The following is a 115,343-nucleotide window of genomic DNA, read 5'->3' as shown; positions in this document are numbered from 1 at the left end:
TGCCGGCCCGGCTGGAGCGGGCCAGGTCGTCCGGGGTGCACGCGCTGGACCTCAAGGAACACGGCAAGCAGCTGGTGGGGGCCGTCCGCGACCTCACCGACGGCAGGGGCCCGGACTCCGTGATCGACGCGGTGGGCATGGAGGCCCACGGCGCTCCGCTGGCGTCCGCCGCGCAGCGCTTCACGGGGCTGCTGCCGGACGCCGTGGCGCGGCCGCTGATGGAGCGGGCCGGGGTGGACCGGCTGACGGCCCTGCACACCGCGATCGACCTGGTGCGCCGGGGCGGCACCGTCTCCGTGTCGGGCGTCTACGGCGGCGCGGCCGACCCGATGCCGCTGCTGACCATGTTCGACAAGCAGATCCAGCTGAGGATGGGGCAGGCCAACGTGAGGGCCTGGGTGGACGACATCCTGCCGCTGCTGGAGGACTCCGACCCGCTGGGCGTCGAGGGCTTCGCCACGCACACCATGCCGCTCGACGAGGCGCCCCGGGCGTACGCCATGTTCCAGGCCAAGGAAGACGGCATGATCAAGACCCTGCTGCAGCCCTGAACGGGCCCGGAGGGTCTCCGGGGGTCTCCGGGGGTCTCAGGGGGTCTCCGGGGCGCCCCGGACGGGCCTACGAGGCGAGGGGCGCGGTGGCCATCCCCGCGCCGTCCCGCAGGCCCGCGAGGAACTCCTGCACCGCCTCCAGCGCGGTGTACCGGGGCTCCCAGCCCAGTTCCGCGCGGGCCCGGGAGCTGTCCAGCAGCGGAAGCCGCAGCACCGCGTCGAACAGGTCGGGGGACGCCGGTACGGCGCGCAGCCGCCAGGCGGCGGAGAGCGCGGCCCTGACCGGGGCGGCGGGCATCCGTACGACCCGCGCCTTGAAGAGCGCCGCCAGCCGCTCCGCGTCCAGCGGGGGTTCGGCGGCGAGGTTGAACGCCCCTCGGACGGGCCGGGTGACCGCGGCGGCATAGGCGGCCGCGGCGTCGTCGGTGTGCAGCGCCTGGAGACGCAGGCCGGGGAGGTCGGGGACGACCGGGATCAGGCCCGGCCGGACCAGCCGGCCGGGCAGCAGCCGGCCCGCGAAGATCCTGCGCTGTTCGGAGGCGGCTTCCCGCTTGAACAGGAACGCGGGGCGCATCCGGACGACGCGGATGCCGGGGTGGGCGCCCTCGTAGGCGTCCAGGACCCGCTCCAGGTACGACTTCTCCCGGGTGTACGCGGCCTGCGGCCAGCCGTGGGTGGGCCAGGTCTCGTCCACGGCGCGGTCCTTGGGGCCGGGCGAGTACGCGCCGACCGACGAGGCGTGGACCAGTGCGGGCACACCCGCGGCGGCGACGGCCTCGAACACGCGGATGCTGCCGAGGACGTTGGTGCGCCAGGTCTCGGCGGGGTCGTGCGTGGGCTGGAACTTCCAGGCCAGGTGGACCACGGCGGCCGCGCCCTCGAAGAGCGGGACGAGGTCGGCGCCGCCGGGTTCGACGTTCACGGCACGCCACTCGGTGGCCTCCGGCCGCCAGGCGGGGAGCCTGCGTGCCAGTCCGAGGACGGAGCCCACCGCGGGGTCGTCCACGAGGGCCCGCACCACGCTCGTGCCGACGTTGCCGGTGGCGCCGACCACGACGACGCGCAGGCCGGCCGCAGGTCCGGATCCGGCTGGGGGTGTCGAGGTCATGCCCGTCCCCTTCCCGCGCTGGGCTGCGCTTGCGGTACCCCGGCGAACGGACTGTCGTCCAGCCGGGCGAGCAGCTCGGCCGGGTCCGCGTACACCGCGCGGGCCCCGGCCTCCTCCAGGTCGCGGCGGGCGATGCCGCCGCACAGCAGGCCCACGCAGGCCACCTCGGCCCGTGTTGCCGCCTTCATGTCCCACACGCTGTCGCCGACGAACACGGAGGCGTGGGCGGGCGCGTCGGCGAGGTCGAGTGCGTGGTGCACCGGGTCGGGCGCCGGTTTGCCCTCGCTGACGTCGTCGGCGCTCGCGGTGGCGGTGATGGCGTCGTCCGCTCCGATCGCCCGCCGCAGCGCCTCCAGTTCGGTGCTTCCGGCCGAGGTGACCAGCACCACCCGCCACCCGCGCCCGTCGAGGGTGCGCAGCAGTTCGGCGGCGGAGGCGAAACCGGGAAGCCGGTCGAAGTAGGTCCCGTAGAGGGTGTCGTGGGCGGCCTTCAGCGCGTCGTCCTGGCCGGTGTCCCGGTCGTCGCCGAGCAGGTGGGCGATCAGGTCCTCACCGGGGAGGCCGATCGCACGGTGCACGGCGTGCATCGGCACGTCGTGACCGGCCTGCCGCAGCGCTTCCCACCACGAGGTCACATGAAGGTGATTGGTGTCGACCAGCGTGCCGTCGACATCGAACAGGGCGGCGCGGTTCATAGGTTTCCTCCCGTACGGCCGGTGTCCCGGGCGCGGTGTGGGCGGTCGGCGACCGGGACCCGGCCGGGGTTCACTTGCCCAGCTTCTCCTTGAGTTCGGCCTTGTTCATGGACGAGCGTCCGTGCAGGTTCTTGCGCTTGGCCTCCGCGTAGAGCTGGTCGTACGTGGGCCCCTGCGCGCCGGTGTGGGAGTGCCGGCCGCCGCGCTCTGAGGAGGACATGTCCTCCAGGGAGGTCTTGCTCGCCGTCTTCGACTCCCCCGCCCGTGCCCGTTCCTTGTTGACGGTGCGGGCGGCGATCTCCTTGGCGCGCTCGGCGCTCTCGCCGCGCTCCTGCGCGCTCTCCTTGATGTGCTCGTACTGCCGCTCGCGCTTGGGACTGGATCCGCGGGGCATGGTCACTCCTTCGTTGGCATCCGTTTTCCGTGTGCGTTCTCGTGGTTTCCGGCTTCACCGGTGCGGGGCCCGCGGGCCCCGGGACGGCACTCCGTCGGCGCGGACCGCCGTACGCGCGCGTGCGACGACGAAACCGCTGCGCGGCCGGGTCGGTATGCGGTGGAGCGGGATCGTCAGGTCCTGTTCCGGGACCTCGCATTCCAGCGCGACGAGTGCGCCCACGATGGCCGTCAGCAGCTCGACGGCGATGTCCTCGCCCGGGCAGCGGTGCCCGGTACGGGCGTCGCCGCCGCCCTGCGGTACGAGGTCGTTCGGCGGCGGTTCGCGGCCGACGAAACGGCAGGGGTCGAAGTCGCAGGGGCCGGGCCACACGTCCGGATCGTGGTTGCGCCCGTACAGGTCCAGCAGGAGGAGACTGCCCTGGGGGACCTCCGTGTCCCGCCATCGCAGGTCGCGGGCGGCGAGGCCGCCGACGAAGGGTGCGAACGGGTAGAAGCGGCGCACTTCGTGGGCGAAGGCCCGGGCGTACGTCCCGTCGTCCCCGCGCAGCCGCTCCCTGTGGACGGGGGCGCTGTGCAGGGCGTGCGCGGCGAAGACCGCGAACCAGGACAGGGCCACCGTGGGGCGGATGATGTTGAGCAGTTCCACCGCTGCGGTGTGCGCGTCCAGCAGGTGGCCGTCGGCGTCGCGGTGCCAGGCGACCACGGTCAGGGGAGAACGGGGCCGGCCGTCGGACGCGACCGGGGCTGCGGCCCCGCGCAGCTCCGTCACCGCGCGGCCCAGGGCCCGCTCCTGCCGCGCCCGGGCGCGGCGCGCCTTCCAGTGGCGGGGGCCGGCCGTGGCGAAGCCGTCGACCGTGGCCACGCAGTCCTCGGACAGGGAGCGCGAGGCTCCCTCGGAGAGGGGCAGGCCCACCCAGTCGCACACGGCTCCGGCGAGGACGGCGGCCACTTCGTCGAACAGGACCACCTCGCGCCCCTGCCAGCCCGCCACCGCGCGCGGCCAGCGCGCGGTGAAGCGTTCGGTGAGCGCGGCGATGCCGCCCTCGGTCATGAGGAGCGAGACGAACATGTCCTTGCGGACGCGGTGGCGGTCTCCGTCGAGGGTGTGCACCGCGCCCCGGCCGAACAGCGTGTCGAGGACGGGCCCGGGGAGGGCGCCCTCCCGCAGGACGCGCTCGTCGTCGTAGAAGAACTCCACCGATCCGGGCCCGTCGAGGACGACCGTGCGCCGGCCCATGAGCCGGGTGACGACCGGTCCCTCGCCGGCGCGCTCCTGCAGACCGGGCAGCCAGGCGTAGCCGCGGGCCAGCAGTGAGGCGGTGCTGTCGATCACGGAAGTGAACATACGCGGCGCCTACCCGCTGCGCCGCCCGGCACTCTCTCTGTTCGGGTGGGGCGCGGCGTGCGGAGGCGGCCGCCCGGGGTAGGTGGAGGGGGACGGTCCGCGAGGACCCTGCGCCGGCGACGAGGAGGCAGACGATGAGCGGTACGGAACGCACGGGCACTAGCGGTACGGAACGCACGGGCCCTACGGGAGCGGGCGGCGGCATGGAGGACAAGGCCCAGCGGCCCGGGATCGGCCGCGAAGAGCAGGTGGCCGAGGCCCCGGAGCAGGACGGGCGCACGCGCGGGCGGAGCAAGGAGGAGTCCACGCGCCGACGCCCCGGAGAGGAACGCGTCCGGGAGGAGGACGCCGCGCAGGACGGGGCGAAAAGCGGCTCGGACGAAACTTCCGGCGCACGCGGCCGAACGGGTTTCGGCGGCGGGTGACCGGCAAGGCGGACCGTATGAACCCCAAGCGATCCCAGGCACGCCCGGCACCCGGGGAGCCGACGCCCGCCCCGGCCGGTACGCCGGTGCGCCACATCATCGAGCCGGACGGCCCCGAGCTGCTGGAAGGGCCCGTGGAACGGCCCCGCAGGGACGGCTCCACGGCGCGCTCCGAGCGCCCGGTGGTGGCCGTGTGCACCTGCCGGCGGAGCCGGATCTACCCCTGGTGCGACACCAGCCACCGTGCCCGGACCAGCGGGGACGACGCCGCGGCCGGGTCCGAGCGGGAAGGGGAGCGGTCGTGAGCGCCTCCCCCGGGCCGGGCCGGGTCGTGGTCGTCACCGGGGCCAGCGGCGGCGTAGGGCGTGCGGTCGCCCGGGCCTTCGCCGCCCGCGGCGACCGGCTGGCGCTGGTCGCCCGCGGCGCGGCGGGTCTGGAAGGGGCCGTCCGGGACGTGGAGGCGTTGGGCGCGAAAGCCCTCGCGATCGAAGCGGACGTCGCCGACCCGGAGGCGGCCGAGGCCGCCGCCCAGCGCGCGGAGGACGAGTTCGGGCCCCTCGACATCTGGGTCAACGTCGCTTTCACCTCGGTGTTCGCGCCGTTCACGGAGATCAGCCCGGAGGAGTTCCGCCGGGTCACCGAGGTCTCCTACCTGGGGTACGTGTACGGCACCCACGCGGCCCTGCGCCGCATGCTCCCCCGCGACCGCGGCACCCTCGTCCACGCCGGATCCGCGCTCGCCTACCGGGGCATCCCGTTGCAGAGCGCGTACTGCGGCGCCAAGCACGCCCTCCAGGGCTGGCACGAGGCGCTGCGCTGCGAACTGCTCGCCTCGGGCACCGGGGTCCGCACGACGATGGTGCAGCTGCCCGCGCTGAACACCCCGCAGTTCGACTGGGTGCTGTCGCGGCTGCCGAGGCGCGCGCGGCCGGTGCCGCCGATCTACCAGCCGGAGGTCGCCGCCCGGGCCGTCGTGTACGCCGCGGACCACCCGCGGCGGCGGGAGTACTGGGTCGGGGGCAGTACCGCGATGACGCTGATGGCCAACGCCGTGGCACCGGGGCTCCTCGACCGGTACCTGGCGCGTACGGGCTTCGACTCCCAGCAGACCGACACCCCCGCGGGGGACGACGAGCCGGCCAACCTGTGGCAACCCGCGGACGAGCGGCGGGACTTCGGGGCGCACGGCCGCTTCGACGGGTCGGGGCGCACGCGGAGCTTCCAGTGGTGGGCCACGCGCCACAGGGGCGCCCTCGCCGCCGCGACGCTCGGCGGGGCCGGCGCAGCGGCCCTCGCCTGGAGCCGACGCGGGCGGGACTAGACGCGGGAGTGCCGGACGGGTGGCGGACGGGCAGCGCCGAGGGGCCGGGGCATTCGCCCCGGCCCCTCGGCGTATCTGCGGGTCAGGTGTGGAGCAGGCGGTTGAAGAAGGAGCGGTAGCGCTGGAGCGCGATCCGCAGGTCCTCCGTCACGGGTTCCTCACCCTTGCTCCACTGGCCCTCCAGCTCCTGCTTGTGGGAGGAGAAGGTACCGGCGAGCGTCTGCATCACCTCGGCGACGAGGGTGTCGGCGGACCTGACCGCGTCCTGCGGGTCGTCGACGAACCGGCCCTGTATCTCGCCCCAGCGCCTGCGGAACTCCTCCGCGTCGGGGCCCGCGAGCAACGGCTCGTCCGCCGTGTCACCCGCCGCGCCCGCGCCCTCCCGGGTGCCGGCGGCCGTCGTGTCCGCCTCGTCCGCCCGTGCGGGTTCGTCTTCCCTCAGGTCGTCCCCGGCCGTGCCCCGCACGCCGGTGTCCTCATCCGTGCGCCCGCCCGTGCCTGCGCCCAGGTCACGGTCGCCCGTCGCCTCACCGGGATAGACGGCGGTGCTCCGCTCGTCGGATCCCGGGTGGGCGAGGCTCTCCGTGGTCAGGCCGCCCTCGTCGTCGGGCCGGCCGAGCGTCTCGTCGCGGTCTTGCATGTCATCGGCCTCCTTGGTCACCGAGCAGCTCCTGGAACAGGGCGCGGTAGTGCACCATCGCCCCGCGGAGCTCCTCCGTCGTCGCCTGTCCTTCGCTGCTGCGCGCGTTGACCGCGTGCGCGGCGCGGTAGTGCTCCAGCGTGCTTCCGTGCTCGACCGAAAGGTCGCGCACCTGCTCTCCGAACCCGTCGGTCGGGTAGCCGCGCTCCCTCATGAGCCGCGTCACCAGTTCGTCCGCCTGGGCGACCGCCCCCTCCGGGCGGTCCACGAAGCGTTGCTGGACGCCCTGCCACTCCTCGGCGTACTGGCTCCGGCGCGCGGGGGGCAGTTCCTTGATGTCCAGCGCCTCGTGGCGCTGCTCGCGGGCGCGCAGTTCACGCTCGGCGGCCAGTCGGCCACCCTCGTCCTGGACGGTGCGGTCGTACTCGGGGCCGAACCGCTCCCGGAGGTGCCGTCGGCGCGAGACCAGCCAGAGCCCGGCCGCGATGGCGATCAGGACCACCACTACGGGAACGATGATCGCGATGAGCGTGCTTGTCGACATGGGGGCCTCCACTCGGGGCCGTGCTCTCATCGGTGTCGTCGTTGGCGCGTGCCCGCCCCCGGGTCCCGCAAACCCGGCCCGCTACCTCCCGTTACAGTCTGCGGCGTGACCGTAGCCCGCTCCATCGCCCTGTTCGTCGTGGCCGCCCTCCTTGAGATCGGCGGAGCCTGGCTGGTCTGGCAGGGCCTGCGGGAGCACCGGGGCCGACTCTGGGTCGGAGCCGGGTTCCTGGCCCTGGGTCTGTACGGAGTCGTCGCCACTTTCCAGAGCGACGCGAACTTCGGCCGGATCCTCGCCGCGTACGGGGGCGTCTTCGTGGCGGGGTCCCTCGCCTGGGGCATGGTCGCCGACTGCTACCGGCCCGACCGCTACGACATCACCGGCGCCCTGGTCTGCCTCGCCGGTATGGCTGTGATCATGTACGCGCCTCGCGGTCAATGAAGGGGTGCCGCGCCTCGCGGCCGATGAGGGGCACTGCCACCGCGACTTGGGCGGGACGCAGCAGGCGGGTGCCGACGCGGTAGCCGGGGCGCAGGATCCGGGCGCAGGTCGGGGTGGTGCGCAGCGGGTCGGGGGCCGAGGTGACCGCTTCGTGGACGAGGGGGTCGAAGGGGTCGCCGGGTTCGCCGACGGGCTCCAGCCCGAGGGCGGCCAGGCGGGATTCGAGCAGGCGCGCGACGGCCTCGAAGCCTTCGCCCGTCTCACCGAGTGCGCGGGCGGCGTCCACGGCGTCGAGGACCGGCAGCAGCCCGCTGAGCACGTTGGAGACGGCCGCCTCGCCGACGGCGAGACGGTCGCGCCGGACGCGTTTGCGGTAGTTGTCGTACTCGGCCTTCACGCGTTGCAGGTCGGCCGTGCGTTCGGCGAGCAGCGCCGCCCGTTCCGACGCGTCGGGGGGGTCGGCGCGGTCCGGGCGGCCGCCGGGGGCGCCGGGCGTCAGGGCGGGCGGGCCCGTCCGTCGCCGGTCGCCGAGGACGACGACCGCCGGTGCGTCGGGGCGTTCCCGGCGCGGGGGCTCGGCAGGACGGTTCATGCCGTGTCTCCCTTCGGCTTCTCGTCGTCCACGATCTCGGCGTCGACCACGTCGTCGTCGGCCGCGGCGGCATCGGGGCCGGCCTGGCCGGCGTCACCCGCGCCGCCCGCGGCCTGAGCCGCCTGGGCGTCGGCGTAGATCGCCTGGCCCAGCTTCTGGCTGACCGCGGCGACCTTCTCCGTGGCCGCACGGATCTCAGCGGTGTTGTCGCCCTCGGCGGAGTCGCCCTTGAGCTTCTCCTTGAGCTCCGCGACGGCCGCCTCGACCTCGGTCCTGACGTCGGCGGGGACCTTGTCCTCGTTGTCCTTGAGGAACTTCTCCGTCTGGTAGACGAGCTGCTCGGCCCGGTTGCGGGTCTCCGCGGCCTCCTTGCGGCGGCGGTCCTCCTCGGCGTGCTGTTCGGCCTCGTGCACCATGCGCTGGATGTCGTCCTTCGGCAGCGAGGAGCCGCCGGTGACGGTCATCTTCTGTTCCTTGCCCGTGCCGAGGTCCTTCGCGGTGACGTGCATGATGCCGTTGGCGTCGATGTCGAAGGTGACCTCGATCTGCGGGACGCCACGCGGGGCCGGCGGCAGACCGGTCAGCTCGAACATGCCGAGCTTCTTGTTGTACGCCGCGATCTCGCGCTCGCCCTGGTAGACCTGGATCTGCACGGACGGCTGGTTGTCCTCGGCCGTCGTGAACGTCTCGGAGCGCTTGGTCGGGATGGTCGTGTTGCGCTCGATGAGCTTGGTCATGATGCCGCCCTTGGTCTCGATGCCGAGGGACAGCGGGGTCACGTCGAGGAGCAGGACGTCCTTGACCTCGCCCTTGAGCACACCGGCCTGGAGGCTGGCGCCGATGGCGACGACCTCGTCCGGGTTGACGCCCTTGTGGGGGTCCTTGCCAGTGAGTTCCCTGACCAGGTCCGTGACCGCCGGCATCCGGGTGGAGCCGCCGACGAGGATGACCTCGTTGACGTCCCCGACCTGGATCTTCGCGTCTTTGACGGCCTGGTGGAAGGGGGTCTTGCAGCGCTCCAGCAGGTCGGCGGTCAGCTGCTGGAACCCGGTGCGGGTGAGCTTCTCCTCCAGGTGCAGCGGCCCGTCGGCGGAGGCAGTGATGTAGGGCAGGTTGATGTTCGTCTCGGTGGCGGACGACAGTTCGATCTTCGCCTTCTCGGCCGCCTCGCGCAGCCGCTGGAGCGCCATCTTGTCCTTGGTCAGGTCGATGCCGTAGCCGTTCTGGAACTGCTTGGCGAGGTGGTCGACGATCCTCTGGTCCCAGTCGTCACCGCCCAGGTGGGTGTCGCCGTTGGTGGCCTTCACCTCGACGATCCCTTCGCCGATCTCCAGGAGGGACACGTCGAAGGTGCCGCCGCCGAGGTCGAAGACGAGGATCGTCTGGTCGTTCGCCTTGTCCAGTCCGTAGGCGAGGGCGGCGGCGGTCGGCTCGTTGACGATGCGCAGGACCCGCAGGCCCGCGATCTCGCCGGCCTCCTTGGTGGCGGTGCGCTGGGAGTCGTTGAAGTAGGCGGGCACGGTGACCACGGCGTCGGTGACGTCCTCCCCGAGGTAGGCCTCGGCGTCCCGCTTGAGCTTCTGCAGGACCCGCGCGGAGATCTCCTGCGCCGTGTACCGCTTGCCGTCGATGTCCCCGTGTTCGGGGAAGTGCCAGCGGGGGTCGCCCATGTGCCGTTTGACCGAGCGCGCCGTGCGGTCGACGTTGGTGACCGCCTGGCGCTTGGCGACCTCGCCGACGAGGACCTCCCCGCCCTTGGCGAAGGCCACGACCGAGGGGGTGGTCCTGGCCCCTTCTGCGTTGGGGATGACGGTGGGTTCGCCGCCTTCGAGGACGCTGACGACGGAGTTCGTCGTTCCGAGGTCGATGCCGACCGACCGTGCCATGGTCCGCTCCCTTCGCGTCGGCGGGCGGCCCACGGATCGCGCCGGTGCGGGAACTCCCCCCCGTCCCGCCGGACGGTTGCGGACAGCCGCCCGTGCGTACGTGGCCGGCCCTCACTTCCTGGATACGTCGGCGCCGCGCGCCCTGTCAACGCGCCCGGGGGCCCTGCCGCCGGGCGGTTTCGCCGCGGTGGCGCCGGGCAGGCGCCGCGGGAGGGGGTCCGTCGTCAGCGGAGGTGGCCATGCCCGTGTTCGTCGGGACGTCCGGCTGGCAGTACCGGGACTGGGCGGGGACCTTCTATCCGCCGGAGGTGCCCCAGCGCCTGTGGCTGGAGGAGTACGGGCGGCATTTCGGCACGGTGGAGAACAACAACGCCTTCTACCGGCTGCCCGCCCCGGAGACCTTCGCGGCCTGGCGCGAGCGGACCGCGGACGGTTTCGTGATGGCCGTCAAGGCCAGCCGGTTCCTGACCCACATCAAACGCCTGCGCGACCCCGAGGAGCCGGTGCGCCGGCTGATGACGCACAGCGCCGGCCTCGGCCCCCGCCTGGGACCCGTGCTCCTCCAACTACCGCCGACGCTGCGCGCGGACGCCCGGACCCTGGACGCCTGCCTGGCCTGCTTCCCGGCCGGTGTGCGGGTGGCGGTGGAGCCCCGGCACGAGTCGTGGTGGACGCAGGAGATCCGGTCGGTCCTCGTCGAGCGGGGCGCCGCGCTGTGCTGGGCGGACCGGCATTCGCGGCCGGTGACCCCGCTGTGGCGGACCGCCGACTGGGGCTACGTACGGTTCCACGAGGGCCGTGCGCAGCCGTGGCCCCGGTACGGGCCCGGCGCGTTGCGGTCGTGGGCCGGGCGGATCGCGGACGCCTGGCCGGCGCGGGCCGACGTCTTCGCGTACTTCAACAACGACCCGGGCGGGGCGGCCGTCAGGGACGCCGAGGCGTTCCGGCGGATGGTGGACGCGGCGGCCGTCCCCGCCTGAGCCTGCGAGCCCGGCCGCGGGCACCGGTGGTGCTCCCGTCACCGGTTGTTCACCCGTCCGCTCCCGCCGGACGGGCGGACGCGCGGCCGCCACGGTGGTGTCGGACCGCGAGGCGTCCGCGGCCTGGGAGTCTGACGCCATGGTGCTGACGACGTCCTCTCCCACCGCCGGCCAGGAGCAGCGTCAGCGGTCGGGGCGCAGGTCCGGCCCCCGGGGCGGGGTGGTGGCACCGGCGGCTTCGGCGGCGGTCTCGATGGGGGCCTACTGCCTGGCGATGGCCGTGCACGGGACGTACCCCTTCGGGGCCCGCTCCCGGGCGGTCAACGACCTGGGCAACCAGTTCGTGCCGTTCCACGCCCACCTGTGGGACCTGATGCGCGGCCAGACCGAGGGGGACCTCTTCTTCAACTGGGGCAGCGGCTACGGCGTCCCGTTCCTCGCGGACTTCTTCACGTACCTGATGAACCCGTTCTCCTGGCTCGTCGCGCTGTTCCCCCGTGACCGGGTGGAGCTGCCGGTCTTCCTCGTCACCCTGCTGAGCATCGGGCTGGCGACCGCGCTGATGACCGTGTGGCTGGGCCGGCTGCGGCCGGGGCCACCGTGGCCCCGTGCGGCGCTGGCGGTGGGCTACGGCGTCAGTGCCTGGACGGTGTCGAACGGTTTCGCCGATCCCATGTGGATGTGGGGGCTGGTGGCCTTCCCGCTGACCGGCTTCGCGTACGACTGGTGCCTGGACGGGCGGCGCTGGGCGCTCGGCGCGCTGCTCGTCGCCGTGTCGTGGGCCGGCAACTTCTACACCGCCGCGATGGCCACCCTCGGGATGCTGCTGGTGCTCGTGGTCAGGCTGCTGCTCGACGGGCGGCCGTGGAGTGGCCGACGGCGCGTGCTGCTGCGGGCCGCGTCGATGACGGCGGTCGGCGTGGCGCTGGTCGCCCCGGTGCTGACGGTCACCTTCCCGGCGTCGCGGGCGTCGCAGCCGGGTCCCGTGGCCGGGTACCCGGGGCCGCCCCTGCTGCGCGACTACCTCGCGCACCTGCTGCCGGGCGGCTTCCATTCGAGCGGCCCGCAGGTGTCGGTGGGCGTGCTGCCGCTGCTGCTGGTCCTCGCGTACCCCTTCATGCGGAGGGTGCCGGGCAGGCAGCGTGCCGCCTGGTGCGTGCTGCTCGTGCTGGTGGCGCTGTCCTACGTGTGGACGCCGACGATCCTGCTGTGGCACGGCCTGGCCCTGCCGAACGGGGGACCGTACCGGGCCTCGTTCACCCTCGCCGGGATGCTGGTGGCCGTGGCCTGGCTGGCCCTGGCCGCGCGGCCGCGGCCCCGGGAGCTGCTGGCGGGGGCCGGGGCGCTGGGCGTGGTGCTGGTCGTCGCCGGCCCCAGCCCGTACTTCACCGCCGGCACCTGGGCGCTGACCCTGGCGGGGGCCGCGGTGTTCGTGGCCCTGCTGGCGCTGCCGCGGCGCCGTGGCCGGGTCGTGCACGTCGCCGTGACGGGGGCGCTGATCGGCACGGTGTTCCTCTCCACGGTGTTCACGGTGCTGTCGGTGACCGCGCAGCGGGACCGGGAGGAGTGGTGGCGGCCGAAGCGGACGCTGGACGCGCAATCCCTGGCGGCGCGGCGGGCGGTGCGGGCGCAGGACCGCTGGCCGGCCCTGCGCAGTGAGCCCGGTCCGCACGAGTTCGCCGACAACGACCCGCTCCTGCTGGGCGGTCAGGGCGGTTCGTACTACAGCAGCTACCTGCCCGCCCTGACCGCGCGGACGCTGCGCGGGCTGGGTGCGGGCTGGTACATGGGGGGCCGTCACACGGTCGGCTTCGAGGACCCGGTCGGCCGGGCGGTCATGGGCGTGGGCAGCTACCTCGACCACGGCGGCCCGGACGGGTTCGTGCGGCGGAGCGCGGACGCGGTCCCGCTCGTGAGCTTGCGGCAGGGCGCGCCGGCCCCCGCGTCGGACACGGTGTTCGCCCGTCAGGAACAGGTGCTGGGGGCGCGGGTGTACGCGGTACCCGCCGTCCGGCCGGTGGGCGGCGCGGCGCCCGGCGAGCGGCCCGACGAAGGCTGGCGGCTGCCGCGGGGCGCGCGCAGGGCGTTCGCCTTCACCTGCACCCCGGGGAGCTCGGCGTTCGCGTACGTGCCCTGGTTCTCCGGCACCCTGGACGCCCTCGGCTCGGTGCGGCGGCTTTCGGGCTGGTTCCCGATGACGAACAACGGGCTGGTGCCGCTGGGCAGGGTCCCGGCGGGCGGCGAGGCGGTGCTGACGCTGACCGGCGACCGCGCCCAGGACGTCCCGCGCTCGCCCGTGGGCTGCCTGGACCGGGGCGCACTCGGCGCGGCGGTGGCCCGCTCGAAGGCGTCGGGCCCGCGTCGCATCACCGCCGCGGGTCATTCCGTCGAAGCCGTTCTTCCGGCTCGCTCCACCGGTACCGCGCTGCTGGCGGTGCCCGCCGTGCGGGGCTGGCGGTGCTCCCTGGACGGGGCGACCGCGAAGGCTCCCGGCAGGCTCGCCGGGCTGATCGCCGTGCCCCTGGGGCCGGGGGCGTCCCGGGTGTCCTGCGCGTACCGCACTCCGGGCCTGAGGGCCGGTCTCCTGGTGAGCGGGGTGGCCGCTGCCGTCCTGCTCGCCGCGCTGGTGGTCTCCTGGTCGCCGCCGGGCGGCGGGCGCCGCGCACTGCGGGCGTGCGCGGCGCGGCGGCTCGGGCGGCTGCGCCGGCTCAGGACACGTTCACGGTGACGCTGGGCGAGGTCGCGCCGGCCACCATCACCCGCAGTTGCTCCGTGCCCTTGGTGCGGAACGTGGTGTCGAGCGAGTAGCTGGAGCCCTGCTTGACGGTCGTACTGGCGTGCAGGGTCGTCCACTTGGCGCCGTACTTGTGCTGGAGGACCACCTTGCTGCCGATCGGCACGCCCTTCGTGCGTCCGGTGAAGGTCACCTTGTCTCCGGTCTTCACATCGGTCGGGTTCGCCTTGACGCTCACTTCGCCCGCCGGTTGCGTCGCGGCCGGGTGGGGCGGGAACGCGGCGGCGGACGCGGTTCCCACGGCTCCCGCGGTCAGCAGGGCGAGGGACAGGGCTCCGGCTGCGAGCATCCGGGCGGGGCGGTTTCGCGTGGTGGCGCTCACGTTGGTCTCCCGTCTTCGCGGATCCCATGCGCCACGAACGGCATGCTTCCCCTCCGATTCGTGGCGATCCGATCGTAGGGCCGGTTGCCGCGGCGGGCGAGCCGAGGCTACGTAAGACCAGGTCAGGCGGGGTGCTTCACCGTTTCGGGGGTGCCCGCCTCCATCGCCCGCAGCCGCCGCAGACCCGAACGCCGCTGGACGACGGAGAGCGCCGTGACCGCAGCGCCGAGCGCGATCCAGCCCGCCGGTCCGGCCGGCATGACCGCGCCCGTCAGCAGGAGCGGCCCCGCCGACTTCTGCACGGACTGGGACATCCCCGCCACCCCCAGGTAGGACGCCCTCGCCCGCTCCGGGGCGAGGGAGACCGCCAGCTCCCAGGAGCTCACCGAACGCATCAGCTCCGCCGCGGTGGCGAGCACCGCCGCGAGGAGCAGGCCGGCCGAGGCGGCCCAGGCTCCGGCTCCGGTGGACAGGGCGAGGAGCACGGTGCAGGCGAGCAGTGTGAGCCCGTACACCGCCACCGCTTCCGCTGCCTGACGCGGCTGCCCGACCCTCGCCGACACGCGGAGCTGGAGCGCGACCACGAGCACGGTGTTGATCACGAGGAAGGCGGGGACGAGCGCGTGCGGCGCGTCGGTGCGGGTGACCAGCCACAGGGGCAGCCCGACGGACAGGATCGAGTCGTCCAGGTTCATCGGGATGTCGAGCAGGACGAACCGGAGGTAGCCGCGGTCGCGCCACGGGCTGGAGGGGGCCGGCGGCGGGTCCGCGGGGGCGCCGGCGCGGGCCGCGACGCGCCCGTGCTCGCGGGGCTCGCCGGTGCGCCGGACCAGGATCGCGGCCGCGAGGAAGGAGAGCGCGTTGGCCAGGATCAGGGCCTGGTAGGCCTGGCGGGTGCCGACGGCGAGCCCGATGGCGGCGACGCCGGCGCCGAGCGCGTAGCCCGCGTTGGCGGAGCTGCGGGCGAGGGCCTGGTAGGTGGCGCGGCGCTCGCCCGCCACGCGGGTCGCGAAGAGCATCTCCAGCGTTTTGGCGGCCCGGTCACCCAGGTGGGTGAGTGCCACGACGGCCAGCAGCACCTCGTAGCGCGTGACGACGAGCAGTGCGCAGAGCGTGCCCAGGCGCAGGAGGTGGGCGGCGATCAGCAGCCGGCGCACGGGGAAACGTCCCGCGAGGTGTCCGGCGAGGGGGGAGCCCGCGATGCCGGCGACTCCCGCGGCGCCCAGCAGGACTCCCAGCTGCCGGGCGTCCAGTCCGACCACGAAGGTGAAGTAGAGGACGCAGCCCGCGGCCCACACGCCCGTTCCGGACCGGTCCAGGAACTGCGCGAGGAGCATGATGCGCGCGTCCCGGCCGCCGGGAGGCCGGCGCAGCTGCCCCATCAGGCCCTGCGGCCGGTCCTTCCCCGTCTTCGTACCGCCCCGCATCCCCAGTCTCCGTCCCCCGGCCCATGTATCTCGATGTCGAGATACATGAGGGAGCCTGCCCCATAAGAATCTTGACGTCAAGATATTTCCGGGTGTGCGGGGACGCGCGCCGCCGCCACCGGCACGCCGAGGGCCGCCGACAGTGCTACAACTGGGTGCGTGACCGATCCTTGCCACCCGTGCCGGGGACGTCGGTGCGGTCACTGAGCAGAAATCGCCCGCGAAGCGTCGCCCGCCAGGTATTCGTCCTCCAGGTGGCGATCGTGGTGCTGCTCGCGGCCGGTGCGGTCCTGGCGCTGGTGCTCCAGTCGCGCCACGACATCGACCGTGAGGCCCGCAACCGCTCCGTCGCGGTCGCCGAGACCGTCGCGCACTCCCCCGGGCTGCAGGAGGCGTTGCGCTCCCCCAACCCCACCAAGATCCTCCAGCCCATCACCGAAGCCACCCGCGCGGTCGCCGGGGTGGACTTCATCGTGGTGATGGACACCCACGGGATCCGCTACACCCACCCGCTGCCCGACCGCATCGGCAAACGCTTCGTCGGCACCATCGACCCTTCGCTGGCCGGTCACGTCTACACCGAAAGCGTGAACGGTCCCCTGGGCAAGGAGATCCAGGCCGTGGTGCCGGTCTTCTCCCCGGACCACAAGGTGATCGCCCTCGTGTCGGCCGGCCTCACCGTCAAGAACGTCACCGGCGTAGTGGACCGGCAACTGCCCGTCATCCTCGGCGCCAGCGGAGTGGGCCTCGCCCTGGCCACCGTCGGCTCGGCACTGATCAGCCGGCGCCTGCGGCGCCAGACACACGGCCTCGGTCCGCTCGAAATGACCCGGATGTACGAACACCACGACGCGGTGCTGCACGCCGTGCGGGAGGGCGTGCTGATCACCGACGGCACGGGACGACTGCTGCTCGCCAACGACGAGGCCACTCGGCTGCTGCGGCTCCCGCCGGACGCCGAGGGCCGGCTCGTCAGCGAACTGCCCGGGCTCGACCGGCAGCTGGTCGAGCTCCTGCGGTCCGGCCGGGAGGCCACCGACGAGATGCACGAGGCCGGGGACCGCCTCCTGGTGATCAACCAGCGGCCCACCCGGCTGCGCGGCAGGTCCGAGGGCACCTCGGTGACGATCAGGGACTCCACCGAGATCCGCGTCCTCAGCACCCGGGCCGACGCGGCCCGCAGACGGCTCAAGCTGCTGTACGACGCCGGTGTCGGCGTCGGCACCACCCTCGACGTGGAGCGCACGGCCCAGGAACTGGCCGACGTCGCCGTACCGCGCTTCGCGGACTTCGTCACCATCGACCTGGCGGAGCCCGTTCTGCACGGCGACGAGCCCACCTCGGGGGCGGACCTGCGCCGCACCGCCGTCAGCGGCATCCGGGACGACTCGCCGCTCTACCCGCGCGGCATCCTGATCGACTTCCTGCCCTCCACCCCGCAGGCCCGCGGCCTCGACAGCGGCCGCGCCGAGGTGGTCACCGACCTCTCCGACGCGCCCGGCTGGTACGCCCAGGACCCGCCCCGGGCGCAGGCCATCATCGACTACGGCATCCACTCCCTGATCACCGCTCCCCTCAAGGCCAGGGGCGTGGTGCTCGGCGTGGTCAACTTCTGGCGTTCGAGCAAGCCCGAGCCCTTCGACGAGGAGGACCTGTCGCTGGCGGAGGAACTCGTCGCCCGGGCGGGGATCACCATCGACAACGCGCGCCGCTACACCCGCGAGCACGCCCTCGCCGTCACCCTCCAGCACAGCCTGCTCCCCCGCGACCTGCCGGAGCAGAGCGCGGTCGAGGTGGCGCACTACTACCTGCCCGCCCAGTCCGGGGTCGGCGGCGACTGGTTCGACGTGATCCCGCTCCCCGGCAGCCGCGTCGCGCTCGTCGTGGGCGACGTCGTCGGACACGGCCTGCACGCCGCTGCCACCATGGGCCGGCTGCGCACCGCCGTGCTCAACTTCTCCTCCCTCGACCTGCCGCCCGACGAGCTCCTCGCCCGGCTCGACGACCTGGTGCAGTACATCGACCAGAGCACGGACGGCGGGGGCCGCGGCCCCGACGGTGACGGCCTGCTCGGCGCCACCTGCTTGTACGCGGTGTACGACGCGGTCACCCAGCGCTGCACGATCGCCCGGGCGGGGCACGTGCCGCCGTTCGTCGTACGCCCCGACGGGCGGGTCGAGATGCCGGAGCTGCCGCCGGGCGCGCCACTGGGACTGGGCGGGTTCCCGTTCGAGTCGGCGGAGCTGGACCTCGGCGAAGGCACCCAGCTGGTGCTGTACACCGACGGGCTGATCGAGGACCGGGCCCGGGACATCGACGCCGGACTCGCCCTGGTGCGTGAGGCGCTCGGCCACGCCGACCGGGAACCGGAGGAGACCTGCCGCGCCCTGCTCAAGGCGATGCTGCCGGTGCGTCCCCGCGACGACGTGGCCCTGCTGGTGGCGCGGACGTCGGCGCTGGGCGCGGACCGCATCGCCGAGTGGGAGGTGCCGTTCGAGCCGAGCGCGGTCGGGGAGATGAGGGCGCTGGCCGCCGCGAAGCTGGAGGAATGGGGCCTGTCGGAACTCGCCTTCGGGACGGAACTGGTCCTGAGCGAGCTCGTCACGAACGCCATCCGGCACGGCGCCGCCCCCGTGCGGCTCCGGCTGCTGCACGACCGGGTGCTGACCTGCGAGGTCTTCGACAGCAGCAGTACCTCACCGCACCTGCGGTACGCCGCCACGACGGACGAGGGCGGCCGCGGGCTGTTCCTGGTCGCGCAGATCAGCCGGAGGTGGGGCGTGCGGTACACCCCCGAGGGCGGGAAGGTCATCTGGTCCGAGCAGCAGCTGCCGGACGGGGAGACCTGGTGAGCGTCACTTCGGGCGCGGGTACACGCGGGACTGCTTGACGCTGCCGTAGGCGAAGCTCGACTCGATGGAGGCGATGCCGGGGATGGCGTGGATCCTGTCGCGCACGAGGGCTTCGTAGGCCTGGAGGCTCTCGATGACCACCCGCAGCAGGTAGTCGCTGCTCCCCGCCATCAGGTAGCAGTCCTGGATGTGCTCGATGCCCGCGACGCGCTCCTCGAAAAGGCGCACCGCCTCCCCCGTGTGCCGCTCCAGCCTTATCCGGACGAAGACGGTGATCGGCAGTCCGAAGCCGACCTGGTCGACCATCGCGGTGTAACCGCGGATCAGACCGGCCTCTTCCAGCCGCCGCACCCGGCGCAGGCAGGGCGAAGGCGAGAGCCGTACGCGGTCGGCGAGGTCCTGGTTGGACAGCCGTCCGTCGGCCTGCAATTCGCGAACGATCTGGATATCGACCGCGTCCATCGTCACTCCTTGGCAGATTCTGCCCCCAAGGTAGGCGGAGAGGGCAGAACTGGCAATCGGCTGCCCCGGCGAAAGCCCTAGCGTTGCCTTGTGGCCGGATCCGGCCTTCTGAGGCTGGAGGAAGCTCCTTGGCAACGACGGAAAGCCGTCCCGCGGCGGCGCCGCCCACACCGGACGCGGGCGCGGTCCCCGCGCACGCGGACGCACCCGCCCGGCGGGTCCCGCCCCAGACGCGCGGCATGCTCGCGCTGGCGGCGACCGTGGCGATCTGGGCCGCCTTCGCGCTCAGCGCGCGGGCGCTGAGCGCCTCCTCACTGCTGCCGGCCGATGCGGCGCTGCTGCGCTTCGGCGTACCGGTCGTGGTCCTGGCGCCCGCGCTCTGGTGCCGCCGCCGGAGCATCGCCGCCGTACCGCCGGCCACCGCGGCGAAGATCATCTGTGGCGCCGGCGTGCCCTTCTTCCTCGCGGCGATGTACGGCGGCTCCCTGACGTCCGCGGCCTTCGTGGGCTCCCTGATACCCGGGATGGTCCCGCTGTTCGTCTCCGCGCTCATGGTGGCCGGCGGGCGCGGTGCGCCGCGCGGCACGCAGGCGGCGGGGCTCGCGCTGATCGCGGCGGGGGTCCTGGCCCTCGTGTGGCGCTACGTGGTTCCGGTGGACGCGGACGTGCTGGCGGGGGCCGGCGTACTACTGCTGGCGAGCGGGCTGTGGGCGCTGTACACGGTGGGGCTCAAGGAGGTCCGCCTCGATCCGGTCGGCTCGATCGGTCTGCTGTGCGTGCCGTCTTTCGCCGTGATGGCGCTGCTGGTGCTGACCGGGGTGCTGCCCAGCGGACTGGCGTCGGCGAAAGGCGCCGACATCGCCTTGTTCGCGGTGGTGCAGGGGCTCGGGGTCGGGCTGTGCGCGGGACTGCTGTACGCGTTCGCCATCCGCAGGCTGGGGGCCGAGCGCAGCTCCGTGCTCGGCAGCCTGAGCCCGGTCGCCGTCGTGCTGCTCGCCGTACCCCTGCTGCACGAGTCGCCGACGCCGAGCGTGCTCGTCGGCGTACCCGTGATCACCGCGGGCGTGGTCCTCGCCAACCGGCGCCGGGCGGCCGGTGCCGGGGCCCCCGCGGGCGCCGCGGCCACCGGCGCCCCCGCTGACGCCTCTGTCCCCGCCACGGCCGATACCGCCGCCCCCGCGGCCACCGCCGCCTCCGTTGACCGAAAGGTGCCGTAGATGCTCGAGCTGCTCCTCCCTCCGCCCGTCGATCCCCTGTGGGACCTGACCGAGGCGTACGGGGCCGACACGCGGCCCGAGCGGCTGAACCTCGTCCTCGGCGTGTACCGCGACGAGAGCGGCGGCACGCCGGTCATGGCGGCCGTCCGCGAGGCCGAGATACGCCTGGCGGAACGTTCCGCCTCGAAGGAGTACCGGGGGCTCTCCGGCAACCTCGCCTTCAACCGCGCGATGCTCTCGATGGTCCTCGGCCCGGACGGCCCGGTCGAGCGGGCCGTGGCGGTCCAGACGGTGGCCGGCAGCGGCGCCCTGCGCCTGCTGGCCGACCTGATCTGCCGGACCCGTCCCGGCACGACGGTGTGGATCAGCGACCCCGCCTACGTCAACCACCGGCCCATCCTGGAGGCGGCGGGCCTGACGGTGCGCACGTACCGCTGGCTGGACCAGGAGGGCATGCTGGCGGACCTGGCCGGGGCGCGCCGGGACGACGTGGTGCTGCTCCAGGGGTGCTGCCACAACCCGACGGGGGTCGACCCGACGCCCGACGCCTGGGAGGCGCTGGCCGCGCTGGCCGTGCGCGACGGCTGGGTGCCGTTCGTGGACCTGGCCTACCACGGGCTCGGCGACGGCCTCGACGCGGACCTGGCGGCGACGCGGATGCTGGCGGGGCGGGTGCCGGAGGTGCTCCTCGCCATCAGCTGCTCGAAGAACTTCGGCCTCTACAGCGACCGCACCGGCTGCGCCGTCGTCATCGGGGCGTCCCGGGCCTCGCTGCGGCATGCGGAGACGGCCCTGCAGAACGCCGCCCGCACCCAGTACTCGATGCCGCCGGAGCACGGCGCGGCGGTCGTGACGGCCATCTGGGAGGACGCCCGGCTCCAGGCTTCCTGGCGGTCCGAGCTGGACGCCATGCGCAGCCGGATCTCGGCCAACCGGACGGCCCTGGTGGAGCAGCTGGCCGCGCTCGGACGGGGCGCGGAGGCGGCGGCGCTGGCGCGGCAGAAGGGGATGTTCTCGATGCTGCCGCTGTCCCCCGAACAGATGCTCCGACTGCGCGGGCGGTTCGCCATCTACGGGACGACCGCGGGCCGGGTGAACATCGCGGGGATCGGGCTCGACCGGGTCCCCTGCCTCGCGCGGGGCATCGCGGGGGTCCTGGAGGAGCGGACCACGGCGCTGGTCGGCTAGGCCGGAGGCCGGTCGGGTAGCGCCGGTCCGGCAGGGCCGCGGGGCGGTCGGGGAGCGCCGGGGGCAGGGCCTCCCTCCTTCGGCCGTCATCCCACCGGGTGCGCAGCGGATGCCTCCGGGCACGCGGCGGGCCAGGCTGCGGTGACGGGCAAGCCATCACCGCACAGACGAGGACCGAGCCATGTTGCACCTCCGGCGCATCGGCGTCATCACCGGGGCGGCGCTGCTGCTCACGGCCACGGCCACTGCCTGCTCGACCGGCAAGACCACCGTGGGGAGCCTCAGCTTCCGTGCCCAGGACGGCCCGGTCGAGGTGACCTACCTGAACAGCTCCGTCCAGGGCTGCCACAGGATCGGCCTCCCGCGCGGCGCGGCGCACGTCGACAACAACACCCTGGTCGACGTCATCCTGTACCGGACACCGGGCTGCCAGAAGACCGATCAGGCGGACGGGGTCTACATCCCGACCTCCAGCTCGAACGTGACCGCCCCCGGCAGCCTGCCCTGGCGCAGCTTCTCCGTCGTCCACTGACGCGTTCCGGCGGCGGTACGCGGAAGGGCCCGCCCCGGCCGGGCGGGCCCTTCCTCGCGGCTGTCTACGGTCAGGCCGCGGGAGCCGGGTAGGTCGGGTACTCGACCCCGGAGACGTGCTGGACGACGCGGATGACCTGGCACGAGTAGCCGAACTCGTTGTCGTACCAGAGGTAGAGGATCGCGTTGTCGCCGTCGACCTTCGTCGCGCCCGCGTCGACGATCGAGGAGTGGCGCGAGCCGACGAAGTCCATGGAGACGGCGTCGGGCGCGGTGGTGAAGTCGATCTGGCGCTTCAGCGGCGAGTGCAGCGAGACGTCGCGGAGGTAGTCGAGGACCTCTTCGCGGGTCGTCTCACGGCCCAGGCGCAGGCTGAGGATGGCGATCGAGACGTCCGGGACGGGGACGCGGATCGAGCTGCCGGTGATCGGCGCCTTGAGGTCCGGCAGCGCCTTGGCGACGGCCGAGGCGGCACCGGTCTCGGTGATCACCATGTTCAGCGGCGCGGAACGGCCGCGGCGGTCGGCCTTGTGGTAGTTGTCCAGCAGGTTCTGGTCGTTCGTGAACGAGTGGACGGTCTCCACGTGGCCGCGCAGCACGCCGTACTCGTCGTCCATCGCCTTGAGCGGCGGGACGATCGCGTTGGTGGTGCAGGAGGCGCAGGACAGGATCTGCTCGTCCGGCTTGATCGTGTCGTGGTTGACGCCGTGCACGATGTTCGGGACGTCGCCCTTGCCCGGGGCGGTCAGGACGACCTTGTCGATACCGGGGCGCAGGTGCTTGGAGAGACCCTCGCGGTCGCGCCACTTGCCGGTGTTGTCGATGAGGATGGCGTCCTTGATGCCGTACGCCGTGTAGTCGACCTCGGACGGGTCGTTGGCGTAGATCACCTTGATGGTGTTGCCGTTGGCGACGATCGTGCTGCTCGCCTCGTCCACGGTGATGGTGCCCTGGAACTGGCCGTGGATGGAGTCGCGGCGCAGCAGCGAGGCGCGCTTGACGAGGTCCTGCTCACCGCCGCCGCGCACGACGATGGCGCGCAGCCGCAGGCCGTTGCCGGAGCCGGCCTTCTCGATGAGCAGGCGGGCGACGAGGCGGCCGATGCGGCCGAAGCCGTAGAGGACGACGTCGCGACCCGCGCCGCGCTCGATCTTGTTGGCGCCGGTGGCGCCGGCGACGGCTTCGGCGGTGAACGCGTCGACCGACAGGCCACGGTCATCGGCCTTGTACGTGGCGGCGAGCATGCCGATGTCGATCTGGGAAGGACCGAGATCCAGCGCGGAAAGGGCCTGGAGGAAGGGCAGGGTCTCGGTGACCGAGAGCTCCTCGCCGTCGATCTGCCGGGCGAAGCGGTGGGTCTTGAGGATGCTGACCACCGACTTGTTCACCAAGGAGCGGCTGTGCAGGAGGACGGTGACGTCCTGCTCGCGGTGCAGCTTCCCGATGATCGGGATCATCGACTCCGCGATTTCCTCGCGGTTCTTCCAGTGGGTGAACGAGTCGTCGTTGACAGTCACAGGTTTATCTTTCGAGCTAGGCGGCGCTCAGATGCTAACCCACCACCCGTTCGGACCTTCGAACGGGCCCCCCTCAACGAGCAGGGCCTGCGTAGTAGCGGCGGCAGGCCCGGAGCATGCCCTCGGCGGAGAGGGTGAAGACGTCCACGAATTCCCGCTGCTGGGGGGCGACGCGGCCCATCGCCACCACGCAGTCCCCGTCGGCGACGATCCGCGTGATGTGGTGGCGGGCGCCGAGCGCGGGGCGCTCCAGTTCGGCGACGCCGAGCAGGCCCGCGTGCAGGAGGGACCCGTAGCCGTCGAGGTCGCCCGAGTCGAGGTAGTGGTAGGCCAGGCGTACGTGGTCGACTCCGGAGTCGGTGACCACGGGGCTCGGAGGCACCCGCCCGGCGTGCCGACTGTTCATCTGGGAAGTCCTTTCGACCTGCCGCACCCCGTCCGGGTGGCGGCAGGTACACCGTGCGCCGGGTCCGCAACCCGGGGCTATCGCCGCCCTATCACCGCGGCCGCCGGCCCGGCCGCGCGCATCGCGGGCTGCGCGCGACGGGCGGCGGTGCGTGAGCGGTGCCTCACCCTCGGTTTACGATCACGCAATCTCCACACCATGGACAACCGTAGAGGTGTTCGGGGAGACTGACCCTCCCGCTCCACCGTTCCTCTGGCATTTCCCCAGCTGGGAGACTCATGTCCGTTTCGCCCGGCGGCGCTGCCGACACCCCGGATGCGGTGGTTTTCCGGATCCTCGGCCCTTTACAGGTGGCCGGTCGGCTCGGGCCGGTGCGGATACCGCCGGGGCGGCAGGAGGTCATCCTCGCGGCGCTGCTCCTGGAGACGAACCGGGTGGTCAGCACCGACTACCTGGTGGACCTGATCTGGGACGACGAGCCGCCGGACACGGCGCGCACCCAGGTGCAGATCTGCGTGTCCCGGCTTCGCAAACTCTTCTCCAAGGCCGCGATCGCCGCCGCCATCACCACCCGGCCACCCGGGTACGTCCTCAAGACGGAGGGCGACCTGGTGGACTCGGCGGTGTTCGCGCGCCGCGTCGCCGACGCCCGGACCCTCAGCCGCCAGGGGGCCACGGCCGAGGCCGCCGAACTCCTGCGTTCGGCGGGTGAGTTGTGGCAGGGCGACTGCCTGAGCGGGGTGTCGAGCGAGACGCTGCGCAGCAAGGCGCTGCAACTGGACGAGGAACGGCTGACGGCGGCCGAGACCCGGATCGACCTGGAGCTGGCGCTGGGCCGGCACCACCAGCTGGTCGGCGAGATCCAGCTGCTGGTACGGGTGCACCCGCTGCGGGAGCGCCTGCGCGGGCAGTTGATGCTGGCGCTGTTCCGCTCGGGACGCCAGGCTGAGGCCCTGGAGAGCTACCGGGTGGGGCGCGAGCTGCTGGTGGAGGAGCTCGGGCTGGAACCGGGGGCGGAGCTGCGCCGCCTGGAGTCCGCCATCCTGTCCGGGGAGGTCCCCCCGGTCCCGTCGGCGGGGACGGGCGGCGGGTACGGCTCCGCGTCCCCCGGCCGGGACGCGGCCGGCGCCGGTGAGGGCGCGGGCGGCGCCGCACCGGCGGCGGACCGCCCCGGGACGCAGGGCGGCGAGGTGACGCACGGCGGCTCCGGCCCGGCGGACGACCGCTCCGGGGCGTCGGGCGGCGGCTCCGGGGCGGCGGACGACCGCTCCGGGGCGGCGGGCGGCGGCTCCGGGGCGGCGGGCGGCGGCTCCGGGGCGGCGGCCGCCGACGGGGAGAGACCCGACGGCCGCGCTTCCGTCCCCGTCGGCAGTGCACCGGCCGCCGGGTCCCCGTACCGCGAGGAAGTCCCGCGCCAGCTCCCGGCCGACACCTCGGACTTCGTGGGCGACGAGGAACAGATCGTCCACATCGAGCAGACCCTGCTCGGCGGGGGCGGCCGCCGCGCGGTCGGCCTGGCCGTCATCGTCGGCAAGCCCGGCACCGGCAAGTCCACACTGGCCACCCACATCGCGCACCGCCTCAGCGACACCGGCTACCCCGACGGGCAGTTGTACTGCGACCTGCGCGGCACCGGCACCCCGGCCACCTCCACCGAGGTGCTCGGCCGGTTCCTGCGCGCACTCGGCATCCCCGGGCCGGTCATCCCCGATTCGCAGGACGAGCGGGCCGAGATGTACCGGACCCTGCTCGCCTCGCGCCGCGTCCTGGTCGTGCTGGACGACGCCGCGTCCGAGAGCCAGATCCGGCCCCTGCTGCCCGGAAGCAACCGCTGCGCCGTACTCGTCACCAGCCGGGTCCGGCTCACCGGCCTGCCCGGCGCCCACCGCGTCGAGCTCGACGTCATGAGCACCGGGCACGCCATGGAGCTGCTGGCCCGCGTCGTCGGCGCGGACCGCGTGCGGTGCGAAGAGGTGGCTGCCGAGGCACTGGTGCGGACCGTGGGCGGGCTGCCGCTCGCGCTGCGGATCGTGGCGGCGCGGCTGGCGGCGCGCCCGCACTGGACGCTGGCCTCGATGGTGCACCGCCTCGCCAACGAGCGGCACCGCCTGGACGAGCTCACCCACGGCGAGATGACGATGCGCGCCAGCCTCTGCCTGACCCATGACGGGCTGGCCCAGGAAGACCGCCGACTGCTGCGGCTGCTGAGCCTGGCGAAGGGGCCGACTCTGCCCGGCTGGCTGGCCGGGGCCCTGCTCGACGACCGCCGCCCCTTCCCTTCGGACCTGCTGGAACCACTGGTCGACGTACAGATGCTGGACGTCGTCGGCGTCGAGTCCACGGGCGGCTTCCGCTACCGGTTCCACGAGATCATCCGGGTGTTCGCGCGGGAGCAGCTCGCGGCGCACGACGAGCCGGCGACGCAGTCGCAGGCCCTCGCCAGGATGCTGGGCGGGTGGATGTCCTTGGCCGAGCAGGCCCACCGGCGCATCTACGGCGGGGATTTCACCGTCCTGCACGGCAGCGCGCCCCGGTGGGAGCCGCCGGCCGGCTGCGTGGACGAGCTGCTGGTGGATCCGCTGGAGTGGCTCGACAGCGAGCAGGCGAATCTGGTCCAGGCCGTCGAGCACGCCGCCGAACACGAGATGCACGAGCTGTGCTGGGACCTGGCGACGACCCTGACGACCCTGTTCGAGGGGCGCGGCTACTTCGACGAGTGGGAGCGTACGCACCAGCTCGCCCTGGCGGCGGTACGGTCGGCCGGCAACACGCGCGGCACGGCGGCCCTGCTCAGCTCGCTGGGCGTGCTCTACCTCGGCCGCAGTCAGCTGGCGGAGTCCCACACCTCGCTGACCACCGCACTCGAGCTGTTCCGGGAACTCGACGACCGCCAGGGCCTGGCCCTGTGCCACCGCGACCTCGCGCTGCTGGAGCGGATGCGGGGCGACGAGGATTCGGCGCTGACGTTGTACGACCGGGCGCTGCGGGATTTCGACCGAGTCGGCGACGTGGTGGGCCGGGCCATCGTGCTGACGCAGAGCGCGCACATCTGGATGCGGCGAGGACAGACGGCGACCGCCCAGAGCCGGCTGGACGAGGCGCTCGGGATCTACCGCTCGGTGGGCTACACGGGCGGTCAGGCCAGGACCCTGCGCCGGGCGGGGCAGTTGCAGCAGGCCCAGGGTGAACACGAGGGCGCGGTGCGGACCTTCACCGAAGTGCTGGAGCTGTGCCGGGACAGCGGGGACGTGATCGGCGAGGGACATCTGCTGCGTGATCTGGGTGCCGCACACGCCGAAATGGGCCGGGGCGAGGCGGCGCGGGGCTTCTACGCCCAGGCGCTGTCGGTGCGGGAGCAGATCATGGACCAGGGAGGGGCCGCGGTGATCCGGCTGGACCTGGCCCGGCTGCTGGCGGCGAGCGGCGGGGCCGGCGAGCGATCGCGCTCGCGGGAGCTGCTGGAGAGTGCGGTACGGGCCTTCCGCGAGCGGCGGATGCAGCCGGAACTCGCCGAGGCGGAACGGATGCTGGGCACCCGGGCGGTCGTGGTGCGCGCACCGGCGACGGAGACCGCCGCCGGGGTCTGACGACCGCTTCGGTACGGGGTCAGTCCCACGGGTTGGTCTTGCCGGTCGCGGTCGGCGACGGCGTGGCCTGGGGGGCGGTGACTCCGGTCGTGGCAGCGGGGGTGGTGGCGGCGTCGGCCTGGGCGACCTGGGTGCCGAGGGCGGCGGCTCCGGCGATGGCGGCGGTCACCAGGGCGGCGCGGAGGGCGTGGGTGAGGCTCATGTCGGGGTCCTTTCGTCGGTGCGCTCCGGCTGTCCGGGGCGCCTCGTTCTTTCTGGACACCAACGTAGGAACAGCGGGAATCCCCGGACCGGCCCCGCTCCTATCGTCGCGTTATCACGGCCCGCTCGTGCGCCGCTCGGATCGTGAGGGAGGGGTGACGGGGGCGATAGCCGAGGCCGCGTGATAGGCGGGGCCGTCAGCATCGGGATGCCTGGGTGATAGCGCGCTGCCGACGATGGGGAACAGGAACCGGGCCGCGTCCGCTCAGGCCCCGCCGTTCCCCCACCGTCTCGCCGGGAGCGCACATGACCACCGCGCAGTTGCACGCATTGCCCCTGACCAGAGCCACCGAGCCGGTGCCGGCGGCACCCGGGGCCATCCCGGTTTCGCCCGGAGCCACCCCGGTGCCGCCCGGAGCCGTCGTGGTGGCGCCCGAGTCCTCGCAGGTGGGCGCGCTGATACGAGCGCACCGGCTGAGGATCGGGCTCACCCAGCGGGAACTGGCCGACCTGTCCACGATCAGCGTGCGGGCCATCCGCGACCTGGAGCAGGGCAAGGCGCGACGCCCTCGGCCCGACACGGTGCGGCTGATGGCCGACGCCCTGCGGCTGGGCCCGCGGGCCCGTACGGCGCTGGAGGCCGCGGCCCAGCAGGGACGGGGCGGCGGGCACGGCCTGGCCGAACCGCCGGCCCCGCCGACCGCGCTGCACGCGGTGGTGGGCCGCGAGGCGGAAACGGGCGTACTGACGGATGAGCTGGGCTCCGGGTCGGAGCGGCTGGTGCACGTCGTCGGGCTGACCGGGATGGGCAAGACCCGGCTGGCGCTCGAAGTCGCCGACCGGCTCCACGCCACCGGGATGCCGGTGCTGTGGCACGCCTTCCGGGGCGCGAGCGCCGACCACCTCGGCCCGGACGAAGGCCCGTGGTCGGCGAGGGTGGCGGCGGCGGTCTCGGCACTGTGCTCGACAGCGCCCGACGGGATCGCCGGGATCGCCGGGATCGCCGGCGGCGGGGACGCGATGGCCGGACTTGCCGAACTGCTCGGCGAGCAGCCCGCCCTGCTGGTGCTGGACGGGGCACCGGCCGGGCCACCGCGGTTCGAGCGGCTCACCGGGCTGCTGCGCTCCTGCCCGGGGTTGCGCCTGCTCGTCACCTCCGACCAGCCGTGGCGGATACCGGGCGAGCGGATCTTCCTGCTGTCCCCGCTGGAGGTACCGGCCGAGGGGGCCGTCGACGACACCGCCGTACCGGCTTCCGTGCAGGTCTTCCTGGGGCACCTGCGCCGGGTGCGGCCGGAGTTCGTGCCCGGACCGGCCGACCTGCGGTCCGCGTCGAGGGTGTGCCTCGGCCTCGACGGGCATCCGGGAGCGCTGGCCGCAGCGGCGTCGTGGCTGGTGGTGTGCGACTTGGCCGCCCTGTGCGACAGCCTCGACGCGGACCCCACGGCGTTGCTCGACCACCTCGGCGGAGGCGACGGGGCGGAGGACTTCCGCCGGGCGCTGCGCCTTCGGCTCGACCGGCTGCCCGAGGACGCGTCCGCGCTGCTGGACGCCCTGTGCGGGCGCCCGGCTGTCGGGTTCGAACTCGGCGACATCACCGCGCTGACCGGGCGGAGCCTGCCGGAGTGCGGCCGGATGCTGCGCGAACTGCTGCTGGCCGGTGTGGTCCGGGCGACCCACGAGGGCGGCGGTTCCCGGTTCCGCGTCCTCGGGCTGGTGCGGGCCGTGCGCCGGGGGCGGGCCGTGACTGCCGCCCGGGCGTGAACTGCTTCCGGAGTGCCGGAGCAACTGCCGCCGGGGCCGGTGGGCCGCGGGTTGGATGACGTACAGCCGCAAGGACGGCCGGGGCCCGCGAAGGCAGCCGCCTGGCCCGCCCACCCCTCCCCTCACGCCGCAGAAACGAATCCGAGGAGCCCCCGCATGTCCCCCAACGCGTCCCCCCAGGGCACCGCGCACCGGCCGGCCGCTGTGCGGCTGCCCCTGTCGGCGGCGCAGCGCGACATCTGGATGGCCCACGGCCTCGACCCGTCGGGCTGCCGCTACAACATCGGGGAGTACCGGGAGATCCTGGGCGCCCTCGACCCGGGTCTCTTCGCCCGCTGCTGGTACCGACTGGCTCGTGAGGCCGACGTGTTGCGCATCCGGGGTACGGGGTCGGATGAGGACGGCGGCCTGTGGCAGGAGCTGTGGACGGAACCGGGTGAGCGGGAACTGCAGGTCCTCGACCTCAGCGGCGAGGACGACCCGGCCGCGGCGGCGCGTGCCTGGATGCGGACCGAACTGGCGCGGCCGTTCGACCTGGCGGCCGGCTGGCTGAGCCGGCACGTGCTGATCAGGGCGGGTACGAGCGTGGCGGGCGAGGAGCGGTGGTTCTACTTCCACGCCTTCCACCACCTGGCGATCGACGGCATGGGCGTGGCGCTGCTCGACCAGCGCCTGGTGGAGCTGTACGAGCAGGCGTCGGCGGGGGAACCCTGGGGGCCGGGCCCCTTCGGGACGCTGGCGGACGTACTGGCGGAGGACGAGGCCTACCGGGCCTCTCCCGAGGGAGCACAGGACCGCGCGCACTGGGCGGCCCACCTCGCCGACCTTCCGCCCACCCCCCGCCTCGCGGAGGGACGGACCGGCCGTCCGGCCCCGGGGGAACTGCCCTTCGTCCGGCGGACGGTGGTGCTGGACCCGACGCGGGCGGACCGGTTGAAGGAGGTCGCCCGCGCGCACCGGGCGCCGTGGACGATGCTGATGATCACCCTCGTGGCGGCCTACGTGCACCGGGTCGGCGCGAGCCCCGAGCTGGCACTCGGCCTTCCGGTGACCGGTCGGCGTACCGAACTCGCACGCCGTACCCCGGGCATGCTGTCGAACGTCGTACCGCTGCGGCTCCGGGTCGACGCGGACGCGACGCCGGCCGGGCTGTTGGCGTCGGTGGTCGCCGAGACGCGGCAGGGGCTTCGGCACCAGCGGACGCGGTACGAGGACGTCTGCCGCGACCTCGGTCTGGCGGAGACCGAGCGGCGGATCACGGCGCCGCTGGTCAACATCATGGCGTTCACGCCCGGGATGCGCTTTTGCGGTTTCCCGACCACGCAGCACAACTTGAGCAACGGGCCGGTGGAAGACCTGGCGGTCGGCGTCTACGACCTCGGGCCGGAGGGCGGACTGCGCGTCGACTTCGACGCGGCGCCGGAGGTGTGTGACATCGCGGCGGTGGCGAGCCACCAGGACCGGTTCGTCACGTTCGCGGAGCAGGTGCTCGATCACTTCGAACTCCCGCTGTCAGAGATCGAGTTGATGGGGGAGGGCGAGCGGCGGCAGGTGCTGGAGGAGTGGACGGGCATCCGCCGGGAGATCGGGGAGCGGACGCTGACGGACCGCTTCGAGGAGCAGGCCCGGCTCCGCCCCGGAGCACGGGCGGTGGTCTTCGAAGGGCGGGAACTGTCCTACGGGGAGCTGAACGAACACGCCAACCGGCTCGCCCGGCACCTCACCGAAGCAGGACTGGGCCGCGGTGACCTCGCCGGGATCCTGCTCGACCGCGGCATCGACTTCGCCATCGCCCTCCTCGCCGTCACGAAGACCGGCGCCGGCTACGCACTCCTTGACCCCGAGTTCCCCGACCGGCGCCTGACCGCCACGGCGGCCGATGCGGGACTGAGGCTGCTGGTGACCGGCGCAGATCACGAGGGCAGGCTGACGGGCCCCTGGCGGACGGTGGTGCTCGACGCGGAACGGGAACTGATCGCGGAGCGGGACGCAGGAGATGTCGGTATCGAAGTGTCCGCGGACGACGTGGCCTGCGTGATGTTCACCTCCGGATCCACCGGCAAACCCAAGGGCATCCTCTCCTCACACCGCAACCTGGTCTCCACCCTCACCGCCCAGACCTACGCCACCTTCGGCCCCGACGAAACCTTCCTCCAATGCTCACCCGTCTCCTGGGACGCCTTCAGCCTCGAATTCTGGGGAGCCCTCCTCCACGGCGGAACCACCGTCCTCCAACCAGGACAACGCCCCGAACCCGCCCTCATCGCAGCACTCACCCCCCAGCACGCCGTCACCATGCTCCAACTCTCCTCCAGCCTCTTCAACTACCTCACCGACGAACACCCCGACACCTTCACCACCACCCGCACCGTCTACACCGGAGGCGAACCCGCCTCCCCCACCCACATCCACCGCCTCCACCACACCCACCCCCACCTCACCATCACCAACGGCTACGGCCCCGCCGAATCCATGGGCTTCACCACCACCCACACCATCGAACCCTCCGACGAAGTACGCACCACCGTCTCCATCGGCCGCCCCCTCACCAACAAACACGCCTACGTCCTCGACACCCACCTCAAACCCACCCCACCCGGCACCACCGGCGAGCTCTACCTCACCGGCGACGGCCTCGCCCACGGCTACCTCGCCCAACCCACCACCACCGCACACCGCTTCATCCCCAACCCCTACGGACCCCCCGGCACCCGCCTCTACCGCACCGGCGACCAAGCCCACTGGGACACCCAAGGCAACCTCCACTACACCGGCCGCACCGACACCCAAATCAAAATCCGCGGCTTCCGCATCGAACCCACCGAAATCGAAACCGTCCTCACCACCCACCCCCACCTCACCCAAGCCACCCTGGTCCACGACGTCCACCTGACGGCGTACGTCGTCGCCACTCCCGGCTCCGCCCCGAGCCCGGCTGCTCTGCGCGGCTGGCTGCGCGAGCGGTTGCCCGAGCACATGGTGCCCGCGCAGTTCGCCGTCCTCGACAGGCTCCCGCTCACCCCGAACGGCAAGATCGACAAACGCGCCCTTCCTGCCGTCGACGCGCCGCTCAGCACCTCCGGGCGCCAGCCCCGCACGGAGCTGGAAGAGATCGTCCGCACCCTGATCGGCGAGGTGCTCGGCTCCCCCGCCCCGCTGTCCGTCGACGACGGCTTCTTCGAGCACGGCGGCCACTCGCTCCTCGCCGCCCGCCTCACCAACCGCATCTCCACCACCCTCGGCGTCACCCTCAGCCTCCGCGACGTCTTCCAGCACCCCACCGCCGCCACCCTCGCCCGCCGCATCGCGGACTGCTCCGGCCGGCCGGCGCTCACGCCCCTCACCCGGGCCGCGAGCCGCCCGGAGTTCCTGCCGCTGTCCTTCGCCCAGCAGCGCCTGTGGCTGGTCGCCGGGCTCTCCGGGGGCGGGAGCGCGTACAACGTCCCGATGGCCGTCCGGCTGGAAGGGGAGCTGGACGTCGCCGCACTGCGCGCCGCGTTCGGTGACGTCGTGGCCCGTCACGAGCCGCTGCGGACCCGGTTCGCCACCGTGGACGGCACCCCCTGCCAGCTCGTGGCGTCGGCGGCCGAAGCGCCGTGGTTCGAAGTCAGGAGCGTCACCGCCGAGGCCCTCGACGGCGAGCTGCTCTCGGCGGCCGGGCACTGCTTCGACCTGGCCACCGAACTGCAGCTGCGGATCACGCTGTTGCAGTCCGGTCCGTCCCGGTACACGCTGCTGGTCCTGCTCCACCACATCGCCACCGACGGGCAGTCGCTGCGCCCCCTGTTCGCCGATCTGTCGCTGGCCTACGCCGCCCGGCTCACCGGCGCCGCTCCCGACCTCGCCCCGCTGCCCGTCGACTACGCCGACTACGCCCTGTGGCAGCGTGCGGCGCTCGAAGGGCCACCGCTGGAGGAGCAGCTCGGCTACTGGAGGACGGCCCTGGAAGGTCTGCCCGAGGAGCTGGGGCTGATCCACGACCGGCCGCGTCCGCCCGTCGCCGGGCAGCGCGGCGGGGTGGTCCGGCTGGACTTCGGCGCCGAGTTGCACAAGCGGGTGCGGGAGCTGGCCCGGGCCGAGCGCTGCACCCCGTTCATGGTGCTCCAGGCCGCGCTGGCCGCGACGTTGACCCGGTTGGGGGCGGGAACCGACATTCCGCTCGGCACGCCCGTCGCCGGGCGGTCCGACGAGGCCCTGTCCGAGCTGGTCGGCTTCTTCGTCAACACGCTCGTCCTGCGCACCGACACCTCCGGGAACCCCGCTTTCCGGGATCTGCTGGGCCGGGTCCGTACCGCCGACCTGGACGCCTTCGCCCATCAGGACGCCCCGTTCGACCTGGTGCTGGAGGCGGTGAACCCGGCCCGCTCCCTGGCCCGGCATCCGCTGTTCCAGGTCTGTCTGGCCCTGGAGTCCGGCCCCGCGGCCGGACCGGAGCTGGAGGGCGTGCGGGCCGGCGCCGCGGAGCCGCTGGCGACGGGCGCGGTCAAGTTCGACCTGGAGTTCCTGCTGCAGGCGGACGAGGACGCGGGCCTGACCGGGGCGGTGCTGTACAGCTCGGACCTGTACGAGCACGGCACCGTGGAGCGGATCGTCGCGATGCTGCGGCGCACGCTGGAGCAGGTGCTGGCCGCGCCGGAAATGCCCCTCTCCGACATCGAGTTGATGGGGGAGGCCGAGCGGCGGCAGGTGCTGGAGGAGTGGACGGGCATCCGCCGGGAGATCGGGGAGCGGACGCTGACGGACCGCTTCGAGGAGCAGGCCCGGCTCCGCCCCGGAGCACGGGCGGTGGTCTTCGAAGGGCGGGAACTGTCCTACGGGGAGCTGAACGAACACGCCAACCGGCTCGCCCGGCACCTCACCGAAGCAGGACTGGGCCGCGGTGACCTCGCCGGGATCCTGCTCGACCGCGGCATCGACTTCGCCATCGCCCTCCTCGCCGTCACGAAGACCGGCGCCGGCTACGCACTCCTTGACCCCGAGTTCCCCGACCGGCGCCTGACCGCCACGGCCCGGGACGCCTCGCTCGCCCTCCTGGTCACCGACACCACCCACCAAGGCCGGATCGCCGGCGTCCGGCCGACCGTCCTGCTCGACGCGGAACACGAACTGATCGCGGGCCGCGACCCGGCCGACCTCGGCACCGAACTCTCCGCGGACGACGTGGCCTGCGTGATGTTCACCTCCGGATCCACCGGCAAACCCAAGGGCATCCTCTCCTCACACCGCAACCTGGTCTCCACCCTCACCGCCCAGACCTACGCCACCTTCGGCCCCGACGAAACCTTCCTCCAATGCTCACCCGTCTCCTGGGACGCCTTCAGCCTCGAATTCTGGGGAGCCCTCCTCCACGGCGGAACCACCGTCCTCCAACCAGGACAACGCCCCGAACCCGCCCTCATCGCAGCACTCACCCCCCAGCACGCCGTCACCATGCTCCAACTCTCCTCCAGCCTCTTCAACTACCTCACCGACGAACACCCCGACACCTTCACCACCACCCGCACCGTCTACACCGGAGGCGAACCCGCCTCCCCCACCCACATCCACCGCCTCCACCACACCCACCCCCACCTCACCATCACCAACGGCTACGGCCCCGCCGAATCCATGGGCTTCACCACCACCCACACCATCGAACCCTCCGACGAAGTACGCACCACCGTCTCCATCGGCCGCCCCCTCACCAACAAACACGCCTACGTCCTCGACACCCACCTCAAACCCACCCCACCCGGCACCACCGGCGAGCTCTACCTCACCGGCGACGGCCTCGCCCACGGCTACCTCGCCCAACCCACCACCACCGCACACCGCTTCATCCCCAACCCCTACGGACCCCCCGGCACCCGCCTCTACCGCACCGGCGACCAAGCCCACTGGGACACCCAAGGCAACCTCCACTACACCGGCCGCACCGACACCCAAATCAAAATCCGCGGCTTCCGCATCGAACCCACCGAAATCGAAACCGTCCTCACCACCCACCCCCACCTCACCCAAGCCACCCTGGTCCACGACGTCCACCTGACGGCGTACGTCGTCGCCACTCCCGGCTCCGCCCCGAGCCCGGCTGCTCTGCGCGGCTGGCTGCGCGAGCGGTTGCCCGAGCACATGGTGCCCGCGCAGTTCGCCGTCCTCGACAGGCTCCCGCTCACCCCGAACGGCAAGATCGACAAACGCGCCCTTCCTGCCGTCGACGCGCCGCTCAGCACCTCCGGGCGCCAGCCCCGCACGGAGCTGGAAGAGATCGTCCGCACCCTGATCGGCGAGGTGCTCGGCTCCCCCGCCCCGCTGTCCGTCGACGACGGCTTCTTCGAGCACGGCGGCCACTCGCTCCTCGCCGCCCGCCTCACCAACCGCATCTCCACCACCCTCGGCGTCACCCTCAGCCTCCGCGACGTCTTCCAGCACCCCACCGCCGCCACCCTCGCCCGCCGCATCGCGGACTGCTCCGGCCGGCCGGCGCTCACGCCCCTCACCCGGGCCGCGAGCCGCCCGGAGTTCCTGCCGCTGTCCTTCGCCCAGCAGCGCCTGTGGCTGGTCGCCGGGCTCTCCGGGGGCGGGAGCGCGTACAACGTCCCGATGGCCGTCCGGCTGGAAGGGGAGCTGGACGTCGCCGCACTGCGCGCCGCGTTCGGTGACGTCGTGGCCCGTCACGAGCCGCTGCGGACCCGGTTCGCCACCGTGGACGGCACCCCCTGCCAGCTCGTGGCGTCGGCGGCCGAAGCGCCGTGGTTCGAAGTCAGGAGCGTCACCGCCGAGGCCCTCGACGGCGAGCTGCTCTCGGCGGCCGGGCACTGCTTCGACCTGGCCACCGAACTGCAGCTGCGGATCACGCTGTTGCAGTCCGGTCCGTCCCGGTACACGCTGCTGGTCCTGCTCCACCACATCGCCACCGACGGGCAGTCGCTGCGCCCCCTGTTCGCCGATCTGTCGCTGGCCTACGCCGCCCGGCTCACCGGCGCCGCTCCCGACCTCGCCCCGCTGCCCGTCGACTACGCCGACTACGCCCTGTGGCAGCGTGCGGCGCTCGAAGGGCCACCGCTGGAGGAGCAGCTCGGCTACTGGAGGACGGCCCTGGAAGGTCTGCCCGAGGAGCTGGGGCTGATCCACGACCGGCCGCGTCCGCCCGTCGCCGGGCAGCGCGGCGGGGTGGTCCGGCTGGACTTCGGCGCCGAGTTGCACAAGCGGGTGCGGGAGCTGGCCCGGGCCGAGCGCTGCACCCCGTTCATGGTGCTCCAGGCCGCGCTGGCCGCGACGTTGACCCGGTTGGGGGCGGGAACCGACATTCCGCTCGGCACGCCCGTCGCCGGGCGGTCCGACGAGGCCCTGTCCGAGCTGGTCGGCTTCTTCGTCAACACGCTCGTCCTGCGCACCGACACCTCCGGGAACCCCGCTTTCCGGGATCTGCTGGGCCGGGTCCGTACCGCCGACCTGGACGCCTTCGCCCATCAGGACGCCCCGTTCGACCTGGTGCTGGAGGCGGTGAACCCGGCCCGCTCCCTGGCCCGGCATCCGCTGTTCCAGGTCTGTCTGGCCCTGGAGTCCGGCCCCGCGGCCGGACCGGAGCTGGAGGGCGTGCGGGCCGGCGCCGCGGAGCCGCTGGCGACGGGCGCGGTCAAGTTCGACCTGGAGTTCCTGCTGCAGGCGGACGAGGACGCGGGCCTGACCGGGGCGGTGCTGTACAGCTCGGACCTGTACGAGCACGGCACCGTGGAGCGGATCGTCGCGATGCTGCGGCGCACGCTGGAGCAGGTGCTGGCCGCGCCGGAAATGCCCCTCTCCGACATCGAGTTGATGGGGGAGGCCGAGCGGCGGCAGGTGCTGGAGGAGTGGACGGGCATCCGCCGGGAGATCGGGGAGCGGACGCTGACGGACCGCTTCGAGGAGCAGGCCCGGCTCCGCCCCGGAGCACGGGCGGTGGTCTTCGAAGGGCGGGAACTGTCCTACGGGGAGCTGAACGAACACGCCAACCGGCTCGCCCGGCACCTCACCGAAGCAGGACTGGGCCGCGGTGACCTCGCCGGGATCCTGCTCGACCGCGGCATCGACTTCGCCATCGCCCTCCTCGCCGTCACGAAGACCGGCGCCGGCTACGCACTCCTTGACCCCGAGTTCCCCGACCGGCGCCTGACCGCCACGGCCCGGGACGCCTCGCTCGCCCTCCTGGTCACCGACACCACCCACCAAGGCCGGATCGCCGGCGTCCGGCCGACCGTCCTGCTCGACGCGGAACACGAACTGATCGCGGGCCGCGACCCGGCCGACCTCGGCACCGAACTCTCCGCGGACGACGTGGCCTGCGTGATGTTCACCTCCGGATCCACCGGCAAACCCAAGGGCATCCTCTCCTCACACCGCAACCTGGTCTCCACCCTCACCGCCCAGACCTACGCCACCTTCGGCCCCGACGAAACCTTCCTCCAATGCTCACCCGTCTCCTGGGACGCCTTCAGCCTCGAATTCTGGGGAGCCCTCCTCCACGGCGGAACCACCGTCCTCCAACCAGGACAACGCCCCGAACCCGCCCTCATCGCAGCACTCACCCCCCAGCACGCCGTCACCATGCTCCAACTCTCCTCCAGCCTCTTCAACTACCTCACCGACGAACACCCCGACACCTTCACCACCACCCGCACCGTCTACACCGGAGGCGAACCCGCCTCCCCCACCCACATCCACCGCCTCCACCACACCCACCCCCACCTCACCATCACCAACGGCTACGGCCCCGCCGAATCCATGGGCTTCACCACCACCCACACCATCGAACCCTCCGACGAAGTACGCACCACCGTCTCCATCGGCCGCCCCCTCACCAACAAACACGCCTACGTCCTCGACACCCACCTCAAACCCACCCCACCCGGCACCACCGGCGAGCTCTACCTCACCGGCGACGGCCTCGCCCACGGCTACCTCGCCCAACCCACCACCACCGCACACCGCTTCATCCCCAACCCCTACGGACCCCCCGGCACCCGCCTCTACCGCACCGGCGACCAAGCCCACTGGGACACCCAAGGCAACCTCCACTACACCGGCCGCACCGACACCCAAATCAAAATCCGCGGCTTCCGCATCGAACCCACCGAAATCGAAACCGTCCTCACCACCCACCCCCACCTCACCCAAGCCACCCTGGTCCACGACGTCCACCTGACGGCGTACGTCGTCGCCACTCCCGGCTCCGCCCCGAGCCCGGCTGCTCTGCGCGGCTGGCTGCGCGAGCGGTTGCCCGAGCACATGGTGCCCGCGCAGTTCGCCGTCCTCGACAGGCTCCCGCTCACCCCGAACGGCAAGATCGACAAACGCGCCCTTCCTGCCGTCGACGCGCCGCTCAGCACCTCCGGGCGCCAGCCCCGCACGGAGCTGGAAGAGATCGTCCGCACCCTGATCGGCGAGGTGCTCGGCTCCCCCGCCCCGCTGTCCGTCGACGACGGCTTCTTCGAGCACGGCGGCCACTCGCTCCTCGCCGCCCGCCTCACCAACCGCATCTCCACCACCCTCGGCGTCACCCTCAGCCTCCGCGACGTCTTCCAGCACCCCACCGCCGCCACCCTCGCCCGCCGCATCGCGGACTGCTCCGGCCGGCCGGCGCTCACGCCCCTCACCCGGGCCGCGAGCCGCCCGGAGTTCCTGCCGCTGTCCTTCGCCCAGCAGCGCCTGTGGCTGGTCGCCGGGCTCTCCGGGGGCGGGAGCGCGTACAACGTCCCGATGGCCGTCCGGCTGGAAGGGGAGCTGGACGTCGCCGCACTGCGCGCCGCGTTCGGTGACGTCGTGGCCCGTCACGAGCCGCTGCGGACCCGGTTCGCCACCGTGGACGGCACCCCCTGCCAGCTCGTGGCGTCGGCGGCCGAAGCGCCGTGGTTCGAAGTCAGGAGCGTCACCGCCGAGGCCCTCGACGGCGAGCTGCTCTCGGCGGCCGGGCACTGCTTCGACCTGGCCACCGAACTGCAGCTGCGGATCACGCTGTTGCAGTCCGGTCCGTCCCGGTACACGCTGCTGGTCCTGCTCCACCACATCGCCACCGACGGGCAGTCGCTGCGCCCCCTGTTCGCCGATCTGTCGCTGGCCTACGCCGCCCGGCTCACCGGCGCCGCTCCCGACCTCGCCCCGCTGCCCGTCGACTACGCCGACTACGCCCTGTGGCAGCGTGCGGCGCTCGAAGGGCCACCGCTGGAGGAGCAGCTCGGCTACTGGAGGACGGCCCTGGAAGGTCTGCCCGAGGAGCTGGGGCTGATCCACGACCGGCCGCGTCCGCCCGTCGCCGGGCAGCGCGGCGGGGTGGTCCGGCTGGACTTCGGCGCCGAGTTGCACAAGCGGGTGCGGGAGCTGGCCCGGGCCGAGCGCTGCACCCCGTTCATGGTGCTCCAGGCCGCGCTGGCCGCGACGTTGACCCGGTTGGGGGCGGGAACCGACATTCCGCTCGGCACGCCCGTCGCCGGGCGGTCCGACGAGGCCCTGTCCGAGCTGGTCGGCTTCTTCGTCAACACGCTCGTCCTGCGCACCGACACCTCCGGGAACCCCGCTTTCCGGGATCTGCTGGGCCGGGTCCGTACCGCCGACCTGGACGCCTTCGCCCATCAGGACGCCCCGTTCGACCTGGTGCTGGAGGCGGTGAACCCGGCCCGCTCCCTGGCCCGGCATCCGCTGTTCCAGGTCTGTCTGGCCCTGGAGTCCGGCCCCGCGGCCGGACCGGAGCTGGAGGGCGTGCGGGCCGGCGCCGCGGAGCCGCTGGCGACGGGCGCGGTCAAGTTCGACCTGGAGTTCCTGCTGCAGGCGGACGAGGACGCGGGCCTGACCGGGGCGGTGCTGTACAGCTCGGACCTGTACGAGCACGGCACCGTGGAGCGGATCGTCGCGATGCTGCGGCGCACGCTGGAGCAGGTGCTGGCCGCGCCGGAAATGCCCCTCTCCGACATCGAGTTGATGGGGGAGGCCGAGCGGCGGCAGGTGCTGGAGGAGTGGACGGGCATCCGCCGGGAGATCGGGGAGCGGACGCTGACGGACCGCTTCGAGGAGCAGGCCCGGCTCCGCCCCGGAGCACGGGCGGTGGTCTTCGAAGGGCGGGAACTGTCCTACGGGGAGCTGAACGAACACGCCAACCGGCTCGCCCGGCACCTCACCGAAGCAGGACTGGGCCGCGGTGACCTCGCCGGGATCCTGCTCGACCGCGGCATCGACTTCGCCATCGCCCTCCTCGCCGTCACGAAGACCGGCGCCGGCTACGCACTCCTTGACCCCGAGTTCCCCGACCGGCGCCTGACCGCCACGGCCCGGGACGCCTCGCTCGCCCTCCTGGTCACCGACACCACCCACCAAGGCCGGATCGCCGGCGTCCGGCCGACCGTCCTGCTCGACGCGGAACACGAACTGATCGCGGGCCGCGACCCGGCCGACCTCGGCACCGAACTCTCCGCGGACGACGTGGCCTGCGTGATGTTCACCTCCGGATCCACCGGCAAACCCAAGGGCATCCTCTCCTCACACCGCAACCTGGTCTCCACCCTCACCGCCCAGACCTACGCCACCTTCGGCCCCGACGAAACCTTCCTCCAATGCTCACCCGTCTCCTGGGACGCCTTCAGCCTCGAATTCTGGGGAGCCCTCCTCCACGGCGGAACCACCGTCCTCCAACCAGGACAACGCCCCGAACCCGCCCTCATCGCAGCACTCACCCCCCAGCACGCCGTCACCATGCTCCAACTCTCCTCCAGCCTCTTCAACTACCTCACCGACGAACACCCCGACACCTTCACCACCACCCGCACCGTCTACACCGGAGGCGAACCCGCCTCCCCCACCCACATCCACCGCCTCCACCACACCCACCCCCACCTCACCATCACCAACGGCTACGGCCCCGCCGAATCCATGGGCTTCACCACCACCCACACCATCGAACCCTCCGACGAAGTACGCACCACCGTCTCCATCGGCCGCCCCCTCACCAACAAACACGCCTACGTCCTCGACACCCACCTCAAACCCACCCCACCCGGCACCACCGGCGAGCTCTACCTCACCGGCGACGGCCTCGCCCACGGCTACCTCGCCCAACCCACCACCACCGCACACCGCTTCATCCCCAACCCCTACGGACCCCCCGGCACCCGCCTCTACCGCACCGGCGACCAAGCCCACTGGGACACCCAAGGCAACCTCCACTACACCGGCCGCACCGACACCCAAATCAAAATCCGCGGCTTCCGCATCGAACCCACCGAAATCGAAACCGTCCTCACCACCCACCCCCACCTCACCCAAGCCACCCTGTCGACCCACCTCGACCACCACAACACCCCGCAGCTCAGCGCGTACGTGGTGGCCACGGACCCCGGGCTCGCCCCGCAGGACGTGCGCCTGTGGCTGCGCACCCTGCTGCCGGACCACATGGTCCCGGCGTTCGTCGTCCTGCTCGACCGGCTGCCGCTCACACCCAACGGGAAGATCGACAAGCGTGCCCTGCCCGCCCCGCAGGCGGTGTTGAAGGCCGGCGGCCGCACCCCGCGCACCCCGCTGGAACAGCAGGTGCACACGTACTTCACGGACGTGCTGAACACCTCGGCCCCGCTCTCGATCGACGACAGCTTCTTCGACCACGGCGGCCACTCGCTGCTCGCCGCCCGCCTCACCAACCGCATCTCCACCACCCTCGGCGTCACCCTCAGCCTCCGCGACGTCTTCCAGCACCCCACCCCCGCCACCCTCGCCCAGCGCATCGAGACCCTGCGGCAGTCGGCGCCCCGGGCACCCGGGCGGGCCAGGCCGGCGCTGCGCCGCCGCACCACCGACCAGGAACGGAGTTCCTCATGAGCCACGACCAGTACGACGCCACCCCCGCACCCGACGACGTGGTCTGGGACCTGCCGGGCGAGGGCCCCCAGCGCACCTCGCTGCTCGTCCTGCCCCACGCGGGCGGCAACGCCCACGCCTACGCCGAATGGCGCGCGCACCTCCCGGCGGACGTACGGCTGCTCATCGGCCAGTACCCGGGCCGCGGCGCCCGCTTCGCCGAGGACCTGCCCCGCGACATCAGCGACCTGGCCGGCCCCGTCGTCGCCGCCCTGCCCGCCGGGACCACCGACGACCTGGTGGTGCTCGGGCACAGCATGGGCTCGCTGGTGGCGTTCGAGGTCGTACGGGCCCTCCAGGCGTCCGGCCGTACCCCCCGGGCCCTCGTCGCCTCGGCCTGCCGGGCCCCCTACCTGGCCAACCCCTGCGCCGTGTACCCGGAGCGGCTCGACGACGACGAGCTGGTCGCCGCCATCAAGGAGCGCGGCGGCACCGACGACGGCATCCTCGACGAGCCGGAGCTGCGCGAGATCATCCTGCCGTCCATCCGCGCGGACTTCGCCATCGACGACGTCTACCGCTGCGCGGAGTCGGCCGCCCGGGTGGACTGCCCGGTGACGGTGATCGGCGGGGACGCCGACCCGGTCGCGCCGGCCGCCTCGCTCGGCCGCTGGGCGCAGATCACCGACCACGCGTTCGCCTCGTACGTCCTGCCCGGCGGGCACTTCTACTTCCAGCAGCAGCTGCCGGACTTCTTCGCCGTACTGGCCCAGGTGGTCGGCGCGCCCGCCACCGCCGCCGCCTGACACCCGCCCCGCACTTCCCGACTCCGCGCCGTTCTAAGGAACTTCCCATGACCACGTTCGCTGACGCACCCACCACGACCGGCATCGACCCGGTCCGCGAGCCCGGCAAGCCCGTCGTCGTCCACACCCCGGCCGGCGCCGACCTCGCGTCGGCCGTGGCCTGGCTCACCGCCCACCGCGCCGACATCCAGGCCGAGTTGCACCGCAGTGGCGCGGTACTCCTGCGGGGACTGCCGGTCGATGACGCGGCGTCCTTCGCCGCGGCCCGTGACGCGCTGATCGAGCGGCGCGCCGGCTACAAGGAGAAGGCCACCCCGCGCACCGACTTCGGCGAGGGCGTCTTCTCCTCCACCGACCTGCCGGCCGTGCAGCCGATCCGGCTGCACAACGAAAACAGCTACACCCTGGACTTCCCGGGCGTGCTCCTCTTCGGCTGCGTGACCGCCCCCGAGGAGGGCGGCGCGACCACCGTCGGCGACATGCGCGAGGCCCTGCGCCTGCTGCCGCCGGAGCTGGTGGAGCGCTTCGCGCGGGCCGGCTGGCTGCTCGTGCGCAACTACTCGGAACTGGCCGGCCTGCCCTGGTACAAGACCTTCGCGACGCAGGACAAGGCCGTCGCCGAGGCGTACTGCGAGGAGAACACGGTCGGCTACGAGTGGGTCGACGAGGACGACTCGATGATCACCCGCCAGCGTCGCTCCGCGATCGTCACGCACCCGGTGACGGGCGAGAAGACCTGGTTCAACCACTTCGCCTTCTGGAACAGCCGCACCCTGGACCCGGACATCCGCGAGGTGCTCGTGGAGACGTACGGGGAGGACGGCCTGCCGTTCAACACCTACCTGGGGGACGGCTCCCGGCTGACCGACGCCGAGGTCGACGCGATCAACGCCGTCTACGACCGGGTCACCGTACGGGAGACCTGGCAGCAGGGCGACCTGATGATCGTGGACAACATCCTGTGCGCGCACGGCCGTGAGGCGTACAAGGGCGACCGGAAGATCCTCGTCGCGATGGGCGAGCCGGTCGCGCTGGCCGAGTGCTCCCCCGAGACCCAGCCGTCCACCACCGTTTTCGCCGGGGAGTGACCACCATGACCGCCGTACTTCCCGAGCGTGCCCGTACCGACGAGGGCGCGGACGCCCCCACCGACCTGCTGGCCCGCCTCGCGCTGGCGCCCGCCGCACGCACCGCCGTCGTGGCCGGGGACCGTGAGCTGACCTTCGCCGCACTGCGCGCGGAGGCGATGCGCATCGCGGGGCGGCTCGCCGCCCGCGGCATCGGGCCGGAGAGCGTGGTCGCGCTGTGCCTGCCCCGCGGTGCCTCGCTGGTGGCCGCCCTGATCGGCACCCTGACCGCGGGGGCCGCCTACCTGCCCGTCGACCCGAAGCTGCCCGCCGAGCGGCGCCGCTACCTGGTGGAGGACTCGGGCGCCGACCTGGTGGTCATGGCCGGCGCCGGGGACGAACCGCCGGCACCCGGCGTGGCGGCCGTCGCGGTGGCCGAACTGACCGCGCCCGACGGGGTGGAGGCCGCCTACGCCCCCGTGCCGGTGAGCGGCGACACCCTGGCGTACGTCATCTACACCTCCGGCTCCACGGGCCGGCCCAAGGGCGTCGAGATCGGCCGGGCGGCCGCCTCCGCGCTGCTGGCCGAGCTGGAGGGTGCGGGCATCGCCGTCACCGAGGGCGGCCGGGTCGGCTGGAACGCCTCGCCGTCGTTCGACGCCTCCGTGCAGCAGTGGGTCCGGCTGTGCCGGGGTGACACCCTGGTGATGATCGACGACGAGACCCGCGCGGACCCGGCGCTGCTGGCCGCACTGGTCGACGAGCAGGCGCTGACCGATCTGGACATCACGCCCTCGCACGCCGACCCGCTGCTGGACCTGCTCACTGCCGACGGCGGTCCGCGCCCGCTGACGCTGCTGGTCGGCGGAGAGGCGATCGGCCCCGCACTGTGGCGGCGTCTGGGCGAGCGGTGCGCGCAGGGGGTGCTGCGTACCGTCAACCTGTACGGGCCCACCGAGTGCACCGTCGATTCCACGGCGGGCTGGGTGGACCCGGCCGACGCCCCGCACATCGGGAGCGGGCTGCCGGGCCTGCGGATGCGGGTGCTGGACGAGAAGCTGAACCCGGTGGCGGAGGGTGACAGCGGCGAGCTGTACCTGGCGGGCCCGCGCGTGGGCCGCGGCTACCGGCGCCGCCCGGGGCTCACGGCGGAGCGGTTCGTGGCGGACTCCGGGGAGGCGGCCGCGTACGGCGGCCGGATGTACCGCACAGGTGACCTCGTACGGCTCCTGCCGGGCGGCCGGCTGGCCTGTCTGGGCCGGGCCGACGGGCAGGTCAAGCTCCGCGGTCACCGGATCGAACTCCCGGAGATCGAAGCGGCGTTGACCGCGATGCCGGAGGTCGCCGAAGCGGCCGTGGTGCTGCGGGACGACGTCCACGGGGCGCCCGGTCTGGTCGCCTACCACCGCGGCTCCGTCAGCGGGTCCGCGCTGCGCGACCGGCTGTCCACCACGCTTCCGGCCTACATGGTCCCGGCGGCCTTCGTCGCCCTGGACCGCTTCCCCACCACCACCAACGGCAAGCTGGACCGGTCCGCGCTGCCCGCCCCCGGCCCGGCCCCGGTGGGAGGGCCCGCCGCGGCGGCCGACGGGATGACGCGCTCGCAGGAGCTGATCGCCGGAGTGTGGGCGAGCGTCCTGGGCGCCCCGCACATCGGACCGGACGACAACTTCTTCAAGCTGGGCGGCCATTCCCTGCTCGCGATCAAGCTGGTGTCGCGGGTCCGGGCCGAACTGCGGGTGGCGCTCCCGGTGAAGGCCGTGTACGCCAACCCGCGGCTGCGGGACCTTGCCGCACACATCGACACCCTCGTGGGGGCGACCGCCGCGGCGGCCGCCGAGCGCCAGGACGGATGAGGACATGACCGTGATCCCGTTGTCGTTCGCCCAGCGGCGGCTGTGGTTCCTGGGCCGGCTGCACGGCCCGTCCGCCGCCTACAACGCCCCCGTCGTCCTGCGCCTCGACGCGGAACCCGACGCCGTCGCCCTCGGGGCGGCCCTCGCCGACGTGGTGGAGCGTCACGAGGTGCTGCGCACCGTCCTGCCCGCGGGCGCGGACGCGGAGCCCTGCCAGCGGGTGCTGGACGCGGCCACCGTACCGGGGCTCGCGGCGGTACGGTGCGCGGCGGCCGAACGGGATACGGCCGTGGCCGCGTTCGTCCGCGAGACGATCGACATCACCGCCGAACCGCCGCTCCGGGCGCGGCTGTTCACCTCCGGTGACGGGAACCCGGTCCTGGCCCTGCTGATCCACCACGTGGCAACCGACGGGCTGTCCGTGCGTCCGCTGCTGCGCGACCTGGCCCGGGCGTACGAGGCCCGGCTCGCCGGGCGGGCACCGGGCTGGGAGCCGCTGCCCGTGCAGTACACGGACTACAGCCTCTGGCAGCACGAGCTGCTCGGGGACCCCGCCGACCCGGACAGCCTGGCCCGGGAGCAGCTGGACCACTGGCGGGCCGCCCTCGACGGCGCTCCGGCGGTGATCGACCTGCCCGCCGACCGGCCGCGGCCCGTCGAGCCGTCCGGCCGGGGCGCCCTGGTGCGCGGGCGGCTCGACGCGGCGGCGCACGGCGGGCTGCTCGCCCTGGCGCGCGGGCAGCGGGCGAGCCTGACCATGGTGGCCCGGGCGGCACTGGCGGCCGCGCTGTCCGCCTGCGGAGCGGGTGAGGACGTGGTGATCGGCGCGCCCGTGGCGGGGCGCCCGGACGAGGACCTGTACGACCTGGTCGGCTTCTTCGTCAACTCCCTCGCCCTGCGCACCGATCTGTCGGGGGATCCGAGCGTCGGGGAGCTGGTCGGGCGGGTCCGGGACGCGGACCTGGCGGCGTTCGAGCACCAGGAGCTGCCCTTCGACCTGCTGGTGGAGCACCTGGCCCCCGAACGGGCGCTGGGGCACCACCCGTTCTTCCAGGTGATGCTGACCGTGGAGGCGGGCGGCGAGGCGTCCGCGGAGGTGGCGCTGGGCGGCGGTGTCGGCGCCCGGCTCACGGACGTCGGCCTGGACTCCGCGAAGTTCGACCTCACCTGGTACTGCGCCGAGCGGCACACGGCGGACGGGCGGCCGGACGGTCTCGACGTCTCGCTGCAGTACGCCTGCGACCTCTTCGACGGGGCCACGGCCCGGCTGCTGCTGGAGGTCTACGTACGGACCCTGGAGGTCTTCGCCGCCGACCCGCTGCACCGTCCGGGCGGGGCGGCCCTGCTGGGGGCCGAGGAGTCCGCGGCCCTGGCCCGGCGGCCCGCGCGGACGGCCGTCGTGTCCCGCCCGCAGAGCGGCGCTCCCGGGCCGGCGCGGCGGGACGTCCTGTCCCCCCGCGAGGAGATCCTGTGCGGGCTGTTCGCGGAGGTACTGGGCCGGGAGGAGCTGGCCGCCGACGCCAACTTCTTCCGCAACGGCGGGCATTCGCTGCTCGCGGGCAAACTGGTCAACCGGATCCGGGGCGCGCTCGGCCTGGAACTCGGCATCCGCGACCTGTTCCTCGCCCCCACCCCGTCCGCCCTGCACGGGCGCCTGGCCGAGCGGGGTGCGGTGGCCGCGGCCCGGCCCGCACTGACCCCCGCCGCGCACCGGCCGGAGCGGATCCCGCTGTCCGCCGCGCAGCGCGCGCTGTGGCTGGTCGGCCGGATCGAGGGCCCCTCGGCCACGTACAACGCCCCGCTGGTGCTGCGCCTGGACGGCGTGCCCGGGCGGCAGGCACTCTCGGCCGCGCTGGCCGACGTCGTGGAGCGGCACGAGGTGCTGCGCACCGTCTACGGGGCCGAAGGCGGGGAACCGTACCAGCGGGTCCTGGACACCCCGGCGGAGCTGCTGGAGAGCGTGGGGTGCACCCCGGACGACCTGGAGGAGCGGGTGGCCCGGTTCGGCCGGGAAACCTTCGACCTGGCGGTCCGGCCACCGCTGCGCGTACGGCTCTTCCTGCCGGGCGACGGCACCAGCGTGCTGGTCCTGCTCGTCCACCACATCGCCACCGACGGCTGGTCCCTGGCCCCCCTGCTGCGGGATCTGGGCGAAGCCTACGGGGCCCGGTGCGCGGGCCGGTCACCCGGGTGGCGCCCGCTGCCGGTGCAGTACGCCGACTACGCGCTCTGGCAGGCGGAGCTGCTGGCCGACCCGGCCGCGCTGCTGGACCACTGGAAGACGGCCCTGGACGGGATGGCCGCCCGCACCCCGCTGCCGGCCGACCGGCCGCGCCCCGCCGAACCCTCGGGCCGTGGCGCCACCCTGACGGCCCGGCTCGACGCGCAGGCCCACCGCGGGCTGGCGGCGCTGGCCCGCACCCGGCGGGCCAGCCTGTTCATGGTGGCCCGCTCCGCCCTGGCGGCGGCCCTGTCCGCCACCGGCGCGGGCCCGGACGTGGCGATCGGCACACCCGTGGCCGGCCGCGCGGACCAGGACCTGCACGAGCTGGTCGGCTGCTTCGTCAACTCCCTGGTCCTGCGCGCCGATCTGTCGGGTAACCCGGCGGTCGGTGAACTGGTCGAGCGGGTCCGGGACGCGGACCTCGCGGCCTTCGACCACCAGGACCTGCCGTTCGGCCTGCTGGTGGAGCACCTGTCGGAGGAAGGCGGCCGCACCCTGGGCGAGCACCCCTTCTTCCAGGTGATGCTGACCGTGCAGGAGTCGGCGCAGGACGCGGTGCGGCTGGGCCCGCTCACCGGGCGCGCCACCAGCACCGACCTCGGCGCCGCGAAGTTCGACCTCTCCTTCCACTGCGCCGGACGCCGGTCGGCGGACGGCGGCCCGGACGGGCTCGACGTGTACGTCCAGTACGCGCAGGACCTGTTCGACGAGCCCACCGCGCGGTTGCTGCTGGAGGTGTTCGTGAGGGCGCTCGGCGCCTTCGCCGTCTCGGCTGACGCCCGGCTGGGCGAACTGGAGCTGCTCACGCAGGCGGAGCGGCAGTCGATCGCCGAGCGACGGGCCCGGCTCGCGGCCGCCCCGGCAGCCCCGGCCCCCGCGGCGGCGCACGGTACGGCGGCCCCCTCCCCGCGCGCGGAGATCTTGTGCGGCCTCTTCGCGGAGGTGCTCGGCCGGGACCGGGTCGGCCCGGAGGAGAACTTCTTCAAGGCCGGCGGGCACTCCCTGCTCGCCAGCAAGCTCGTGAACCGCATCCGGTCCGTACTGGGCGTCGAGGCGGGGATCAGGGACCTGTTCCTGGCCCCGACGCCGGCCGCCCTGCACCGCCGCCTGGGGTCCGCGTCGGGGACCTCGCGGCCCGCGCCCGCTCCCGTACCGCCGGAGCGGCGCCCCGAGCGGATCCCGCTGTCGTACGCGCAGCGCCGGCTGTGGTTCACCGACCAGCTGGAAGGGCCCTCGCCCACCTACAACATCGCGCTGGTCCGGCGGCTGGACCGGCCGCTCGACCCGGCGGCGCTGGCCGGGGCGCTGGCCGACGTGGCCGCCCGGCACGAGGTGCTGCGCACCGTGTACGGGACCGGGGGCGGGGAGCCGTACCAGAAGGTGCTGGTGGGCGCCCGCCCGCAGTTGGAGCTGGGCCGCCCCGCGGACGTGCCGGCAGCGGTGGACGAGGCGGCCGCGTACGTCTTCGACCTGACCCGCGAACTCCCCTTCCGGGCCTGGCTCTTCCTGCCCGAGGGGGACGGCCCGCAGACGCTGGTCCTGCTGCTGCACCACATCGCGGCGGACGGCTGGTCGACGGGGCCGTTGCTCGCGGACCTGGCCGCGGCCTACGAGGCGCGGCTGGCCGGGGGCGCGCCCCGCTGGGAACCGTTGCCGGTCCAGTACGCCGACTACGCGCTGTGGCAGCGCGAGCTGCCCACGGCGGGTGAGTTCGACTACTGGGAGCGGGCGCTGGCGGGGCTGGCGCCGCTGATCGACCTGCCCACGGAGCGGGAGCGGCCGGCCGAGCCTTCGGGCCGGGGTGCCGTCACCGGTTTCGCGGTGACCCCGGACACGCACCGGCGGCTGGTGCGGGTCGCGCACGCGCACGGCGCCACCCTGTTCATGGTGGTGCAGGCGGCGCTCGCCGCCGCGCTGACCCGGCTCGGCGCGGGGACCGACCTCGCGGTGGGCACGGCGGTCGCGGGGCGGTCCGACGAGGCGCTGTCGGGGCTGGTCGGCTTCTTCGTGAACACGCTGGTGCTGCGCACCGACACCTCCGGGGACCCGGCCTTCGGCGAGCTGCTGGGCCGGGTGCGGGACGCGGACCTGGCCGCCTACGAACACCAGGACCTGCCCTTCGACCGGCTGGTGGAGCACCTCAACCCGCACCGGTCGGCCGCCCACGAGGCGCTGGTGCAGGTCATGCTCCAGGTCGGCCCGGCGGGCGCGGTCCCGTCCTGTGCAGCCGGTCCGCTGGCGGGCGAGGAACTCGGCTACCGGGCCGGATCGGCCAAGTCGGACCTCACCTTCGCCCTGACGGAGAACGCGGACGGCGGGATGTCCGGGGTGCTGGAGTACGCGACCGACCTGTACGGACCCTCGGGCGCCCGGCGCCTGACCGACCTCTTGGTGGCGGCGCTGGACCTGTTCGCGGCGGACCCGTCGCTGCGCGTCGGGGACCTCCCCGCGCCTGCCGACAGGCGGCCGGCCGAGCGGCCCCTGATCGGCGGCTACCGCATCGACCTGGGGTACATCGCCTCGGTGCTCGCGGAGCACCCGGCCGTGTCCCGGGCGCGGGCCGAGGCGGTGGACGGCCGGCTGGTCGCACACGCCGAGGGGACGGTCACCGAGGCGGAACTCCAGGCCTGGGCGGCGGAGCGGCTGCCGGAGTACGCGGTGCCTTCGGCGGTCCACCTCCCCGCGGCCGCGCCGCAGCCGCAGACCCCGGCGGACGAGGGCCTCACGACCGCCCTGCTGAGGCTGTTCGCGGAGGTCCTGGAGAACGGCCGCGTCACCCCGGACGCCAACTTCTTCAAGTCGGGCGGGCATTCGCTGCTCGCGGTCCGGCTGGTCAACCGGGTACGGGCGGAGCTGGGCCGGGAGCTCACCATCCGGGAGGTCTTCCGCCACCCGACCCCGGCGAAACTGGCGGCCCTGCTGGCGGCAGCCGCCCCGGCCGCCGCCCCCGCCCCGGCCCTGCGCCGCCGCACCCAGTCGGGGGCACGCGTCCGCTGAGACGGTCCGCCGGGCCCGGCGCCCGTGGTGCCGGGCCCGGCGGCCGTCACGAACGTTCACACCGGCCGGAACACCCGCAAACAGTGCCGAATGTTCACGCGATGGAGGGAACCGGCACATCCAACACCTTCGCCGTACCCCGGGGCCCACTAGCGTGGCGCATGTACACACCACCGATGACCGGCCCCCGGCGCCCACTCGGGCGGGCATCGCGAGCTGCCCGAGGGACCCCGGTTGACGGATCGCAGGACGGCACGACAGCGCGGCGGCTCCAGGTGGCCCCGTACCCGGTACCGGTTCGACACCGTCATGGCCCGCGGGACGTCGGTCCTGATCGGCTGGCTCACGCTGGTCTGCCTGGCCATCGTCGTCCCCGCCAGTGCCGCTCTGGTCTGGGCCGACCCCGGGGCCCCCCGCAGCTGGCCCGGGCGGCTCGTCGCGGTCTGGGTCAGCGTCGGTCAGACCTTGAAGATCGGGGGCGCCGTCGGCAGCCCGCTGTACGTGGTGTTCTCGGTCGTACTGGCCCTCGTCGCCCTGCTGTTCGTCTCCACCCTGGTCAGCCTGATCACCACCGGCCTCAACGACAAGGTCCTGGCCCTGCGGCGCGGCCGTTCGACCGTGCTGGAACAGGGGCATTCGGTACTGCTCGGCTGGTCGGAGCAGGTCTTCCCCATCGTCTCCGAACTGGTGGCCGCCAACTCCAATCAGCGCCGGGCCGTCGTGGCCGTCCTCGGTCCGAAGGACAAGACGGAGATGGAAGACGAGATCGCCACCGCGACCGGCCGGCTCGGCCGCACCCGCCTGATCTGCCGGACCGGGGTGACCACCGACCCCGCGGTGATCGCCCTCGTCAGCCCGCACACCGCACGCTCCGTCCTGGTCCTCACCCACGACGGGCAGGACGGCGACGCGCACGTGGTCAAGACGCTGCTCTCCTTGGAGGCGGCCGTGCGCGGGCGGGGCCGCCCCACGGTCGTGGCCGCGGTCCGCGACGGCCGCCACCACCGCGCCGCGCAGCTGGCCGCCGGACGCCACGGGCGGGTGCTGAACATCGAGGAGGTCACCGCCCGCCTGATCGCGCAGACGTCCCGGCAGCCCGGGCTCTCCCTCGTCCACCAGGAACTGCTGGACTTCGCCGGGGACGAGTTCTACACGGTCGGCGAACCGGCCCTCGCCGGCCTCACCTTCGGCGAGCTGCTCCTCGCGTACGCCACGTCGAGCGTCGTCGGCATCCTGCGGGCCGGCGGCGACGTCGAACTCAATCCCGCCCCCGGCTCCGTACTGGCCCGCGAGGACCGCATCATCGTCATCACGAGGGACGACGACACCGCGGTACCGGTGGAGCGGCCGCTCGCCGTCGACGAGGACGCGATCGTGCTGCCCGCTGCGGTGACCACCCCACCCGAACGCATCCTGCTGCTGGGCTGGAACCGGCGGGCCCCGCTGATCCTGGACCAGCTGGACCTGGGCGTGCCGCCGGGCACGGCGCTGACGGTCGTCGCACAGGGCGGCGAAGCGCTGCGGGAGGCCGGCCGCAGGGGCCGTTCGGCGCGCCGGATGCGGGTCCGGGTGCACGACGGGGACACCACCGACCCGCGGGTGCTGGAGCACCTGGACGTCCTGTCGTTCGACCGGGTGATCGTCCTCGGGTACGACGCCACGGACCGGACGGGCGGTGCGCTCGCGGGGGACGACCGGACGCTGGTGACGCTGCTGCACCTGCGGGCTCTGGAGGAGGCCTCGGGCCGCGAGCTGGCCGTGGTCACGGAGATGACGGACGACCGCAACCGGCTGCTCGCCCCGGCCCGGGCGGGGGCCGACTTCATCGTCGGCGGCCGGCTCGTCAGTCTGCTGATGACGCAGATCGCCGAGAACCGCCACCTCGCCGAGGTCTTCGCGCTCCTGTTCGCGGCCGACGGCCCCGGCCTGCACCTGGCCCCCGCCGCGCACTTCGTGCGACTGGGGCGCCCCGTCCCCTTCGCCACGGTGGTGGAGTCCGGGCGGCGGCGGGGCCTTTGCGTCATCGGGTACCGGCTCCACGGGGACGGCGCGGTCGGCCCTTCCTACGGTGTACGGCTCAACCCCGACAAGCGGGACGCCGTGCGCTTCGGGGCCGAGGACTCGGTCATCGTGCTGGCACCTGAATCCGTACACCGCGCCGCCGTGCCGGGTCCGGCACGGCCCGGTGAGCGGTCCTCCGCCCCGGCCGGACCCGCGAACCCCTGACGGCCGGCGGGCGGGCGGGCGCCCGGGCGGCGGCAGTTGCGGGCGGCAGGAACGGGTGCGGGAGCTGCCGCGGGGACTGCCCGCCGGGGGCCCGCGAGGTACTTAGCGTGGAGGCCACGGAGTCCTCTCCGCACCCTTCCCCTCGCCTGGAGGCCCCGCGATGCCCTCGACCGCCCCCACCGCCTCCGCCGTCCTGGACGGCGGGCCGGCGATCACCCCCGCACCCGGTGTGCTCGACCGGATCGCCGCCCAGGACGCCGAGCGCGTCGCGCTGGTGGACGGCGAGCGCCGGCTGACCTACGGGCAGCTCGCCCTCGCGGTGGCCTTCCGCGCAGACGAACTGGCGGGGGCGGGCGCGGGCCCGGGGCGGCTGGTGGCCGTGCACCGGCCCCGGGGCGCCGACGCCGTGGTGGGGCTGCTGGCAGCCCTGCGGACCGGGGCCGCGTACCTGCCCCTGGACCCGGGAGCGCCGGCCGCGCGCAACGCCTCGATCCTCGCCGACTGCGCCGGAGCCGACGTACCGCTGACCGAGGGCGAGTCGGTGCTGCCCGGGCCGGGGGTCTGCCGGGACGCCGCCTACGTGATCTACACCTCGGGCTCCACGGGCACTCCCAACGGCGTCGTGGTCGGCCGGGAGGCGCTGGCCCACTTCGTCGCCGGGGCCACCGCCCGGTACGGCATCACCGCCGGGGACCGGGTCCTGCAGTTCGCGCCGCTGCACTTCGACGCGAGCGTCGAGGAGGTCTTCTTGACCCTCGGCGCCGGCGGCACGCTCGTCCTGCGCGACGAGGACATGCTCGACGTCCCCGGACTGCTGGCCGGCTGCGTGGCGCACGGCATCACCGTCCTCGACCTTCCCACCGCCTACTGGCACGAGCTGGCCCACGCCCTCGCCACGGGCGTCGCCGAACTCCCGCCGACGCTGCGGACGGTGGTCATCGGCGGGGAGGCCGCGCTGCCCGAGCGGGTCGCCCAGTGGTGCCGGGCGGTGGACCCGGACCGGGTGCGGCTGCTGAACACCTACGGCCCCACCGAGGCGACCGTGGTGGCCACCGTGGCCGACCTGTCCCGGCACCCGGGTGGACCGGTACCGATCGGCCTGCCCCTTCCCGGGGTCCGGACGGCGGTGGTCGACGGCGAACTGTGGCTGCTGGGCGGCGGGTTGGCGAGCGGCTACCTGGGCAGGCCCGAGTTGACCGCCACCCGCTTCGCCGCGCTGGAGGGGCAGCGGGCCTACCGGACCGGTGACCTGGTCCACGTGCGCGAGGAGGACGGGCAGCTCGGGTTCCAGGGCCGCGCCGACGACGAGGTGAAGATCAACGGGCACCGGGTGGACCCGGCGTCCGTGGAGTCGGTCCTCACCGGCCACCCCGGCGTGCGCGAGGCGGCCGTCGTCCCCCGGGAAACGCCCGACGGCGTGAAGCGGCTCGTGGCGTTCGTGGTCGCCGACGCCGGGGTGGGCGCCGCCGCGCTGCGCTCCCGCGTACGGGCCGCGCTCCCGGCGGCGGCCGTGCCGAGCGCCGTGCACCTGGTCGACGCGCTGCCCCGGACCTCCTCCGGGAAAATAGACCGCAAGCTGCTCAGGGCACCGGTGGACGACGGCGCCGCCGACCGCGTCTTCGACGGCGTGGTCCTGCCCGCCGAAGACCGGGTGCCGCTCTCCTTCGCCCAGCGCCGCCTGTGGTTCCTGGCCGGTCTGGAGGGGCCGTCGGCCACCTACAACCTGCCGCTCGTCCTGCGGCTGGACGCCGTCCCCGACCGACGGGCACTGGCCGCGGCCCTCGCCGATGTCGTGGAGCGGCACGAGGTGCTGCGCACCGTGTACCCGGCCGTGGACGGCGAGCCCTACCAGCACGTCCTGGCGGCGCCCGAGGTGCCGCTGACGGTTCGGGACTGCACGCCGGAGGAACTGGCCCCCCTGGTCGCCCGCTTCACCGCCGGCACCTTCGACCTCGGCGCCCACCTCCCGCTGCGGGCCCGGCTCTTCCTGCCCGGGGACGGCTCGGCGACCCTGGCACTGCTGACCCACCACATCGCCACCGACGGATGGTCGGTCCCGCCGCTGCTGCGCGACCTCGGGCAGGCCTACCAGGCCCGGCTGGGCGGCGGCACACCCCGGTGGGAGCCGCTGCCGGTGCAGTACGCCGACTACACCTTGTGGCAGCAGGAACTCCTGGCGGACCCGGCGCCGTTGCTGGCCCACTGGCGGGACGCCCTCGACGGGATGCCGGCCGTCCTGGACCTGCCCGCCGACCGGCCCCGGCCCGCCGAGCCGACCGGAGAGGGCGCCACCCTGACCGCCCGGCTGGACGCCGGCGCGCACCGGCGGCTGGCGGCGCTCGCCGAGGACCGCGGGGCCAGCATGCTGATGGCCCTCCAGCCGGCGCTCGCCCTGACCCTGGCCGCCGCAGGGGCCGGTACGGACATCGCCGTCGGCACCCCGGTGGCCGGCCGGGGCGACGAGGCCCTCTCCGATCTGGTCGGCTTCTTCGTCAACACCCTCGTCCTGCGCACCGACGTCGCCGGCGGCGCCTGCTACGCGGAGCTCGTGGACCGGGCGCGCGAGGCGGACCTCGCGGCCTACGCCCACCAGGAACTCCCCTTCGACCTGCTGGTGGAGCACCTCAACCCGGAGCGCGGCCTGGCCGTGAACCCGTTCTTCCAGGTGATGCTGACCGTACAGGAGGAGGGTGACACGGCCCTGGACCTCGGCGGGGGCCTGACCGGCCGCTTCGTCGAACCGGGTCTGGAGGCGGCCAAGTTCGACCTCAGCGCCTCGTGCGTGGAGCTCCCGGACGGCGGCCTGGAGGTGTGGTGGCAGTACGCCGCGGACCTCTTCGACGCCCCGACGGCGCAGCTGCTGCTGGACGTGTTCCTGCGGGCCCTGTCCCGGGCGGCGGACGACCCCCACGGCCCGACCGGTGACGCCGCGCCCCCGCTGCTCACCGAGGAGGAGGCCGCGGCCCTGGCGGAGCGCCGGGAGCGGCTCGCACGGGCCCGCGCCCTGGAGCCGGCGCCCGCGGCCACGGCCGGGGACCCCGCCGTGACGGAGGTGCTCTGCACGCTGTTCGCGGAGGTGATCGGCCTGGGCCGGGTCGCTCCCGACGAGAACTTCTTCTCCGTGGGCGGGCACTCCATGATGGGCGTGCGCCTGGTCAACCGGATCCGGGCCACGCTCGGCGTCGAGGCCCGCATCCGTGACCTCTTCCTCGCCCCGACCCCCGCCGAGCTGGCGGTGCGCCTGTTGCGGGAGGCCGCGCCCGCCGGGCGGCCCGCGCTGGTCCCCGTACCGCCGCAGGAACGGCCCGAGCTGCTCCCGCTGTCGTACGCGCAGCGCCGGCTGTGGTTCGTGGACCAGCTGGAGGGGCCGAGCCGCTCCTACACCATCCCGTTCGCGCTGCGGCTGGAGGGAGCGCCGGATCCGGCGGTGCTGGCCGAGGCCCTCGCCGATGTCGCCGGACGGCACGAGGTGCTGCGCACCGTCTATCCGGCCGTGGACGGTCAGCCGTACCAGCGGATCGTGGAACCGGGCCGGCCCGTACTGGACCTGGTCGCCACCGGGCCGGACGGGCTCGACGCCGCCGTGGACGCCGCCGCCGGCCACGTCTTCGACCTCGCCGCCGAACTCCCCCTCCGGGCCACGCTGATCAGCGCGGAGTCCACTCAGGTGCTGGTGCTGCTCGTCCACCACATCGCGGCCGACGGCTGGTCCACCGGTCCCCTGCTGGCCGACCTGGCGGCCGCCTACGAGGCCCGGCTGGCCGGGGCGGCCCCCGCCTGGCAGCCGCTGCCCGTGCAGTACGCCGACTACACCCTGTGGGAGCGGGCCGCGCTCGACGGGGAGGCCGCTGCCGGGCACCTGGCCTACTGGCAGCAGACCCTCGGCGACGCGCCGCCGGTACTGGAGCTGACCTCCTCCCGTACCCGGCCGGCCGACGCCTCGCACCGCGGCGCGGCGACCCCCCTCGATCTGGACGCCGCGACGCACGCACGGCTGGAGCAGCTCGCCCTGGAGCACGGCACGACGCTGTTCACGGTGGTCCAGGCGGCCTTCGCGGCCCTGCTGACCCGGCACGGGGCGGGCACCGACCTGCCGCTGGGCACGGTGACCGCCGGCCGGGACGACGAGGCGCTCAGCGATCTCGTCGGCTTCTTCGTCAACACCCTGGTCCTGCGCTGCGACACCTCCGGCGACCCGCGTTTCTCGGAGCTGCTGGGCCGGGTCAAGGACACCGACCTCGCGGCCTACGCCCACCAGGACGTGCCCTTCGACCTCGTGGTGGAGCGGCTGAACCCGGTGCGCTCCACCGCCCACCACCCGCTCGTGCAGGCGATCGTCCAGGTCCATCCGGCCGAGCCGCAGACCCCGCCCGGGGCCGCGCTGGCCGGGACCGCGCTGGGCACCGCCTCCGGGTTCACCAAGTTCGACCTGACGGTGTCCCTGTGGGAGGTCCGGGACGCCGGCGGGGCTCCGGGTGGTCTGGCCGGCGTACTGGAGTACGCGACGGACCTCTACGACGCGGACACCGCGGCGCTGCTGGCGACCCATCTGGCCCGCATCCTGCGGGCGGTGGCCGAGGAACCCGGGCAGCGGATCGGTGAGATACCGCTCATGAGCGCCGAGGAGGAGTTCCGGCTGGTCACCGAGTACAACGACACGGCGACCCCTCAGGCACCGTGCGGGCTGGTGCACGAGCGGTTCGCGGCGCAGGCCCGGCGGACCCCCGACCGGATCGCGCTCTCGTACGGGGAGGAGACCCTCACCTTCGCCGAGCTGGACTCCCGCGCCAACGCGCTGGCCCACCGGCTGATCGGGGAGGGCGTGGCGCGGGACGGGGCGGTCACCGTCCTGATGGACCGCACGCCGCACCTGCTGGTGGCGGCGCTGGCGGTGCTCAAGTGCGGAGCCGCTTACGTACCGCTGGACCCACGGCTGCCCGACGCGCGCGTCCGCATGATCAGCCAGGACGTGGCGGCGACGGTGCTGCTGACGCAGGAGGTGCACCTGGGCGGGTCGGCGGTGGAGCAGGAACGCGCCGCCGGCGTGCGGGCCCTGGCCGTCGACACCTTCGTCCCCGAGGGGGACACCACCGATCCGGGGATCGCGGTCGGTGAGGACGCCCTGATGTACGTGATGTTCACCTCCGGCTCCACCGGCCGGCCAAAGGGCGTCGGTGTCACCCACCGCAACGTGGTCGAGCTCGTCACCGACCGGTGCTGGAACCTCGCCAACCACCGGCGGATGCTGGTCCATTCGGCGATCGGGTTCGACGCCTCCACCTACGAGCTGTGGGTGCCGCTGCTGGGCGGCGGGCAGCTCGTCATCGCCCCCGGCGACGGTACCGACGTCGCCGAACTCGACCACGCCATCCGCACCCACGACGTCACGGCCGCCTACTTCACGATGGGCCTGTTCCACATCATGGCCGACGAGGGCCTGGACACCCTCAAGCTCCTGCGCGAGGTCTGGACGGGCGGTGACGTGGCCTCTCCCAGCGCCCTCCAGCGGGTGCTGACCCACTGCCCCGAGACCGTGCTCGTGCACTCCTACGGTCCGACGGAGACGACCTTCGCCTCCCACCAGCAGCGCTTCCCCCTCGCGCGGCGCACCCTGCACGGGGTGTACCTCGGGTCGGCGCTCGACAACACCCGCGTCCACGTCCTGGACGAGCGGCTGCGGCCCGTGCCGCCCGGGGTCGCCGGCGAGATGTACATCGCCGGGACCCAGGTGGCCCGCGGCTACATCGGCCGGCCGGGGCTGACGGCGGAACGGTTCGTCGCCGACCCCTTCGGCGCCGACGGCGGCCGGATGTACCGCACCGGAGACCTGGTGCACTGGACGGCGGACGGTGAACTGCGCTTCATCGGGCGGGCCGACGGCCAGATCAAGCTGCGCGGCTTCCGGATCGAACCCGGCGAGATCGAGGAGACCCTGGCCCGGCACCCGGGGATCGGGCAGGTCGCCGTGGTCGTCTTCGAGGAGGGGCCCGGCGGCAAACGGCTCGTGGCCTACGCGGTTCCGCGCGCCGGTCACACCCTCACCGAGGACGGGCTGCTGCGCTGGGCGGCGGAGGAACTCCCCGAGCACATGGTGCCGTCGGCGGCCGTCCTGCTCGACGCCATCCCGCTGACCGTCAACGGCAAACCCGACCGCAAGGCCCTGCCCGCGCCCGCCCCGGCCGCGCGGCCCGGCGGCCGGGCCCCGCGCACCCCGCGCGAGGAGGTCCTGTGCGGACTGTTCGCCGAGGTCCTGGGCGTCGAGGACGTCGGCATCGACGACAACTTCTTCGGCCTGGGCGGGCATTCGCTGCTCGGAGTGCGTCTGGTCAGCCGGATGCGGACCGTGCTGGGACTGGAGCGAGGGGTCCGCGACCTGTTCCGCACCCCGACCGTGGCCGGGCTGCTGGGCGACGAGCCCACCGGCTTCGACCCGATGGGGGTGCTGCTGCCCCTCACCACCCGTGGCTCGCGGGCCCCCCTGTTCTGCATCCACCCCGGTACCGGCGTCGGCTGGCCCTACGCCGGGCTCACCCAACACCTGGGCCCCGACCAGCCGCTGTACGCGATCCAGGCGCGGGCGCTGAGTGAGCTGGGCCACTCCCCCGAGTCGGTGGAGGAGATGGTCGAGGACTACCTGCCGCTGATCCGGGAGGTCCAGCCGCACGGCCCGTACCGCTTCCTCGGCTGGTCCTTCGGCGGAACCGTCGCGCACGCGCTCGCCGTCCGCCTCGCGGAGCTGGGCGAACGCACCGACCTGCTGGCCATGATGGACGTCCACCTGCTGCCCACCGAACCGGTGCGGCGCCGGATGACGCCCGCGCAGAAGCGGGACATGCTCGTCGGCGACGCCACGCACGAGCCGGCGGACGCACCGTTCGACGTCGACGCGCTGATCGGCCTGGTCCGGTTGAAGGACCCGGTGCTCGGCGCCTTCTCCGACGCGGAGATCCGCTCCGTGATCGGCGCCTCCATCAACCACGCCGAAATCATGAACCTGTACGCCCCGCGCCCGGCCGCCACGGACCTGCTCTTCCTGGCGGCCATCGAGGACGGGGAAACGGAAAACACCCTCGCGCAGCACTGGATTCCCTACATCGAGGGCTGCGTGGAGAATCACGTCATCGGGGTTCCGCACACCAGAATGGGTGAACCGGAACCGCTCGCTTTGATCGGCCGTATCCTTTCCGAGAAATTGAGGAGTCTGTCATGACCAACCCGTTCGACGACAACGAGGGCACCTTCAACGTCGTGGTCAACGCCGAGGGCCAGCACGCCCTGTGGCCGGTCTTCGCCGACGTTCCCGCAGGCTGGGACGTGGTGTGGGGCGAGGGGACGCGGGCGGACGCGCTCGCGTACGTGGAGGAGAACTGGCCGGACATCCGCCCGAAGAGCCTTCTCGCGCAGTACGCCTAGACAGCTTTGGGTAATCGAGGAGCCGTGTCCCGCACCGCGGGGCGCGGCTTCTCGCGTGCCCGCGTCCGGAATTCGCCCGGAATTCCTCCATACTGCCGCAGGAACTTCCCCTCCACCGGTCGGGCGCTTTCTATATTTCTCGGTATGCGACGACGGAATGTGAACATCCTGCTGACGGGTACGGCGTCCGATTCCCATACCTGGAATCTCGTCTACCTCCAGCTCTTCCTGGAGGAGCTCGGGCACCGGGTCCACAACCTGGGGCCCTGCGTACCGGACGACCTGCTGGCCGGCGTCTGCGCGGACCGTGACCCGGACCTCGTCGTGGTCAGCAGCGTCAACGGGCACGGCTACCGGGACGGGCTCGGCGCCGTCCGGGCCCTGCGGGCCCGCGGACTGACGGTGCCCGTCGTCATCGGCGGAAAGCTCGGCGTGGCCGGCGTGGCCGACCCTCGGCAGCGGGCCCGGCTCCTCGACGCGGGCTTCGACGCCGTCTTCGACGACGGCGACGTGGGGCGGCTGCGCGGCTATCTGGGCGCCGTACCGCAAGCGCACGTACGGGCCGTCGCATGACCGCCGCCACGCTCGCCGCACCGCACGTGGCCGCCCCCTCGCCCGCCGGCGCCGCGGGCTTCGGCGCCTTCGTCGGCGCCTGCGCCGCCGCCGGGCAGCTCGTCGTCCAGCCCCGGATGGGTTTCAGTGATCCGCGCCGGATGCGGGACGGGCTGGAGCGGACCAAGTCGGCCGTCGCCACCACCGTCGGCACCCTCACCATCGACAGCTACACCCGGGTCGGCGCACACGCCGCCGCCCGCGCCGCCCTGGCCGAGGGCACACCGCTCAACGGCTACCCGATCGCCACCCACCCCACCGCGCAGACCCGGTCCCTGCTCGACGGGGTCCTGGACGCCGCGTTCCCCGTCCAGGTCCGGCACGGCTCCTCACGCCCCGAGGCCATCGTCCGCGCGCTCGCCGCCGCCGGGCTGGACGCCACCGAGGGCGGCCCGGTCTCCTACTGCCTGCCCTACGGCCGGACCCCGCTCGCCGAGTCCGTGGACAACTGGGCCCGCTGCTGCGAACTGCTCGCCGCACTGGCCCCGGCCCCGCGGACGCCGCACCTGGAGAGTTTCGGCGGCTGCATGCTCGGGCAGCTCTGCCCGCCCGGGCTGCTGGTGGCGCTCAGCCTGCTGGAGGGGATGTTCTTCGCGCAGCACGGCATCCGGTCGGTCTCCCTCAGCTACGCGCAGCAGACCGACCCCGCCCAGGACACCGAGGCGGTGCGCGCCCTCGGCCGGCTGGCCGAGGAGTTCCTGCCGCCCGCGGTGGACCGGCACGTGGTCCTGTACTCGTACATGGGGGTGTTCCCGTACACCGCCCGCGGTGCCACCCGGCTGCTGGAGGCCTCCGCCCGGCTGGCCGTGCGCGCGGGGGCCCAGCGCCTGATCGTGAAGACCGCCGCGGAGGCGCACCGGATCCCGACCGTGCAGGAGAACGTACGGGCGCTGGAGACGGCGGCGGCGACCGCCGCGCTGACCGAGCGGCCGGCCCGGACCGGGGACCCGGCGGACAGCGAGGTCTACCGCGAGGCACGGGCCTTCGTGGAGGCCGTGCTGGAGTGCGGCGAGGACCTCGGGCGGTCGCTGCGGACCGCCTTCGCGCGCGGCGTGCTGGACGTCCCGTACTGCCTGCACCCGGACAACGCGGGCCGCTCGCGCAGCTTCGTCGGCCCCGACGGGCGGCTGCGGTGGTCGGAGGTCGGCGCGATGCCGGTCGCACCGTACCGCGGGACCGGCGGCCGCACACCGATGACCTCGGACGGGCTGCTCGCGGCCCTCCACGGCCTGGCCCGGCGCTACGACGAGGGCGGGGCAGCCGCGTGAACCGGCCCGCGCAAGGCCCCTTCCCGCCCCCCGACATCCCCACGCACCCGATTTCGACAGGAGTCGACATGGACATCCAGACCCCTCCCCCGCTCGGTGAGCACCTGCGCTCGCCACGGCTGCGCTCCGCGATGCTGGTGCAGCAGGAAGCGATGTACGCGGCGCGCGAGTTCCTGCGCGGCGCGGGCTTCGTGGAACTGCTGCCGCCGCTGGTCGGTCCGGTCACCGACCCCGGCGGCCGGGGCGCCAAGGCCCTGGACGTCGACTACTACGGCGAGCCGTACAAGCTGATGACCAGCGCGATCCTCTACAAGCAGGCTTCGCTGGGCGGGTTCCCGCGCCTGTTCTACATCGCACCGAACGTCCGCGTGGAGCCGCCGGAGACGGCCGCCACCGGCCGGCACCTGGTGGAGTTCCACCAGATCGACGTGGAGATGGCCGGCGCCACGCGCCACCAGGTCCAGGAGATCGCCGCCGGGCTGCTGACGCACGTGGTGGACCACGTGTGGACGGCGGTACCGGACGTGCTGCGCGCACTGGGCCGCGAGGAGCTGGACTTCGCCGAGCTCCGGCAGGGCAAGTTCGACTCCTGCACCCACGAGGAGGCGGTGACCCGCCTGCTCGGCCGCGGCCACCCGCAGAGTCCTGACGCGGAGATCGACTGGGCGGGCGAGAAGGTGCTCTCCCTGGAGGCCGACCGGCCGTTCTTCATCAACGACTACCCCAAGGGCTCACGCGGCTTCTACGACCGCGAGGACCCCGAACGTCCGGGCGTGCTGCGCAACTTCGACCTGATCGCGCACGGCGGATACGGCGAACTGGTCAGCGGCAGCGAGCGGGAGTCCGACTACGCGGCGATCGTCACGCGGATGCGGGAGAGCGGGGAGAACCCGGCGAAGTACGCCTGGTACCTGGAACTCGCCCGCGAGGGCATCGAGGCCAGCGCCGGCTTCGGCATGGGCCTGCAGCGCCTGGTCCGCTTCCTGACCGGGCTCGACGCCCTGTGGCAGGTCAGCGCCTACCCGAAGCTGCCGGGGGTGATCGCGCCGTGAGCGGGGCACTGGGCGCGGCGGGCTTCCCCGAGCAGGCGGTACGGGCCCGGGCCCGGGCGGGCACGGCCGAGGTGTTCCCGGCCGCGGACTCCTACGGCACGCAGCTGTACGGAGCCACCGCGCAGGGAGCACCGGACCCGCTGGACCCGCTCGACGAACTGCGTCTCGTACCGCCGGTGTTCATGCCGCGGCGGCTGGAGAAACTGATCGAACTGGGACGGGAGCCCTCGTACGAGGACGTGGACCTGCGCACGACCGTCGGTGGTTTCACCGCCGAACTGCCGCTCTACCTGTCGGCGTTCGGATCCACCCGGGCGGGCAGCGGAGACCTCGGGGTGGCGGCGGGCCGGCAGGCGGCGCAGCTCGGCATACCGATGGTGATCGGCGAGAACATGGTGCCGGTGCACGGGTACTCCCGCGGCGGCGACGGCATGCGCTCGGCGCTGCTGGAGCGGATCTCGGCCTACGCACAGAGCGTCGCGGACGGCGTCGGCGGCGTGGTGGTGCAGCAGTCCACCGAGGACGCCGACTCGGAGGTGTGGAACCTCCTCTACAGTGACCCCGGCACGCGGGCGCTGCGGGATTCCGGCCGCCTCGGCTTCGAACTGAAGGTGGGCCAGGGCGCGAAGCCGGGCCTCGGCGGGATGACGGTGGTCGGCGCCGGCGAAGGCGAGCGGCTGGCCGGGCAGTTCACGGTACGGGACCTGCTGGGCGAGCGCGGGCGGCTGCTGCGGTGCGCGACCCCGGGGACCTTCACCGAGGAGATCGTCCGCCAGCAGCTGCGGTTCATGCGGAACAACTTCCCGCTGGCCCGGACCTGGGTGAAGTTCCATCCCGGCCGGGACATCGGGCGGGCCGCGGCCACCGCCTGGGCGGCGGGCGCCGACGCGGTGACGGTGGACGGCGCCGAGGGCGGCACCGGCTGGGCCCCCAGGGTCTTCCTCGACCAGGTCGGCCTGCCGCTCGGGGAATGCCTGCGCCGGATCGGCCCCCCGGCCGGGGACCTGCTCGCCACGGGCCGGATCTGGGAAGGCGGCCGGGCGGTGCGGGCGCTCGCGCTCGGGGCGACGGCCGTGGGCCTGGGCCGGGCGGCGCTGCTCGCGGTGGACGAGGACCCGCGGGAAGGACTGGTGCGGCTGGCGCGGGCGCTGGCGCTGGAGACCCGGCTGCTGGTGAGCGCCGTCGGCAAGTACCGGGTCGCCGACCTGGGCCCGGAGGACCTGTGGTCACCGGGCACCGCGGGACCGGACGCCCCTGGACGGGAAACGCCGCGGTCCGTGCCGGCCGGGGAGCGGTCGTGACGGCCCGTCCCGTGTCCGCCCGTCGGCCCGGGCGGTTGCGGGCCTGCCGCCGGGGGGCGGGCGGGAGCCGGCCGTACGGGCGGCGGCCGCGCCCGGTGCGGGCGCGGTTCCGGCTCTCCGAATTCCCCGGGGTCACGGCCGCACCCGCCTGCGCCGCCGGCGCCGCCGCCGCTTCGCGGGCGCTGGCCCGGGCCGGGCTCGGCCACCTGGGCGGCCACCTCGCCCTGCGCGGCCCTGCCGGGGCCCGCGCGGCGGACCTGGCCAGGGCGGCGGAAGGCGCCGTGGCCGCCGCCCTGCGGCGCGCCCGCTGACCCGGGCCCCCGCCCCCCGCACGTCGTCCCGTACCGCAGTCCCCTACCGCTCACCCGCCCCTCACCCAGAACAGGTTCACCATGAAAACCCCCGTACAGACGCCCGCCGCGGCACCCACGGTCCAATGGGGCCGCGTGAGCTCCCTGGTCGGTGGCCAGGCCGCCGTCCAGCTCGGCAGCTTCGCCCTGCTCATCGCCATGAACTGGACCGCCGTCCAGCTCGGCGGCACCGGCGCGGTCACCTTGCTGACCCTGGCCGCCACCGTCCCCCGGGCCCTGATGCTGATCTTCGGCGGGGCGGTGGCCGACACCCTCGGCCCGCGCTTCGTCCTGCTGAGGACCACCTCCGCCCGCGTCGCGGTGCTCGGCGCCGGGGCGGTGGTCACCGCGACCACCCACCAGTTGTGGCCCCTGGTGGTGATCGCCCTCGTCGAGGGGATCCTGCTGGGCCTCGCCGGTCCGGCCTCCGGGGTGCTGCTGCCGATGTTCGCCCGCGGTGACCAGCTGGCGCGGGCCAACTCCCTCTACTCCATGGTGCTGCGGGTCGCGCCGATCCTGGGGGCCCCGGCCGGCGCGTTCCTGATCACCGTCGGGGAACTGTGGCTGGCGATGCTCGTCGGGGCGGTCACCGGTGCGATCTGGCTCGGCTGCCTGCTGCACGTCACGCACGGCTTCGTCCGGCCCGCGCCCGAGCCCGGCATCTCCCTGGTCAAGCGCTCCGGGGACGGTTTCCGGCTGCTGGCCCGCCACCCCCGGCTGCGCTGGATGTTCGTGGCCGCGCTGTGCCTGGACATGGCGTTCAGCTGGCCGGCCGAGGTCGCGCTGCCGCTGCTGGTCTCCGAACGCGGCTGGGGGGTCGGCGCGGTGGGCGTGGTCCTGGCGGCGTTCAGCGTGGGCGCCCTCGGCTCCAGCGCGGTCGGCGCGGCCATGGCACACCGGATCCCGATGTTCGTACGGCTCGTCGTCACCGGCGCGGGACTGGCCGCCGGGATCCTGGTGATGGCCCTGATGCCGTCCGTGGTCTCCCTCACCGCGGTCGCCGCCGGGGTCGGTCTGCTGTCCGGGCTGAACGGGCCGGCCATCGTCACGCTGTACCAGCAGTCGGCCCCCGAGGAGCGGATGGGCGCCGCGATGTCGACGCTCTCCCTCGCCGGGATCGGCACCGCCCCGATCTCCATCGCCGTGTTCAGCTCGCTGTCCCTGGCCCTCGGCGTGCAGACCACCTGGCTGCTGTGCGGAGCCATCGCTTTCGTCTCGCCGCTCGCGGCCGTCCTGGCGCTGCGGCACCCCGCGAAGGAAGAGGAGCCCGCCCTGGTGGAGCTCCCCGTCCCCGCGGCCGCATAGGGGAGGTGGCGGCGATGAGTGCGCTGGAACCGGGCACTGCCCGACTTCTCGTACCGACCCCGCTGTCGGGCCCCGGGCCGGGACCGGCCGAGGCCGTCCTGGTGGCGGCGAGTCCGCAGCTGTGGCTCGTGGACACCACCGCCTACCGTGTGCACGCGGCCCGGCACGCGCCCGGCACCCTGGACGCCCAGGAGCTGGCGCGCGCGGCCGAGTTCGTCCGGGCGGCGGACCGCGACAGCTACGTCTGCGCCCACGTGGCGCTGCGCCGGCTGCTCGGCGCCTACCTGGGCATGCCGGCGCGGGAGGTGATCGTGGAGCGGGCGCCCTGCACGCACTGCGACGAGCCGCACGGACGGCCGGTGCTGCCGGGCGGGGCCCTGCACTTCTCCCTCTCGCACTGCACGGGGATCAGCCTGCTGGCCTTCGCCACCGCACCGGTCGGGGTGGACGTGGAGGAGCTGGTGCTGCCGCAGTCGATCGCGGAGACGGCCGACGTCCTGCACCCCAGGGAGGCGGCCGAGCTGGCCGCCCTCCCGGCGGGCGACCGCTCGCTCGCCTTCACCCGGGTGTGGACCCGCAAGGAGGCCTACCTCAAGGGGCTCGGGGTGGGTCTGTCGGAGAACCCCGCGGCCGACTACGTGGGCACGGGCCCCGTCCCCGCCCGCCTGCCGGGGTGGACCCTGACCGACGCCCTGGTCCCGGAGGGCCACTGCGCGGCGGTGGCCCTGCGCGACCCGTGACGGCCACCGGCCCTGTCGGAGCGACTGGTTACCCTGCACGGATGACCACGACGACCGCCGACGACCGCAGTTTCCCGCCCGCCCTCGCCGAGGTGGCGGTGACGGAGTTCGACCGCGACGGGGGCAACGGGATCGAGTTCGAGCCCTACGCCGCCTTCGCGTCGGCCGAGGACACCACCGACTGGCTGCGGAGCTGGACGGGCAACCCCGCCCTGGACGGCGGCGCGTACCGCGTCTTCGGCCAGGACGGTACGGGCGGGCTCGCCGCCCTGTGGCGCGTGCGGTCCGGGCGCCCCCTCGTCGAGCAGCCCGTGGTGTTCATGGGGTCGGAGGGGGCCTGCGGTGTCGTGGCCGGTGACCTGTCCGACTTCCTGTGGGTCCTGGCGGACGGCATCGGGCCGATGGAGGCGGTGGAGTACGACGATCCCTCGGGCCGTCCGGACCCGGTCCTGACCTCGCTCGCCGAGCGGCACGCGACCACGCCGCGCCGCCCGGCCCGTGAGATCGTGCGCGGCGCGCGGGCCGAGTTCCCGGCGTACGTCCGGGACATCGAGGACCTCTGCCGCTGAGCGGGCCGGCGGTCCCGGGGCGGCCCGCGATCCCGGGGCGGGCCGGCGATCCCGGGGCGGGCGTGTCCGGTGGGTCGGTGAATCGTTTTCGCAGGCATGACGACGACGCACTCCACGCTCACCACCTCGGCACGGCACCGGGCTGCGGACGACGGCGTCCGCAGCCTGTTCGTGCCCCGCCAGCCCTCCCACGCCGCCGGGTCCGCACCGCTGTTCGATGAACTCGCCCGGGAGTGGGCGGCGCGCGGGGCCACCGTGCCCAACCGGCCGGATCCCACGTGGCTGCGGCTGGTGTCCTGGGAGCACTTCCAGCGGGAGACCGCGGCCACGGTCCGCGACCTGCACCTGCGCGGCCCCGAGCCGGCGCCGGAGCCCGCCGCCGCGGACGGCCGCCCCCGTTGGCGGCGTGCGTGAGGGCGGTCCGACCGGCGGTCGGACGCCGCCTCACTCCTCGGTGGTGACGGTGAGCTTCCCCCGTACGTGACCGGCGGTGGAGTCGGCGTAGACCTCGCCCATGGCGGAGAACGGATACGTGGTCGTCTCGGCGACCCGGAGCCGGCCGGAGGTCACGAGCCGGGCGAGTTCCTCCATGTCCGAGACGGTGGCGTCGTAGTTGAAGTTGACGGCGCGCACGCCCCGGGCGGCCAGGGCGTCGGGGTGGGCGGCGAAGAGCGTACTGGCCAGCCGGCCGCCGTCGCGCAGCAGCGGGGCGATCCGGCCGGCCACGAGGTCCCGGCCGTCCACCAGGTCGAGTGCGGCGTCGACACCGTCGGGGTGACCCGCGCGGACGGCGTCGGCGACATCGGCGGTGCGGTAGTCGACCACCTCGGCGGCGCCGAGGGCGCGGACGTAGTCGTGGTCCTGGCCGGCGGCGACCGCGACCACCCGCGCCCCACGGGCCGCGGCCAGCTGCACGACGTAGGAGCCGACACCGCCGGCCGCCCCGACCACGAGCAGGGATTCACCCTCCCGGGGGTCCAGCCAGCGGGTGAGGGCGAGCGCGGTCCCGCCGGTCATGGGGAGCGCCGCCGCCGAGAGGGCGTCCAGCTCCTCGGGGCGCTCCGCCAGCGCGGCGCTCTCCAGCGAAGCGGTCATGTACGGGGCGTAGGAGCCGTACGGGTGCGCGGCGATGGTCGCGGGTCGGCGCATGCCGAAGACCTCCGCGCCGACCTGGAACGGGGCGCCCTCACCGGCGGCGGTCACCTGGCCGGCCACGTCGAAGCCGAGGACCAGGGGGAAGGTGAAGGTGACGTCCGGGCGGGCGAGCTGCCCCGCGGCGATCTTCCAGTCGATGGGGTTGACCGAAGCGGCCCGCACCTTGATCAGCACCTCGCCGGGGCCCGGCTCCGGAGCGGGCAGCTCCCGCAGGGCGGGCGGCTCACCGAAGGCTTCGACGGCGAATGCGTACATGAGGGGTTCCTCCCGGGTGGGGACGCCACGGCGGACGGCCCGGCCGCCCGCGCCAAGACCCCTTCCACCCCGGGCGCGCACGCACCCGTCCGACGCCGTCCGGGTCACCCGCCCGGCCCCGTCACCGTCCTCCGTCCTCGTTGCGCCGCCTCCGTGGAGCCGTGCCGCCCCGGGCGGGGCGGCACGGCCCGTGACGGTCGTCAGGCGAGGGCCGCGGCGTCGAGCCTGCCCGCCTTCGCGTCCTCGATCAGGGAGCCGAACTGGTCCGCGCTCATCTCCACGCGCTGACCGAAGTCGTCGGTGATGACGATGCGCCGCTCGGCGGGCGCGGACTCGTCGACGAACAACTGCGGGCAGCCGCAGTCACACTTGCCGCAGAACGTCGCCACGGGTTCCAGCGAGCTGAAATCGGTCACTATGCCCTTCCTCTCACGTCCCGTCCGCGGATCGGCCTCCCGCCCCCGGACGTAAGGGACATGCCCCCGCGGCGGCGTGCGCAAGCGCCACGGAGGCCCTGGGCGCACCCGGCGGTCCCCGGCCGGTTCCTCAGTCGCCGACGTGGATGCCCGGACGCCGCTCCGGACGCGGCTCGTGCTTGCGGATGATCTCGCGGGTGACGGGGGCGGTGTCACCCCGGCCGAGCAGGAAGTAGCGGAACATGTGCCGCAGCGGGCTGCCCTCCGCCCAGGCGAAGTAGCAGTGCGGCCTGACTCCTGTGGTGTCGCGCAGGGCGAGGAGGATCGCCGCGATCGCGTTCGGCGCGGCCGGCGCCTCGGCGCGCAGGATGCGGTAGCCGTCGACGTCGACACCGCGGACGGTGAGGGTCTCGCTGAAATCGGAGGGGTCCACGACGTCGATCTCCAGGAAGATGACGTCGGCCGGTCCGGGGACCGGGTTGGTTCCGCGCTGTTCGTGTTCCTTGCCGGCGTACTCCGCCCCGTCCCCCGCCTCGCGGCGGTTGGCGATGATGTTGATGGCGTTGTCGTGGGCGAGGGTGTCGGTGACGAACCGGCGTGCCGCTTCGTCGAAGACGATGCGGTCGGCCCGCAGTTCGGTGGTGCGCGAGACGCGGGAGATCAGGGACACGACGATGATGCCGGCGATGAACGTCCCCGAGATGGTGATGCCGTCGGGCTTGTCGACGATGTTGGCGACCAGCGCGTAGAGCAGGACCGCCGTCAGGACCGCGAAGCCCGCGGTCGTGGCGCGTTGGCGGCGGCGCAGGGCCGAGACGGTGACGGCGAAGGCGCCGGAGACCATCATGGCGAGGATGCCGGTGGCGTACGCACCGGCCTGGGCGTTGACGTCGGCGTCGAAGGCGATGGTGATGCCGACGCACAGGACGGTGTAGACGAGCACCACGGGCCGCACCGCGCGTCCCCATTCGGGGGCCATCCCGTAGTCGGGGAGGTAGCGGGGCACGATGTTGATCAGGCCCGCCATGGCCGAGGCGCCCGCGAACCACAGGATCAAGATGGTGCTGATGTCGTAGACGGTGCCGAAGGCCTCGCCGACGTGTTCGTGGGCGAGCCAGGCCAGCGCCCGGCCGTTCGCCGCGCCGCCGGCCTCGAACTCCGCGTGCGGGATGAGGACCGTGGTGACGAAACTCGCGGCCAGCAGGTAGACGCTCATCACGAGCGCGGCGGTGGTCAGGAGCTTGCGGGTGTTGCGGATCCGGGACTCCAGGCGCTCCGCCGGGTCGGCGCCCTCGGCGGCGACGAGCGGCATCATGCTCACCCCGGTCTCGAATCCGGACAGGCCGAGGACGAGCAGGGGGAACGCCAGCAGTGCCGGGCCGGCCAGGTCCCCGAAGCCGCCTCCGCCCGCGACGAGGGCGTCCGTCCACGCGGACCAGGCTCCGGGGGTGGTGAACACGTCGAACGCACCGACGCCGATGGTCACCGCGTTGAGGAGCAGGAAGACGGCGACCAGCGGGATGGCCACGCTGACCGCTTCGCTGAAGCCGAGCAGGAACACGCCGCCGAGCAGCAGCAGCATGGCGACCGTGATGGCCACCTCGTGGCCGTGCAGGGCCTGCGGGAAGAACGGGTTCTCGACGACGTGCACGGAGGCGTCCGCCGCCGACAGGGTGATGGTGATGACCCACGAGGTCGCGACGAAGCCCAGCAGGACCAGGACGAACAGCTTGCCCCGCCAGAAGGGCAGCAGGTCCTCCAGCATGGCCACCGAGCCTGCGCCGTGCGGGCTCTCGCGCGTCACCCGCCGGTACATCGGCAGCATGCCGAGGAGGGTCAGCGCGACGATCACCAGCGTGGCCAGCGGGGAGACGGCGCCGGCCGCGAGCGCGGCGATCGCCGGCACGTAGGCCAGGCTGGAGAAGTAGTCGACGCCGGTCAGGCACATCACCTTCCACCAGGCGTGCGGCTCGTTGTGCCCCTCGCCGGCCGCCGGCCCGACCGGCTGGACCCGGTGGCGCAGCAGCCACCGCCCCAGGCCTCCGCTCGGCTGTGACCGCAGAGCAGGGCTGTCCACCGCTTCCGGCACGGCCAGTTCGTTCGTGTCCTTCATGTCCCCCATCAACCTTCCGGCCCGGAGCGCCGGGCATGGCCGCCGTCGCGGCCATACCCGCGGCGACGATCACCGAGTATGCGGCCTGCCGCCCGCGACTCCCCGACCGGGGGCCGTGACGCCCCCTCGGGGCCGGGCCGTCCGCGCGCGCCCCCTCGGGACCGGTGCCGTCGGCGCACGCGCCCCTGCCGGACGTCCTCGTTTCCGGCAGGGGCGCGCGGGCTCAGGAGGCTGCCGCCGCCTTGCGGGCGATCCAGCCGAAGAAGGCGTCCGCGACCTGGGTGCGCTCGGGTTCGGGCATCATCGTGAAGCCGCCGTGCGCGGTGCTCCATTCGTTCAGCACCGGGCCCTCGTCGGTCATCAGCCAGTCGACGCACATCCACTCGGCGGCGAGGCTGCGGGCGATGCGTTCGCAGTGCTCGGCGACCAGTTCGTGGTCCTCGTTCACCTCGATGGAACCGCCCTGGCTGACGCTGGCGAGGTAGCCGTCCTTGCGCGGTCGCCTGGTCAGCGAGCAGACGACCTTGCCGTCGGCCACGTAGACCCGCATGTCGCCGTGGTGGGCGAGGTAGGGCTGGATGACGTACCCGGCGTCGCTCTGGGCGACGATGTCGATGGCCGCCGCGAGCTGTTGGTCGGAGTCCGCGCGCAGGACGCCGGTGCCGCCGGACAGTTCACGGGGCTTGACCACGAACCGCCCCGTCCCGAGGGCCTGCCGGGCCTCCTCTATGGCGCGCCGGGCGTACTTGCCGGGTGGCACGCCCACCGTGGCGATGGTCGGGACGCCGAGCGCGGCCGCGTGCTGGATCAGCGCGAGCTTGTCGCGCTCCAGGTAGTCGGGGCCGGTGAAGGACCGGTTCAGCAGCACGGAATCGCTGGCCGCGATGGTGCGGTAGATCGCCCGGAGCGCGTGCGTGCCCTGGGAGTCGGTGCTCATGTCCTCGACGATGTAGCACTGCCGCTGTTCCAGCAGGTCCTTCCCGCGGTGGCGCAGCGCGGGCTTGCCGACGCACGACGGGATCAGCTCCGTCGCGCTGATCACCCGGAAGTCGAAGCCGCGGGGTGCCCCCAGCGCCGAGTACCTGCGGGTGATGCTCTCCTCGAACCCGTCCACCTCTCCGGGGTCGTAGTCCTCCGAGTGGTAGATCCAGGTGATCAGCTGGTTCTCGCTCATCCTCTTCACGCTTCCTGGTCGTCGTCAGCGGGTGAGCTGGTCGCCGCGCTCCAGGCCGTATCCGGCCGGGACGTCCGCGGGGTCGGTGCCCTCGGTGAGCACCTTGTTGTCGTGGTCCACGAAGACCACGCGCGGCTTGAGCTCGCGGGCCTCTTCGTCGGTGACGGAGGCGTAGGCGATCAGGATGACCAGGTCGCCGGGGCTGATGAGGCGGGCCGCGGCGCCGTTGATGCCGATCACGCCCGAGTCGCGGGGGCCCTCGATGACGTAGGTGGAGAGGCGGGCGCCGTTGTCGATGTCGACGATGTCGACCCTCTCCCCCGGCAGCAGGTCCGCCGCCTCCAGCAGGTCGGCGCTGACGGTCACCGAGCCGACGTAGTGCAGGTCGGCCTGGGTGACGGTGGCGCGGTGGATCTTGGACTTCATCATGGTGCGGTACACGGGGTGTCTCCTTGGGGTGCGGGGGGTCGGGGTGCCGCGGTCAACGGACCGCGAAGGCGACGTTCGAGAGCGCGCCGGTTCCGTGGACGCTGACGATTCCCCGGTCTCGGGGAGGGAGGTAGCGCACCATGCAGCCGGCGTCCTGCCCGTCGAAGAGGAAGGGGCTGAACACGGGGACGATCTCGGCCTCGTAGGTGTCGGCGCCGGGGCCGTCGCCGGAGGCGGAGCCCGCGAATTCCATCAGGTAGGGCACGGGTTCCACGTACTCCTGGACGATGTGGTCCTCGGCGGCCACCGCCGCCGCCACCGCCCGCCGCCACTCTTCCTGCGGGCAGTGACGTCCGACGAGCACCTGCTGGCCGCTCATGCCGATCGCCGGCTTGAGTACGAACTCCTCGGGTGCGCAGAGCAGGAGCTCCGGCAGCGGCTTCGTGGTTCCGCGCCATGAGACGGTGTGCTCACCGGTCACCCGCGTCCAGGGAAGGTAGCGTTCGACGTCGTCCCGGTCCTGGGCGGTCATCCACGGCAGGCCCTGCGAGATCCAGCCGAGCACCTTCTTGTTGGCGATCAGGTAGGCCGTCTGGCTGGCGATCAGCTTGCAGCCGGCGTCAAGGGCGGCGCGCACCGGGGCGAAGTCGATGCCGTGCTCGCGCCACTCCAGGACGGTGAAGTGGCGCAGGCCCAGCTGGAAGCGGGGGTCTGCCGGCAGCCCCAGCCCGTCGGCCAGTTCCTCGGGCTCGAAGAACTCGGCGTCCAGGCCGCGGCGGCGCAGCGACTCGGCTTGCAGTTCGAAGTAGCGGCTGGGACGCCCTCCGAGGTCCCGCAGGGTGCCGACGATCGCGACGGCCGGTTTCACCGCCAGGTCGCGGACGGCCCGCAGGAAGAGGTCGTCGCGGACCGTCAGCGGGTCGACCGCCCGGAAGGGCGCCCGGTGGGCTCCGCCGAACGCCGCCGTCCAGGCCGCCGAGTGCAGCGAGGTGTCCACCACGCCGCCGATGCCGGAGCCGATGTTGAACTCGACGAACTTCGGGCCGCTCGCTCCCACCATCACGTCGGGGCGCGCGATGCAGGTGGCGTACGCCTCCTCGGCCGGGTCGTCCATGAACAGCGGGTACATCGCCTCGTCGGCGCCCAGCGCGGCGATGCGGCCGGCCGGGGTGGGTGCGGACTCCAGGAGCGCCCGGCGCAGCAGCCGCAGCAGGGACCGGCCCGCCGTGAAGAGTTCGTCGTAGGAGGAACCGGGCAGGAAGACCGGACGCATGGAGATGCCCGAGGGGACGACGTGTGCGTACTCCCCGTCGTCCAGCCGGAGCAGTTCCTGCCGCACCGTCGCGAGGTCGAGCCGGGAGCCGAGGGGCGGTGCCCCGGCTCCGTACCACGGGGTGCTCATACGCGTGCCTTCCGGTCGGGCGTGCGGGGGACGGAGGCGAGGAAGGAGTCCAGGTCGATGTGCCTGGTCCCGTCCACTCCCGGGGAGTTCGCCGCGTAGTCCAGGCGCGCGGGACGCTCGGCGTCGTGGAAGTAGACGGCTTCCAGGCGGCCTTCGTCGTTCTCGGCGAGCATCGGGTTGGCCACCAGGTAGTCCCGGACCTCGGGGGTGTCGCGGCGTACTTGGAACCAGAGCCGCTTGCTGCCGAAGTGGTTGGGGGGAAGGACGACGCGGGTGCCGAACCGGCGCTTCCACTGGTAGGTGCCCTTGCTGAGGAAGGGTTCCGTGCCCTGGAAGTCGAGCCGCCGCACCCCGTTGTCGGCGCACCAGCCGATCAGGAAGTGGTAGATGGCCTTGAAGGCGCCGCTGTCGAGGTGCTGCTGCGCCCCGTCGAGTACGCCGAGCAGGCGCAGGGTCAGGGTTCCCGAGCGCCGGTCCCAGTGGCACAGCGCTCCGCCCACGGGTTCCGCGTCCTGGGCCAGGACGAACATGCGGCCGCGCCGGAAGAGGACCTCGTAGGAGACCTCCTTGCTCTCGGTGCGCTCGCGCGTGCCGTGGCGCCTTTGCATCGTGGCGCGGTAGACGCGGTCGTAGAAGACGTCGAACCACTCGGGGCCGCGGTCCTCGGCCCAGGTCCAGGCGTGCCGGCGCAGGCCGCTGCGGAACTGCGCGCGCTCGCGCTTGGAGATCTGCGGGGCGGCCGCCGGGGCGCCGGAGCCGTCGGGGTGGTCGAAGTCGATGACGAAGTGCACCCGCATGGGGACGATCAACGACGCCGCGGCGGGCAGCTTCCGCGCCCTGGCGGCGCTGGTGCCGACGATGGCGATGTCCGCGTCCGCGAGCCGCGAGGGGTCGCGGAGCTGCGAGCCCCGCACCGTGGCCGCGGTCCGCTGCGCGGAGCCGTCCTCGCCCTCCCGGCGCAGTTCGGTGAACTCCAGCGTGTAGGCGATGCCTTCGGCCAGACCGGAGTAGGTGACGGACATCCCGCCGAGGTCCGAGGTGACGCTCGGGAAGACGGCGGCGTCCCGGGTGTCCCAGGCGGTGCGCGCGGAGGTGAGCAGGCGGTTCCCGCTGTTGCGCCAGTGGTAGGCCGCGTGCATCCACAGCCGTCGGGGCAGCGGGGAGCGCGCGGCGGCGTCCGGGCGGGTCACAGGACCGTCGCGTCGAGCACCACGTGCCGCAGCGACTCGGCGTCCTCGACCGCGTGCAGGTCACGCAGGACAAGGGCGTCGAAGTCGCCGGCGGCGTAGCTCCCGGAGCCGTGGACGAGTATGTCGTCCTCCGTGACCAGTCCGCGGTCGACCGCGTTGAGCACGCCGACGACGGCCATGGTGAGCGACCATTCCCGCAGCGCGGTCGGGTTGGCCGGCAGCTGGACGCCCGCCTCGCCGAGCAGGGTCCGGGCCTGTCCGTAGCGCTGGAGGCACTCGGCCAGGGAGACGACGATCCCGCCGCCGCCCTGCCGGCCGATGAGTTCGTTCATCCGGGCCGAGGTGGGCGGGTTGCGGGTGTAGAAGGTCGGGTCGAGCGTCTCGTACGGGTCGAAGGTGACGGCCGGGAAGTGCGGGTCCTGCTCCTGTACGTACATGCCGTCCTGCGGGCGGTGGACGTACGCGGGCCGGTGGGCCTCGTCGACGGTTCCGCCGTTGTACAGGCTCAGCACCATGTCGGGCGCCCCGAGGTGCTGCACCAGGAAGTAGCGCGAGGGCAGTGATCGCGCGCGGTCGGCCTCCGGGAGGATGCTCCGCCCGTACGCGTGCCCGAGGAGGCCGTAGGCGCTCGACACGGCGTGGGCGTGCAGGCGGGGGCGGTCGGCGGCCGGGGGGAAGTGCTCGGCCTCCGCGAGGGCCCGGACCACGTCCGCCGCGAGGTAGTTCTCCAGTTGCAGCGTGTACCAGAGGTGGGTCTTGCGTTCCGTCTCCATCAGCTCGCGGTCGTTGTCCACCAGGCCGCGTGCGATGGTCTTCACGGTGCCGGGCTGCTCGCCCCGGTACACGCAGATCGGGTTGCGGTCGCGCAGCAGCGGGTCGGTGAACAGCTCCGAGCTGCGCAGCTTCGCGACCGAGCGCTCGGGGACGACCACGACGACGTTGAGCTGCTCGGCGGTGACGAGACCGGTGTTGACGGCGCGCAGTACGGCGTCGCGCATGGCAGTGGCCTTGTTGGCCGACGACGGTGTGACGATGGTGATGCGTTCACCGGTGTCCTGGATGTATCTGACGGCTCGTGCGACGATGACGAGTGACGCGAAGGTCTTCGTCGTCAGTGTCGCCGGGTTCCCGGTCAGGTCGAGCAGCGACAGGCTCTTGCCGCGGTAGTCCCCCATCGGGGCGTGCCTCACACCGGACACCGAGAGGTACTCCCGCATCGCCGGCGTCAGTTCGGGCAGTTCCACACCCGGGGTGAAGTCACCGTTGCCGGTGTTTTCCCCGCGACCGAGCAGGTCCCTCAGCGCGGCGCGGATCTCCTCGTAGTAGGTGACAAGGGCGCTTTCCTGAATCACGTTCCATCCCCTTCGATTCATCTTCTACCGGCACCGAGTGGACCGTCCGCATATCCGGTGTCCACATTTCCGGCGGAAGTCCGCACCGGAGCAGGAGGGACGCTATCCGTCGTCCCCCGGACCAGAAAGGAAGTGGCCATTTGTTGCCAGGCGACGATCGCGGCGGCGTTCGCGAGGAGAATCAAGACCGGAGGAACCCGTCCCTCCGCAGTTACCGGTACCGAGGATTTGGAGCAGATGTGACCGCCGTCCCGCCAGTGGAGTCCGACGGCTGTGAACTCGGGCGTGAGCAGGCGTTCCTGGACGTGCTCCACGCCCGGGTCGACGCCCGCCGGGCGGAGTTGGGGGACCGGCTCGCCGAGACGCTCGCGCAGGGGGGCGACGGGACGGCCCAGGCGCGGATCGAGCGGCAGAGCACGGTGGAACGGCTGAACCGGCTGCTGACCGCGCTCGACGCGGCGGAGGACCGGCTCTGCTTCGGCAGGCTCGACCTGAGCGACGGGGAGCGCCGCTACATCGGCCGGATCGGCGTGCGCGGGGAGCGGCCCGACGACGACCCGCTGCTGATCGACTGGCGTGCCCCGGCCGCCCGGCCGTTCTACACCGCCACCCCGGCCGTCCCGCAGGGCGTCCTGCGACGGCGGCACCTGCACACGAAGGGCCGGGAGGTGACCCGGCTGGACGACGAGCTGCTGGACGCCTCGGCCCCGGGCGCCGCCGGAGTCGAACTGACCGGTGAGGCGGCCCTGCTGGCGGCGCTGGGCGCGGACCGCACCGGCCGGATGCGCGACATCGTGGCGACCTTGCAGGCGGAGCAGGACCGGATCATCCGCTCCCCGCACTCCGGCGTGCTGGTGGTCCAGGGTGGCCCCGGGACCGGCAAGACCGTGGTCGCCCTGCACCGGGCGGCCTACCTGCTGTACACGGCCCCGCGCCTGAACGACCGCGGTGTGCTGGTGGTCGGCCCGAGCACCGTGTTCCGCAGCTACATCAGCCAGGTGCTGCCGGGGCTCGGCGAGACCAGTGTGCTGCTGCGCGCGGTGGGTGAGCTGTACCCCGGTGTCACCGCCACCGCGGTCGAGTGCGAAGCCGCGGCCGAGATCAAGGGCCGGCCGGCGATGGCGCGGATGCTGGAGGCCGCGGTCCGCGCCCGGCAGGCCGAGACGGCCGGCCCGGTACGGGTCCGGCTGGGCGGGGAAGACCTGACGCTCGGGCGGCGCTGGCTCCGGGACGCGGCCGACGCCGCCCGCGGCACGCGGCTGCCGCACAACCTGGCCCGGCCCGCCTTCTGCCGGGCCGTGATCGCCGAGGTGGCCGTGCGGCTGGCGAAGGTGATCGCCGACATCGAGGAGCGCTTCGAGGAGGACCTGTCCGACCGCATCGACTCCGCCGGGCTCGACCGCGCCGTGGCCGGTGACCTGGCCTCCGTCTTCGGCCCGGACGCACCGCAGGTGGACCTCGCGCAGCAGGCCCTGGACGAGCTGGCCGACGCGGAGCAGCACTGGCTGGCCGAACTGCCCGGGGATCCGGGCATGCTGCGGCTGCTGGAGCGGCTGTGGCCGGTGGTCACTCCGGAGCGGTTGCTGGAGGAGCTCTACGCGGACGAGGAGGCCCTGGCCGCGGCGGCGCCGTGGCTGCTGCCCGGGGAGCGGGCGCTGCTGTCGCGCCGGCCCGGAAGCCCCTGGACGCCCGCCGACGTTCCGCTGCTGGACGAGGCCGCGGAGCTGCTCGGCTTCGACCACGGCGCCGCGCTGGACCGGCTGGCCGGTGAGCGGGCCGAGGAGGTCGAGTACGCGCAAGGGGTGATCGACATCGCGCGCGGCTCCCGGGCCGTGGAGGACGGGGCGGGAGACGGGGCGGAGCGGCTGACGGCGGCGGACCTGGTGGACGCCGGACGGCTCGCCGCGGGTTACCGGGAGGCGGCGGTGACCACGGTCGCGGAGCGGGCGGCGGGTGACCGCTCCTGGGCGTTCGGCCATGTGATCGTCGACGAGGCGCAGGAACTGTCGGCGATGGCGTGGCGGTTGCTGGTGCGCCGGTGCCCGTCACGCTCGTTCACCGTGGTCGGCGATGTGGCGCAGACCGGTGACGCCGCCGGTTCGGTGTCGTGGCGCGATGCCCTGCGGCCGCACTTCGGCGACCGCTGGCGGTTCGAGCGGCTGAGCGTCAACTACCGTACCCCTGCCGAGATCGTGTCCGCCGCCGATGACGTCCTGGCCGCGATCCACCCGGAGCTGGAGGGTGCGCGCGCGGTGCGCAGGAGCGGCGAGGAGCCGTGGCGCGAGCAGGTGCCGCCCGGCGCCCTGGCGGCCCGTGTGGCCGAGCTCGCCGGCCGGGAGGCTTCGGCCGTCGGCTCGGGGCGGTTCGCGGTGATCGCGCCGGCCGCGGAGGTGGAGCGGCTGGCGACGGCGGTGTGCGAGTCCGTTCCCGACGCGTCGTGGGGGCCCGAGCCGGACCTGGACCGGCGGACGGTGGTGCTCGGCCCGCGTCAGGCCAAAGGGCTGGAGTTCGACTCGGTCCTGCTGGTCGATCCGCAGGGAATGCTGGACGCGTCCGCGCGCGGTCCGGGCGACTTGTACGTGGCGCTCACGAGGGCGACCCGCCGGTTGTGCGTGGTGCATCCCGGTGCAATCCCCGCCGTGCTCGCGCGGCTGCCCGAAAGGAAATCAGAATCCTTTCCGGGCGCGGGTTGACCCGCCTGTCAAGGTCTGCCTATAAACCACTATGTCTTCGAGCGCAGAGCAGCAGACCATCGATGATCCCGCGAAATCCACCCCACAACCCCTCAGGAAACTGAGGGGTTTCCGATTCTTCTTCCTTTCCAGGACGATATCCGGACTGGGCTCGGCCGTCACCACGGTCGTGCTTCCGGTCCTGACGTACCAGCAGACACGGTCCCCGCTCCTGGTGTCCCTGGTCGCCGCGGCGGGAACCCTGCCGTACCTGCTGTTCGGGCTGGTGGCCGGGGTGGTGGCCGACCGGGTCGACCGCCGCCGCCTCATGGTGGCCGCCGACATCCTCAACGCCGCCTGCCTGGCGACCATCCCGGCGGCAGCCGCCCTCGGGGTGCTGACGGGCGTCCAGGTGATCGTCGTGGCGCTGTTGTCGTCCAGTCTCGCGCTGTTCTTCGACGCGGGGGTGTACGGGTTCGTTCCCGAGACGGTGGGCAAGGAGAACCTCGCCCAGGCCAACGGCCTGATCTACGGCGCGGAGTCCATCGTCCGCATCACCGGCACCGCGGTCGCTGGCGGCCTGATGGTCCTGCTCAGCCCGGCGGATTCCGTCGTGGTCGACGCCGTCTCCTTCATCGCCTCCGCGGTCCTCGTCCGGGCCGTCGCCCGCAAGCCCCGTAGTGGCGCTCCCGCCGCGCGCCCCGGTTTCAAGGAGTCCGTCGGCGAGGGGCTGCGGTTCCTCTGGGGACACCCGGTGCTGCGCACCATGACCGTGGTCGGCACGCTGCAGTCCTTCGCCGGAGGAGCGATCGTCGGCCAGATGGTCGTCTACGCGGACCGCGGGCTCGGGATCTCCGGCACGGACGCGCGGATCGGATTCCTCTACGCGGCGTGGAGCGCCGGCGGGATCGGCGGTTCGCTGCTCCTGCCCAGGATCCGCCGCCGGCTCGACGCCTCCCGGATCCTGCTGCTGGCGCTGCCGGCGGGTGCGCTGCTCGGTCTGGTCGTGGTGTTCGCCCAGGACTGGCGGGTCGCCGTGGCGGCGCTCGCGGTGTGGGGGTCGGCCTACCTGGTGGTGCTCGTCAACACGATGACGTACTCGCAGGAGGTCACGCCCGCGGAGCTCCAGGGCCGGGTGAACACCACCCGCCGGATGCTCTCCTCGGGCCTGGGGGTCCCGCTGGGAGCACTGGTCGCCAGCACGGTGACCGTACGCTTCGGGATCCACGCCGGGATGTCGACGGCGGTCGCCTCGGTCGCCCTGGCCGCCGCACTGGTCTGGTCGGTCCACGTACGACAGCTCGTCCGGGAACCCGCGCGGCGCGACTGAAACACCTTCCGCATCCGGCCCCCCAAGTTGGCAAGATCCCGTCCATAGCGGGCCTGCGGAGGTCGGCATCCGGCCCGGCCGCAGCGTCCGCTCAGCCGGAAAACCGCAGCTCGGAGGGGTCCCACTGGAGCCTTCCGGCGTTGCCGAACCTTGTCTAGCTATTGCCAAAGAAGATGACGGGATTCTATTGTCGTCCTGCGCCCACAAGGTTCGACCGTGCGCGAACTTCCGATGGATGCAGCCACGTCCATCGAGGTGGACTGTCCGCATACGCGAAGGAAATACACTGTGAAGATCACCCAGATCGCCGCCGCCGGAACAGCCGGACTCGCCGCAGCCGCCGCCTCGGCCCTGCTGCTGCTCGGTGGCGGCTCGGCTGCTGCGGTCCAGGCGCCGGAGCCGACCGAAAAGGTGGTCGTCACGGCTGCCATAGACTGGCCCGCGGCTTCCGCGACCTCCGCGACCAGCGCTTCGCCGATCATCGACTGGCCGTAGCACGCGGCGGGCGCTCCTGGCTCCGACTCACATCGGGCAGCGAATTGCCAAGATTGGGCAAGGCTTGACCAAGCTTGGCCCAAGGTGGAATCATGAGGGGGTGGGCCGTTTTGGCCCACCCCCTCTTGGCGCCGGACGCCAGGTGTTGGACACTCGGTTGATCTCCACACAGGAGCGGATTTTGCTGGAGCAGCCAGGATTCGGCCGTCGCTTGCGGCAACTGCGGCAGCAGCAGGGCAAATCGCAAGCCGATCTGACAGGCCCGGGCATGTCCGCCACGTACCTCTCGCGTCTTGAGTCCGGCGCACGCAGACCCACCGACCGGGCCGTCGCCTACCTCTCGGAAAAGCTCGGCGTCCCGCTGCGCACCCTCGCGGAGCAGCCCGAGGACAGCCTGGCCGACGTGGTGGCCACCATCGCCTCCCTCTCCGAGCGCGAACTGGACGCCGAGACCGGCCGGATCCTCTCCGAAGCCCTGCGCGGCGATCCGGGTTCGGACCTCATGACCCGCTGGCACGGGCTGACCCAACTCGGTCGCGTCTACGAGGTCGTGGGGGATTCCCCGGCCCAGCGCGACACCCTGACCGAGCTCACCGCGCTCGGCGAGGAGCTGGGGCGCCCCGCACTCCAGGTCCGCGCCCGGATCTGGATGGCCCGCTGCGCCCGTGACGTCGGTGACGCGAATGCGGCCCGGCAGGCCGTGCGCGAGGCGCTCGCCCTGAGCGAGCAGCACCACCTGCGCATCTCGGCCTCCGACCACGTCCGCAGCAAGCTCGTCCTCGTCTCGGCCGAAGCCGAACTGGGCGACCTGGCCGAAGCGGCCCGGCTCAGCGACGAGGTCTGCGAGGCGCTCGGATCCACGCGCGGGACACTGGCCGCCGAGGCGTACTGGACGGCGGCCACCGTCAGCACGCGCCAGGGAAACCATCCGCGGGCCTTCGCCCGCCTGACGGAGGCCCTGGCCGCCATCGACAGCCGCGATGACCTCATGCTGTGGATCAGGCTGCGGCTGGCCGCCGCGTCCTTGTCCATCCAGGCCATGCCGGCGCGGCTCGACGACGCCCAGTCCTACCTGGACAGTGTCGAGCCCGCCCTGGAACTCACCGGCACGCCCCGCCACCTCCAGGAGCTGCTGTTCCTCAAGGCCAAGCTGGCGTTCCACCAGGGCGACGTCGAGCGGTCCACCGAGCTGGCCGCCCGGGTCAAGGACGGCGCCCCGCTGCTCTCCTACCGGGACCAGGTCCGCTTCGAAGTGCTGGAGGGCCTCCTCGCGATGTACGCCGGCGACCCGGATGCCCGGCGCCGCCTCACGGACCTCGCGGCGAAGGTGCAGACGGCCAACATGCCGGACCTCGCCGCCGAGGTCTGGCGGACGGTCGCCGAGAACAGCGGGCGGTAGCGGGCCCTCCTGCGGAAACACGCGAGCAGAACGCCTCCAGGGCCCGGCGGGGAGCCGGGCCCTGGAGGCGTTCTGGGGTGTGCGGCGCGGCCGCTGGGGTCAGGCCGGGTCGGATACGGGCAGCAGGCCCAGTCGCTCGTCGTGGCAGCCGGTGATCGGCGTGGTGTCCCGGCCGACGAGGAAGGCCGGGCGGGTGGGGTTGGCGGGGGCGTTGGCGACCGCGTTGTAGGTGATCAGCAGGAGGGCGCGCCGGTCGGCGGAGCGGTTGTTCGACGAGGAGTGCACGATGCTCGGGTGGAAGGCGTGCAGTGAGCCCGCCCCGCCGAGGATCGTCGACGTGCCGTTCTCGGCGATCAGCCGCTGGGCCCGGGCCTCGTCGACCGTGTACGCCAGGTCGTTGGACACGTGCCGGCGCCAGTCGGAGGCGGTGTCCGCCGACTTGTCGGGCAGGTCGAACAGGCCCATGGTGTGCGATCCGGGGATCACGACCAGGGGGCCGTTCTCCTCGTGCACGTCGTCCAGCGGGATCGCGAAGTTCACCGCGTCGGGACGCGGCATCGCGTCTTCCTCGCTCCAGAACGCGTAGTCCTGGTGCCACGGCCAGGCCGCTCCCTCACGCGCCTGCTTGAGGTTGACCTTGAACTGGTACACGTAGACCGGGCCGCCGATCAGCGTCTCGGCGATTTCCACGAGCATCGGGTGGCGCACGAGCGCCGCGCACACGTCGTCGAACTCGTGGCAGCCGTGGATGGCGCGGACGACGTCGCTGTCCTTCTCGTGCACCACCTCCGGCCGGCGCCGGCCGCTGATGTCCGTTACCCGACGGCGCAGCAGCTCGACCGACGCGTCGTCGAACCGGTAGGGCAGGGCGCAGGAACCGTCCCGTTCGTAGGCGGATTTCAGCTCGGACCGGGTCCCGCCTATGACGGTGGACGTAGACATGAACATGCTCCTCGTTCTTTGTTCGCTGTACGGGTGCTGCGGGCGGCCGTGCGGGGCCACCGGTGCGGGGTTCGCGGCCGCGGACGGGCAGCCTGACGGGTCAGCCGAGGTAGTCCTCGGCGCCGCCGGCCCGCACCGTGTCGAGGGTGAAGCAGTGGAAGCCGCCGCCGAAGAGCCTGCGGTGACGGTGGCGGACCGGGACGACCGTGAACCCGTGCTGTTCCAGCGTGCGGATGAGCGTCTTGCACGCGTCGTTGACCATGACGGTCGACTCGTCGATCGACAGCAGGTTCAAGTCGATGTAGGGGCTCGGCGGGATGGGGTCGCCGCCCTCGTACTGCGGGTAGTCCTCCAGCGCGGGCGTGGGTGCCACGATGACGTCCCAGTTCCGCAGCGCCTCGGGGAGGTAGTCGCGGACCCCCTCCGAGCGCAGCAGCAGGGTGCCGGGGCGCAGCGCGACGATGACGCTGTCGATGTGGCTCTGCGTGAGCTTGTGCATGCGGTGGACGCGGAAGCGGCCTTCGAGGTGCCGCTCCAGCCAGTCGACGGCCAGCGCGTGGTTGGCGTTGGAGATGTTGACGATCACGTCGCGCCCGAAGCGCAGGGCGTTCGCGCCGTCGATCAGCATCTCCAGGCCGACGTCGTACGGGGAGGGGCGGGGTTCGAGCGGCACCTCGACGTTGGGGGCGGCGGTGGCCACGTTCCCGGGGTCGAAGGAGTTGTCGGTCATGACCGGGCGGGGCATGGTGGTCCAGCGGGCGCCCTGGAGGAAGTAGTCCTGGAAGATCTGGGAGAGGAACTTCGTCTCGAAGTAGCGGGCCCGGAGCATCGGCGGGGTCTCGATGATCTCGTCGCCGAGGATCAGGGTGTTGTCGCGGACGTTCAGCGGCGGCGTGACGGGCGCGGACCAGAACGGGGTGCTGACGCCCCGGTCGAACTTCTCCGGCGCCAGCGGCCGGTGGACCGTGATGCCGAGCGAGCGCAGGGTGTCGGCCATGCCTTCGACGTCCTCGACGAGTTCGTCGGCCAGGCGCTGGCGGAAGGCTATGCGCTCGGGTGACTCGGACGTCGCGCCGTCCTCGGACACCCGGATGCTCGGGTAGTAGCCCCGGGCGCCGGTGAGGTTGTCGCTGATGAACATGTCGAAGGTGAGGTCGCGCACGCGCTGGGCGTAGTTGTCGGCGGAGCCGACGACGACCTCCTTGAGGGAAGACCATTCGTCGTAGCTGTTGAGCTTCATGGGGGTCCTTCGGTGGGGCGGGAGGTGATCAGGGCCTGATGATCAGGGCGTGGTGTCGGCCGCGGCGGCGGTGAGGATGGCCTGGACGGGGCAGAGTCCCGCGGCCTCGTGCACTGCTTCGTGCAGGTCGTGGGGCGGCCGCTCGTCGAGGAGGAGGACGGTGCCGTCCTCGTCGTCCTGGTCGAAGACCTCGGGTACGGCCAGGGCGCACTGCCCGGATCCGACGCAGGCGTCGTGCTCGATGGTGATGTGCATGGGTGGGTGGGTCCTTACCAGGTGACCGGGAGCCGGTGGACGCCGTAGACGCTCATGTCCGCGGCGAGCGGGACCTCTTCCGGCGGGACGGCCAGGGCGAGGGTGGGGAAGCGCCGGAACAGCGCGGGCAGGGCCGTGCGCATCTCCATGCGGACCAGGTTCTGGCCCAGGCACTGGTGGATGCCGTACCCGAAGGCCATGTGGCCTGCCGTCTTGCGGGTGAAGTCCAGCCGGTCCGGGTCCTCGAACCAGGCCGGATCGCGGTTGGCCGCCGGGATCGACACGGTGACCGACTCGCCCCGCCGGAAGAGGTGGCCCTCGAACTCCACGTCCTCCAGCGGCGTGCGCGGCACACCGAAGTGGAAGACCGAGAGGTAGCGCAGGAGTTCCTCGACGGCGTTGTCGGTGATCGAGGGATCGTCACGGAACACCGCGAGCTGGTCCGGGTGGGCCAGCAGGGCCAGCGTGCTCAGGCTCAGCGAGCTGGAGGTGGATTCGTGCCCGGCCGTCAGGAGCAGCACGCCGACGCCGGCGATCTCCTCGGCGTCGAGCGTGCCGTCCGCGGCCAGCATGGCCAGCAGTCCCGTCCCGTCGCCCGCGCCGGGGCCGTCGCCGTCGTCCGCCGCGAGTCCGCGCAGGAACCCGTACAGGCGGTCCATCGCCTCGGACGCCTCGGCGGCCGTCGCGTTGAGGCTGAAGAGGATCTCGCTGTTGCGCTGGAACGCGGCCCGCTCGCTGTACGGGACCCCCAGCAGCTCGCAGATCATCAGCGAGGGCACCGGCAGGGCGAACGCCTCGACCAGGTCCACGGGCCCGCCGCGCTCGGCCATGGCGTCCAGCAGCCCGTCGACGATGCGCTCGATCTGCGGGCGCATCTCCCGCATCCGGCGGGCGGTGAACTTCCCCGCCAGCTGCTGGCGCAGCCGGGTGTGCTCGGGCGGATCCATGTCGACCAGCCAGCCCGGCAGAGCCTTCGCCCCGTAGAACGGGTCGGCCCCGGGCCGCGACACGGGGGCGCGCTTGAACTCCGAGCGGGCGCTGAAACGCTGGTCCGCCAGCAGCTTGCGGCCCAGGGCGTGGCTGGTGACCAGCCAGCCGATGTGGCCGTCGGGGTAACGCATCCGCCGGACGGGTTCGTTCTCGCGGTACTTGGCCAGCTCGGCCGGCGGGTCGAAGGCGTTGTGCCGCACGGTCGGGTGCGCGTCGGTCTGGATCATCCCCGGATCTCCTTCGTCAGAAAAGCGGCGAGTCGCCGCACGCCTTCCTCGATCTGCCCGCGGTCGAGATAGCTGCATGAGAGCCGCATCTGGGTGTCGCCCGCGCCGTCGAGGTAGAACTGGTCCATCGGCGTCCACAGCACGCCGTACTTCGCCGCCGACACCTCCAGCAGACGGGTGTCGGCGCGCACCGGCAGGTGGACGCGGACGAAGAACCCGCCTTCGGGCCGGTTCCACCGGATCCCGGGCGGCGCCGCGTCGCCGCCGAGCTCGTGGTCGAGCGCCTCCGTCAATGCCGTCAGGTTGCGCTGGTACAGCACTGCCTTGCGGCGGCTGAGTTCGACCAGGGAGCCGCCGTGTTCGAGCAGCATCCCGGCGATGACCGCCTGGGCGAGGGGGGAGGTGTTGACGGTGACCATCGTCTTGAGGGCGGCCAGCTCGGCGGCGAGCGGCCGTGTGCCGCCGCCCTCGGACCTCACGCGCTGGTCGGCCACGACGTAGCCGACGCGGGCGCCCGGGAAGGCGACCTTGGCGAAGGTCCCGATGTGGATCACCCTGCGGCGGGTGTCGAGTGCCTTGAGCGGCGGGAGCTCGGTGCCGGCCCCGGCCGTGAATCCGTAGGCGTTGTCCTCCAGGACCTGGAAGTCCTCCTGTTCGGCCAGGTCGAGGAGCCGGCGGCGGCAGTCGAGGGACATCCGGGCGCCCCCCGGGTTGGAGAAGTCCGGGGCCACGTACAGGGCGCGGATGGCGCGTCCTTGCCGTCGCGCCGCCCGGCACTCCCGTGCGAGGCGGTCGAGATCGATGCCCTGCGCGGTCTCGTCGACCGGGACGACGTCGATGTCGAGCAGCCGGGCCGCGCCGGTGATGCCGACGAAGCAGGGGTTGGCGACGGCCAGGAGGTCGTCGGCCGATGCGAAGAGCGCGCGCAGGACCAGGAGCATCGCCTCCTGGGCGCCCACCGTGATGACGAGTTCCTCGGGTGCGCAGCCGATCCGGTGGTCCCGCCAGAGCGCCTCGCTGACCACGTCGTTGATGAGGCCCCGGCTGGGACCGTACTCGTACAGGGTGCGGCGGGCCCGCTCCGCGCTGGTTCCCTGCTCCCGCAGGTGGGCGAGGTAGCGGTCCGTGTAGCGCTGGAGGTCCGGTCCGGGGAGGGTCTCGGGGTGGGGTGCGCCCGGCGCGAAGGAGATCGCTTCGGGGAAGCGCCCCATCACCTCGTTGAGGAAGCTGAGCGATCCCAGCACGGGCGCGCGCAGCGATCCGTGCAGCCGGGTCGGGTCGAATTCCACCATCGGCTCAGCCCCGCGCCCGTGAACGCTGCCAGCGCCGCTCGACCTTGGCGAGGACGTCCTCGCTGTACGAGCGGGCGGCCTGGACCACCGCGAACTCGGCCAGGTAGGTGCGGTACAGGTCCAGCGGCTCCTCCGTGAGCCCCAGCATGCGCCGGTTGGCCGCGACGGCGGGACCGCTGAGCTCCCGTACGGCGGTCTCCACGGCCGCGTCCATCTCCTGTGCGGGCACGACCTGGTCGCAGACCAGGTGGACGTCGGGGTCCGCCGTGGTGATGCGGCGGCCGGCCAGGATGACCTGGCGGGCGGTGCGGGCACCGGTCAGCCGGCTCAGCCGGAGGTTGCCGAGGCCCGGCACGATGCCCTCCTCGGCGGCGGGCAGGCTGAGGTAGGCGCCCTCCTCGGCGATGACGCGGTCGAGGACGAGCAGCAACTGCATGCCGCCGCCGATCGCGAAGGTGTCCACGGCGCCGATCCAGGGCTTCTGGACGGTCCGCTCCGCCCAGGCTTCTGCCTGCGGATCGGTCAGCAGACCGCGGTACATCTTGTTGATGTAGCCGAGCTCCCGGCCGAGCAGGAAGTCCACGAACGAGATGTCCCCGTTGCGCAGGTCCTTGAGGTTGATGCCGGCGCTGAACACCCGGCGGCCCTGGTAGCGGGGGTGGTCCACCTCGCCGCCGCGCAGGACGCCGACCCGTACCCCGTCGTCGAGCAGCGCCAGGTCCACCGCCGTCTCCAGGTCGGCGATCAGGGTGTTGTCCTCGGCGTTGAGGCAGTGGGCGTTGCGGAAGGTCACGTGGGCCGCCTCGCCGACCCGTTCGACGAGCACCCTCTCCAACTCGGCCCGTCCCGTGGCGCGGAACCCGTCGAGGAGCTCCAGGGCCCGGGGGGTGGGCAGCAGCATGGCGTCGATGAGGTGCGGCCCCGCGGTCCGCGAGCGCAGCACCGCGGCGCAGAAGAGCGCCTGGTCGATCTCCCGGCCCTCCTTCTCGGCCTGGATGCAGGCGCCTTCCGCCGCCATCTGGGCCCCCGTGGGCACCAGCCCGGGGAAGCGGACGGCCGCCGCGTCGAGCAGTCCGGCCAGGCGCTCGTGGCGGGTACGGCCGCCGGTCAGCTCGTCGTACACGGCCTCGGTGTGCAGGGTCAGGAAGGAGCGGCGGGCCGCACGGCAGGCGGTGAACACGCTCTGCGCGAGGGCGTCCTGCTCCTCGTCGCGACCGGGTCTGGCCGGCAGGGCGGCCAGCAGTTCCTCCCCGGCGGCGGCGAACGCCGCGAGGGTCCGTGCGTCGTCGGCGAGCACGCCGCCGAAGTGCGGGGCGGGGGCGGACCACAGCGGTGCCGCCCCGGGTGCGACGGCGGTGGTCATGCGACGGCTCCGGTGAGCTCCGGTGCGGTGTCCGCGACGACCGCGGCCGACGCCGCGTCGGTGGCCACGGGGCACTCGGCGGCCGCTGCCCGCAGCCGGCGCAGTTCACGGTCGCAGGCGGCGAGGTGGAGGCCGAGGGCCTCGTCGTACTCGGCGGACACGGCTTCGGCGATCAACTGGCGGCGCAGCGCCGTCTCGCGGTTCGACAGGCGGCCGGTGAGGGCGGTCGCGGTGGCCAGGGCCTCCTCGATGCCGTCACCGACCTCGTCGATCAGACCCAGGCCGACGGCCCGGCCCAGCGGGATGTCCGCGCCCCACATGACGATCTGCCGGGCCCGCTGCGCGCCCAGGTGACGGACCAGTCGGTACAGCGCCATGCCCGGCCAGAAGTGGCCGTCGTTGACCGGCAGCACCAGTCGCAGCCCGGTGGCGCCGATCCGGAAGTCGGTGGCGAGGAGCAGGTCCAGGGCGGGGCCGGCGCAGCTCTCCGCGGCCACGGCGACCGTGATCGCGTCGAGCTTCTCCAGGCGGCGGACGGCCCGCTCCCAGCGGTTGACGGCCGAGACGCTGACGTCCCCGGGCCACTGCCGCCTCTCGCCGGAGCCGACGAGCCGCAGCACGACGGCGGTCTTGGTGCGGGAGGACTCGACCTCGTCGCAGAGGGCCTGGACGGTGGCGGTCAGCTCGTCCAGGGGGCGGGCCGCGTCGATCTCCGCGATATTGCTGTTCATGAGTGCAGTAATTCCTTCCGTCACCAGGACACCAGGGCCATTTCGATGGTCGATCCCGGCCCCATGGTCATAAAGACACCGAATTCACCGGGGGCGGTCACGCCCTCGGCACGCAGCCGTTCGTAGGAGAAGAGGAACGATCCGCTGGAGACATTTCCGTGGTCGCGCAGCACCCCGGTCGTGTGCCGTACGTCGTGCCGGCTGAGCCCGAGGTTGGCCCGGACCGCGTCGATCACTTTCTTTCCGCCCGAGTGGATGACCCAGTGGGCGATGTCGGACCGCCCCAATCCCGTCCCCTCAAGGAGCCGGTCGAGTGCGATCTCCGCATGGGCTCCGACCACGTAAGGGACTTCCGGGTCGAGATAGAAGCTGAACTTTCCGTGGGTGTCGTCCCAGTCGTAGCGCATGGCGCCGACGGCCTCGGGAATGATGCAGCTGGAGAACCTCAGCAGCGCGGGGTCCGAACCGGCGGGCACGGCCTGCTCGACGGGCGCGGAGCCTCCGGCCGGTGCGGCATCTTCGGCGGGTTCGGCGTCTTCGACGGGTACCACGGATGCGGCGGGTGCCACGGCCGCGAGGGGCCGCGAGACCGCCTCGGTCACCGCGGGCGCCATGACCGCGACCGCCCCGGACCCGTCGCCGAAGAGGCTGTTGACCACGGACGAACGCATCGTGCCGTCGAAGACGTACGCCGCCGAGCAGGCTTCGATGCACACCAGCACCGCGAGCTCACCCGGGTGGGAGTTGGCCCAGGAGGCCACGGCGGTCAGGGCGTTGAGGCCGGCGTTGCAGCCCATGCCCACCACGTCGAGGCGGGAGGTGTGCACGTCCAGGCCCAGCTCCTTGATGAGGAGCGCGGAGAAACCGGGTGTCAGCAGGCCCGTGGTCGTCGTGCAGCACAGGTAGCGGATGTCCTCCAGCGAGGCGCCCGCGTCCTTGAGGCACGCCTCGATGGCCTCCCGGCCCATGGCGAGGCCGTTGACCCGGTGCTTCTGCAGGAGTTCGCCCTGCGTCTCCATGGCCCGGGAACCGTCCGGCAGGAGCGGCGGCAGGGTCAGACCGCGCCGTTCGATGGCGCTGTTGAGGAATATCGAGCGCACCCGCGGATCGGTGATTCCGAACTCGTCGAGCATCTCCTGCTGCGTATAGGAAGTCTTCGGTACAGCGGTCCCGATTCCCGTTATCCTCGGCGGATTTGCTGTCAATTTCACACTTGCTCCCTGAGGTTACAATACTTCCATGCCAAAACATTCAGCGGTGCGGTACGAGAAGAATGACCACGTTGCCCGGATCACGCTCGACAGGCCCGAGGTCCTCAATGCGATGAACCTGTCGATGCACGAGGAGCTCGCCGAAATCTGGGACGATTTCGAGGGTGACGACGACATGCGGGTGGCGGTACTCACCGGCGCCGGCGAGCGGGCGTTTTCCGTCGGTCAGGACTTGAAGGAACTGGCCGGCCGGGACCGCGCCGGAACCGCCGCCCCCGCCACCTTCGGCAGCCGCGGCAAGCCGGGCTGGCCCCGGTTGACCGAACGGTTCGACCTGGCCAAGCCGGTCGTCGCCGCCGTGCGGGGGTACGCACTGGGAGGGGGCTTCGAACTGGCTCTGGCCTGCGACATCGTCATCGCCTGCGAGGACGCCTCGTTCGCGTTGCCGGAGGCCAGACTCGGCCTCATGGCCGGTGCCGGAGGGGTGTTCCGGCTGACCCGGCAGCTGCCCTGGAAGACGGCGATGGGACACCTCCTCACGGGTCGCCCGATGGATGCCCACCGGGCCTACGAACTCGGTCTGGTCAACGAGGTCGCCTCCGCCGACGGTTTCGAGGCGTGCGTCGAAAGCTGGGTGGCCGACCTCGTACGCTGCGCTCCGCTCTCCGTCCGGGCGATGAAGGAGGCGGCGACGAAGTCCGCGACGATGCCGCTGGAGCAGGCGTTCGCGACCCGCTACCCGTGGGAGGAGCGGCGGATGCACAGCAGGGACGCAGTCGAGGGACCGGCGGCCTTCGCCGAGAAGCGCGCTCCGCGGTGGCAGGCCCGCTGAGGGACGCCCGGGCGGTGGGCGGCTCGTCGGCGTGTCCGCCGGCGGGTGCGCCGCCCCTGCTCCGTTCCCTCCTCAGCCGAGGTAGTCCTCGGCCCCGCCCTCGCGCACGGTGTCGAGGGTGAAGCAGTGGAACCCGCCGCCGAACAGCCGGCGGTGCCGGTGCCGGACGGGCACGACGGTGAACTTGTGCGACTCCAGCAGCCGGATCAGCTCGGGGCACGCCTCGTTCACCAGCACCGTGTCCGGCCCGACGGAGAGGACGTTCAGGTCTATGAAGGGGCTGGTCAGGATGAGGTCGTCGTCCTCGTAGCGGGGGAAGTTGTCGCCCGCCGGCGTGGGCGCCACGATCAGGTCCCACTTGCGCAGCGGCTCGGGCAGCTTCTCGGCCACTTCCTTGGAGCGCACCAGCAGGGTCCCGGGCCGCAGCGCGAGCACCATGCTGTCGATGTGGCTGTCGCTGAGCTGGTGCACCCGGTGGATCCGGAACCGGCCCTCGAGGTGGCGCTCCAGCCAGTCGACGGCCAGCGCGTGGTTGGCCGTCGCGATGTTGGCCACGATGTCCCGGCCGAGCCGCAGGCACTGGGCCCCGTCGAACATCATCTCCAGACCCACGTCGTACGGCGACGCCTGCGGGTCGGTGATGGGCTCGGTCGGCCCTCCCGCGGTGCTGGTCCGTACGTACGACAGGTCGAAGGACGCGTCGGTCATCATCGGCCGGGGCATGACCGTCCAGCGGGCCCCCTGCCGGAAGTAGTCCTGGAAGGCGGACTTGAGGAACTGCGTCTCGAAGTACCGTGAGCGGATCATCGGCGGGGTTTCGATGATCTCGTCGCCGACGATGAGGGTGTTGTCCCGCACGTTCAGCGGCGGTACGACCGACGCCGACCAGGCGGGCGTACGGACCTCGTTGGTCTGCGCCTCCAGGTCGGACGGCCGCAGGACGTTCACCGACAGGGAGCGGAGCACGCCGGCGAGCTCCTCCAGGTCCTCGTTCAGTTCGGCGACGTAGCGTTCCTTGATCGGCACCCGCCCGTCACCCGGCCCGCGCGGCTCGGCCCCGCGCGCGGACAGTCGCGGGTAGTACCACTCGGAGCGGGACGAGTTGTCCATGGCCAGGTTGTCATGGAAGAAGAGGTCGAACGACAGCTCCCGTTCGTGCGACACGTAGTTCCTGGCAGAGCCGACGATCACCTCCTTCAGTGGTGACCACTCGTCAAAGCTGTTCAGTTGCAAGGTCCCTCATTTCCTGTATCCCGGCTCTCCGGCCGCTCCCGCCGGAACGCTACTGCGTGACCGCACGCCCTCCACGACGGATGGCAATTATTTGCCACTCCCCCGGCAACACCTCGCCCCCGAGGCTAGGTTCGTCGTCGGCCAGGGACTCCAACCAGCCGGAGTCCGGCAGACGCAACGGAAAGTGACAGGCAAAATGGACACCTTGCACCACGGCGACCCGGTTTTCGAGCGTTTTCAGTTCCTGGTGAATGCGCCGGCTCTGTTCAACGCGGTCGCCACGGCGGTCGAGCTGAGGATCTTCCACTTCCTCGCCGACAATCCCGGTTCCGCCCCCGAGGACATCCGCGAATTCACCGACATGCCGCAGCACCAGCTGCGCGTCCTGCTCCAGGCGGTGTGCACGACCGGCCTGCTGCGCCGTGAGAACGGGAACTACTTCAACTCCGCCGTGGCCCAGGACCTGCTCGCCTCGGACGCGGAGGACAGCTGGGGTCACATCATCGTGGGCTGGAAGGAGGTCTATTACCCCGCCTTCGCCCACATGACCAAGGCGCTCAAGGCCGGCACGAACACCGCCCTCGATGCCTACCCCGGTGACGAGCCGACGCTCTACCAGCGCCTTTCGCGCAATCCGGAGCTGGAGGCGGTATTCCACCGCGCGATGAGCGCGTTCACCCTGCAGTCCGTCGACGCGCTCGTGGAGCGCCCCGAGTTCGAGTCGGTGCGCAAGCTGCTCGACATCGGCGGCGGTGACGGGACCACCTCCGCCCGTCTGGCCGCCCGCCACCAGGACCTCAGCTCCACCGTCTTCGACATGCCGAGCGTCTCCAAGCTCGGCGAGAAGGCCACCGCCGTCCTCGCCGACCGGGTCGAACTCCACCCCGGTGACATCTTCAACGACGAGTTCCCCCTCGGCAGCGACGCTGTGCTCTTCAGCCACGTCCTGGAAATCTTCTCCGAGGACCAGATCCTCGGCCTGATGAAGAAGGCGTACGACGCCCTTCCCGAGGGCGGAAAGGTATTCGTCTACGGCTACAACGTCTCCGACGACGAGACCACCGGGGTGTTCGGCGCCCGCCTCGGCCTCTACTTCAACGTCCTTGCCAGCGGTCAGGGAATGGCCTACCCGGCGCGGGATTACGAGGCGTGGCTGAGCCAGGTCGGTTTCACCGGCGTGCAGACCATCGGCGGACTGCCCTACGAGCACGGCCTCACGCTCGGCGTGAAGTGACCGCCCTCCCCCCTTCACTATCCCGAGGAGATCTCAACCGTGGCGAATCCTTTCGACGACCCCGACGGCCGATTCCGCGTTCTGGTCAACGATGAGGGCCAGCATTCCCTGTGGCCCGAGTTCGCGGACGTTCCGCAGGGCTGGACGGTGACCTTCGGCGTATCGGACCGGGCGTCCTGCGTGGAGCACATCAACGCCACCTGGACCGACATGCGACCGCGCAGCCTGGCGGCCCAGCTGGACCGCACCGCCTGATCCCCCTCAGTACGCCCGTCGCCGCCGCGACGGCGACAACCATCTTTTACAGGAGCGAGAGACGATGATCGTGGGTTCGGTGCCGGCATCCTTCCGGGAGCAGGCGGCGCGTACGCCCGATGCCGTGGCCGTCCGGTGCGCCGGCCGCAGCCTGACCTACCGGGAGCTGGACGACCGGTCGGACCGGCTGGCGACCCGGCTGGCCGCCGAAGGCGCCCGGGCGGAGCGTCCCGTGCTGGTCCTGATGGACCGCACGGCCGAACTGGTCGTCGCCCTCCTCGCCGTCCTCAAGACGGGGGCGTACTACCTGCCGCTGCATCCCGCCTATCCGCAGGAGCGGATGGCGTGGATCGCCGCGGAGAGCGGGGCTGCGGTCCTGCTCACCGACACCGCGATGCGTGACCGGACGCCGCACGGGCCGGTCGTCGTACTCGCCGACCAGCCTGACGGGTACGCGCATCAGGAGCAGCCGGCGGCGGATCCCGCGATCCGCCCCGACCAGCTCGCCTACGTGATGTACACCTCGGGCTCCACCGGGACGCCCAAGGGTGTCGCGGTCACCCACCGCAACGTCACCGACCTCGTCGGCGACTCGATGTTCACGGTCCCCGGAGCACACGACCGCGTGCTGCTCGTCGCCTCGTACGCGTTCGACCCGTCGACGTACGCGCTGTGGTACCCGCTGCTGCACGGCGGGACGGCCGTCATCGCCACCGAGGCACAGCTGACGGTCGACCGTCTGGCGCGCCTGCTGGCCGACGAGCGGGTCACCGCCGCCGAGTTCCCGGCCGGCCTCTTCCGGGTCATGGCGGAGGAGCGCCCGGAGTGCTTCGCGGGCCTGCGCGAGGTCCTCACCGGCGGCGACGTCATCCCCGCCGCCGGAGTGCGTGCCGTGCTGGAGCGCTGCCCCGGCACTGTGGTGCGCGGCACCTACGGTCCCACCGAGACCACGCTCTACGCCACCCAGTCCCGGTGGACCCGGGCGTCGTCGGTTCCCGCACAGGTACCGATCGGGCTGCCGCTGGACGGCATGAGCGCCTACGTCCTGGACGACGCGCTGCGCCCGGTCGCGGAGGGGGAGACCGGCGAGCTGTACCTGGCCGGTGCCGGTCTGGCCCGGGGGTACGCCGGCCGCCCCGACCTGACGGCCGACCGTTTCGTCGCCGACCCGTTCGGTCCCGCGGGCAGCCGGATGTACCGCTCCGGCGACCTGGCCCGCCACGACGGCGACGGACGGCTCGAATTCGCCGGCCGCGCCGACGGCCAGGTCAAGATCCGCGGGTATCGCGTCGAGCCGGGCGAGGTGGAGGCGGCACTGACCGGCTGCCGGGGAGTGCGCCAGGCCGTCGTCGTGGCCCGCGAGGACGCTGCGGGAGACAAGCGGCTGGTCGCGTACGTCGTGGCGGAGGGAGCCGCGGCGGCGGATGACGCAGCCCTCCACGACGGCATGCGCAGCCACCTGGAGGCCCGTCTGCCGGCCTACCTGGTCCCCTCGGCGTTCGTCACGCTGGAGCGGCTGCCGCTGACCTCCAACCACAAGATCGACTACCGGGCGCTGCCCGCTCCCTCCGCCGGCCCTGCCGACACCGGGCGCGGTCCGCGCACCGACCGCGAGGCCGTCCTGTGCGACCTGGTCGCCCAGACGCTCGGCCTGCCCCACGTCGGCATCGACGACGACTTCTTCGCGCTGGGCGGGGACTCGCTCCACGCGACCCGGCTGGTCAGCCGCATACGGGCCGCGCTGGGCACCGACCTCTCCGTGGCATCGGTCTTCGACCACCCGAACGTCGCCGCCCTCTCCTCACTCGGCGAAGAGGGCGAAGACGGCGAACCGGCCGGGGCGGGCCACTCCCCCGCCGCCCGCCCGGCACTGCGACCGGCCACCCGGCCCGCCGTGCTCCCGCTCTCCCCCGCCCAGTACCGCATGTGGTTCCACAGCCGGCTGGAGGGCCGGTCGGCGGCGTACGTCCTGCCCATAGCCGTCCGGCTGCGCGGCCCGCTCGACCGGGCCGCGCTGGAAGCCGCCCTTGGGGACCTGACCGACCGGCACGAGAGCCTGCGCACCGTGTTCCCGGAGCACGACGCGGAGCCCTGCCAGGTCGTGCTGCCCGTCGGGCAGGTGCGGCCGGCGCTGCCCGTCGAGCAGGTGACGGACCTCGATGCCGCGCTGCGCGCCGCCGCCCTCGTCCCGTTCGACCTGACCACGGACGTGCCGTTGCGCGCGCGCCTGTTCTCCGCGGGCGCCGACGAACACGTACTGCTGCTGACCCTCAACCACATCGGCACCGACGGCTGGTCCATGCAGCCCCTGACGCGCGAACTGGCCGAGGCCTACACGGCTCGGCGGGCCGGTGAAGCCCCCCGATGGGCGCCGCTCGCCACCCAGTACGCCGACTACACCCTGTGGCAGCGCGAACTCCTCGGCTCCGAGCAGGGCCCGACCGCGCTGGCCGAGCAGCAGCTCGACTTCTGGCGCAAGGCCCTCGACGGGGCGCCCGAGGAACTGGAACTTCCCACCGACTTCCCCCGCCCGGCGGTCGCCGGTACCCGCGGGGGCAGCGTTCCCGTGGAGATCGGCGCCGAACTGCACCAGGCCATCGTCGCCCTTGCCCGCGCCACGCGGACCAGCGTCCACATGACCCTCCAGGCCGCCGTGGCGGCCCTGCTGACCCGGGTAGGAGCAGGGACGGACGTCCCGATCGGCGCCACCGTCGCCGGCCGCACGGACGAGGCCCTCGACAGCCTGATCGGCTTCTTCGTCAACACGCTGGTGCTGCGCACCGACACCTCCGGCAACCCGAGCCTGCGCACCTTGCTCCAGCGGGTCAGGGAACAGGACCTCGCGGCGTACGCGCACCAGGACGTGCCCTTCGACCAGGTCGTGGATGCCCTCAACCCGGTCCGCTCGCTGTCGCGCCACCCCCTCTTCCAGGTCATGCTGACCTTGGAGAACGCCAACGGCTACGCGTTCGACCTGCCCGGGCTCACCGCCACCGCCGAGGAACTGCCGACCGCCACCGCCAAGTTCGACCTGCTCTTCGGCTTCACCGAGCGCTACGCGCACGACGGCTCGGCCGCCGGGGTCACCGGCCGCCTGGAGTTCTCGGCCGACCTGTTCGAGCCGGCGACCGCCGCACTGCTGGCCGGTCGCTTCACCGCCTTGCTGACGCGTGCCGTCACCGATCCCGAGCAGCCGCTCGGCGACATCGACCTGTTCCTCGAGGGTGAGCGCGACGCCGTCCTGCGAGCCGCGCGCGCGACGCGCACCGAGCTGCCCGGAGCACCGCTCGCCGCCCTGGTCGAGGCCCAGGTGCGCCGTACGCCCGACGCGCTCGCCGTCAGCGCGCCCGACGGAGAGCTCTCGTACGCCGAACTCAACGAGCGGGCCAACCGACTGGCCCGGCACCTGCTGTCCCGGGGGATCGGCCCCGGCAGCTACGCCGCCGTCGTACTGCCCCGCGGCACGGGGCTGATCACTGCCTTCCTGGCCGTGCTCAAGACCGGCGCCGCCTACCTGCCGATCGACCCGCAGTACCCGCGCGAGCGGATCGGGTTCATCCTCGAAGACGCCCGCCCGGACGTGTGCATCACCGACGGCGGGGGCGCCGCCTCACTGCCCGCGGACTCGCTGCCCGCATACGTGCTCGACCTGGACGGCGCGCCCACCGCCGCCGCGCTGGCCGCGGCCCACGCCCACGACCCCCGGGACGCCGACCGGCCCGCCCCGCTGACCGACGAGACCCCCAGCTACGTCGTGTACACCTCGGGCTCCACCGGACGGCCGAAGGGGGTGGTGCTCCCGGCCCGCGTCCTGTCCAACCTGCTCGCCTGGAACGCCTCGCTCTTCCCCTGCGAACCGGGCTCCCGGGTCTCGCAGTTCAGCGCCGTCAGCTTCGACGCGTCGGAGCACGAGATCCTCACGGCCCTCCTGAACGGCAAGACGCTGTGCGTGCCCGACGAGGACACCCGGCTCAATCCGGCCCGCCTCGCGAGCTGGCTGGACGAGCAGCGCATCACCGAGTTCTTCGCCCCGGACCTCGTGATCGCGGCGGTGTACGAGGCCGCCACCGAGCAGGGCCTGGCACTGGACGCCCTGCGGCACGTCGCCCAGGCCGGCGAAGCGCTCCAGCTGACCCCCCAGGTCCGCGACTTCCACGCCGCGCGCCCCGGTCTGCTGCTGCACAACCACTACGGCCCCTCCGAGACCCACGTGGTCACCAGCGCCACCCTGCCCGCCGACCCGGCCGACTGGCCGACTGCGGCCCCCCTCGGCGACGGCATCTGGAACACCCGGCTGTACGTCCTGGACGAGCTGCTGCGGCCTGTGCCCGCCGGTGTGCCCGGCGAGCTGTACCTCGCGGGTGACGGCCTGGCCCACGGCTACCTCAACCGTGCCGACCTCACCTCCCAGCGCTTCGTCGCCGACCCGTTCGCCCCGGCCGGCGAGCGGATGTACCGCAGCGGCGACCTGGTGCGCCGCCGCGCCGACGGCAGCCTCGCCTTCCTCGGACGCGCCGACGACCAGGTGAAGATCCGTGGCGTCCGCGTCGAGCTGGGCGAACTCAACGCAGTGCTCTGCGCGCATCCCGCGGTGGCCCAGGCCGCCACCGTGCTGCGCGAGGACCGGCCCGGCGACAAACGACTGGTCTCCTACGTGGTGGCCGCGCCGGGTTCCGTGCTGCCGGCCGCCGAGGAGCTGCGCCGGCACGTGGCCGCCGCCGTGCCCCAGGCGGTGGTTCCGGCCGCGTACGTCCCGATGGACGTGCTTCCGCTGACGTCCAACGGCAAGCTGGACCGCAGGGCCCTGCCCGCCCCTGCCTACACCGGCACCGCGGGCCGCGGTCCCCGTACCCCCGCGGAGCACATCCTGTGCGCGCTGTTCGCGGAGGTCCTGGGCGCCCGGGCCGTCGGCGCGGAGGACAGCTTCTTCGACCTGGGCGGTCACTCCCTGCTCGTCACCCGGCTGATCAACCGGATCCGGCTGACCCTGGGCCGTGAGGTCGCCGTCCGCACCGTCTTCGAAACGCCCACCCCCGCCGAGCTGGCGGCCCGCATCGACGCGGCCGGGCAGGCCCGTCCGGCGCTCGTCCCCCTCGCACACGGAGACCGGCTGCCCGCCTCTCCCGCGCAGGAACGGCTCTGGTTCCTCGACCGGTTCGAGCAGTCGAGCACGTACAACCTGCCGGTCAGCTTCCGGATCGCCGGGCGGGTCGACGCCCAAGCGCTGGAGCAGGCCGTCACCGACCTCGTGGCCCGTCACGAAACCCTGCGGACCGTGTTCCGCGAGGACCAGGGCCGCGCCATCCAACTGATCCTGCCCCCCACCCACATCCCCCTGCACCGCGTCACCACCACCCCCGAAGACCTCCCCGAAGCACTGCAGACCGCCGGCCAGCACGTCTTCGACCTCTCCGCCGACCTGCCCATCCGCGTCACCCTCCTCACCCTCGCCGAAGACGAACACGTCCTGATGGTGCTCCTGCACCACATCGCCGGCGACGGCGCCTCCATGACACCCCTCACCCACGACCTCAACCACGCCTACGAAGCCCGCCTCAACGGCAACGCCCCCACCTGGGCGCCACTCCCCGTCCAATACGCCGACTACACCCTGTGGCAACAGCAGATCCTCGGCGACGAAAACGACCCCGAATCAGCCGCAGCCCAACAGAGCGCCTACTGGAAGCACACCCTCCAAGGACTCCCCGAAGAACTCACCTACCCCACCGACCGACGCCGCCCCACCACCCCCACACACCGCGGCGAATCCCTCGAAATCGAACTCGGCACCGACCTCCACACCCGGCTCACCGAACTCGCCCGCACCACCGGCACGACCCTCACCATGGTCATGCACGCAGCACTCGCCACCCTCCTCACCCGACTCGGCGCCGGAACCGACATCCCCATCGGCACCCCCACCGCAGGCCGCACCGACGAAACCCTCGACCACCTCATCGGCTTCTTCGTCAACACCCTCGTCATCCGCACCAACACCTCCGACAACCCCACCTTCACCCAACTCCTCACCCAAGTCCGCAACACCAGCCTCACCGCCTACGCCCACCAAGACACCCCCTTCGAACGCATCGTCGAAACCCTCAACCCGCCCCGCCTCCCCAGCCGCCACCCCCTCTTCCAGATCATGCTCCAGGTCGGTACGGACACGGCTCCCGATCTGGACCTGGGCGGCGTCACGGCCCAGGGCGTGACCACCAACCTGGACGGCGCGAAGTTCGACCTCTCCCTCAACCTCCGTGCCGCTACGGGGGCGGACGGCCGCCCCGGCGCCCTGACCGCGCACGTCGGGTACGCGGCGGATCTGTTCGACGCCCCTACGGTCCGCACCCTCCTCGACCGCCTCGTCCGCGTCCTGGAAGCCGTCACCGCCGACCCGGACCTGCACATCGACTCCCTGGACCTGCTGGGGCCTGCGGAGCGGGCTGCCCTGTTGACGCCTCCGGTTGCGGTCACCGAGCCCGAAGCCGTCCTCCACGACCTGTTCGCCGCCCAGGCCGCCCGCACCCCGGACGCCACGGCCGTCGTGTTCGAGGGCGAGCACACCTCGTACGCCGCGCTCGACGCGCGCGCCAACCGCCTGGCGCACCTGCTGAGCGAGCGCGGCGCCGGCCCGGACCGACTGATCGCCGTCGCCCTGCCTCGCTCCGCCGAGCTCATCGTCGCCCTGCTCGCCGTCCTCAAGTCGGGGGCCGCCTACCTGCCCGTCGACCCCGACTACCCGGCCGACCGCATCGCCTACATGCTGGATGACGCCCGCCCCGTCCTCCTGGTCACTCACAGCGACCTCATCGAGCGACTGCCCGCGGACACCGCGACCCTGCTCGTGGACACGCAGGACACCACCAGGCTGCTCACCGCCGCCCCCGACACCTGCCCCGGGGTCGCGGTGGCGCCGCAGCACGCGGCTTACGTCATCTACACCTCGGGCTCGACCGGGCGGCCCAAGGGCGCCGTCATCCCGCACCAGAACGTGACCCGCCTGTTCGCCGCCACCCGGCACTGGTTCGACTTCGGCGCCGACGACACCTGGACCCTCTACCACAGCTACGCCTTCGACTTCTCCGTCTGGGAGCTGTGGGGGCCGCTGCTGCACGGCGGACGCCTCGTCGTCGTCCCCCACGCCGTCAGCCGCGCACCCGGCGAGTTCCTCAAGCTGCTCGCCGACGAGCAGGTCACCGTCCTCAACCAGACCCCTTCCGCGTTCTACCAGCTCGTCCAGGCCGACGCCGAAGACCCCGCGACCGGCGACCGGCTGGCCCTGCGCACCGTCGTGTTCGGCGGCGAGGCCCTGGACCTGCGCCGACTGGCCGACTGGTACGAACGCCACGGCGACGACTCGCCCGCGCTGGTGAACATGTACGGCATCACCGAGACCACCGTGCACGTCACCCACCAGGCGCTGGACCGGATCTCCGCGGCGACCCTGCCGGGCAGCGTGATCGGCGAGGCCATCCCCGACCTCGGCATGTACGTCCTCGACAGCACGCTGCGCCCGGTGCCCGCCGGGGTCTCGGGCGAGCTGTACGTGTCCGGCGCCGGCCTCGCCCGCGGCTACCTCGGCCGCCCCGGCCTGACCGCCGAGCGCTTCGTGGCCTGCCCCTTCGAGGGACCGGGCGCCCGGATGTACCGCACCGGGGACGTGGTCCGATGGACGGAGCCGGGCCGCCTGGAATACCTCGGCCGGGCCGACCACCAGGTCAAGCTCCGCGGATTCCGCATCGAACTCGGCGAGATCGAATCCGTTCTGGGCTCACACCCGCAGGTCGCGCAGGCCGCCGTCGTGATCCGCGAGGACCAGCCGGGCGACAAGCGGCTCGTCGGCTACGTCGTACCCAAGGACCCGGGCGGGGTGGACAGCACCGACCTGCGCGCCCACCTCGGCGCTCTTCTGCCCGACTACATGGTGCCGTCCACCACCGTAACGTTGGACGTGCTGCCGTTGACGGCGAACGGGAAGCTGGACCGCAGGGCCCTGCCCGCCCCCGTCTACGCCGGAGCGGCCGGACGTGAGGCACGCACCCCCCACGAGCACCTCCTGTGCGGCCTGTTCGCCGACGTACTCGGCGTGGACACCGTCGGTGTGGACGACGGCTTCTTCGACCTGGGCGGTCACTCCCTGCTCGTCACCCGGCTGATCAACCGGATCCGGCTGACCCTGGGGCGTGAGGTCGCCGTCCGCACCGTCTTCGAAGCGCCCACCCCCGCCGAGCTGGCGGCCCGCATCGACGCGGCCGGGCAGGCCCGTCCGGAACTGGCACCGCAGCCGCGCCCCGACCTCGTCCCCGCCTCCCCCGCGCAGGAACGGCTCTGGTTCCTCGACCAGTTCGAAGGCCCCAGCGCCACCTACAACCTTCCCGTCACCGTGCGGATCACCGGCCCCCTGGACACCGGAGCGCTGGAGCACGCCGTGGCGGATGTCGTGGCCCGTCACGAAACCCTGCGGACCGTGTTCCGCGAGGACCAGGGCCGCGCCATCCAACTGATCCTGCCCCCCACCCACATACCCCTGCACCGCGTCACCACCACCCCCGAAGACCTCCCCGAAGCACTGCAGACCGCCGGCCAGCACGTCTTCGACCTCTCCGCCGACCTGCCCATCCGCGTCACCCTCCTCACCCTCGCCGAAGACGAACACGTCCTGATGGTGCTCCTGCACCACATCGCCGGCGACGGCGCCTCCATGACACCCCTCACCCACGACCTCAACCACGCCTACCAAGCCCGACTCAACGGCAACGCCCCCACCTGGGCGCCACTCCCCGTCCAATACGCCGACTACACCCTGTGGCAACAACAGATCCTCGGCGACGAAAACGACCCCGAATCCGCCGCAGCCCAACAGAGCGCCTACTGGAAGCACACCCTCCAAGGACTCCCCGAAGAACTCACCTACCCCACCGACCGACGCCGCCCCACCACCCCCACACACCGCGGCGAATCCCTCGAAATCGAACTCGGCACCGACCTCCACACCCGGCTCACCGAACTCGCCCGCACCACCGGCACGACCCTCACCATGGTCATGCACGCAGCACTCGCCACCCTCCTCACCCGACTCGGCGCCGGAACCGACATCCCCATCGGCACCCCCACCGCAGGCCGCACCGACGAAACCCTCGACCACCTCATCGGCTTCTTCGTCAACACCCTCGTCATCCGCACCAACACCTCCGACAACCCCACCTTCACCCAACTCCTCACCCAAGTCCGCAACACCAGCCTCACCGCCTACGCCCACCAAGACACCCCCTTCGAACGCATCGTGGAGGTACTGAATCCCCCGCGTTCGGCCGCCCGCCATCCGCTCTTCCAGATCATGCTCCAGGTGGCCAACGGCACGACCACGGAGTGGGACCTGCCCGGCGTCCAAGCACAGTCACTGCGGACGAACCTCGACGTGGCGAAGTTCGACCTCCACCTCGCTTTCCACGCCGACGTCACCGCGGACGGCGTGCCGGGCGCACTGCGCGCGGACGCCCAGTTCGCCGTCGACCTGTTCGACGCGCCGACGGTCCGCACCCTCCTCGACCGCCTCGTCCGCGTCCTGGAAGCCGTCACCGCCGACCCGGACCTGCACATCGACTCCCTCGACGTCCTCGGGTCCGAAGAGCGGGACCGCGTCCTGACGCGGTGGAACGACACCGGCCGCGGCCTGTCCGAGGCCCTGCTCCCGGACCTGTTCGCCGCCCAGGCCGCCCGCACCCCCGGCACGGTCGCGGTCTGCGCCTCGGGCGACCGGCTGACGTACGCGGAGCTCGACGAGCAGGCCAACAGGCTGGCGTGGGTACTGCTGTCCCGGGGCATCGGCCCCGGCGACCGGGTGGGTGTGGTGCTGCCGCGCGGTACCCGGCTGGCGGTCGCCTTCCTGGCGATCCTCAAGGCGGGGGCCGCCTACCTGCCCATCGACCCTACGTACCCGCGGGAGCGCATCGACTTCGTCCTGGCCGATGCCCGGCCCCAGGCCGTCCTCACCGTCGCCTCGCAGGCCGCCGCGCTGCCCGCCGGAGCGCTGGCCCTGGACACCGCGCCGGTGGCCGCGGAGTTGGCGGCCGCGCCGCCGCACGCCCCGGGAACCGCCGACCGCCGTGCGCCGCTGACGTCGGAGGCTCCCGCATACGTGGTCTACACCTCGGGCTCCACGGGCCGCCCCAAGGGCGTGGTCCTGCCGGGCCGGGTGCTGGTCAACCTCCTGGCGTGGAACGCATCGGTCGTTCCCGCCGCACCGGGTGCGCGAGTGGCCCAGTTCAGTGCCGTCGGCTTCGACGTCGCCGAGCAGGAGATCCTTTCGGCCCTGCTGTACGGAAAGACGCTGTGCGTGCCGGACGAGGAGACCCGGCTCAACCCCTCCAGCCTCGCGGCCTGGCTCGACGAGGAAGGGATCACCGAGTTCTACGCCCCGAACCTGGTCATCGCCGCCGTGTACGAGGCCGCGGCCGAACAGGGCCTGGGGCTGGCCGCCCTGCAGCACGTGCTCCAGGCCGGCGAAGCGCTTCAACTGAGCCCGCAGGTGCGGGACTTCCACGCCGCACGGCCGGGTGTCGTGCTGCACAACAACTACGGGCCCTCCGAGAGCCATGTCGTCAGCGGTACGCAGCTGCCGGCCGAGGTGGCGCAGTGGCCGGAATCGCCGACGCTGGGCGGCCCGATCTGGAACGCGCAGACGTACGTGCTCGACGAGCGGCTGCGGCCCGTCCCCGTCGGTGTGGCGGGAGAGCTCTACCTGACCGGAGTCTGCCTGGCGCACGGCTACCTCAACCGGGCCGACATGACGGCGGAACGCTTCGTGGCGCACCCCTTCGGGGAACCCGGTGAGCGCATGTACCGCACGGGAGACGTGGTCCGGTGGACGGGCGACGGCGAGCTGGAGTACCTGGGCCGGGCCGACGACCAGGTGAAGATCCGCGGCATCCGGGTCGAGCTGGGCGAACTCAACGCGGTGATCGAAGGACACCCGGGCGTCGCGCAGGCGGCGACGGTGCTACGTGAGGACAGGCCGGGGGACAAGCGCCTGGTCGCCTATGTGGTGGCGGAGCCCGGCGCGCCCGCGCCCGCCGGCGACGCGTTGCGCCGCCATGTGGCCGCCAAGGTCCCGGAGTCCGTCGTTCCTGCCGCGTTCGTCACCCTGGACGTACTGCCGTGGACCGCGAACGGGAAGCTGGACCGCAGGGCCCTGCCCGCCCCCGTCTACGCCGGAGCGGCCGGACGTGAGGCACGCACCCCCCACGAGCACCTCCTGTGCGGCCTGTTCGCCGACGTACTCGGCGTGGACACCGTCGGTGTGGACGACAGCTTCTTCGACCTGGGCGGCCACTCCCTGCTCGTCACCCGGCTCGTCAATCGGGCGCGTGCCGTACTCGGTGTGGGACTGACGGTGCGGACCGTCTTCGAGGCTCCCACCGTCAGCGAACTCGCGGCCCGCCTCGAAGTCTCCGGCGACGCCCGTCCGGAACTGGCACCGCAGCCGCGCCCCGACCTCGTCCCCGCCTCCGCCGCGCAGGAACGGCTCTGGTTCCTCGACCAGTTCGAAGGCCCCAGCGCCACCTACAACCTTCCCGTCGCCGTCCGGATCGCCGGGCGGGTCGACGCCCAAGCGCTGGAGCAGGCCGTCACCGACCTCGTGGCCCGTCACGAAACCCTGCGGACCGTGTTCCGCGAGGACCAGGGCCGCGCCGTCCAACTGATCCTGCCCCCCACCCACATACCCCTGCACCGCGTCACCACCACCCCCGAAGACCTCCCCGAAGCACTGCAGACCGCCGGCCAGCACGTCTTCGACCTCTCCGCCGACCTGCCCATCCGCGTCACCCTCCTCACCCTCGCCGAAGACGAACACGTCCTGATGGTGCTCCTGCACCACATCGCCGGCGACGGCGCCTCCATGACACCCCTCACCCACGACCTCAACCACGCCTACACCACACGCCTGAACGGCAACGCCCCCACCTGGGCGCCACTCCCCGTCCAATACGCCGACTACACCCTGTGGCAACAGCAGATCCTCGGCGACGAGGCGGAGGCCGACTCGACGCTCGCGACCCAGCTGCGGTACTGGAGCGACGCCTTGGCGGGGCTCCCGGTCGAGCTGGAGTATCCGACCGACCGGCCCAGGCCGCTGGCTTCCTCCCACCGGGGCGAGTCCTTCGAGGTCGAACTCGGCACCGACCTCCACACCCGGCTCACCGAACTCGCCCGCACCACCGGCACGACCCTCACCATGGTCATGCACGCAGCACTCGCCACCCTCCTCACCCGACTCGGCGCCGGAACCGACATCCCCATCGGCACCCCCACCGCAGGCCGCACCGACGAAACCCTCGACCACCTCATCGGCTTCTTCGTCAACACCCTCGTCATCCGCACCAACACCTCCGACAACCCCACCTTCACCCAACTCCTCACCCAAGTCCGCAACACCAGCCTCACCGCCTACGCCCACCAAGACACCCCCTTCGAACGCATCGTCGAAACCCTCAACCCGCCCCGCCTCCCCAGCCGCCACCCCCTCTTCCAGATCATGCTGGAGGTGGTCAGCGACGGCGGGTCGGAGCTGACGCTGGCGGGTACCAAGGCGGAGACACTGCCGGCCACCGAACTGAACGTCGCGAAGTTCGACCTCAACTTCACCCTGTACGCGGACACCACGGAGGAGGGCCGGCCCGGGGCCCTGCGCGCGAGCGTGGGATTCGCCGTCGACCTGTTCGACGCCCCGACGGTCCGCACCCTCCTCGACCGGATGGTCCGCGTCCTGGAAGCGGCCACCGCCGACCCGGACCTGCCCATCGGCTCCCTCGACATCCTCGGCGCCGAGGAACGCGCCCACCTGATCCGGCAGGGCGCCGGCCCCGACCCGGTGGACGCCTTCGCCGGGGTGTCCTCCCTCCAGGAGGCGTTCCGCCTGCAGGCAGGGCGCACCCCGGACGCGGTGGCCGTCCGGTGCGCCGGCCGGAGCCTGAGCTACGCGGAGTTGAACGAGCGGGCCGGCCGGCTCGCGCGGCGTCTGGTCGCCGCGGGCGCCGGTCCGGAGCGCCCGGTCGCCATATTGATGAGCCGGACGGTGGACCTCGTCGTCGCCCTGACGGGCATTCTCATGTCGGGTTCCTACTACGTGCCCCTGCACCACGCCTCGCCCTTGGACCGCATGCAGACGGTCCTGGAGGAGTGCGGGGCGCAGGTCCTGCTCACGGACGAGGTCATGCGCGAGCGTGGCCTGCCGCGGGCGGGGATGGTGGTCCTGGTCTCGGACGCCGATGAGGACGGCCCGCTCGATGCCGCGGCGTTGCCCCACCCGGCCGTGAACGGTCACCGGGAGCAGCTCGCGTACGTCATGTACACCTCGGGCTCGACGGGCAGGCCCAAGGGTGTGGCCATCACCCACCAGGACGTCTTCGAGCTGGTCAACGACTCGATCTTCGTGCCGGGTGACCACGACCGGGTACTGCTGCTCACCCCGTACGAGTTCGATCCGTCGACGTACTCCTTCTGGTACCCGCTGTTGCACGGCGGGACGAGCATCATCGCGCCGGAGGCGGACCTCACGGTCGAGCGGCTCGCCCGGCTGATGCAGGAGGAGCGGATCACCGGTGTCGACGTGACGGCGGGTCTCTTCCGGGTGATGGCCGAGGAGTATCCCGAGTGCTTCGACGGGGTGCGCGTGGTGATCACCGGTGGTGACATCGTGTCGCCGGTCGCGGTCCGCCGGGTCCTGGAACACTGCCCCGACCTGCTGGTGCGCAGCAATTACGGTCCGACGGAGACGACGTTGTTCGCGACCTCGGCCCCGTGGCGCAGTGCATCCGAGGTGCCGGCTCCGGTGCCCATCGGCAGGCCGCTCGACGGCATGTCGGCCCGCGTGCTGGACGACGCGCTCGCGCCGGTTCCCGTCGGGGTGACGGGCGAGCTGTACCTGGCCGGCACCGGTCTGGCCCGGGGATACCTGAACCGGGCCGGGCTCACGGCCGAGCGGTTCGTGGCGGACCCGTACGGCCCGCCCGGCGCACGGATGTACCGGACGGGCGACCGGGTCCGCTGGACCGCGGACCGTCTGATCGACTTCGTCGGCCGCGCCGACAACCAGGTGAAGATCCGCGGGTTCCGCATCGAACTGCCGGAGATCGAGTCCGTCCTGGCCGCGTTCCCCGGCATCCGGCAGGTCGCGGTCGTCGCCCGCGAGGACCGGCCCGGTGACAAGAGGCTGGCGGCCTACCTGGTCGGCGACGGCGAGGTGGACGTCGATGCCTTGACGCGGCACGCCCGCCAACTGCTGCCCGAGTACATGATCCCGGCCGCCGTGGTGCTTCTGGACAAGCTGCCGTTGACCCCCAACAACAAGCTCGACTACCGGGCCCTGCCGGCGCCCGCCCTGCCCACGAGCGACGGCCGGCCGCCGCGCAGTCCTGCCGAGGTCACCCTGTGCGCCTTGTTCGCCGACGTACTCGGGGTACGGGACATCGGGATCGACGACAACTTCTTCGCACTGGGCGGCCACTCGCTGCTGGCGACCCGGCTGATCAGCCGTATCCGTACGGCGTTCGACTGCGAGCTGCCGGTCCGGGCCCTGTTCGAGGCACCGACCGTGGCCATGCTGGCCGCCCAGCTGGGCCGGGAGGGTTCCGGGGATTCACTCGGGGTGCTCCTGCCGCTGCGTACGGGTGGTGAGCGGCGTCCGCTGTTCGCCGTCCACCCGGCCATCGGTCTCAGCTGGTGCTACAGCGGGCTGCTGGCCCACTTGGACCGTGAGCAGCCGGTGTACGGGCTCCAGGCACGTGGTTTGAGCGAACCGGAAGGCGGACCCCGGACCTTCGAGGAGGTCCTGGACGACTACCTCGCGGCGATCCGCTCGGTCCAGCCGCAAGGACCGTACGCGCTGCTCGGCTGGTCGTTCGGCGGGGTCACGGCGCACGCCTTGGCGGTGCGGCTGAGGGAGGCGGGTGAGCAGGTCGACTTCCTCGGCGTGCTCGACGCATTCCCCGGGACGGCCTCGGCGGGTACCGAGCCCATCGGCTACGACGACCCGGAGGTATGGCCGGCGCTGTCGGCCTCGATCGGTCACGATCCGTCGGCTTCCGGGAGCCCGTTGGCGGAACTGGGCGCGGAGGGGTTCGCAGCCCTGGCACGGGTCTTCGTGGACCTGTCGAACCTGCGCGGAACCTTCGATTCCGGGGTGTTCGACGGCTCGATGGTCTTCTTCCGGGCCACGGTCGGCGCCACCGTGGACGATCCGGCGGCCGTGTGGTCGCCCCACGTCACCGGCGGCATCGAAGTCCACGAGGTCGACTGCGCCCACGGCGCGATGACCGCGCAGGGCCCCCTCGCGGAGATCGGTCGCGTGGTAGCCGGGCACCTCGGGGACCTCCCGTAGCCGCCCGGACGGCCGCCGGTCCGGCGGCGCCCATCGCACATCCTGTGAGCACCCGGCAAGAGAGGGGAACCCATGTCACCCGGCAGCGGCCCGGAGTGTGTCGTCATCAGCGTAGGGACCTCCTGCCTCGCACCGGGAGGGGAGCTCGACGGGGCCGCGTTCGCCGCCCTCGCCGATGACGTCGTACGGATGCGTGCGCAGGGCATTCAGCCGGTCATCGTCAGCGCGGGCGCCGATGCGGTCGGCGCCGCCCGGCTGGCGGCCACGGGTCGGGGCCCCACGGGTCCGGGCCGGCCGGCCGTCGGCCTTGGCGCCGGACCGGCCCGGCAGATCGCCGCGGCCGTCGGGCGGGGGCCCCTGTTCGAGGCGTTCCGCGCTGCTCTGGAGGCGCGCGGGCTGGTGGCGGCCCACGTCCTGCTGACGGCGGCCGACGTGACGGGGCCCGAACACCGAAGCGGTGTCCGGTCCGTCCTGCAGGCCGCGCTCGATGCCGGACTGGTGCCGGTCGTCAGCGAGAACGACGCCGTCCCGGCCCACGGCGACGAGGTGCTCGCCGCGTTGCTCGCCGCCTCGTTGCGGGCCCTTCGGCTGCTGCTCCTGACCGACGCGCCGGCTCCGCCGGAGCGGGGCGCCGTCGGTGGGGGCCGGGCCCGGCGGCGCCTGGAGGTGGCCGTCATCGCACCGGGGGCCGGGCGGCCGGCCGGAGCGGGGGTTCCCGGGCCGGGCGGCGGCATGCCCGCCGTGCTGCGCGCCGCCTGGCTCGCCACCCTGGCAGGGGTGCCCGTGGTGATCGTCGAGGCGGACGCCGAGGACGCCGTCGTACGCGCCGTACAGGGAGACGACATAGGCACGCTCGTGCATCCACGGGTGCGCGCCGAGGACCCGGATCCCGAAGAGCTGGTGCGTTCCCTGTCCTGGCCGGCGTCCGGCGCACTGCCCGGCGCGACCGGTGCACCCGGTGGGCCTGGTGCGCCTGGTGGGCCCGGCGTGGTCGACGCCATCACCGGCGACTGGCGCATCATCGCCCGCGGCCGGTCCAGGCCCGGCCCGGGGCGGGCCGGCCGGCCCGCGCCGGGCACCCTCTTCTCCGCGGACACGGGCGTACGGCTGCTGCCATTCGCCCGACCGGCCACCGCCTGATCCCTGCTCGACGCGGGTCGGCCTCGGCCGACCGTCCGTCGCAGCCCCCAAGAATGGAGTGCAGCTTGCCCAGCACGTCGCCCATGCCCAAGGCGTTCCGCCGGCTGTGGCTCGCCTCAGGCGTGTCCTCCTTCGGCGACGGGGTCTACCTGACCGCGCTGCCGCTGCTCGCCGCGACCCTGACACAGGATCCCGTCCTGCTGTCCGTCGTCACCGCGGCCGCCCTCCTCCCGTGGCTCCTGTTCGGCCTGATCGGCGGCGCACTGGTCGACCGCTGGGACCGGCGGCGCACCATGTACCTCACGGACGCCGCCCGGGGCACGCTGCTCCTGGCGGCGGTCGCGGGCGCGGCGGCGGGCTGGCTGGGGGTGCCGCTGCTGATCGCGCTCGCGTTCCTGCTCGGGATCGGCCAGATCCTCTTCGACACCGCGGCCTCCGCGTTCCTGCCCGAGGTCCTGGACCGCGACCCCGCTCTGCTGAAGCGGGCCAATGCCCGGCTGCGCGGCACCATGGACGTACTCGACGGCTTCGCCGGTCCCCCGGCCGGTGCCGCCCTGTTCAACCTGGGCCGCACGGTGCCGCTGCTCACCGACGCCCTGTCGTTCCTCCTCAGTTCGCTGGTGATCCGCTCCCTCCCGGCGGGTCCGCCCAAGCCCCCGGCCCCCAAGCGCTCCCTCCTCAAGGACGCGCGCGAGGGGGCGGTGTACCTGCTGCGGGACCCGCTGCTGCTCGGACTGTCGCTGCGTCCGGCGCTCGGCAACTTCGCCTTCAGCGCGGGCGCTGCGGTCTTCGTCCTGTTCGCTCAGGAGAAGCTCCACCTGGGAGCGACGGGGTACGGCATCCTCCTCACCTCCGAGGCCGTCGGGGGATTCCTGGGCAGCATGGCGTGCGGCTGGCTGAGCGACCGCCTCGGCACCGGACGCGCCCTGATCCTCACCGCGGGCGTACTGACCGCGGCGCAGGCCACGATCGGCCTCTCCGACGGACCCTGGCTGGTGGGCTTCGCCATGGCCGCACGGGCCGGGGCCCTCGGCGCCACCATCGTGCTGTCCGCGACGGTGAGGCAGTCGATCGTTCCGGACGCTCTCATGGGCCGGGTCGCCGCGGCCGGGCGGCTGATGTCGTTGGGCGCCGCGCCGGTCGGTGCACTCTTGGGCGGCTGGCTCGCGAGCGTGGCGGGACTGCGTGCCCCGTACCTGGTGGGCGCGGCATTCCTGGCGGCCAGCACGCTGATCAGTCTGACGATGACCTCGAACCGCAAGGTCGCGCGGGCGATGGCCGAGGCGGCCCGGTCCCGGCAGCCCGAGGGCGAACCGGCGGAGGTGGCCGGGTGAGCGCGTTCAGGATGGCGCGCAGGCTGCGGCGGCGACTGGCCGGGCTGCTGTGCTGCGGTACGTGTGTCGCGCTGCACGCGCGGGGCATCGACCCGGCCACCGGGAGTGGGGCCGGGAGTGGGGCGCGGGCGACATGAGCGGGGGCGCGTGGGGGTGCGCGGGTGCGGTCACCCTCCTCGCCGCCGCGCTGGTGGCGGTGTGGTGGGCGGCCGGCGACGCCCTGCCCGGCCTGCCCCGGCTGCGTTGCGAGTTGCCGGGCCACGTCTTCGCCGCCGTCGTCGCCGGTTTCGGCGGCGGGCAGGTCGTGGCCGGCCGGCCCCTGCAGCTGGGGGTCGCGCACGTCGCGCTGCTCTGCGGTCCGTGGCTGGTCGCTGCCGCCGTGGCCGGCGCGTGGCCGGGTCGGCGCGAGGGGGGCGGGCGCAAGCCGGCGGTCGCCCCGCTGGTCGCGCTCGTGGGCGGCTTCCTCGTGGTGGGCCTGATCCTGTGACCGGCGGGCGCCGCCTGCGCCGAGTCCCGTCGGGCTACTGGAGCAGGCCGCGCTGACCCGCCAGGTATCCGGCCTGGAAGCGGCTGCGGGCGTCGAGCGAGTCCATGAGCCGGGCCACCATCCTCCGGTAGGTGCGCAGGGCCAGGCCCATCTCGCGGGCGGCGGTCTCGTCCTTGGTGCCGAGTGCGAGCTGCCGCAGCACTTCCCGGTCGAGCGCGGTCAGCCCTTCTTCGGGCACGCGCCTGTCCTCGGGGCCGGCCGGGGCGAATGCCGTCAGCGAGTGCACCAGCATCGGCGTGAAGGGCAGGCTGTGGCCGATGAGAGCGCCCTCGCTGTAGTCCTCCTCGTTCCGCGCCAGGACGACCACGGACCGGTCGATGATCACCATGCGCGGGCTGCGGCCGGGCGTGGAGTGGATCTCCACCCCCCGCCGCGCCAGGGCCGCCAACTGGCGCTCCGGCAGCCTCTCGGTTCCGCGTGCGGCTGCCGGCACGTACATCTTCACGCTCACTCCCGCGCTCCCGGTCAGACCGTGCGCGGCCGTGAGGTCGACCTGGTCCTCCAGCGGCCCCTCCCCCGGCACGGCCAGCAGCACCTCGCTGCGCGCCCCGTGAATGGCTTGGCGGATCTGCGCCTGACCGGCGAAGTTCATCTGCATGGCAGCCCCCTGTGTGCTTTGGCCCGGAGCATAGGAAGGCCCTGACAAGCTTGTCAATTTCTTGCCAAGCTGTTGCCAATTCCCGCCCCTTCGTGGTCAGCTACGGGGGAACGGCCGTGGCCGGCCAATGCGTTGGGTGCGCTGCGTCGGCACGTGCGTGCGTGACACCATCGAGGAGTGATGACCCACCCGTTCCAGAACGTCACGCACACCGCGTCCATCGAGCCGCTCCTCGACGGCCTGGGCACCGTCTTCCGGACGTTCGCCGACCAGGACTCGGGCTGCACCTCCTACGGGCTCGCGGCCGACGGCGGCCGCTGGTTCGTGAAGACCGCTTCGACACCGGACGCCGTCTCGTCACTGCGCAGGGCGATGGCGTTCCACCGGGCCGTCTCCCATCCGGCCATCGTGCCGCTGGTGCACTCCTTCACGACGGACACCGGCCCGGTGCTCGTCTACCCGTGGATGAGCGGCGAGGTGCTCTACCACCCGACCTTGTCCCGCCAGGGCGGCCGGACGACGCCCGGGAGTCCGATGGCCCGGTTCAGGAAGCTGCCGCTCTCGCGGGTTCACGCGGCGCTGGCATCCGTCCTGAGCGCCCACCTCGCCGTCGAGCGGGCCGGATTCGTGGCGGTCGACTTCTACGACGGCTGTCTGCTGTACGACTTCGAGGGGCACCGCATGATGCTGTGCGACCTGGACGAGTACCGGCCGGGGCCGTTCACCGTCGAGGGCGACCGGCTGCCCGGGTCCCGGCGGTACATGGCGCCCGAGGAGTTCGTCCGGGGCGCGGTGATCGACTCCCGGACCACCGTGTTCAACCTCAGCCGGGCGCTTCGGCTGCTTCTGGACGCCGGTGACGAGGAGGCGCAGTGGCGCGGCAGCGCCCATGGACTGGCCGTCGTCGAGCGGGGCACCGCGGCGGAGCCGGGGAGCAGGTGGGCCTCGGTGCAAGCGCTCGCGGAGGCCTGGGGCGGGCCTCAGGTTCCGGGGGCGGGTTCCGGGCGGTGGCCCCAGGCCGTGATCATGCCGGGGGACAGGGCGGCGCAGTCGGGAGAGTCGAGGTAGCGGAGCGCCGCGTCGATGTCCGCTTCGTCCACCAGCCCCGTCGCCGTCATCGCCTCCCTCGCCCGGTCCCACGTTTGTGCCCAGAAACGGCTGATGGCAGAGCCCGGCACGAGCGGCGGGACGTGGATCTCGGCGGCCACCGCCTCCAGCCCGACCCCCTGCAGCAGCTGCGGGTAGCGCGGCGTCCAGGAGACGTCGGTGCCGATCGTGTCGTGCAGGCCCTGCCACATGGCCTGCACCGCCCGGGTGTACGGGCTCGGCGGCGCGGTGTCGGTGGCCGGGTCGAACGCGTCGCTGAGGACCAGTACCCCACC

At 72.8% G+C, this 115,343-nt stretch carries 75 protein-coding genes (2 of these 75 cut by a window edge); 42 read left to right on the top strand and 33 right to left on the bottom strand.

Annotated elements, in window-relative coordinates:
• Window positions 1–551: the 3' end of a zinc-dependent alcohol dehydrogenase gene (locus OHA81_RS27705; RefSeq protein WP_329200307.1), read on the top strand. The gene continues 634 nt to the left of window position 1, outside the view; the window shows 551 of its 1,185 coding nt (coding positions 635–1,185); its start codon lies off the left edge, out of view; the stop codon is at window positions 549–551.
• A 67-nt stretch (window positions 552–618) separates the two neighbouring features.
• Here OHA81_RS27705 and OHA81_RS27700 read toward each other — a convergent pair whose 3' ends face one another.
• The 4 genes from OHA81_RS27700 to OHA81_RS27685 all read right to left on the bottom strand — a co-directional run bounded on the left by OHA81_RS27700 (window position 619) and on the right by OHA81_RS27685 (window position 4,083).
• Entirely contained in the window at window positions 619–1,659 is a 1,041-nt protein-coding gene (locus OHA81_RS27700) for an NAD-dependent epimerase/dehydratase family protein (RefSeq protein ID WP_329200306.1), read from the bottom strand.
• Window positions 1,656–2,354: an HAD family hydrolase gene (locus OHA81_RS27695; protein ID WP_329200304.1), complete on the bottom strand. Its 699-nt coding sequence runs from the start codon at window positions 2,352–2,354 to the stop codon at window positions 1,656–1,658. The genes OHA81_RS27700 and OHA81_RS27695 overlap by 4 nt, the downstream gene beginning before the upstream one ends.
• A 70-nt stretch (window positions 2,355–2,424) precedes the next feature.
• The gene (locus OHA81_RS27690; RefSeq protein WP_329200303.1) at window positions 2,425–2,748 is read right to left on the bottom strand and encodes a plasmid stabilization protein; all 324 of its coding nucleotides are present in this window, start codon (window positions 2,746–2,748) and stop codon (window positions 2,425–2,427) included.
• 54 nt (window positions 2,749–2,802) lie between these two features.
• A complete protein-coding gene (locus tag OHA81_RS27685; protein ID WP_329200302.1) occupies window positions 2,803–4,083 on the bottom strand; it encodes a cytochrome P450 in 1,281 nt (426 codons plus the stop codon).
• A gap of 146 nt (window positions 4,084–4,229) precedes the next feature.
• Between OHA81_RS27685 and OHA81_RS27680 the strand changes: the two genes are divergently transcribed.
• Genes OHA81_RS27680 through OHA81_RS27670 form a run of 3 tightly spaced genes read left to right on the top strand, consistent with a single transcriptional unit; the run spans window position 4,230 to window position 5,841 of the window.
• The gene (locus tag OHA81_RS27680; RefSeq protein ID WP_329200300.1) at window positions 4,230–4,520 is read left to right on the top strand and encodes a hypothetical protein; all 291 of its coding nucleotides are present in this window, start codon (window positions 4,230–4,232) and stop codon (window positions 4,518–4,520) included.
• A 17-nt stretch (window positions 4,521–4,537) separates the two neighbouring features.
• Complete coding sequence (locus OHA81_RS27675) at window positions 4,538–4,825, top strand: CDGSH iron-sulfur domain-containing protein (protein ID WP_329200298.1); 288 nt, start codon at window positions 4,538–4,540, stop codon at window positions 4,823–4,825.
• Window positions 4,822–5,841 carry an SDR family oxidoreductase gene (locus OHA81_RS27670; protein ID WP_329200296.1) on the top strand — a complete coding sequence of 340 codons (1,020 nt, stop codon included), beginning with the start codon at window positions 4,822–4,824 and terminating at the stop codon, window positions 5,839–5,841. Before OHA81_RS27675 ends, OHA81_RS27670 begins: the two co-directional genes overlap by 4 nt.
• A gap of 82 nt (window positions 5,842–5,923) precedes the next feature.
• On the opposite strand, the gene OHA81_RS27665 is transcribed toward OHA81_RS27670, so the two are convergent.
• Both OHA81_RS27665 and OHA81_RS27660 read right to left on the bottom strand, forming a co-directional pair.
• Window positions 5,924–6,481, bottom strand: coding sequence for a hypothetical protein (locus tag OHA81_RS27665; protein ID WP_329200294.1), 558 nt, complete (start codon window positions 6,479–6,481; stop codon window positions 5,924–5,926).
• Window position 6,482: 1 nt separating this feature from the next.
• A complete protein-coding gene (locus tag OHA81_RS27660) occupies window positions 6,483–7,025 on the bottom strand; it encodes a hypothetical protein (RefSeq protein WP_329200292.1) in 543 nt (180 codons plus the stop codon).
• Window positions 7,026–7,130: 105 nt separating this feature from the next.
• Here OHA81_RS27660 and OHA81_RS27655 point away from each other — a divergent pair, with 105 nt between their 5' ends.
• Window positions 7,131–7,466, top strand: a complete 336-nt coding sequence (locus OHA81_RS27655) for a YnfA family protein (RefSeq protein WP_329200290.1) — start codon at window positions 7,131–7,133, stop codon at window positions 7,464–7,466.
• Here the strand turns inward: OHA81_RS27655 and grpE are convergent.
• Entirely contained in the window at window positions 7,441–8,058 is a 618-nt protein-coding gene (gene grpE / locus OHA81_RS27650) for a nucleotide exchange factor GrpE (protein WP_329200287.1), read from the bottom strand. The two genes, OHA81_RS27655 and grpE, sit on opposite strands and share 26 nt — an antisense overlap.
• Window positions 8,055–9,944 carry a molecular chaperone DnaK gene (gene dnaK, locus OHA81_RS27645; protein WP_329200286.1) on the bottom strand — a complete coding sequence of 630 codons (1,890 nt, stop codon included), beginning with the start codon at window positions 9,942–9,944 and terminating at the stop codon, window positions 8,055–8,057. Before dnaK ends, grpE begins: the two co-directional genes overlap by 4 nt.
• Before the next feature lie 239 nt (window positions 9,945–10,183).
• Between dnaK and OHA81_RS27640 the strand changes: the two genes are divergently transcribed.
• Entirely contained in the window at window positions 10,184–10,924 is a 741-nt protein-coding gene (locus OHA81_RS27640) for a DUF72 domain-containing protein (RefSeq protein WP_329200285.1), read from the top strand.
• Window positions 10,925–11,063: 139 nt separating this feature from the next.
• Window positions 11,064–13,652, top strand: coding sequence for a YfhO family protein (locus OHA81_RS27635; RefSeq protein ID WP_329200283.1), 2,589 nt, complete (start codon window positions 11,064–11,066; stop codon window positions 13,650–13,652).
• Here the strand turns inward: OHA81_RS27635 and OHA81_RS27630 are convergent.
• Complete coding sequence (locus OHA81_RS27630; protein ID WP_329200282.1) at window positions 13,633–14,040, bottom strand: hypothetical protein; 408 nt, start codon at window positions 14,038–14,040, stop codon at window positions 13,633–13,635. The genes OHA81_RS27635 and OHA81_RS27630 overlap by 20 nt on opposite strands.
• 122 nt (window positions 14,041–14,162) lie before the next feature.
• The gene (locus tag OHA81_RS27625) at window positions 14,163–15,467 is read right to left on the bottom strand and encodes an MFS transporter (RefSeq protein ID WP_329200280.1); all 1,305 of its coding nucleotides are present in this window, start codon (window positions 15,465–15,467) and stop codon (window positions 14,163–14,165) included.
• A gap of 194 nt (window positions 15,468–15,661) precedes the next feature.
• Between OHA81_RS27625 and OHA81_RS27620 the strand changes: the two genes are divergently transcribed.
• Window positions 15,662–18,319, top strand: a complete 2,658-nt coding sequence (locus tag OHA81_RS27620; protein WP_329375227.1) for a SpoIIE family protein phosphatase — start codon at window positions 15,662–15,664, stop codon at window positions 18,317–18,319.
• Window positions 18,320–18,322: 3 nt separating this feature from the next.
• Here OHA81_RS27620 and OHA81_RS27615 read toward each other — a convergent pair whose 3' ends face one another.
• Window positions 18,323–18,781: an Lrp/AsnC family transcriptional regulator gene (locus tag OHA81_RS27615; protein WP_329200275.1), complete on the bottom strand. Its 459-nt coding sequence runs from the start codon at window positions 18,779–18,781 to the stop codon at window positions 18,323–18,325.
• 128 nt (window positions 18,782–18,909) lie between these two features.
• Here OHA81_RS27615 and OHA81_RS27610 point away from each other — a divergent pair, with 128 nt between their 5' ends.
• From OHA81_RS27610 to OHA81_RS27600, 3 genes are all read left to right on the top strand, one after another.
• Window positions 18,910–19,998: a DMT family transporter gene (locus OHA81_RS27610; protein WP_329200274.1), complete on the top strand. Its 1,089-nt coding sequence runs from the start codon at window positions 18,910–18,912 to the stop codon at window positions 19,996–19,998.
• Entirely contained in the window at window positions 19,999–21,186 is a 1,188-nt protein-coding gene (locus OHA81_RS27605; RefSeq protein WP_329200272.1) for an aromatic amino acid transaminase, read from the top strand.
• Between the two features lie 181 nt (window positions 21,187–21,367).
• Window positions 21,368–21,718, top strand: coding sequence for a hypothetical protein (locus OHA81_RS27600; protein WP_329200270.1), 351 nt, complete (start codon window positions 21,368–21,370; stop codon window positions 21,716–21,718).
• A 70-nt stretch (window positions 21,719–21,788) separates the two neighbouring features.
• Here OHA81_RS27600 and OHA81_RS27595 read toward each other — a convergent pair whose 3' ends face one another.
• Complete coding sequence (locus OHA81_RS27595; RefSeq protein ID WP_329200268.1) at window positions 21,789–23,234, bottom strand: glyceraldehyde-3-phosphate dehydrogenase; 1,446 nt, start codon at window positions 23,232–23,234, stop codon at window positions 21,789–21,791.
• A gap of 73 nt (window positions 23,235–23,307) precedes the next feature.
• Window positions 23,308–23,640, bottom strand: coding sequence for a nuclear transport factor 2 family protein (locus tag OHA81_RS27590; RefSeq protein ID WP_329200266.1), 333 nt, complete (start codon window positions 23,638–23,640; stop codon window positions 23,308–23,310).
• 278 nt (window positions 23,641–23,918) lie between these two features.
• On the opposite strand from OHA81_RS27590, the gene OHA81_RS27585 reads away from it, so the two are divergent.
• Window positions 23,919–27,227 (top strand): AfsR/SARP family transcriptional regulator, encoded by a 3,309-nt coding sequence (locus tag OHA81_RS27585; RefSeq protein WP_329200264.1) that lies wholly within the window; start codon window positions 23,919–23,921, stop codon window positions 27,225–27,227.
• Between the two features lie 19 nt (window positions 27,228–27,246).
• Here OHA81_RS27585 and OHA81_RS27580 read toward each other — a convergent pair whose 3' ends face one another.
• Window positions 27,247–27,429 carry a hypothetical protein gene (locus tag OHA81_RS27580; RefSeq protein ID WP_329200262.1) on the bottom strand — a complete coding sequence of 61 codons (183 nt, stop codon included), beginning with the start codon at window positions 27,427–27,429 and terminating at the stop codon, window positions 27,247–27,249.
• A gap of 305 nt (window positions 27,430–27,734) precedes the next feature.
• Here OHA81_RS27580 and OHA81_RS27575 point away from each other — a divergent pair, with 305 nt between their 5' ends.
• From OHA81_RS27575 to OHA81_RS27490, 18 genes are all read left to right on the top strand, one after another.
• Window positions 27,735–29,192 carry a helix-turn-helix domain-containing protein gene (locus OHA81_RS27575; protein WP_329200261.1) on the top strand — a complete coding sequence of 486 codons (1,458 nt, stop codon included), beginning with the start codon at window positions 27,735–27,737 and terminating at the stop codon, window positions 29,190–29,192.
• Between the two features lie 156 nt (window positions 29,193–29,348).
• A complete protein-coding gene (locus OHA81_RS27570; RefSeq protein ID WP_329200260.1) occupies window positions 29,349–42,011 on the top strand; it encodes a non-ribosomal peptide synthetase in 12,663 nt (4,220 codons plus the stop codon).
• Window positions 42,008–42,796, top strand: coding sequence for a thioesterase II family protein (locus OHA81_RS27565; protein ID WP_329200258.1), 789 nt, complete (start codon window positions 42,008–42,010; stop codon window positions 42,794–42,796). Before OHA81_RS27570 ends, OHA81_RS27565 begins: the two co-directional genes overlap by 4 nt.
• A gap of 47 nt (window positions 42,797–42,843) precedes the next feature.
• The gene (locus OHA81_RS27560) at window positions 42,844–43,884 is read left to right on the top strand and encodes a TauD/TfdA family dioxygenase (RefSeq protein WP_329200256.1); all 1,041 of its coding nucleotides are present in this window, start codon (window positions 42,844–42,846) and stop codon (window positions 43,882–43,884) included.
• A 5-nt stretch (window positions 43,885–43,889) separates the two neighbouring features.
• On the top strand, window positions 43,890–45,719 hold the full coding sequence (locus OHA81_RS27555; protein ID WP_329200254.1) for a non-ribosomal peptide synthetase: 1,830 nt from the start codon (window positions 43,890–43,892) through the stop codon (window positions 45,717–45,719).
• Between the two features lie 10 nt (window positions 45,720–45,729).
• Window positions 45,730–50,940, top strand: coding sequence for a condensation domain-containing protein (locus OHA81_RS27550; protein WP_443056799.1), 5,211 nt, complete (start codon window positions 45,730–45,732; stop codon window positions 50,938–50,940).
• Between the two features lie 309 nt (window positions 50,941–51,249).
• Window positions 51,250–53,166: a CASTOR/POLLUX-related putative ion channel gene (locus OHA81_RS27545; RefSeq protein WP_329200252.1), complete on the top strand. Its 1,917-nt coding sequence runs from the start codon at window positions 51,250–51,252 to the stop codon at window positions 53,164–53,166.
• Between the two features lie 160 nt (window positions 53,167–53,326).
• Window positions 53,327–60,376, top strand: a complete 7,050-nt coding sequence (locus OHA81_RS27540) for a non-ribosomal peptide synthetase (protein WP_329200250.1) — start codon at window positions 53,327–53,329, stop codon at window positions 60,374–60,376.
• A complete protein-coding gene (locus OHA81_RS27535) occupies window positions 60,373–60,579 on the top strand; it encodes an MbtH family protein (RefSeq protein WP_329200248.1) in 207 nt (68 codons plus the stop codon). Before OHA81_RS27540 ends, OHA81_RS27535 begins: the two co-directional genes overlap by 4 nt.
• 144 nt (window positions 60,580–60,723) lie before the next feature.
• Window positions 60,724–61,152, top strand: a complete 429-nt coding sequence (locus OHA81_RS27530; RefSeq protein WP_329200246.1) for a cobalamin B12-binding domain-containing protein — start codon at window positions 60,724–60,726, stop codon at window positions 61,150–61,152.
• The gene (locus OHA81_RS27525; RefSeq protein ID WP_329200245.1) at window positions 61,149–62,459 is read left to right on the top strand and encodes a methylaspartate mutase; all 1,311 of its coding nucleotides are present in this window, start codon (window positions 61,149–61,151) and stop codon (window positions 62,457–62,459) included. Before OHA81_RS27530 ends, OHA81_RS27525 begins: the two co-directional genes overlap by 4 nt.
• A 68-nt stretch (window positions 62,460–62,527) precedes the next feature.
• A complete protein-coding gene (locus tag OHA81_RS27520) occupies window positions 62,528–63,511 on the top strand; it encodes an asparagine synthetase A (RefSeq protein WP_329200242.1) in 984 nt (327 codons plus the stop codon).
• The gene (locus OHA81_RS27515; protein ID WP_329200240.1) at window positions 63,508–64,812 is read left to right on the top strand and encodes a glutamate synthase-related protein; all 1,305 of its coding nucleotides are present in this window, start codon (window positions 63,508–63,510) and stop codon (window positions 64,810–64,812) included. The genes OHA81_RS27520 and OHA81_RS27515 overlap by 4 nt, the downstream gene beginning before the upstream one ends.
• Complete coding sequence (locus OHA81_RS27510; protein ID WP_329200238.1) at window positions 64,809–65,123, top strand: hypothetical protein; 315 nt, start codon at window positions 64,809–64,811, stop codon at window positions 65,121–65,123. Before OHA81_RS27515 ends, OHA81_RS27510 begins: the two co-directional genes overlap by 4 nt.
• A 135-nt stretch (window positions 65,124–65,258) precedes the next feature.
• Window positions 65,259–66,467 (top strand): MFS transporter, encoded by a 1,209-nt coding sequence (locus tag OHA81_RS27505; protein WP_329200237.1) that lies wholly within the window; start codon window positions 65,259–65,261, stop codon window positions 66,465–66,467.
• Between the two features lie 14 nt (window positions 66,468–66,481).
• The gene (locus tag OHA81_RS27500; protein WP_329200235.1) at window positions 66,482–67,207 is read left to right on the top strand and encodes a 4'-phosphopantetheinyl transferase family protein; all 726 of its coding nucleotides are present in this window, start codon (window positions 66,482–66,484) and stop codon (window positions 67,205–67,207) included.
• 41 nt (window positions 67,208–67,248) lie between these two features.
• Complete coding sequence (locus OHA81_RS27495) at window positions 67,249–67,776, top strand: SMI1/KNR4 family protein (protein ID WP_329200233.1); 528 nt, start codon at window positions 67,249–67,251, stop codon at window positions 67,774–67,776.
• 96 nt (window positions 67,777–67,872) lie between these two features.
• Entirely contained in the window at window positions 67,873–68,190 is a 318-nt protein-coding gene (locus OHA81_RS27490) for a hypothetical protein (protein ID WP_329200232.1), read from the top strand.
• Between the two features lie 30 nt (window positions 68,191–68,220).
• Here the strand turns inward: OHA81_RS27490 and OHA81_RS27485 are convergent, their stop codons facing one another.
• The 8 genes from OHA81_RS27485 to OHA81_RS27450 form a co-directional block, all read right to left on the bottom strand.
• Window positions 68,221–69,186, bottom strand: a complete 966-nt coding sequence (locus OHA81_RS27485; RefSeq protein ID WP_329200230.1) for an NADP-dependent oxidoreductase — start codon at window positions 69,184–69,186, stop codon at window positions 68,221–68,223.
• 200 nt (window positions 69,187–69,386) lie between these two features.
• The gene (locus OHA81_RS27480; RefSeq protein ID WP_329200229.1) at window positions 69,387–69,602 is read right to left on the bottom strand and encodes a hypothetical protein; all 216 of its coding nucleotides are present in this window, start codon (window positions 69,600–69,602) and stop codon (window positions 69,387–69,389) included.
• A gap of 130 nt (window positions 69,603–69,732) precedes the next feature.
• The gene (locus OHA81_RS27475; RefSeq protein WP_329200228.1) at window positions 69,733–71,715 is read right to left on the bottom strand and encodes an amino acid transporter; all 1,983 of its coding nucleotides are present in this window, start codon (window positions 71,713–71,715) and stop codon (window positions 69,733–69,735) included.
• Between the two features lie 223 nt (window positions 71,716–71,938).
• Window positions 71,939–72,889: an ATP-grasp domain-containing protein gene (locus OHA81_RS27470; protein ID WP_329200226.1), complete on the bottom strand. Its 951-nt coding sequence runs from the start codon at window positions 72,887–72,889 to the stop codon at window positions 71,939–71,941.
• A 24-nt stretch (window positions 72,890–72,913) separates the two neighbouring features.
• The gene (gene panD, locus OHA81_RS27465) at window positions 72,914–73,330 is read right to left on the bottom strand and encodes an aspartate 1-decarboxylase (protein WP_329200224.1); all 417 of its coding nucleotides are present in this window, start codon (window positions 73,328–73,330) and stop codon (window positions 72,914–72,916) included.
• Between the two features lie 40 nt (window positions 73,331–73,370).
• Window positions 73,371–74,720, bottom strand: coding sequence for a hypothetical protein (locus OHA81_RS27460; protein ID WP_329200222.1), 1,350 nt, complete (start codon window positions 74,718–74,720; stop codon window positions 73,371–73,373).
• Window positions 74,717–75,910: a hypothetical protein gene (locus OHA81_RS27455; RefSeq protein WP_329200221.1), complete on the bottom strand. Its 1,194-nt coding sequence runs from the start codon at window positions 75,908–75,910 to the stop codon at window positions 74,717–74,719. Before OHA81_RS27455 ends, OHA81_RS27460 begins: the two co-directional genes overlap by 4 nt.
• On the bottom strand, window positions 75,907–77,262 hold the full coding sequence (locus OHA81_RS27450; protein WP_329200219.1) for a DUF6002 family protein: 1,356 nt from the start codon (window positions 77,260–77,262) through the stop codon (window positions 75,907–75,909). The genes OHA81_RS27455 and OHA81_RS27450 overlap by 4 nt, the downstream gene beginning before the upstream one ends.
• A gap of 239 nt (window positions 77,263–77,501) precedes the next feature.
• On the opposite strand from OHA81_RS27450, the gene OHA81_RS27445 reads away from it, so the two are divergent.
• The 4 genes from OHA81_RS27445 to OHA81_RS27430 all read left to right on the top strand — a co-directional run bounded on the left by OHA81_RS27445 (window position 77,502) and on the right by OHA81_RS27430 (window position 83,158).
• Window positions 77,502–79,955, top strand: coding sequence for a HelD family protein (locus OHA81_RS27445; protein WP_329200218.1), 2,454 nt, complete (start codon window positions 77,502–77,504; stop codon window positions 79,953–79,955).
• A 31-nt stretch (window positions 79,956–79,986) separates the two neighbouring features.
• A complete protein-coding gene (locus tag OHA81_RS27440; RefSeq protein WP_329200216.1) occupies window positions 79,987–81,264 on the top strand; it encodes an MFS transporter in 1,278 nt (425 codons plus the stop codon).
• Between the two features lie 288 nt (window positions 81,265–81,552).
• Window positions 81,553–81,759, top strand: a complete 207-nt coding sequence (locus OHA81_RS27435) for a hypothetical protein (protein ID WP_329200214.1) — start codon at window positions 81,553–81,555, stop codon at window positions 81,757–81,759.
• 100 nt (window positions 81,760–81,859) lie between these two features.
• Window positions 81,860–83,158, top strand: coding sequence for a helix-turn-helix domain-containing protein (locus tag OHA81_RS27430; RefSeq protein WP_329200213.1), 1,299 nt, complete (start codon window positions 81,860–81,862; stop codon window positions 83,156–83,158).
• A gap of 99 nt (window positions 83,159–83,257) precedes the next feature.
• Here the strand turns inward: OHA81_RS27430 and OHA81_RS27425 are convergent, their stop codons facing one another.
• From OHA81_RS27425 to dpgA, 8 genes are all read right to left on the bottom strand, one after another.
• Window positions 83,258–84,100, bottom strand: coding sequence for a phytanoyl-CoA dioxygenase family protein (locus OHA81_RS27425; RefSeq protein ID WP_329200211.1), 843 nt, complete (start codon window positions 84,098–84,100; stop codon window positions 83,258–83,260).
• A gap of 100 nt (window positions 84,101–84,200) precedes the next feature.
• Entirely contained in the window at window positions 84,201–85,340 is a 1,140-nt protein-coding gene (locus tag OHA81_RS27420; RefSeq protein WP_329200209.1) for a glycine amidinotransferase, read from the bottom strand.
• Between the two features lie 42 nt (window positions 85,341–85,382).
• The gene (locus OHA81_RS27415) at window positions 85,383–85,595 is read right to left on the bottom strand and encodes a ferredoxin (RefSeq protein WP_329200207.1); all 213 of its coding nucleotides are present in this window, start codon (window positions 85,593–85,595) and stop codon (window positions 85,383–85,385) included.
• Window positions 85,596–85,609: 14 nt separating this feature from the next.
• Window positions 85,610–86,812 (bottom strand): cytochrome P450, encoded by a 1,203-nt coding sequence (locus tag OHA81_RS27410; protein WP_329200205.1) that lies wholly within the window; start codon window positions 86,810–86,812, stop codon window positions 85,610–85,612.
• A complete protein-coding gene (locus OHA81_RS27405) occupies window positions 86,809–88,104 on the bottom strand; it encodes an aminotransferase-like domain-containing protein (protein ID WP_329200204.1) in 1,296 nt (431 codons plus the stop codon). The genes OHA81_RS27410 and OHA81_RS27405 overlap by 4 nt, the downstream gene beginning before the upstream one ends.
• Window positions 88,105–88,108: 4 nt before the next feature.
• Window positions 88,109–89,467, bottom strand: coding sequence for a (3,5-dihydroxyphenyl)acetyl-CoA 1,2-dioxygenase DpgC (gene dpgC / locus OHA81_RS27400; protein ID WP_329200202.1), 1,359 nt, complete (start codon window positions 89,465–89,467; stop codon window positions 88,109–88,111).
• Complete coding sequence (dpgB, locus tag OHA81_RS27395) at window positions 89,464–90,198, bottom strand: enoyl-CoA-hydratase DpgB (protein ID WP_329200201.1); 735 nt, start codon at window positions 90,196–90,198, stop codon at window positions 89,464–89,466. The genes dpgC and dpgB overlap by 4 nt, the downstream gene beginning before the upstream one ends.
• Before the next feature lie 20 nt (window positions 90,199–90,218).
• A complete protein-coding gene (gene dpgA, locus OHA81_RS27390) occupies window positions 90,219–91,409 on the bottom strand; it encodes a 3,5-dihydroxyphenylacetyl-CoA synthase DpgA (protein WP_329200199.1) in 1,191 nt (396 codons plus the stop codon).
• Window positions 91,410–91,437: 28 nt separating this feature from the next.
• On the opposite strand from dpgA, the gene dpgD reads away from it, so the two are divergent.
• A complete protein-coding gene (dpgD, locus tag OHA81_RS27385; protein WP_329200197.1) occupies window positions 91,438–92,241 on the top strand; it encodes an enoyl-CoA-hydratase DpgD in 804 nt (267 codons plus the stop codon).
• Window positions 92,242–92,313: 72 nt separating this feature from the next.
• On the opposite strand, the gene OHA81_RS27380 is transcribed toward dpgD, so the two are convergent.
• Window positions 92,314–93,474 carry a glycine amidinotransferase gene (locus OHA81_RS27380; RefSeq protein ID WP_329200195.1) on the bottom strand — a complete coding sequence of 387 codons (1,161 nt, stop codon included), beginning with the start codon at window positions 93,472–93,474 and terminating at the stop codon, window positions 92,314–92,316.
• A gap of 196 nt (window positions 93,475–93,670) precedes the next feature.
• On the opposite strand from OHA81_RS27380, the gene OHA81_RS27375 reads away from it, so the two are divergent.
• The 6 genes from OHA81_RS27375 to OHA81_RS27350 all read left to right on the top strand — a co-directional run bounded on the left by OHA81_RS27375 (window position 93,671) and on the right by OHA81_RS27350 (window position 113,303).
• Window positions 93,671–94,708 (top strand): methyltransferase, encoded by a 1,038-nt coding sequence (locus OHA81_RS27375; protein WP_329200194.1) that lies wholly within the window; start codon window positions 93,671–93,673, stop codon window positions 94,706–94,708.
• Between the two features lie 39 nt (window positions 94,709–94,747).
• Window positions 94,748–94,963 carry an MbtH family protein gene (locus OHA81_RS27370; protein WP_329200192.1) on the top strand — a complete coding sequence of 72 codons (216 nt, stop codon included), beginning with the start codon at window positions 94,748–94,750 and terminating at the stop codon, window positions 94,961–94,963.
• A gap of 79 nt (window positions 94,964–95,042) precedes the next feature.
• Window positions 95,043–110,342: a non-ribosomal peptide synthetase gene (locus OHA81_RS27365; RefSeq protein ID WP_329200190.1), complete on the top strand. Its 15,300-nt coding sequence runs from the start codon at window positions 95,043–95,045 to the stop codon at window positions 110,340–110,342.
• Window positions 110,343–110,414: 72 nt separating this feature from the next.
• Window positions 110,415–111,482 carry an amino acid kinase family protein gene (locus OHA81_RS27360; protein ID WP_329200188.1) on the top strand — a complete coding sequence of 356 codons (1,068 nt, stop codon included), beginning with the start codon at window positions 110,415–110,417 and terminating at the stop codon, window positions 111,480–111,482.
• 65 nt (window positions 111,483–111,547) lie between these two features.
• Window positions 111,548–112,816 carry an MFS transporter gene (locus tag OHA81_RS27355; protein WP_329200186.1) on the top strand — a complete coding sequence of 423 codons (1,269 nt, stop codon included), beginning with the start codon at window positions 111,548–111,550 and terminating at the stop codon, window positions 112,814–112,816.
• Between the two features lie 133 nt (window positions 112,817–112,949).
• On the top strand, window positions 112,950–113,303 hold the full coding sequence (locus OHA81_RS27350) for a hypothetical protein (protein ID WP_329200184.1): 354 nt from the start codon (window positions 112,950–112,952) through the stop codon (window positions 113,301–113,303).
• Window positions 113,304–113,337: 34 nt separating this feature from the next.
• Here OHA81_RS27350 and OHA81_RS27345 read toward each other — a convergent pair whose 3' ends face one another.
• Entirely contained in the window at window positions 113,338–113,961 is a 624-nt protein-coding gene (locus OHA81_RS27345; RefSeq protein ID WP_329200182.1) for a hypothetical protein, read from the bottom strand.
• A gap of 180 nt (window positions 113,962–114,141) precedes the next feature.
• Between OHA81_RS27345 and OHA81_RS27340 the strand changes: the two genes are divergently transcribed.
• Complete coding sequence (locus OHA81_RS27340; RefSeq protein WP_329200180.1) at window positions 114,142–115,029, top strand: serine/threonine-protein kinase; 888 nt, start codon at window positions 114,142–114,144, stop codon at window positions 115,027–115,029.
• On the opposite strand, the gene OHA81_RS27335 is transcribed toward OHA81_RS27340, so the two are convergent.
• Window positions 114,942–115,343: the 3' portion of a class I SAM-dependent methyltransferase gene (locus OHA81_RS27335; protein ID WP_329200178.1), read on the bottom strand. It continues 438 nt past the right edge of the window; the window shows 402 of its 840 coding nt (coding positions 439–840); its start codon lies off the right edge, out of view — the gene reads right to left on this strand; the stop codon is at window positions 114,942–114,944. The genes OHA81_RS27340 and OHA81_RS27335 overlap by 88 nt on opposite strands.

The organism is Streptomyces sp. NBC_00667, assembly GCF_036226825.1.
Classification (GTDB): domain Bacteria; phylum Actinomycetota; class Actinomycetes; order Streptomycetales; family Streptomycetaceae; genus Streptomyces.
The sequence above is the reverse complement of the archived record's forward strand: the minus strand, read 5'-3'. Positions and strand labels throughout refer to the sequence as shown.

Bases quoted from the DNA above. Each gene is read 5' to 3' on its own strand.
- OHA81_RS27535 (WP_329200248.1), top strand. From the start codon at position 60,373: ATGACCAACCCGTTCGACGACAACGAGGGCACCTTCAACGTCGTGGTC.
- OHA81_RS27410 (WP_329200205.1), bottom strand. From the start codon at position 86,812: ATGATCCAGACCGACGCGCACCCGACCGTGCGGCACAACGCCTTCGAC.
- OHA81_RS27585 (WP_329200264.1), top strand. From the start codon at position 23,919: ATGTCCGTTTCGCCCGGCGGCGCTGCCGACACCCCGGATGCGGTGGTT.
- OHA81_RS27555 (WP_329200254.1), top strand. From the start codon at position 43,890: ATGACCGCCGTACTTCCCGAGCGTGCCCGTACCGACGAGGGCGCGGAC.
- OHA81_RS27675 (WP_329200298.1), top strand. From the start codon at position 4,538: ATGAACCCCAAGCGATCCCAGGCACGCCCGGCACCCGGGGAGCCGACG.
- OHA81_RS27540 (WP_329200250.1), top strand. From the start codon at position 53,327: ATGCCCTCGACCGCCCCCACCGCCTCCGCCGTCCTGGACGGCGGGCCG.
- OHA81_RS27340 (WP_329200180.1), top strand. From the start codon at position 114,142: ATGACCCACCCGTTCCAGAACGTCACGCACACCGCGTCCATCGAGCCG.
- OHA81_RS27690 (WP_329200303.1), bottom strand. From the start codon at position 2,748: ATGCCCCGCGGATCCAGTCCCAAGCGCGAGCGGCAGTACGAGCACATC.
- dpgD (WP_329200197.1), top strand. From the start codon at position 91,438: ATGCCAAAACATTCAGCGGTGCGGTACGAGAAGAATGACCACGTTGCC.
- OHA81_RS27415 (WP_329200207.1), bottom strand. From the start codon at position 85,595: ATGCACATCACCATCGAGCACGACGCCTGCGTCGGATCCGGGCAGTGC.
- OHA81_RS27570 (WP_329200260.1), top strand. From the start codon at position 29,349: ATGTCCCCCAACGCGTCCCCCCAGGGCACCGCGCACCGGCCGGCCGCT.
- OHA81_RS27350 (WP_329200184.1), top strand. From the start codon at position 112,950: ATGAGCGGGGGCGCGTGGGGGTGCGCGGGTGCGGTCACCCTCCTCGCC.
- OHA81_RS27575 (WP_329200261.1), top strand. From the start codon at position 27,735: ATGACCACCGCGCAGTTGCACGCATTGCCCCTGACCAGAGCCACCGAG.
- OHA81_RS27605 (WP_329200272.1), top strand. From the start codon at position 19,999: ATGCTCGAGCTGCTCCTCCCTCCGCCCGTCGATCCCCTGTGGGACCTG.
- OHA81_RS27640 (WP_329200285.1), top strand. From the start codon at position 10,184: ATGCCCGTGTTCGTCGGGACGTCCGGCTGGCAGTACCGGGACTGGGCG.
- OHA81_RS27475 (WP_329200228.1), bottom strand. From the start codon at position 71,715: ATGAAGGACACGAACGAACTGGCCGTGCCGGAAGCGGTGGACAGCCCT.
- OHA81_RS27530 (WP_329200246.1), top strand. From the start codon at position 60,724: ATGCGACGACGGAATGTGAACATCCTGCTGACGGGTACGGCGTCCGAT.
- dnaK (WP_329200286.1), bottom strand. From the start codon at position 9,944: ATGGCACGGTCGGTCGGCATCGACCTCGGAACGACGAACTCCGTCGTC.
- OHA81_RS27600 (WP_329200270.1), top strand. From the start codon at position 21,368: ATGTTGCACCTCCGGCGCATCGGCGTCATCACCGGGGCGGCGCTGCTG.
- grpE (WP_329200287.1), bottom strand. From the start codon at position 8,058: ATGAACCGTCCTGCCGAGCCCCCGCGCCGGGAACGCCCCGACGCACCG.
- OHA81_RS27520 (WP_329200242.1), top strand. From the start codon at position 62,528: ATGGACATCCAGACCCCTCCCCCGCTCGGTGAGCACCTGCGCTCGCCA.
- OHA81_RS27590 (WP_329200266.1), bottom strand. From the start codon at position 23,640: ATGAACAGTCGGCACGCCGGGCGGGTGCCTCCGAGCCCCGTGGTCACC.
- OHA81_RS27580 (WP_329200262.1), bottom strand. From the start codon at position 27,429: ATGAGCCTCACCCACGCCCTCCGCGCCGCCCTGGTGACCGCCGCCATC.
- OHA81_RS27360 (WP_329200188.1), top strand. From the start codon at position 110,415: ATGTCACCCGGCAGCGGCCCGGAGTGTGTCGTCATCAGCGTAGGGACC.
- OHA81_RS27500 (WP_329200235.1), top strand. From the start codon at position 66,482: ATGAGTGCGCTGGAACCGGGCACTGCCCGACTTCTCGTACCGACCCCG.
- OHA81_RS27420 (WP_329200209.1), bottom strand. From the start codon at position 85,340: ATGAAGCTCAACAGCTACGACGAATGGTCTTCCCTCAAGGAGGTCGTC.
- OHA81_RS27470 (WP_329200226.1), bottom strand. From the start codon at position 72,889: ATGAGCGAGAACCAGCTGATCACCTGGATCTACCACTCGGAGGACTAC.
- OHA81_RS27485 (WP_329200230.1), bottom strand. From the start codon at position 69,186: ATGTACGCATTCGCCGTCGAAGCCTTCGGTGAGCCGCCCGCCCTGCGG.
- OHA81_RS27615 (WP_329200275.1), bottom strand. From the start codon at position 18,781: ATGGACGCGGTCGATATCCAGATCGTTCGCGAATTGCAGGCCGACGGA.
- OHA81_RS27660 (WP_329200292.1), bottom strand. From the start codon at position 7,025: ATGTCGACAAGCACGCTCATCGCGATCATCGTTCCCGTAGTGGTGGTC.
- OHA81_RS27425 (WP_329200211.1), bottom strand. From the start codon at position 84,100: ATGTCTACGTCCACCGTCATAGGCGGGACCCGGTCCGAGCTGAAATCC.
- OHA81_RS27665 (WP_329200294.1), bottom strand. From the start codon at position 6,481: ATGCAAGACCGCGACGAGACGCTCGGCCGGCCCGACGACGAGGGCGGC.
- OHA81_RS27525 (WP_329200245.1), top strand. From the start codon at position 61,149: ATGACCGCCGCCACGCTCGCCGCACCGCACGTGGCCGCCCCCTCGCCC.
- dpgB (WP_329200201.1), bottom strand. From the start codon at position 90,198: ATGAACAGCAATATCGCGGAGATCGACGCGGCCCGCCCCCTGGACGAG.
- OHA81_RS27440 (WP_329200216.1), top strand. From the start codon at position 79,987: ATGTCTTCGAGCGCAGAGCAGCAGACCATCGATGATCCCGCGAAATCC.
- OHA81_RS27545 (WP_329200252.1), top strand. From the start codon at position 51,250: ATGGCCCGCGGGACGTCGGTCCTGATCGGCTGGCTCACGCTGGTCTGC.
- OHA81_RS27495 (WP_329200233.1), top strand. From the start codon at position 67,249: ATGACCACGACGACCGCCGACGACCGCAGTTTCCCGCCCGCCCTCGCC.
- OHA81_RS27680 (WP_329200300.1), top strand. From the start codon at position 4,230: ATGAGCGGTACGGAACGCACGGGCACTAGCGGTACGGAACGCACGGGC.
- OHA81_RS27560 (WP_329200256.1), top strand. From the start codon at position 42,844: ATGACCACGTTCGCTGACGCACCCACCACGACCGGCATCGACCCGGTC.
- OHA81_RS27460 (WP_329200222.1), bottom strand. From the start codon at position 74,720: ATGAGCACCCCGTGGTACGGAGCCGGGGCACCGCCCCTCGGCTCCCGG.
- OHA81_RS27375 (WP_329200194.1), top strand. From the start codon at position 93,671: ATGGACACCTTGCACCACGGCGACCCGGTTTTCGAGCGTTTTCAGTTC.
- OHA81_RS27700 (WP_329200306.1), bottom strand. From the start codon at position 1,659: ATGACCTCGACACCCCCAGCCGGATCCGGACCTGCGGCCGGCCTGCGC.
- OHA81_RS27405 (WP_329200204.1), bottom strand. From the start codon at position 88,104: ATGGTGGAATTCGACCCGACCCGGCTGCACGGATCGCTGCGCGCGCCC.
- OHA81_RS27635 (WP_329200283.1), top strand. From the start codon at position 11,064: ATGGTGCTGACGACGTCCTCTCCCACCGCCGGCCAGGAGCAGCGTCAG.
- OHA81_RS27625 (WP_329200280.1), bottom strand. From the start codon at position 15,467: ATGCGGGGCGGTACGAAGACGGGGAAGGACCGGCCGCAGGGCCTGATG.
- OHA81_RS27565 (WP_329200258.1), top strand. From the start codon at position 42,008: ATGAGCCACGACCAGTACGACGCCACCCCCGCACCCGACGACGTGGTC.
- dpgC (WP_329200202.1), bottom strand. From the start codon at position 89,467: ATGACCACCGCCGTCGCACCCGGGGCGGCACCGCTGTGGTCCGCCCCC.
- OHA81_RS27490 (WP_329200232.1), top strand. From the start codon at position 67,873: ATGACGACGACGCACTCCACGCTCACCACCTCGGCACGGCACCGGGCT.
- OHA81_RS27695 (WP_329200304.1), bottom strand. From the start codon at position 2,354: ATGAACCGCGCCGCCCTGTTCGATGTCGACGGCACGCTGGTCGACACC.
- OHA81_RS27345 (WP_329200182.1), bottom strand. From the start codon at position 113,961: ATGCAGATGAACTTCGCCGGTCAGGCGCAGATCCGCCAAGCCATTCAC.